At 73.4% G+C, this 114,143-nt stretch carries 103 protein-coding genes and 1 other RNA gene (1 of these 104 running past the window's edge); 60 read left to right on the top strand and 44 right to left on the bottom strand.

Annotation, left to right across the window (positions count from 1 at the left end):
- From HNR25_RS25130 to HNR25_RS25115, 4 genes are all read left to right on the top strand, one after another.
- The coding region (locus tag HNR25_RS25130; protein ID WP_184640529.1) for a peptidoglycan-binding domain-containing protein at positions 1-390 on the top strand (390 nt) is incomplete at its 5' end.
- 9 nt (positions 391-399) lie between these two features.
- Complete coding sequence (locus HNR25_RS25125; RefSeq protein WP_184640527.1) at positions 400-666, top strand: hypothetical protein; 267 nt, start codon at positions 400-402, stop codon at positions 664-666.
- A gap of 64 nt (positions 667-730) precedes the next feature.
- The gene (locus HNR25_RS25120) at positions 731-1,528 is read left to right on the top strand and encodes an N-acetylmuramoyl-L-alanine amidase (protein WP_184640525.1); all 798 of its coding nucleotides are present in this window, start codon (positions 731-733) and stop codon (positions 1,526-1,528) included.
- 3 nt (positions 1,529-1,531) lie between these two features.
- A complete protein-coding gene (locus tag HNR25_RS25115) occupies positions 1,532-1,858 on the top strand; it encodes a hypothetical protein (protein ID WP_184640522.1) in 327 nt (108 codons plus the stop codon).
- A gap of 176 nt (positions 1,859-2,034) precedes the next feature.
- Here the strand turns inward: HNR25_RS25115 and HNR25_RS25110 are convergent, their stop codons facing one another.
- The 3 genes from HNR25_RS25110 to HNR25_RS25100 are packed head-to-tail and all read right to left on the bottom strand — an operon-like array spanning position 2,035 to position 3,763.
- Positions 2,035-2,319: a hypothetical protein gene (locus tag HNR25_RS25110; protein WP_184640520.1), complete on the bottom strand. Its 285-nt coding sequence runs from the start codon at positions 2,317-2,319 to the stop codon at positions 2,035-2,037.
- Complete coding sequence (locus tag HNR25_RS25105) at positions 2,316-2,564, bottom strand: hypothetical protein (protein WP_184640518.1); 249 nt, start codon at positions 2,562-2,564, stop codon at positions 2,316-2,318. Before HNR25_RS25105 ends, HNR25_RS25110 begins: the two co-directional genes overlap by 4 nt.
- A gap of 56 nt (positions 2,565-2,620) precedes the next feature.
- Entirely contained in the window at positions 2,621-3,763 is a 1,143-nt protein-coding gene (locus HNR25_RS25100; protein WP_184640516.1) for a helix-turn-helix domain-containing protein, read from the bottom strand.
- A gap of 136 nt (positions 3,764-3,899) precedes the next feature.
- Between HNR25_RS25100 and HNR25_RS25095 the strand changes: the two genes are divergently transcribed.
- Complete coding sequence (locus HNR25_RS25095) at positions 3,900-4,070, top strand: hypothetical protein (RefSeq protein WP_184640515.1); 171 nt, start codon at positions 3,900-3,902, stop codon at positions 4,068-4,070.
- A gap of 209 nt (positions 4,071-4,279) precedes the next feature.
- Here HNR25_RS25095 and HNR25_RS25090 read toward each other — a convergent pair whose 3' ends face one another.
- From HNR25_RS25090 to HNR25_RS25060, 7 genes are all read right to left on the bottom strand, one after another.
- Complete coding sequence (locus HNR25_RS25090; protein WP_184640513.1) at positions 4,280-6,358, bottom strand: FtsK/SpoIIIE domain-containing protein; 2,079 nt, start codon at positions 6,356-6,358, stop codon at positions 4,280-4,282.
- A 57-nt stretch (positions 6,359-6,415) separates the two neighbouring features.
- On the bottom strand, positions 6,416-6,862 hold the full coding sequence (locus tag HNR25_RS25085) for a hypothetical protein (protein ID WP_184640511.1): 447 nt from the start codon (positions 6,860-6,862) through the stop codon (positions 6,416-6,418).
- Positions 6,863-6,870: 8 nt separating this feature from the next.
- Positions 6,871-7,044: a hypothetical protein gene (locus HNR25_RS25080; RefSeq protein WP_184640509.1), complete on the bottom strand. Its 174-nt coding sequence runs from the start codon at positions 7,042-7,044 to the stop codon at positions 6,871-6,873.
- A gap of 186 nt (positions 7,045-7,230) precedes the next feature.
- Positions 7,231-8,268: a hypothetical protein gene (locus HNR25_RS25075; RefSeq protein WP_184640507.1), complete on the bottom strand. Its 1,038-nt coding sequence runs from the start codon at positions 8,266-8,268 to the stop codon at positions 7,231-7,233.
- Positions 8,269-8,337: 69 nt separating this feature from the next.
- A complete protein-coding gene (locus HNR25_RS25070) occupies positions 8,338-8,478 on the bottom strand; it encodes a hypothetical protein (RefSeq protein WP_184640505.1) in 141 nt (46 codons plus the stop codon).
- Between the two features lie 160 nt (positions 8,479-8,638).
- Positions 8,639-8,926: a hypothetical protein gene (locus HNR25_RS25065; RefSeq protein WP_184640503.1), complete on the bottom strand. Its 288-nt coding sequence runs from the start codon at positions 8,924-8,926 to the stop codon at positions 8,639-8,641.
- A complete protein-coding gene (locus HNR25_RS25060; protein ID WP_184640501.1) occupies positions 8,926-9,648 on the bottom strand; it encodes a hypothetical protein in 723 nt (240 codons plus the stop codon). Before HNR25_RS25060 ends, HNR25_RS25065 begins: the two co-directional genes overlap by 1 nt.
- 168 nt (positions 9,649-9,816) lie before the next feature.
- Here HNR25_RS25060 and HNR25_RS25055 point away from each other — a divergent pair, with 168 nt between their 5' ends.
- The 6 genes from HNR25_RS25055 (at position 9,817) to HNR25_RS25030 (ending at position 14,345) form a co-directional block, all read left to right on the top strand.
- Positions 9,817-10,092 (top strand): sigma factor-like helix-turn-helix DNA-binding protein, encoded by a 276-nt coding sequence (locus HNR25_RS25055; RefSeq protein WP_184640498.1) that lies wholly within the window; start codon positions 9,817-9,819, stop codon positions 10,090-10,092.
- An 846-nt stretch (positions 10,093-10,938) separates the two neighbouring features.
- Positions 10,939-11,937, top strand: coding sequence for a hypothetical protein (locus HNR25_RS25050; protein WP_184640496.1), 999 nt, complete (start codon positions 10,939-10,941; stop codon positions 11,935-11,937).
- Between the two features lie 74 nt (positions 11,938-12,011).
- Positions 12,012-12,446: a DoxX family protein gene (locus HNR25_RS25045; protein WP_184640494.1), complete on the top strand. Its 435-nt coding sequence runs from the start codon at positions 12,012-12,014 to the stop codon at positions 12,444-12,446.
- Between the two features lie 75 nt (positions 12,447-12,521).
- A complete protein-coding gene (locus HNR25_RS25040; protein ID WP_184640491.1) occupies positions 12,522-12,995 on the top strand; it encodes a hypothetical protein in 474 nt (157 codons plus the stop codon).
- A 3-nt stretch (positions 12,996-12,998) separates the two neighbouring features.
- The gene (locus tag HNR25_RS25035; RefSeq protein ID WP_184640489.1) at positions 12,999-13,256 is read left to right on the top strand and encodes a helix-turn-helix transcriptional regulator; all 258 of its coding nucleotides are present in this window, start codon (positions 12,999-13,001) and stop codon (positions 13,254-13,256) included.
- 84 nt (positions 13,257-13,340) lie between these two features.
- Positions 13,341-14,345 (top strand): NAD(P)-dependent alcohol dehydrogenase, encoded by a 1,005-nt coding sequence (locus HNR25_RS25030; protein WP_184640487.1) that lies wholly within the window; start codon positions 13,341-13,343, stop codon positions 14,343-14,345.
- 103 nt (positions 14,346-14,448) lie between these two features.
- Here the strand turns inward: HNR25_RS25030 and HNR25_RS25025 are convergent, their stop codons facing one another.
- Together HNR25_RS25025 and HNR25_RS25020 are read right to left on the bottom strand one after the other, a co-directional pair.
- Complete coding sequence (locus HNR25_RS25025; protein ID WP_184640485.1) at positions 14,449-15,225, bottom strand: maleylpyruvate isomerase family mycothiol-dependent enzyme; 777 nt, start codon at positions 15,223-15,225, stop codon at positions 14,449-14,451.
- A 105-nt stretch (positions 15,226-15,330) separates the two neighbouring features.
- Positions 15,331-15,822, bottom strand: a complete 492-nt coding sequence (locus HNR25_RS25020) for a phosphoribosyltransferase (RefSeq protein WP_312862786.1) — start codon at positions 15,820-15,822, stop codon at positions 15,331-15,333.
- 353 nt (positions 15,823-16,175) lie between these two features.
- Here HNR25_RS25020 and HNR25_RS25015 point away from each other — a divergent pair, with 353 nt between their 5' ends.
- From HNR25_RS25015 to HNR25_RS24980, 9 genes are all read left to right on the top strand, one after another.
- Complete coding sequence (locus HNR25_RS25015) at positions 16,176-17,372, top strand: carboxylate-amine ligase (protein WP_184640481.1); 1,197 nt, start codon at positions 16,176-16,178, stop codon at positions 17,370-17,372.
- On the top strand, positions 17,350-19,287 hold the full coding sequence (locus HNR25_RS25010; protein ID WP_184640479.1) for a transketolase: 1,938 nt from the start codon (positions 17,350-17,352) through the stop codon (positions 19,285-19,287). The genes HNR25_RS25015 and HNR25_RS25010 overlap by 23 nt, the downstream gene beginning before the upstream one ends.
- Positions 19,288-20,317: 1,030 nt before the next feature.
- Positions 20,318-21,718, top strand: coding sequence for a family 2B encapsulin nanocompartment shell protein (locus HNR25_RS25005; RefSeq protein WP_184640477.1), 1,401 nt, complete (start codon positions 20,318-20,320; stop codon positions 21,716-21,718).
- 180 nt (positions 21,719-21,898) lie between these two features.
- The gene (locus HNR25_RS25000; protein ID WP_184640475.1) at positions 21,899-23,293 is read left to right on the top strand and encodes a family 2B encapsulin nanocompartment shell protein; all 1,395 of its coding nucleotides are present in this window, start codon (positions 21,899-21,901) and stop codon (positions 23,291-23,293) included.
- Positions 23,294-23,328: 35 nt separating this feature from the next.
- Positions 23,329-24,369, top strand: a complete 1,041-nt coding sequence (locus HNR25_RS24995; RefSeq protein ID WP_184640473.1) for a family 2 encapsulin nanocompartment cargo protein polyprenyl transferase — start codon at positions 23,329-23,331, stop codon at positions 24,367-24,369.
- 181 nt (positions 24,370-24,550) lie between these two features.
- Positions 24,551-25,003: a hypothetical protein gene (locus tag HNR25_RS27195; protein WP_345607832.1), complete on the top strand. Its 453-nt coding sequence runs from the start codon at positions 24,551-24,553 to the stop codon at positions 25,001-25,003.
- 195 nt (positions 25,004-25,198) lie between these two features.
- Positions 25,199-25,408 carry a hypothetical protein gene (locus HNR25_RS27190; RefSeq protein WP_246464759.1) on the top strand — a complete coding sequence of 70 codons (210 nt, stop codon included), beginning with the start codon at positions 25,199-25,201 and terminating at the stop codon, positions 25,406-25,408.
- A gap of 86 nt (positions 25,409-25,494) precedes the next feature.
- Complete coding sequence (locus tag HNR25_RS24985) at positions 25,495-26,496, top strand: DUF2157 domain-containing protein (RefSeq protein WP_184640471.1); 1,002 nt, start codon at positions 25,495-25,497, stop codon at positions 26,494-26,496.
- Between the two features lie 325 nt (positions 26,497-26,821).
- Positions 26,822-27,874, top strand: a complete 1,053-nt coding sequence (locus tag HNR25_RS24980) for a DUF2157 domain-containing protein (RefSeq protein WP_184640469.1) — start codon at positions 26,822-26,824, stop codon at positions 27,872-27,874.
- A gap of 47 nt (positions 27,875-27,921) precedes the next feature.
- On the opposite strand, the gene HNR25_RS24975 is transcribed toward HNR25_RS24980, so the two are convergent.
- Complete coding sequence (locus tag HNR25_RS24975) at positions 27,922-30,303, bottom strand: Tex family protein (RefSeq protein WP_312862785.1); 2,382 nt, start codon at positions 30,301-30,303, stop codon at positions 27,922-27,924.
- 638 nt (positions 30,304-30,941) lie between these two features.
- On the opposite strand from HNR25_RS24975, the gene HNR25_RS24970 reads away from it, so the two are divergent.
- On the top strand, positions 30,942-32,126 hold the full coding sequence (locus HNR25_RS24970; RefSeq protein ID WP_246464757.1) for a VLRF1 family aeRF1-type release factor: 1,185 nt from the start codon (positions 30,942-30,944) through the stop codon (positions 32,124-32,126).
- Between the two features lie 598 nt (positions 32,127-32,724).
- Here the strand turns inward: HNR25_RS24970 and HNR25_RS24965 are convergent.
- Complete coding sequence (locus HNR25_RS24965; RefSeq protein WP_184640465.1) at positions 32,725-33,312, bottom strand: P-loop nucleotide/nucleoside kinase family protein; 588 nt, start codon at positions 33,310-33,312, stop codon at positions 32,725-32,727.
- Positions 33,313-33,385: 73 nt separating this feature from the next.
- Positions 33,386-33,718 carry a hypothetical protein gene (locus HNR25_RS24960; RefSeq protein WP_184640626.1) on the bottom strand — a complete coding sequence of 111 codons (333 nt, stop codon included), beginning with the start codon at positions 33,716-33,718 and terminating at the stop codon, positions 33,386-33,388.
- Between the two features lie 351 nt (positions 33,719-34,069).
- On the opposite strand from HNR25_RS24960, the gene HNR25_RS24955 reads away from it, so the two are divergent.
- Positions 34,070-34,663 (top strand): DUF7144 family membrane protein, encoded by a 594-nt coding sequence (locus HNR25_RS24955; RefSeq protein WP_184640463.1) that lies wholly within the window; start codon positions 34,070-34,072, stop codon positions 34,661-34,663.
- 166 nt (positions 34,664-34,829) lie between these two features.
- Here the strand turns inward: HNR25_RS24955 and HNR25_RS24950 are convergent, their stop codons facing one another.
- The gene (locus tag HNR25_RS24950) at positions 34,830-35,687 is read right to left on the bottom strand and encodes a deoxyribonuclease IV (RefSeq protein WP_184640461.1); all 858 of its coding nucleotides are present in this window, start codon (positions 35,685-35,687) and stop codon (positions 34,830-34,832) included.
- A 47-nt stretch (positions 35,688-35,734) separates the two neighbouring features.
- On the opposite strand from HNR25_RS24950, the gene HNR25_RS24945 reads away from it, so the two are divergent.
- The 6 genes from HNR25_RS24945 to HNR25_RS26685 all read left to right on the top strand — a co-directional run bounded on the left by HNR25_RS24945 (position 35,735) and on the right by HNR25_RS26685 (position 40,276).
- The gene (locus tag HNR25_RS24945; protein ID WP_184640459.1) at positions 35,735-36,157 is read left to right on the top strand and encodes a hypothetical protein; all 423 of its coding nucleotides are present in this window, start codon (positions 35,735-35,737) and stop codon (positions 36,155-36,157) included.
- Positions 36,158-36,250: 93 nt separating this feature from the next.
- Positions 36,251-37,090 carry a Nif3-like dinuclear metal center hexameric protein gene (locus HNR25_RS24940; RefSeq protein ID WP_184640457.1) on the top strand — a complete coding sequence of 280 codons (840 nt, stop codon included), beginning with the start codon at positions 36,251-36,253 and terminating at the stop codon, positions 37,088-37,090.
- 83 nt (positions 37,091-37,173) lie between these two features.
- A complete protein-coding gene (locus HNR25_RS24935; protein ID WP_184640455.1) occupies positions 37,174-37,917 on the top strand; it encodes a zinc ribbon domain-containing protein in 744 nt (247 codons plus the stop codon).
- A 70-nt stretch (positions 37,918-37,987) separates the two neighbouring features.
- Complete coding sequence (locus tag HNR25_RS24930; RefSeq protein WP_184640453.1) at positions 37,988-39,160, top strand: bifunctional RNase H/acid phosphatase; 1,173 nt, start codon at positions 37,988-37,990, stop codon at positions 39,158-39,160.
- A gap of 56 nt (positions 39,161-39,216) precedes the next feature.
- An RNA gene (gene rnpB / locus HNR25_RS24925) (RNase P RNA component class A) lies at positions 39,217-39,599 on the top strand.
- A gap of 548 nt (positions 39,600-40,147) precedes the next feature.
- The gene (locus HNR25_RS26685; protein WP_281387829.1) at positions 40,148-40,276 is read left to right on the top strand and encodes a hypothetical protein; all 129 of its coding nucleotides are present in this window, start codon (positions 40,148-40,150) and stop codon (positions 40,274-40,276) included.
- Positions 40,277-40,345: 69 nt separating this feature from the next.
- Here HNR25_RS26685 and HNR25_RS24920 read toward each other — a convergent pair whose 3' ends face one another.
- The 3 genes from HNR25_RS24920 to HNR25_RS24910 form a co-directional block, all read right to left on the bottom strand.
- Positions 40,346-42,706 carry a bifunctional SulP family inorganic anion transporter/carbonic anhydrase gene (locus tag HNR25_RS24920; RefSeq protein WP_184640451.1) on the bottom strand — a complete coding sequence of 787 codons (2,361 nt, stop codon included), beginning with the start codon at positions 42,704-42,706 and terminating at the stop codon, positions 40,346-40,348.
- 306 nt (positions 42,707-43,012) lie between these two features.
- A complete protein-coding gene (locus HNR25_RS24915) occupies positions 43,013-45,421 on the bottom strand; it encodes a hypothetical protein (protein ID WP_184640449.1) in 2,409 nt (802 codons plus the stop codon).
- Positions 45,422-45,862: 441 nt separating this feature from the next.
- The gene (locus HNR25_RS24910) at positions 45,863-46,444 is read right to left on the bottom strand and encodes a YbhB/YbcL family Raf kinase inhibitor-like protein (protein WP_184640447.1); all 582 of its coding nucleotides are present in this window, start codon (positions 46,442-46,444) and stop codon (positions 45,863-45,865) included.
- A 224-nt stretch (positions 46,445-46,668) separates the two neighbouring features.
- Here HNR25_RS24910 and HNR25_RS24905 point away from each other — a divergent pair, with 224 nt between their 5' ends.
- Positions 46,669-50,022 (top strand): AfsR/SARP family transcriptional regulator, encoded by a 3,354-nt coding sequence (locus HNR25_RS24905; protein WP_184640444.1) that lies wholly within the window; start codon positions 46,669-46,671, stop codon positions 50,020-50,022.
- Between the two features lie 85 nt (positions 50,023-50,107).
- On the opposite strand, the gene HNR25_RS24900 is transcribed toward HNR25_RS24905, so the two are convergent.
- The 3 genes from HNR25_RS24900 to HNR25_RS24890 form a co-directional block, all read right to left on the bottom strand.
- Positions 50,108-50,899, bottom strand: a complete 792-nt coding sequence (locus HNR25_RS24900; protein ID WP_184640442.1) for a sporulation protein — start codon at positions 50,897-50,899, stop codon at positions 50,108-50,110.
- Positions 50,900-51,043: 144 nt separating this feature from the next.
- On the bottom strand, positions 51,044-51,874 hold the full coding sequence (locus tag HNR25_RS24895; protein WP_184640440.1) for an ABC transporter permease: 831 nt from the start codon (positions 51,872-51,874) through the stop codon (positions 51,044-51,046).
- Complete coding sequence (locus tag HNR25_RS24890) at positions 51,871-52,860, bottom strand: ATP-binding cassette domain-containing protein (RefSeq protein ID WP_184640438.1); 990 nt, start codon at positions 52,858-52,860, stop codon at positions 51,871-51,873. Before HNR25_RS24890 ends, HNR25_RS24895 begins: the two co-directional genes overlap by 4 nt.
- 439 nt (positions 52,861-53,299) lie before the next feature.
- On the opposite strand from HNR25_RS24890, the gene HNR25_RS24885 reads away from it, so the two are divergent.
- Positions 53,300-53,782 carry a PH domain-containing protein gene (locus HNR25_RS24885; RefSeq protein ID WP_312862784.1) on the top strand — a complete coding sequence of 161 codons (483 nt, stop codon included), beginning with the start codon at positions 53,300-53,302 and terminating at the stop codon, positions 53,780-53,782.
- Positions 53,783-53,846: 64 nt separating this feature from the next.
- The gene (locus HNR25_RS24880; protein ID WP_184640436.1) at positions 53,847-55,553 is read left to right on the top strand and encodes a PH domain-containing protein; all 1,707 of its coding nucleotides are present in this window, start codon (positions 53,847-53,849) and stop codon (positions 55,551-55,553) included.
- A gap of 156 nt (positions 55,554-55,709) precedes the next feature.
- Here HNR25_RS24880 and sepH read toward each other — a convergent pair whose 3' ends face one another.
- Positions 55,710-57,062, bottom strand: a complete 1,353-nt coding sequence (gene sepH, locus HNR25_RS24875) for a septation protein SepH (RefSeq protein WP_184640434.1) — start codon at positions 57,060-57,062, stop codon at positions 55,710-55,712.
- A 409-nt stretch (positions 57,063-57,471) separates the two neighbouring features.
- Complete coding sequence (locus tag HNR25_RS24870) at positions 57,472-58,773, bottom strand: D-arabinono-1,4-lactone oxidase (protein ID WP_221459413.1); 1,302 nt, start codon at positions 58,771-58,773, stop codon at positions 57,472-57,474.
- Between the two features lie 115 nt (positions 58,774-58,888).
- Here HNR25_RS24870 and HNR25_RS24865 point away from each other — a divergent pair, with 115 nt between their 5' ends.
- The 3 genes from HNR25_RS24865 to HNR25_RS24855 all read left to right on the top strand — a co-directional run bounded on the left by HNR25_RS24865 (position 58,889) and on the right by HNR25_RS24855 (position 63,025).
- Positions 58,889-59,926: a ferrochelatase gene (locus tag HNR25_RS24865; protein ID WP_184640432.1), complete on the top strand. Its 1,038-nt coding sequence runs from the start codon at positions 58,889-58,891 to the stop codon at positions 59,924-59,926.
- Between the two features lie 182 nt (positions 59,927-60,108).
- Positions 60,109-62,145, top strand: a complete 2,037-nt coding sequence (locus tag HNR25_RS24860; protein WP_184640430.1) for a S9 family peptidase — start codon at positions 60,109-60,111, stop codon at positions 62,143-62,145.
- A 70-nt stretch (positions 62,146-62,215) separates the two neighbouring features.
- Positions 62,216-63,025, top strand: a complete 810-nt coding sequence (locus tag HNR25_RS24855) for an inositol monophosphatase family protein (RefSeq protein ID WP_184640428.1) — start codon at positions 62,216-62,218, stop codon at positions 63,023-63,025.
- Between the two features lie 197 nt (positions 63,026-63,222).
- On the opposite strand, the gene HNR25_RS24850 is transcribed toward HNR25_RS24855, so the two are convergent.
- Positions 63,223-63,390, bottom strand: a complete 168-nt coding sequence (locus HNR25_RS24850) for a hypothetical protein (RefSeq protein WP_184640426.1) — start codon at positions 63,388-63,390, stop codon at positions 63,223-63,225.
- 659 nt (positions 63,391-64,049) lie between these two features.
- Here HNR25_RS24850 and HNR25_RS24845 point away from each other — a divergent pair.
- The 4 genes from HNR25_RS24845 (at position 64,050) to HNR25_RS24830 (ending at position 67,964) form a co-directional block, all read left to right on the top strand.
- Positions 64,050-64,703: a response regulator transcription factor gene (locus HNR25_RS24845; RefSeq protein ID WP_184640423.1), complete on the top strand. Its 654-nt coding sequence runs from the start codon at positions 64,050-64,052 to the stop codon at positions 64,701-64,703.
- Positions 64,700-65,992: a sensor histidine kinase gene (locus HNR25_RS24840; RefSeq protein WP_184640421.1), complete on the top strand. Its 1,293-nt coding sequence runs from the start codon at positions 64,700-64,702 to the stop codon at positions 65,990-65,992. The genes HNR25_RS24845 and HNR25_RS24840 overlap by 4 nt, the downstream gene beginning before the upstream one ends.
- A 476-nt stretch (positions 65,993-66,468) precedes the next feature.
- Positions 66,469-66,768 (top strand): DUF4193 domain-containing protein, encoded by a 300-nt coding sequence (locus HNR25_RS24835; protein ID WP_184640419.1) that lies wholly within the window; start codon positions 66,469-66,471, stop codon positions 66,766-66,768.
- A gap of 281 nt (positions 66,769-67,049) precedes the next feature.
- Positions 67,050-67,964: a hypothetical protein gene (locus HNR25_RS24830; RefSeq protein WP_376767566.1), complete on the top strand. Its 915-nt coding sequence runs from the start codon at positions 67,050-67,052 to the stop codon at positions 67,962-67,964.
- 71 nt (positions 67,965-68,035) lie between these two features.
- On the opposite strand, the gene HNR25_RS24825 is transcribed toward HNR25_RS24830, so the two are convergent.
- Positions 68,036-68,320 carry a DUF4235 domain-containing protein gene (locus tag HNR25_RS24825; protein WP_184640417.1) on the bottom strand — a complete coding sequence of 95 codons (285 nt, stop codon included), beginning with the start codon at positions 68,318-68,320 and terminating at the stop codon, positions 68,036-68,038.
- Positions 68,321-68,623: 303 nt separating this feature from the next.
- Between HNR25_RS24825 and valS the strand changes: the two genes are divergently transcribed.
- From valS to HNR25_RS24810, 3 genes are all read left to right on the top strand, one after another.
- Positions 68,624-71,194 (top strand): valine--tRNA ligase, encoded by a 2,571-nt coding sequence (gene valS, locus HNR25_RS24820; RefSeq protein ID WP_184640415.1) that lies wholly within the window; start codon positions 68,624-68,626, stop codon positions 71,192-71,194.
- Positions 71,195-71,352: 158 nt separating this feature from the next.
- A complete protein-coding gene (gene dut / locus HNR25_RS24815) occupies positions 71,353-71,829 on the top strand; it encodes a dUTP diphosphatase (protein ID WP_376767565.1) in 477 nt (158 codons plus the stop codon).
- 65 nt (positions 71,830-71,894) lie between these two features.
- Positions 71,895-72,695 (top strand): DUF3710 domain-containing protein, encoded by an 801-nt coding sequence (locus HNR25_RS24810; protein ID WP_184640413.1) that lies wholly within the window; start codon positions 71,895-71,897, stop codon positions 72,693-72,695.
- A 466-nt stretch (positions 72,696-73,161) separates the two neighbouring features.
- On the opposite strand, the gene HNR25_RS24805 is transcribed toward HNR25_RS24810, so the two are convergent.
- Positions 73,162-74,256 carry a serpin family protein gene (locus tag HNR25_RS24805; RefSeq protein WP_184640411.1) on the bottom strand — a complete coding sequence of 365 codons (1,095 nt, stop codon included), beginning with the start codon at positions 74,254-74,256 and terminating at the stop codon, positions 73,162-73,164.
- Positions 74,257-74,446: 190 nt separating this feature from the next.
- Here HNR25_RS24805 and HNR25_RS24800 point away from each other — a divergent pair, with 190 nt between their 5' ends.
- Together HNR25_RS24800 and HNR25_RS24795 are read left to right on the top strand one after the other, a co-directional pair.
- Entirely contained in the window at positions 74,447-74,713 is a 267-nt protein-coding gene (locus HNR25_RS24800; protein WP_184640409.1) for a hypothetical protein, read from the top strand.
- A gap of 93 nt (positions 74,714-74,806) precedes the next feature.
- Positions 74,807-75,622, top strand: coding sequence for a DUF3159 domain-containing protein (locus HNR25_RS24795; RefSeq protein ID WP_184640407.1), 816 nt, complete (start codon positions 74,807-74,809; stop codon positions 75,620-75,622).
- Positions 75,623-75,741: 119 nt separating this feature from the next.
- On the opposite strand, the gene HNR25_RS24790 is transcribed toward HNR25_RS24795, so the two are convergent.
- Positions 75,742-76,413: a potassium channel family protein gene (locus tag HNR25_RS24790; RefSeq protein WP_184640405.1), complete on the bottom strand. Its 672-nt coding sequence runs from the start codon at positions 76,411-76,413 to the stop codon at positions 75,742-75,744.
- Position 76,414: 1 nt separating this feature from the next.
- Positions 76,415-77,098 (bottom strand): potassium channel family protein, encoded by a 684-nt coding sequence (locus tag HNR25_RS24785; protein WP_184640403.1) that lies wholly within the window; start codon positions 77,096-77,098, stop codon positions 76,415-76,417.
- A gap of 242 nt (positions 77,099-77,340) precedes the next feature.
- Here HNR25_RS24785 and HNR25_RS24780 point away from each other — a divergent pair, with 242 nt between their 5' ends.
- From HNR25_RS24780 to acnA, 3 genes are all read left to right on the top strand, one after another.
- Positions 77,341-78,645 (top strand): class I SAM-dependent RNA methyltransferase, encoded by a 1,305-nt coding sequence (locus tag HNR25_RS24780; RefSeq protein ID WP_246464756.1) that lies wholly within the window; start codon positions 77,341-77,343, stop codon positions 78,643-78,645.
- A 91-nt stretch (positions 78,646-78,736) separates the two neighbouring features.
- Complete coding sequence (locus HNR25_RS24775) at positions 78,737-79,669, top strand: LLM class F420-dependent oxidoreductase (protein WP_184640399.1); 933 nt, start codon at positions 78,737-78,739, stop codon at positions 79,667-79,669.
- Between the two features lie 794 nt (positions 79,670-80,463).
- Positions 80,464-83,199: an aconitate hydratase AcnA gene (gene acnA, locus HNR25_RS24770; RefSeq protein ID WP_184640397.1), complete on the top strand. Its 2,736-nt coding sequence runs from the start codon at positions 80,464-80,466 to the stop codon at positions 83,197-83,199.
- Positions 83,200-83,385: 186 nt separating this feature from the next.
- On the opposite strand, the gene HNR25_RS24765 is transcribed toward acnA, so the two are convergent.
- The 3 genes from HNR25_RS24765 to sigK form a co-directional block, all read right to left on the bottom strand.
- Positions 83,386-83,826, bottom strand: a complete 441-nt coding sequence (locus tag HNR25_RS24765; protein ID WP_184640396.1) for a hypothetical protein — start codon at positions 83,824-83,826, stop codon at positions 83,386-83,388.
- 158 nt (positions 83,827-83,984) lie between these two features.
- Entirely contained in the window at positions 83,985-84,788 is an 804-nt protein-coding gene (locus tag HNR25_RS24760; RefSeq protein ID WP_184640394.1) for an anti-sigma factor, read from the bottom strand.
- Positions 84,785-85,417 (bottom strand): ECF RNA polymerase sigma factor SigK, encoded by a 633-nt coding sequence (sigK, locus tag HNR25_RS24755; protein WP_312862783.1) that lies wholly within the window; start codon positions 85,415-85,417, stop codon positions 84,785-84,787. Before sigK ends, HNR25_RS24760 begins: the two co-directional genes overlap by 4 nt.
- A 166-nt stretch (positions 85,418-85,583) precedes the next feature.
- Between sigK and HNR25_RS24750 the strand changes: the two genes are divergently transcribed.
- Positions 85,584-87,386: a molybdopterin-dependent oxidoreductase gene (locus HNR25_RS24750; protein WP_312862782.1), complete on the top strand. Its 1,803-nt coding sequence runs from the start codon at positions 85,584-85,586 to the stop codon at positions 87,384-87,386.
- A 137-nt stretch (positions 87,387-87,523) separates the two neighbouring features.
- Positions 87,524-87,892 carry a hypothetical protein gene (locus HNR25_RS24745; protein WP_184640390.1) on the top strand — a complete coding sequence of 123 codons (369 nt, stop codon included), beginning with the start codon at positions 87,524-87,526 and terminating at the stop codon, positions 87,890-87,892.
- Between the two features lie 99 nt (positions 87,893-87,991).
- Here HNR25_RS24745 and HNR25_RS27245 read toward each other — a convergent pair whose 3' ends face one another.
- Positions 87,992-88,468 (bottom strand): nucleoside/nucleotide kinase family protein, encoded by a 477-nt coding sequence (locus tag HNR25_RS27245; protein ID WP_312862781.1) that lies wholly within the window; start codon positions 88,466-88,468, stop codon positions 87,992-87,994.
- 193 nt (positions 88,469-88,661) lie between these two features.
- Between HNR25_RS27245 and HNR25_RS24735 the strand changes: the two genes are divergently transcribed.
- The 8 genes from HNR25_RS24735 to HNR25_RS24700 all read left to right on the top strand — a co-directional run bounded on the left by HNR25_RS24735 (position 88,662) and on the right by HNR25_RS24700 (position 98,605).
- Positions 88,662-89,840, top strand: coding sequence for an ROK family transcriptional regulator (locus tag HNR25_RS24735; protein ID WP_184640388.1), 1,179 nt, complete (start codon positions 88,662-88,664; stop codon positions 89,838-89,840).
- Positions 89,841-90,149: 309 nt separating this feature from the next.
- Complete coding sequence (locus HNR25_RS24730) at positions 90,150-91,262, top strand: sugar ABC transporter substrate-binding protein (RefSeq protein WP_184640614.1); 1,113 nt, start codon at positions 90,150-90,152, stop codon at positions 91,260-91,262.
- 117 nt (positions 91,263-91,379) lie between these two features.
- Positions 91,380-92,156, top strand: a complete 777-nt coding sequence (locus HNR25_RS24725) for an ATP-binding cassette domain-containing protein (RefSeq protein ID WP_184640385.1) — start codon at positions 91,380-91,382, stop codon at positions 92,154-92,156.
- Positions 92,156-93,427: a sugar ABC transporter permease gene (locus tag HNR25_RS24720; RefSeq protein ID WP_184640383.1), complete on the top strand. Its 1,272-nt coding sequence runs from the start codon at positions 92,156-92,158 to the stop codon at positions 93,425-93,427. Before HNR25_RS24725 ends, HNR25_RS24720 begins: the two co-directional genes overlap by 1 nt.
- Positions 93,428-93,635: 208 nt before the next feature.
- A complete protein-coding gene (locus HNR25_RS24715; RefSeq protein WP_184640381.1) occupies positions 93,636-94,358 on the top strand; it encodes a sulfite exporter TauE/SafE family protein in 723 nt (240 codons plus the stop codon).
- A gap of 13 nt (positions 94,359-94,371) precedes the next feature.
- On the top strand, positions 94,372-94,995 hold the full coding sequence (gene mug / locus HNR25_RS24710) for a G/U mismatch-specific DNA glycosylase (protein ID WP_184640379.1): 624 nt from the start codon (positions 94,372-94,374) through the stop codon (positions 94,993-94,995).
- 111 nt (positions 94,996-95,106) lie between these two features.
- On the top strand, positions 95,107-97,059 hold the full coding sequence (dxs, locus tag HNR25_RS24705) for a 1-deoxy-D-xylulose-5-phosphate synthase (RefSeq protein WP_184640612.1): 1,953 nt from the start codon (positions 95,107-95,109) through the stop codon (positions 97,057-97,059).
- Positions 97,060-97,237: 178 nt separating this feature from the next.
- Entirely contained in the window at positions 97,238-98,605 is a 1,368-nt protein-coding gene (locus HNR25_RS24700; RefSeq protein ID WP_184640377.1) for an FAD-dependent oxidoreductase, read from the top strand.
- Between the two features lie 37 nt (positions 98,606-98,642).
- Here the strand turns inward: HNR25_RS24700 and HNR25_RS26980 are convergent, their stop codons facing one another.
- From HNR25_RS26980 to HNR25_RS24680, 4 genes are all read right to left on the bottom strand, one after another.
- Positions 98,643-99,644 (bottom strand): neutral zinc metallopeptidase, encoded by a 1,002-nt coding sequence (locus HNR25_RS26980; RefSeq protein WP_184640375.1) that lies wholly within the window; start codon positions 99,642-99,644, stop codon positions 98,643-98,645.
- 970 nt (positions 99,645-100,614) lie between these two features.
- On the bottom strand, positions 100,615-100,899 hold the full coding sequence (locus tag HNR25_RS24690; protein WP_184640373.1) for a hypothetical protein: 285 nt from the start codon (positions 100,897-100,899) through the stop codon (positions 100,615-100,617).
- Positions 100,896-101,366: an ATP-binding protein gene (locus tag HNR25_RS24685; protein WP_184640371.1), complete on the bottom strand. Its 471-nt coding sequence runs from the start codon at positions 101,364-101,366 to the stop codon at positions 100,896-100,898. Before HNR25_RS24685 ends, HNR25_RS24690 begins: the two co-directional genes overlap by 4 nt.
- Positions 101,363-101,626: a hypothetical protein gene (locus tag HNR25_RS24680; protein ID WP_184640369.1), complete on the bottom strand. Its 264-nt coding sequence runs from the start codon at positions 101,624-101,626 to the stop codon at positions 101,363-101,365. Before HNR25_RS24680 ends, HNR25_RS24685 begins: the two co-directional genes overlap by 4 nt.
- A gap of 380 nt (positions 101,627-102,006) precedes the next feature.
- On the opposite strand from HNR25_RS24680, the gene HNR25_RS24675 reads away from it, so the two are divergent.
- Both HNR25_RS24675 and HNR25_RS24670 read left to right on the top strand, forming a co-directional pair.
- A complete protein-coding gene (locus HNR25_RS24675) occupies positions 102,007-102,654 on the top strand; it encodes a DUF5753 domain-containing protein (protein ID WP_184640367.1) in 648 nt (215 codons plus the stop codon).
- Positions 102,641-102,835 carry a DUF397 domain-containing protein gene (locus HNR25_RS24670; protein WP_312862780.1) on the top strand — a complete coding sequence of 65 codons (195 nt, stop codon included), beginning with the start codon at positions 102,641-102,643 and terminating at the stop codon, positions 102,833-102,835. The genes HNR25_RS24675 and HNR25_RS24670 overlap by 14 nt, the downstream gene beginning before the upstream one ends.
- 178 nt (positions 102,836-103,013) lie before the next feature.
- On the opposite strand, the gene HNR25_RS24665 is transcribed toward HNR25_RS24670, so the two are convergent.
- The gene (locus tag HNR25_RS24665) at positions 103,014-103,766 is read right to left on the bottom strand and encodes a TetR/AcrR family transcriptional regulator (protein ID WP_312862779.1); all 753 of its coding nucleotides are present in this window, start codon (positions 103,764-103,766) and stop codon (positions 103,014-103,016) included.
- A 151-nt stretch (positions 103,767-103,917) separates the two neighbouring features.
- Between HNR25_RS24665 and HNR25_RS24660 the strand changes: the two genes are divergently transcribed.
- A complete protein-coding gene (locus HNR25_RS24660) occupies positions 103,918-106,149 on the top strand; it encodes an MMPL family transporter (protein WP_184640365.1) in 2,232 nt (743 codons plus the stop codon).
- Between the two features lie 7 nt (positions 106,150-106,156).
- On the opposite strand, the gene HNR25_RS24655 is transcribed toward HNR25_RS24660, so the two are convergent.
- The 6 genes from HNR25_RS24655 to HNR25_RS24630 all read right to left on the bottom strand — a co-directional run bounded on the left by HNR25_RS24655 (position 106,157) and on the right by HNR25_RS24630 (position 113,656).
- A complete protein-coding gene (locus tag HNR25_RS24655) occupies positions 106,157-106,711 on the bottom strand; it encodes a hypothetical protein (RefSeq protein ID WP_184640363.1) in 555 nt (184 codons plus the stop codon).
- A gap of 161 nt (positions 106,712-106,872) precedes the next feature.
- Complete coding sequence (locus tag HNR25_RS24650) at positions 106,873-108,945, bottom strand: 3-hydroxyacyl-CoA dehydrogenase NAD-binding domain-containing protein (protein ID WP_184640607.1); 2,073 nt, start codon at positions 108,943-108,945, stop codon at positions 106,873-106,875.
- Between the two features lie 53 nt (positions 108,946-108,998).
- Positions 108,999-110,201, bottom strand: a complete 1,203-nt coding sequence (locus tag HNR25_RS24645; protein WP_184640362.1) for a thiolase family protein — start codon at positions 110,199-110,201, stop codon at positions 108,999-109,001.
- A gap of 321 nt (positions 110,202-110,522) precedes the next feature.
- A complete protein-coding gene (locus HNR25_RS24640; protein ID WP_312862777.1) occupies positions 110,523-111,401 on the bottom strand; it encodes a tetratricopeptide repeat protein in 879 nt (292 codons plus the stop codon).
- Positions 111,402-111,623: 222 nt separating this feature from the next.
- Positions 111,624-112,910 carry an HRDC domain-containing protein gene (locus tag HNR25_RS24635; RefSeq protein WP_184640358.1) on the bottom strand — a complete coding sequence of 429 codons (1,287 nt, stop codon included), beginning with the start codon at positions 112,908-112,910 and terminating at the stop codon, positions 111,624-111,626.
- Between the two features lie 164 nt (positions 112,911-113,074).
- Positions 113,075-113,656: a DUF3000 domain-containing protein gene (locus tag HNR25_RS24630; RefSeq protein ID WP_184640356.1), complete on the bottom strand. Its 582-nt coding sequence runs from the start codon at positions 113,654-113,656 to the stop codon at positions 113,075-113,077.
- Positions 113,657-114,129: 473 nt separating this feature from the next.
- Between HNR25_RS24630 and hemE the strand changes: the two genes are divergently transcribed.
- On the top strand, positions 114,130-114,143 hold the 5' end (the start) of the coding sequence (hemE, locus tag HNR25_RS24625; protein ID WP_221459580.1) for a uroporphyrinogen decarboxylase. The gene runs 1,012 nt beyond the window's last position; the window shows 14 of its 1,026 coding nt (coding positions 1-14); it begins with the start codon at positions 114,130-114,132; the stop codon falls past the right edge of the window.

Below are 114,143 nucleotides of genomic sequence, written 5' to 3'. Positions count from 1 at the left end.
GCCCCGGGCACCGGCCAGATGGAGCTGGGCGGGTTCCGCTACCGGCTCCGTCCCACCCTGCGGCTCGGCGACCAGGGCCAAGCCGTCACCGACCTGCAGAACGAGCTGCTCGACCTGGGCTACGACCTCGGCCAGTGGGGCGCCGACGGCGACTACGGCCAGGTCACCGCCGACGCGGTAACGGACCTGCAGACCGACTACGGCCTTTCGCCCATCGACGGCCAGGCCGGACCCGAGACCCGGGCCGCCATGGATCTCGCACTGGCGCGCATCCCCGACCCGCTGTGGGTGTCGCACCTGGCCGTGGCCGACGACGGCGCGTGGATCGGCCCCGCCACCGCACCCGAGACCACCGTGTCGCCGCGGCTGGTCCTCGGCACCCCGATCTAGGACGAACCCATGACCGACGACCCCTTCCACTCGGTGGTCACCGCCCGCGACGTGTTCGGGGCGGTGCAGGAGCTGCGCGGCGAGATGCGCACGAACAGCGGCGAGCTGAAGGAGGCCCGCAAGGAAATCGACGAGCTGAAGACCGGACAGGACGACCACGAGACCCGGCTGCGCAGCATGGAGACGTGGCGGGCCCGATGGCCGATCGCGTCGCTGGGGGCGGCGGCCGGCGGTGCGGCGGCGTTGGCGGCCGCGATCCTGCAATACCTCGGCTGACCCGATTTGCCCACATACGCCCCGGCCCGGCGCCGGGGCGAACCTATGCCGGGAGGCACCACACATGGCCACAGTGCCCATCATCGAACGGTCCCAGTGGGGAGCGCGCGACCCCCGGGGCCGCAAATACGTGTCCTGGGGAACCCGCACGGAGTTCATCGTGCACCACTCCGCGGGCCCCACGTCGCAGACGGTCCGCAGCATTCAGGACTTCCACATGGACAGCCGCGGCTGGTCCGACATCGGCTACAACCTGCTCGTCGACGACGCCGGCCACGCCTACGACGGCCGCGGGTGGCTCGTCGTCGGCGCCCACGCCGTCGGCCACAACACCTCCGGCATCGGCGTCTGCTACATCGGCCAGAACGCACCGACCGACCCGGCCAAGCGAACGATCCGCGCGCTCTACGACATGGCCTGTGAGCAGGCCGGGCGGCAACTGGAGACGCTCGGCCACGGCGACGTCAACGACACCACCTGCCCCGGCGGCAACCTCGACGCCTGGGTCCACGACGGAATGCCCGTAGACGGGCTCGACACCAATGGAGGACACGAGTTGATCGGACTGAAGAAAGGCGACCAGGGGGAGCGGGTCAAGGGCCTGCAGGTCTGCATCATGTACGCGGGCGTGGATCTGCCGCAGTACGGCGCTGACGGCGACTACGGCGACGAGACCGCCGAGGGGCTCCGGCAGGCGCGCGAGCTCGTGGGATCCGACGCCGGCCCCGGCTACGGCGACCGTGTGTCCGGGTGGGCCTACGGCCAGCTCATGAAACTCCTCGCCGAGAACACCGGCGGCGACGGCACCGCTTCGCTACCCGACACCATCAGCGTGTCCGGCGACCTCGACGTGGAGGACTGATCCATGGCCATGGTCACGAGCATCGTCCGCACCGTCGTGCCCTACGTCGTCGGCGTGGTGCTGGTCCTAGCCGCCCGGGTCGGAATCGACCTGCCGCCTGAAGCCCTCACCGAGGTCACCACGCCCGTGGTCGCGGCGGCGGTCGCCGCGGTCTACTACGGCGCCGCGCGGGCGGCCGAGGAGTACCTGCCGGAGCGGTGGGCGCGCCTCGGAAAGGTCATGCTGGCCTCGGGCCGCAGCCCGACTTACAGCACGGACGCGGAGATGAGCGAGCAGATCCGAGGGATGGTCCGCGACGAGGTGCAGAAGCGCCAGCCGGACGTCCCGTAGCCGCATAGCGAAGCGACCCCGTCACCTCACGGGTGACGGGGTCGCTTTTCGTGTGTCCGGGGGTGACCGCCCGGCACACGCCCCGGAAGGCGAGCATCGGAGCCGGGCGGGCTGCCGCACACCCATGCGGTGCGGCGTCATGCCCGCGCGCCGGTCGCCCCCGGCGCGCGGAGTCCTCAGGGCCGGTCGGCCTCGTAGGCGGCCATGTACTCGGCCTGGTCGTCGAGCCACTGGCGGATGGTGTCGGCCGAGGCGGGCCCGCGGCGCCCGTCCCGCACCCCGTAGTCCCGGGCGGCAGTAGGCGCGGGCTGCTGGCGCGCGAGGTAGTAGTACTCGGACCCGGTCCACAGGTAGCAGCGGATGTCCCAGGTGTCGCCGTAGTCCTCGATCAGCCCGCCGGGGACCTCGACGCGGCCGGTGCCCTCGGGGATGTAGGTGTACACCGTGTCGTCGGCGCTCATCGGGGCGCCTGCAGGTCGGACAGGGCGGTGCGGATGCGCCGCGGCGGGTCCTCCATCTGCCGCGTGAGCTCCATGACGGTGCGGGCGTGCAGCGTCGGCGCCCGGTCCGAGTTGGGGTCGATGTTGGTCGCGCACCAGGCGGCGTGGCGCCCGTGCTCGTCGACCGAGCGCCACACCCGCCATCGGCCGGCGACGGCCTGATTCAGCTCGTCGAGGTCGGGGCCAGGGCGCGCGGTGGTGTCCATGCCCCTGACCATGGCGTGCGCCACACCGACTGGGGAGTGGCCAGACTAGTGGCCACTCACGCGGCCTCGATCTCCTCCATGAGCATCCGCAGCGTCAGGCTGTGCTTCTCCGGCGGCAACTCCTCCAGCGCGGCGCGCGCGTGCGCGGTGCCGCCGTCGCGGTCGCCGACCCGGGTCAGCATCAGCCCGCGGTGCATCTCCAAATGGGTCTTGAAGCGGGGGAGGGACTCCGGAAGGTTGCGGGCGGCCTCGGTTTGGACGTCGTCAGCGAGCTGCTCGTCGCCCATCCGAGCCGCCAGCAGTGAGGCGAACACGTTGAACCGCCACCACGGGATCGCGTAGTCGGACTCGGCGTCGTCCGAACCGGCCTGGTCGAAGGCGCGCCGCCCCTCGTCAATGAGAGAGCGCGCGCCTTGGTGGTCGCCGCGCAGCGCACGCACGTGCGCGCGCCCCATAACAGCGTTCACCCGCCCGAGCGAGGGCTTGTCGTCCATCTCCAGTGCCTGGCTGGCGAGCGTGTCTGCGACCCCGAGGGCCGCACCTTCGTAGCCCAGGGCAATGGCCGCGCGGCCGCGCACCCACACGCGGGTGGTCTCGTCGCCGGAGCGGTCAGCGAAGGTGGCGGCGTGGCGGTACCACGTGACCGCCTTCGCGCCGTCGCTGCCAGGGAACGTCTTCGCGTACAGGGTCGCGAGCTTGGCGGCGGTCGCCCACATGCACGGCGCGTCGAGCTGCTGCTGCAACACCACCAGGTCCGCCGACAGCCGCTTCTGGATCTCCGCGGCGCCCTGGGTCATGTAGTCGCGGCCGTAGGTCTCCACGGCCTCCTCCCAGTCCTCGACGCTGGGGTGCTTGACGCCGAGCGCGGCGGCGAAGCCTTCCTCGATGAGGTCGGAGGCGACCATGGGGGCGATCGCGGTACCCGCGGCCGCGGTCAGGAAGTTGCGTCGGTCCACGCGCGCCCTTTCCAGGATTTCGATGGGGACCTGAAGCACCGTAGCCAAATGCCGCAGCCAGAACGCGGCGGGGGTGCGTTTACCGTTCTCCCACCGGGACACCTGTTCGCGGTTGACGGTGTCGTGGCCGGCCACCTGTCCGAGTTCGGTTGCCAGGCGGGACTGGGACCATCCATGCGAGGTGCGCAGGTCGGTGATGAGGCAGCCGAGCGCGGGGGGGTCGGGGGTACCATTTGCAGACATAGGGCCCTGCCTTCCTGGTGCGTCGCAACACCAAGGATAGGCAGGGCCTATTTCTTCGTGGGCCCCCGTTTCCGGGCTGTGGCGGCGCGCGGCCACGCTCTACACTCGACTCATCGCCACACCAGGGGAGGCCGTTGTGCAGCGCTGGGAGTATGCCGTCGAGGAAACCGAGTTCGGCCTGAGCCAGGGGCGACTCGACAGCCTCGGCCGATCCGGGTGGGAGCTGGTGTCCGAGGTCGTGCTGCCCGAGGAGCTGAGCCGCCGCACCGCCAGGATCCGCGCGGTACTCAAGCGGGCCATCGACTGAGCGTCACTAGACACCCTCGGACGTATTCCTGAGAGCTTTTCTAGACGCCCACTTAACCTGCGGCAATGCGATGAGTCAGCCGTCCGGCGGCAGGGGCGTCTACCCCGTCTACGGATGCCGAGATCGCAGGCCAGCGCGGCATTCGAGAGGTGTCTAGGTGGGTGTCTACCACCGGCAGCGACAGACACCCCCAAGACATCCCCGCGTCGTCACTTTTCGTAGCGGCGTGCCGCTTCCTCAAGTGCGTCGCGCCGGTATCCGCGCACCTGCGCACCGTCCTGCGAGTACCGGCGCGCCTGCACTCCGGCAGCCAGCAGTGCCTCCTGCGCGTCGAGCAGGTCCATGTCGCACGCCCGGGCGATGTCGTTTCCCGGTATCCCGTTGGCGTCGGGATCCATCTCCAGCAACGCCACGGCCGCGCCGAGGACCGGGGGGATCCCCGACGCCTTCGGGGCGGCCGGCGTCTCGTCGTGGCCCGGCCGGTGCGACCACGACTCGGCGTCGGGCAGCGCCAGGATCGCGGCGTCGTCGGAGAGGTCCCAGACCTGGATCGGCGCCTGCCCGGGGCCGCGGCCGCCGGTGTTGGTGAGCGCGCTCCCGCCCAGCTCCAGCTCGTGACTCGACCAGTCAGCGCCGAGGACCTGGTTGTTCTCGGTGCGGCCCGCGGTGCGCAGCACGACCCGGTCCTGCATGACGCCGTTGAGCTGCGACGGGATGCCGGATCCGAGCAAGGGCTTCTGCGTCGCCCACTTCAGGTCGATGCCGCGGGACCGGCCCATGGTCGCCAGGGGCTGCAGCCGTTTGATGACGTCGATGTCCTCGGCGGGGTCGTCCATGCTGACGATCTCGGCGCCCTCGTCGACCACCACCACGATCCGGGGCCGCTCCTCGGTCGGGACCCACTGCGACACCCGGCGCTTCTGCATGATCTGCGACCGCTCGTCGGACTCCTGGCCGACCTCGCGCAGCAGAGCGATGATCTCGCCTGGCGTGTTCGCGCAGCGGACCTTTCCCCGCCACAGACCGGACTCCTCGCCCTTGGGGTCGATGTAGACCACTGCCGTCGGCTCCTGGGCGCACAGCGCCTCGGCCATGACCACGCGCAGCAGCACGGACTTGCCCGCGCCGCTGGTGCCCGCGATCAGCATGCGGCCCTTCGGCAGCACCACCGGTTCACCGGTGTCGGTGTCCACGCCGATGCCGGCCCGCTCGGGCCGCCAGGTCATGTCGCGGTCGGGGGTGCGGGTGCGGATCCGCAGCACCGCCTCGTCACCGACATCGCCAGGCGACAGGTCGGTGCGCACATCGCGAGGCACCGCCAGGGCCGCGCGCACCGCCGACATCCGCTTGCCCAGCGTGTCCGGCGTGGTGCGGCCCGACGTCTTCAGCACCACGCGGATGCCGAGAGAGTCCAGGCTCGGCATCGGCGTGGGGGTGACGCCCTCCAGGCCGCGGCCGGCGGCGCGCCGGTCCCAATCGGCGAGGTGGGCGAGGATCGCATTCTCCGCCTCAGACGCGCCCACAGGCGTGACTGAGGAGGCGGCCGAGGCGCCTCCCGGGGCGGGGCGGGGCGTCGGCAGCACGGGCGCCGCCTCCCCGGACGCCTCCTCGGCGGTAGCGGTGCCTTCGGCGACGGCCATGCCATGACCCTGCACCGCCAGCCATGCCCAGGCGGCCGGCCACGCCAGTAGCGGCCACCACATGCCCCCGGCCAGCAGCGCGGCCAGCGGCCCGGCAACGATCCCCACGGGCAGGGCCGCCTGCCGCGCCAGACGGCCGCTCCTCGCCTTCAGGGTGAGCGCGTCCATCTTCATCGCCGAAGGAGCGCGCCGCTCCAGATCGGCAAGCTGTTCGGTGAGCAGCTTTACCTGCGCCTCGTCGCGGCGCAGGCGCGCCTTGTCGAGCTTCTTCGCGACGGTCGCGCGTTCCCGGCGGACCTCCTCACGGGCCTCCTCCACGATCTCCCGGTACAGGTCGGGGTCCTGGATATAGGCTTCGGCGGTCTGCCACCGGCGCGACCACGCCAGTATCGCGTAGGTGTGCCACGTCGACAGCGATGCGCGCAGTCGCGCGTTGATGTCGTCGAGCAGCGCCCGTTTCGACGCCGCATCGCCGACCCGCGGGGCGTGCACCACGGCCCCGTGCACCGCCTCGCCCGCCCCGTCCTCTGGGCTGGGCTTTTGCTCCTGCCCGGTGCGGTGCGTATCGTCTGTGCGCCCCGGGGGCGCCTCCGAGGCGGAAGCTTCCCACACCACCCCCGTGCGGATGGCCTCGTCCTGTTCCTGCATCTCCAGTCCTTCCAACGAGGGCGGGCCGCCGGGGAACGCCGGCGGCCCGCGTCCGCATCAGGAGCCGACGGCTCCGCCGATGATCCCGGCGACCGCACTGGCACCCATCGTGTGAACCGCGTCGATGATGCTGGGCAGCGCGCCGGAGCCCGCGCCGTGCGCCGCAACGGGGGTGATGATCAGTGCTGCGATGGCCGCCGGGTTGTACGTGTGGTTCTTCCAGAGGTCGATCGCGGTCACCAGGGCGCCGCCGATGCACAGCACCGCCCACACCACGCTGGGCGGCAACGGGTCGCCCATGGTGCCGCCGAACCACCCGGCCAGCGGGGTGATGAACTGGTCGTTGGCCCAACCGAGGATCGTCTGCGAGGCCGGGGACCGGTACAGCAGCATCGACGCCGCCAACCCCACCAGCAGGGCGAGCAGCCCCTTCTTGCTGGCCTTGAACTTCTTGTTGATGTAGAAGGCCGCGCCGAACATGGTCGCGGCGAGAAAGAGATGCATCCGGTGTCCTAGCGGTTGCGGAGCTTGTCGACGTAGATGAGGCCGCCGACGGCGGCCAGGGCGACGGCGGCGAGGGTGAACACCACGCCGTCACCGGCGCCGGCCAGGACGGCGATCACGATGGCGGCCGAGGCCACGGCGATGGCGATGAGGTCCCGGGTCGGTATCTGCGGAGTGGACATGGCAGTCTCCTCAGTCGGGGTGTCGTTGGTGATGGAGGGCTGCGGCTGCGCTCGCCCGCGGGCGCTCGCTGGCCTTGCCCGTCCTCGGCCGGCGTGCTCGCCCACCCGAGCCGGGGCGGGGAGGCGGGCGCGTCGCCGAGAAGGGGGCGCCCCCGGGGCGCCTCACGAGGCGCCCCGGGGAGGCGGCTACTTGGTGGTGCGAGTCAGCGGGGAGACGTCGTATCCCTGCTCGGCGAGAACGTCGCGGCGGCGGCGCACGGTTGCCGCGTCGCAGCCGAGCGCGCGGGCGGCGGCGCGCACCGAGGCGTCCTCGCCCGCCTGGGCGACGTAGTCGAGCAGTTCGCGTAGCCGCGGCTCCAAGCCCTCGGCGGTACGCGCCTGGGCGCCCATAGCCCCGCCGAAACCCATCAGCGCTTCGGGGGAGGCGGACAACGACGATGCGTCGTCGGGCACTTCGCCCGAGCCCAGTGCCAGCCCCTGGCCCGCCCGGACCTCGCGGATCAGGTCCTGGCGCTGCATGGCGACCCGGGCCTCCTCGCGGTCCAGCGCCATCCGCTGCTCGGCCGCGCGCCGGGTCGAGGCCAACTTCTGCTCGTGCTCGGCCTCGGCCGTGGCGTCCGCGTAATCGCGGTCGGCGGCCGCCAACTCCCGGGCGTAGGCAGCTTCCTGACGGCGACGGGCAACCTCGGCGCGCTGGGCGTGCGTGAGGTCGGTGGACAGCTCCGCCTCCCGGCGCGCCTCCTCCGCCTCGGCGAGGCGCTTCGCTTCCGCCTCCTCCGCCTCCTGGGCGTGGCGGGAGATCCGGGAGCGCAGCGCCAGCCCCCACAACGCCTTGCTGACCAGAGGCACCAGGCCAAGGACGACCAGCATCGGGTCGATGCCGTAGGAGTGCCACCCCACGAGCACACCGGCCAGCGCGGCGATGGCCCACCCGGCGATCTCGGCGGGACGGGCCACGGCCGGGTTGGACCACGCGATCACCACCGCCGACACCAGGGCGACGTCGAGGACACCGCCGGCGGCCAGTCCCACACCCCACGGGGCGGGGTCGGGCAGGCTGTCCATCAGCGACCACACGGTCAGGATCAGCGAAGCGAGCGACGGGATCGCGGCGGCCAGGATGATGACGCGCACCGCCCCGGGAGAGGAAGCGCTTCGCTGTACGGGCAGGTGGCGCCAAAACGCCTGCTTGAAGGGGTTCTTCGTGGGCTGTACGTTGGTCATGTCGATCTCCTCAGTGGGGTCCGCGGCCCGCCCTCCGGTGTCCACCCGGGCGGGCCGCACGTATGCGGGTCAGCGGTCCTCGGTGACGGCGGTGCGCATCACGTCGGCGCTGTCGAAGGGAAGGTCGTCGATCCACCGGCCGTCCCGCGCGTCATTGATCTCCATCTCGTGGACCTCGCCGTCGCGGGTGTAGATCGTCGCCGTGGCCATGACTGCTCTCCTCTCGTTCGCCGGCCGGTCGGCCGGTCCCCCCGCCGCCCGCCAGGACGGGGCGGGCGGCGGGGGGACCGGCCTCAGACCTCGGCCTGGGCGGCGACGAACAGGGCGATCACGGGCAGCACGCCGCTGGTGTGGATCAGGCTGACGAGGGTCACGGCTGCTCATCCCGCCTTGTCAGGGCGGTCTTGAGTCGCTTGTTCTCCTCGGCCAGCCGGTCGCGGGACCGGCCGGCGCTGCCGAGCTGGTACCGCAGCTCCTCGACGAGGTCCTCGGCGCGCCTCACCCGATCGGCCGCCAGGCGCTCGGCTTCGGCGATCCGGCTGGCGGCTTCCTGTTCGGCGGCGGCGACGCGCGGCTCGGCGATCGCGACGGCGCGCACCTCGACGTAGCGCTGGAGGTTGGCGATCATCTCGCCGAGCTGCTCGGTCTGGTCGGCCATCACTGCTCACCCCCGTGGGTGCGGTAGTCCACCGGGTAGTCGCCGAGCCGGTCACGCAGGTGGGCGAGCGTCACGGCGCGGTCGCGCGGGTCGGACGCGTCCAGCACCGCGCGCAGGTGCACCGCGGTCTGGATCGCGCGGCGCGACACCAGCTCGTTGCGGCGCTGCTCGTCGCCGACGGTGGCGCCGAAGGGGATGTCGATCGCTTCGAGTACCGCGGCCAGTGTCCGGCGGTACTCCTCCGCGGTGGGCTCGCTGCCCTCGACCACCGGGGTGCCGTCGGCCGGGGTGCGGGCCGGGTCGTAGACCTCGCGGCATCCGCCGGCCTCGGCGGCCCGGGGAGGGGTGCAGATGGGGCACGTGTGGTCGGCACCGCCCTCGTGGCAGCGGTCGACGCAGTGGCGGCACCACGGGGTGGCCCGGTGCCGGGCGTGGCCGTCGAACCGGGGGTCCTCCGGATTGAAGGGCTGTTCGCAGCGGGCACAGGCGGCGTGGTGCTCCCCGATGGCGTCCCCTCGGGCGACCGCGCGGCCGCGGACGGCGTTGACGCGCTGGCGGATGCGGGCGACGGCCCGCGTGGCGAAGGCGGGGAGCGTGAAGCCTTCGTTGTCGGCGTCGAGGATCCCGGTGAGAAGGCCGGCGGCCTCGGCGAGGTGGCGGGCGTCCCGGTGGGACAGGTGGGTCGGGTTGTCGTCGCCGTCTGCTACAGCGGTACGATCCATGAAGCTCACTCCCTGGGCAATCAGGTGGTGGGTCAGGCCCTTGACCGGTGTGTGGAAGCCCGGTCGAGGGCCGTTTTCGTGCGACCGGCGGCCGCTTGTGTAGTCACACTACACGCGTGTAGCTTGGTTACACAAGACGGTTGGCGGGATCCGCGAGAGGATCAGGCCGTGAGTGCTGAAGAGGAGGTGCGGCGAGTGCGCGAAGCGATCGCCGCCGCAGCGTCAGGCGGACCACTGGGCGAGCAAGTGCGGCGGCTGGACGAGGCCCACGCCGCCGCGACCGAGGAATGGCGCCGCCAACGCCAGGTGAAGGTACGAAAGATGCACGAGGATGGGATGACGTACCGCGACATCGCGCGTGAGATCGGGGTCAGCTTCGGGCGCGTCCGCCAGATACTCGACGAGAACCTCGACGACACCCCGCTGCCACCTACATCGGAATAGGGGAGTGGTGGCGCTAGCGGCGCTCTGACCTGGGGGTACTGACAGCATCCGCCTTAACGGGTTTCGCTCGGTATTCGCCTGCGAATATGCTGGTCGCTACACCGCTCAGTTCCATCCGCCTTACAAGCGGGTGGTCGGAGGTTCGAGTCCTCTCGCGCCCACCCTCCGTACACATGGAAAACGCCCCCTGGCCTGCGGTCACAGGCCGGGGGGCGTTGTCATGCGTCGGTGATTGCCGGTGCGCGACGTGCGACCGCGGGGCCGTCGGTGGAGGGCCGCGGCCAATACACGGCGACGTTTCACCCGCGGCCGCCCCGCGTCCGCCGGGGTCGGCGTCCGCACGTTCCGGCATACCCGGCGAAATCCACTCAATCGGCATGCACCCGTGGAATCACCTGTTCTGCTGCGGCGGCGCGCGCGAATCGCGCTCGAATACCCTGGTCACGGGTTCGGGGAAAGTATGCGAATTTTTCTCCGGCGGGCCTTATCTTGACTCCGGCTATCGTGCGCACCATTGTTCGGTGCAGTCCGGGGAAGCGGTCCCGGAGCAGGCGCCCGCATTCGTCCGAGGCGTGGGCGAATCGGAATCCGATTCGCTCGGGATCCGGTGTCGGTGCAGGTCGCACTGCTTGAGCGGGTGCGCCGAACCGGGCTCCGGAAGGACCTTCCGGGGCTGCTCCGGACGTATACCGGAGTTCCCGGAGGCAGCCGGGGAAAATCCGTAGGGCGGCGTTCAACTGGAAATTTCGCCGTTCGCTGCGCTCTGCTCCGGCGCTCGGGAAGGAGCCGGGCGCGTTCCGCCGGGCAGCCGAAAACGAATATCCCCCAGCATGGTGAGGAGAAGCCGTGTTCCTGCGAAGAGTGGCGTCCGCTATCGCCGCGACGGCGCTGGCGATCGCCGCGGTGGCGGCGTTCGAGAACTCCGCCCCCGACCCGGCCGAGGCGCAGCCCGTGCAGGCGGCGCCGGCCGACGGGGCCGGAGTGTCCGCTCAGGAGGAGACCACCACCGTCCGATACGGGCCCTACACCGTCCCCGCAGCCGGCAGCGGCGACTCCGGGGACGGGCACGACGGCGCCGGTCAGCAGACCGGCATCGCGCTTAACGCCGAGAAGCCGTGCGAGGACTGCTTCGTCACGGGATTCGCCCCGAACCTGACCTACAGCGACGGCACGGACGCCAACGTCGACGAAGGCGCGATGATGCACCACTTCGTGCTGTTCGACTCCAGCGAGGACGACACCGTGTGCCCGGGATCGCAGCGGGTGTTCTCCTCCGGCAACGAGCGGGTCGCCAGCGACTTCCCCGACGGGTACGGGCTGGAGATCGGCGGCGACGAAAGCTGGTACCTGAACTACGACCTGATGAACATGGACAGCAGCGAGGACAAGACCCTCTACATCGAGATCGAGTTCTCCCACGTCGACGCCGGTGCCGGCGCCGGCATCACGCCTCTCACGCCGCTGTGGCTCGATGTCGGAGGCTGCTTCGGCAGCGAGTACGAAGCGCCCGAAGGCGTCAGCGAGGAGTCCGACTACTGGAGGTCCGACGTGTCGGGCGACCTCGTGCACATGCGCGGCCACCTGCACCACGCGGGCGACTCCCTGTGGGTCGACAACGTCTCCCGGTTCTCGCGGATGTGCCACATCGAGGCGGAGGAAGGCGGCAGCCCCGAGTTCATCGCTCCCGACGGCAGTACCCAGATCTCGGACATGCCGCCCTGCAGCGGCGATCTGGGTCGGATCGAGAGCGGCGATCTGCTGCGGACCACCTCCCGCTACGAGGTCGACGGGCATTCGCACGACGACGTGATGGGCATCATGACCGGCTGGCTGGCCGAGGACTGATCCCTTCCCGCGGCCGGGGCCGAGGGGCCCCGGCCGCCCCCGACGGGATGCGACTCGACCTAGGGAGCGATCACATGAAACCGGATCGACTGCGCGGACCGGTCCTCGCATTGTTCCGCATGGTGACGGGGCTGCTGTTCCTGATGCACGGCGCGTCCTCGCTGTTCGGAGTGTTCGGCGGTGCCCGCGGCACCGGGGCCGCAGTGGAGTTCGCGGTGTGGCCGAGTTGGTGGGCGGCGCTGATCCAGCTGGTGTGCGGAGCGCTCGTCCTCGCGGGGGTGTTCACCCGCTCCGGCGCGGTGCTGGCCTCCGGTTCGATGGCCTACGCCTACTTCGCGGTGCACCAGCCGCAAGGGCTGCTGCCGCTGACCAACGGCGGCGAACTCGCGGCGATCTACTGCTGGGCGTTCCTGCTGGTGGCCGTCCTGGGGCCGGGGGCCTGGTCCCTGGAATCGGCCGTGCGCCGCCTGCGCTCCGCACAGGAGCCCGAGTCGGCGGCGCCCGCCTAGCACGGCGGTCCCCGGGCCCCGCGCGCTCGGCCCCGGGGCCGGCGGCCTGACGGCCCCACGTCGCCCATGTTAAGCATGATTGACATCATGTCGGCTTCGCATTACATTGGTGATGTCAAATTCGTTTTACATTACCGGGCGGCGATAGTGATGTCACTGGAAGAGAAGCGTGTGTGGAGCTACGCGGCGGTCGCACTGGCGGTAGCCGCGGTCTATTTCGCGGTGATCCTGGCGAGACTGCCCGGAGCCGAGGCCGGGGAACTCTCCTATGTGCGGCCGATGCTCGTGGCGATCGGCGCCGGGATCGTGCTGAACATGCTCGCCGCTCCCCGCAGCACGGAGCCCTGGGACGAGCGCGACGCCCGGATCCGCCGGCGCGGCGAGCACATCGGCTTCTACGTGCTGGCGGGCGGGACGGCGGCGGCGCTCGCCCTGACGCTGGCGCAGTCCGCGCACTTCTGGATCGCGAACACGCTGTACCTGACCTTCGTGCTGAACGCGCTCACGTCCTCGGCCGCCAAAATCGCCGCCTACCGCCGGGGCTTCTGAGGCATGCCCAAGCGCACGCGCGTCACCAACTCCATCCGGTCCCTGCGCTTCGCGCACGGCGAGATGACCCAGGCGGCCCTGGCCGAACGCATCGGGGTCACCCGCCAGACCGTGATCGCCATCGAGCAGGGGCGCTACTCGCCGTCGCTGGAAGCGGCGTTCCAGATCGCGCGGGTCTTCGGCGTAGCGCTCGAAGACGTCTTCCACTACCCGCACCCGGACCCCGCCGGCCCGGACGACGGCTCCCGCGGCGGCGCCTGACCGCGTCCGCGGTCCCGGCCCCTGCGGGCCCCGGCCGCGCGCCGCGGGCCACCCGCCCAGCGGCTCGCCCAGAAAGGCACAGGTATGCCCGACCAGCGTTCCATCCCCGGTGCGACCATGAAGGCGGCCGTCTGCCGCCGCTACGGATCCCCCGAAGTCTTGCGCGTCGAGGACGCGCCCCGGCCGCGGATCGGCGACGGCGACCTGCTGGTGCGGGTGCGCGTCAGCGCGGTCACCCCCACCGATCGCGCCGCACGCTCCGCCGATCCCGCCCTCGCCCGGATCGCGTTCGGCCTGCTCAGACCGCGCAATCCCGTCCTCGGCGGACTGGTCGTGGGCGAGGTGGCGGAGGCCGGTGGCGACGCGGCGGGCTTCGCCACCGGCGACGGGGTGGTCGCCGAGGCCGGTGCGGTGCTGGGCGCCCACGCCGAGTACGTCCGTGTCCGGGCCGCGGGAGCCGCCGTCCGGCCGGAGGGGGTCGGCCCCGAGACCGCGGCCGCGGTCGTCGACGGCGGCCTGACCGCGCTGCCCTTCCTGCGCGACCACGCACAGTTGGGTGCCGACCGGCGCATCCTCGTCAACGGCGCTTCCGGAGCCGTCGGCAGCGCGGCCGTGCAACTCGCCAAGCACCACTACGGAGCGGAAGTCACCGGGGTCTGCAGCGGCGCCAACGCCGAAGCGGTCGCCTCACTGGGCGCCGACGAGGTCGTCGACTACACCGCGCGCGACTTCACCCGGATCGGGGAGCGGTTCGACACCGTCTTCGATGCCGTCGGAACGAGCTCCTACGCGCGCTGCCGCCGCCTCCTGAAACCGGGCGGCGCCTACCTCACGACCGAGCCCGGCGCCGGGATCCTGCTGCATCGGCTGTCCACCGCGGCGTTCGGCACCCGCAGCGCCCGCCTCGCACTGACCGGCCTGCGCCCGCCGGCGGCGCGGGCCGCCGACATCGCCGTGCTCGTGCGCCTCGCCGACGAGGGCGTGCTCGCGCCCGTGGTCGACAGCCGCTACCGGCTGGAGCGGATCCGCGAGGCCCATGAGCGCGTCGGCACCGGCCGCAAGCGCGGCAGCGTCCTGCTGATCCCGTGAGGGGTGGAAACCGGCCCGCGGCCGAGCGCGGCCCGGACCGGCGCCCGCGGCGGTGCAGCAGAGCCGCCGCCCGGCCCCTCGCCCGCGCTTGCCGGAGGCGCCCTCACCCCCAGGTGACCCGCACCTGGGAGCGCCACTGCTCCAGCAGCTCCGGGAGCCCGTCGACCGCGGCCTCGTCTCCCCGGTTCCACAGCGCGAGATAGAGCTGCAGGGCCGTGCCGCCGAACACCGCGTCGGGGGAGTGCGGGCCCCCGGACGGGCCGGCCTCCGCGACCACGGGCTCCGGGCTGACGCGCAGCGACCACGCGTGCCCGGTGTCGTCGGTGCGCACCAGCAGGGTGCGGGACTCGGGCGAGCGGAGCCCGCTCTTCCTGCGCGGAACGAACCCGCACAGCAGCTCGTCGATCCCGTCGGCCGCGAACGCCGGCGGGAGGGGCACGTCCGCCGCCCGGGGCGGCCGTTCCAGCGCGGCGGCGAGCGCGTCGACGCTGTGGACGGCGGTCTCGTGCGCCTGGCGGCGCGCCCAGAACAGCCGCGGCCGCGGAGCGTCCTTCAGAAACACCGGCGCCTCGGCGTCCTCGGGCGTCGCGCGCACGGCCTCGACCAGGGCGTCGACGCCGTCGGACAGCCAAGCGAGGGGATCGGGCGCCGCCAGGCCGTCGGCGTGGCGGGCCTCGGCGTCGAAGCCGGACTCCCCGCGCAGCGCGGCGGCGGCCCACCGGTGCACCATCCCCTGGTGCGCCACGAGGTCGGCCACGGTCCAGTCCGGGCACGTCGGCACGCGGGCCCCGAGCCCGGCCCGCTCGGCGGCGGTGCGCAGCGCGGCGCCGCTGTCGGCGATCGCCGCCGTGTAGTCCTCCAGTGCGAGATGCGCAGGCATACCGCAATCCTAGATCGACCCGCCCCCGCGGGTCCCGAGCCGCGCGCCGCCCGCGCGGGCCGGAACCGGCCGCCCCCGCTCGGCGCTCGGACCGCGCGACGCCGCTCAGAGCGCCGCGGACCGCTGCAGCAGCTCCTGCACCTCGCGGTCGCCGAGCTGGGGGAACCGCTCGTACCACAGGCTCACCGCCCGGAGCTGCGGCGGGCCGAGCACGCACACCACCCGGTCGCAGGTGTCCTCCAGCGCCCCGGTGGCATCGGGGGAGCACACCGGCACGGCCAGGGTCAGCGACGCCGCGCCCCGCCCGCGCACCGACGCCAGCGCTGCGCGGGCGCTCATCCCGGTGGCCGGGCGGTCGTCCACGATCGCCTCGCCGTCGGCCGTGACGGCGCCGACGGCCGTCTCCGGGAACGCGGGAACGGCGATCTTGCGCACGACCGCCGCATCCAGCTCAGCGCCCAGCCGCTCGGCGACCACCGCGCCCACCGGGATGCCGCCCCGGGGCAGCGCCAGGACCACCGGGTCGCCCGGCCCGAGTTCGCGGACCCGCTCGGCCAGCCGCTCACCGGCGTCCGCGCGGTCGCGGAAGACCTGCACGCCCCTCACCCCCTGCACGCGGGTCGTCGCCGCACGGCTACCCCGCCTGTGTCGGGGGGAAACCGCCCCGCCCCGCCCCGCCCGGGCCCAGCGATCCCGGCAGGTGCGGCGCCCCTCCGGGGCGTCGCCGCGCGGCGGTTACGGACCGCCCCCGCGGGGTACGCGCCCCACCACGGCGGTACGTCTGCGGCGCGGGCGCGCGGATCCGCCACCGCGTCACCCCGCGGGCAGCGGATCGGGTGGCGCCGCCCCACCATCCGGCCTTCGGCCTCCGGCGCGGCGATCGCCGAGGACGGTCCCGCCCTGCGCGCAGCGGCCGGCAGCGGGGGCACACACCGAGAGGGCGGTGGTGTATGGCCGATACCCGGTTCGAACGGTACGACGGCACCGGCGTGCCGACGATCGGCGTGGAAGAGGAGTTCTTCCTGGTCGACGACGCCGGCACGCTCGCGCCGCGCAGCGTCGAGGTCCTCGACGGGGCGGCCGCCGGTCCCGGCCGCCTGCTCGGGGAGTTCACCCGCAGCCAGGTCGAGTCCGCGGGGCCGGTGTGCGCGTCGGTCGGCGACGCGCTGCGCGGGCTGCACGCGTCGCGGCTGCGGCTCGCCGAGGCCGCGGCCCGGCAGGGGGTGCGCGTGGTGGCCGGAGCGGTCCCGGTGATGGCCGAGACCGCTCCGCAGCGGCTCAACCCGGGGTCGCGCTACCACCGCATCGCCGAGCGCTTCGGCGGCGTGGCGGCCGCGGCCGGCACCAACTGCGGCTGCCACGTGCATGTGGAGGTGCCCGACCGCGACAGCGGAGTGGCCGCCAGCAACCGGCTGCGCCCCTGGCTCCCGGTCCTGTTGGCGCTGAGCGCCAACTCGCCGGTCTGCTCCTCCGCCGACACCGGCTACGCCAGTTGGCGCCAGCCCCGTTGGTCGCGCTGGCCCACGGCAGGTCCGCCCCCGCCCCTGGAGTCGGCCGAGCACTACGAGGCCTGCGTCGCGGCGCTGCTGGAGTCGGGCGCCGCGCTGGACCGCCGGATGGTCTATTGGGACATCCGGCTGTCGGACTGCCACCCCACGGTCGAGATCCGGGTCTGCGACGTCCCGGCCACGGCGGAGGAGTCGGCGCTGGTGGCGGCGCTGGTGCGGGCCCTGGTCAGTGCCGCCCTGGACGACGAGGCCGCCGGCCGCGCCCCGGCCCGCCGCGACCCAGCGGTGCTGCGCGGCGACATGTGGCGCGCCGCACGCGACGGCCTGGAGGGAAGCTGCCCCGACCCGCTCAGCGGCGGGCGGCTGCGCCCCGCGCACGCGGTGCTGGATGGGGCGGTCTCCCACCTGCGGCCCTACCTGGAGAAGGCCGGAGACCTCGGCCACGTGCTGGTGGCCCTGAGCACGCTGCGCGTCGCCGGCGGCGGCGCGGCGCGCCAGCGCGCCGCCTACAACCGCCGCGCCCGGGCCGCCGACGTCGTCGACTACCTCGCCGAAACCACGGTGCAGGGACTGGAGGCCTCGGTCGCGCCCTCGGCGGTGGTCCCGCCGCCGGCGCATGCCCGCCCCTTCGGCGGGTAGCGGGCCCGGGCTGCCGTCCGCGGCGCGATGCCACACGAGGAGGACGAACACGATGACCGACCGGCAACAGCTCAAGGAACTGGGACAGCAGCTGCGCGTCGACGCGGTCCGGGCCGCAGACGCCGCGGGCTCGGGGCACCCGACCTCGTCGATGTCGGCGGCGGACCTGATGGCGGTGCTCGCCTCCGAGCACCTGCAGTACGACTTCGACAGTCCCGAGCACTCGGGCAACGACCACCTGATCTTCTCCAAGGGGCACGCATCGCCGCTGCTGTACTCCCTCTACAAGGCGTGCGGCGTGATCTCCGACGACGAGCTGCTGCGGTACCGCCGGCTGGGAAGCCCGCTGGAAGGCCATCCCACACCGCGGCTGCCGTGGGTCGACGTCGCCACCGGGTCGCTGGGCCAGGGGCTGCCGGTCGGCGCGGGCGTGGCGCTGGCGGGCGCGGAGCTGGACCGGCTGCCCTACCGGGTGTGGGTGCTGTGCGGTGACAGCGAACTGGCCGAAGGCTCGGTGTGGGAAGCCATGGAGTACGCAGGGCAGTCGGGGTTGGCCAACTTGACCGCGATCCTGGACGTCAACCGGCTCGGCCAGCGCGGACCCACGCGGCACGGCTGGGACTTGGACGCCTACCGCCGCCGGGTGGAGGCGTTCGGCTGGCACACGATCGAGGTCGACGGCCACGACGTCGCGGAGATCGACTCGGCCTACCGGCGGGCGCGGGAGACGGCCGACGGCCCCACCGCGATCATCGCCCGCACCGTCAAGGGTGCCGGGGTCGGCGAGGTGGCCGACCAGGAGGGCGCCCACGGCAAGCCCCTGGCCGACGCCGGACGGGCCGTGGCCGAGTTGGGCGGCCGGCGCGACCTGCGCATCGAGGTGGCCCGGCCCGAGAGCGGCGGCGTTTACCAGCGGCCCGGGGGCAGCCGGGTGGACCTGCCGACCTTCGCGGTGGGCGACAAGGCCGCCACGCGCGACGCGTTCGGCCGCGCGGTCTCGGCGGTCGGCGCCGCCCGGCCCGACACGGTCGTGCTCGACGGCGAGGTCGCCGACTCCACGCGCGCCAAGTTCTTCGCCGAGCAGCACCCGGACCGGTTCTTCGAGTTCTATATCGCCGAGCAGCAGATGATCGCCGCCGCCGTGGGTCTGCAGGTGCGCGGGTGGACGCCCTACGCGGCGACGTTCGCGGCCTTCCTGACGCGCGCCTACGACTTCATCCGCATGGCCGCGGTCAGCCGTGCCGACATCAACCTCGTGGGTTCCCACGCCGGTGTGGCGATCGGCGAGGACGGCCCGTCGCAGATGGGCCTGGAGGACATGGCCGCCCTGCGGGCCGTGCACAACAGTGTGGTGCTGCACCCTGCCGACGCCAACTGCGCGGCCCGCCTCACCGCCGGGATGGCCGAGCACGACGGGGTGAGCTACCTGCGGACGATGCGGGGTGCGACGCCGGTGCTCTACGGCCCCGACGAGGGCTTCGAGATCGGCGGCAGCAAGGTGCTGCGCTCCTCCACCGACGACCGGGTGACGGTGGTGGGCGCCGGAGTGACGGTGCACGAAGCGCTGGCCGCCGCCGACAGGCTGGCCGAGGAAGGGATCGGCGTGCGGGTGGTCGACGCCTACTCCGTCAAGCCGGTCGACGCCCCGACCCTGCGCGCAGCGGCCGCCGAGACCGGCCGGGTCATCACGGTCGAGGACCACTGGCCCGAGGGCGGACTCGGCGACGCGGTGCTGGACGTGTTCGCCGACACCCGGTCCATGCCGCGCACCATGAAGCTCGCCGTGACCGGCATGCCGGCCTCGGCCACACCCGCCGAACAGCTCCGCGAAGCCGGGATCGACTCGGGGGCCGTCGAAGCGGCGGTGCGGGGCATCCTGCGCCAGGAGCGCGAGCCCGCCGCCGCGGGCGGCTGAGAACCCGCGGGCATCGGCCCGCGCGCTGCGGTTCCCGGGGCGGGAACCGGTCCGCGTCCTGCGGCGGCGAACGCGGCATCGCCGCCGCCGGCCCGGCCGCCTCGGACCCGGCCCCCGACGTCCGATCGGTCGGCCCGGCGCGGGCGGGACCGATAGCGGAGTCGCATCGGCATCCGTGCACACGGGAGCCGCCGTCCGGCCGCTCCCGGGGCCGGGCCCGGTGCGTGGTTCCCGGATGCCCGGCCCGATACCCGGCAGTCGTCGAGCCGCGGACACGCGCCCCGGGCCGGCGCGGGCACCCCGCGCACCGGCTGCCCGCGCCGCCGCCGGGACGCCAGAGGATGAGCGGAAAATCTGATACGCGGCACTATGAGTGGTTCGGGATGTCCGTGCTGCTCTTCTTTTTTGGTCGGGATGTTCCTGTTATGTTGTGACAACATCGGATTGTCGTGTTCTTTTTGTGGTCATGCCGGGTTCGTGGTTTTCGAGTGCCCGGATGTGGAGTCTGTGGGTTCGCGGGCACGAACCGGACGGATTTTCTTTCACCGGGATCCGCATCGTCCTTAATGCGTTGGCGCAGTCTTGTTCGCAGGTCAGAAGATTGGTGTGGAAACGGGGTCCGCCGAAACGATCGGACCGGATGCGGGAACCGTGAACCCGCGATGGGCCGACGCGATGAAAGTCGGTTTCGACGGTGCATGCGTGCAAGGGGGAGGGGTAGGTCGGGTGCCGAACAGGCGCGAGAACGACGCGCAACCGCCCCCGACCCCCGAGGAATCCGCTCCGATGGAAACGGAGTGCGGCGAGTCCCCCCCCGGCACGCATTCGCGCTTCCGCGGTCACCGCGCCGATACCGGGCGCCCTGCGGCGGTGAAACGAATTCACCGCCGTAGACGCACGATTCGCGGCCGCCGCCCGCGCAGCTCCAGTGAATCGGGGGCTGCGGCCGCGTGGATTCCGCGGGTTCGAATTCCGTTCGACGGCGGGCGGCACCGCATCGACACTCAGCAAAGGATTGGGTGGAAGGACCATGACCGAGCCCGGCGTGGAGAACGATCAGCAGCGGCTGAGCCTGGGAACCGATGCCGCGAGAAAACTGGCGACCACGACCAAGACGCCTCCGCAGATGCAGGGGATCACCTCCCGCTGGCTGCTGCGCCTGCTCCCCTGGGTCGAGGCCACCGGCGGCTCCTACCGGGTGAACCGCCGGCTGACCTACACCGTCGGCGACGGTCGGGTCAGCTTCGTCTCCACCGGAGCCGACGTCCGGGTGATCCCGCGTGAACTCTGCGAACTGTCGCTGCTGCGCGACTTCGGGGACGAAGGGGCGCTCGGTGCGCTCGCCGAGCGCTTCACCCAGGAGGAGTACGCGCCCGGCGACGTCATCGTCGAACGCGGCGCCCCGGCCGACCGGGTATGCCTCATCGCCCACGGAAAGGTGAACCGGCTGGGCATCGGTGAGTACGGCGACGAAGCCGTGCTCGGCACCATGATCGACGGCGACCACTTCGGCTCGGCCGCACTGGTCGAGGACGACAGCGCCTGGGACGCCACCGCCAAAGCCGTCACCCCGTGCACCGTGCTCTCCCTTCGGCGCTCGGAGTTCCACGAGGTCGCCGACCGCTCCGAGGCGCTGCGCGCGCACCTGGACCGGGTGGGCGCGCGGACGGCCCGCGAGGCCGACCCCGGAGGCGAGGCGACGATCGCGGTGGCCTCGGGCCATGCGGGGGAGCCGGACCTGCCGGGCACGTTCGTGGATTACGAGGCGGCGCCGCGCGAGTACGAGCTGAGTGTGGCGCAGACGGTGCTGCGTGTGCATACGCGGGTGGCGGATCTGTACAACCAGCCGATGAACCAGCTGGAGGAGCAGGTCAGGCTGACGATCGAGGCGCTGCGGGAGCGCCAGGAGCACGAGCTGGTCAACAACCGCGACTTCGGGCTGCTGCACAACGCCGACCTCCGTCAGCGCATCCCGACGCGCAGCGGCCCGCCCACCCCCGACGACCTCGACGAACTGCTGGGCACCGTCTGGAAGAACCCCACGTTCCTGCTCGCCCACCCCCGCGCCATCGCCGCCTTCGGCCGCGAGTGCAGCCGCCGCGGCGTCTACCCCGACAGCATCGACGTCGAGGGCCACCGGGTGCCCGCCTGGCGGGGGGTGCCCATCTTCCCCTGCAACAAGATCCCGGTCAGCTCCACCCGCAGTACCTCGATCATGGCCATGCGCACCGGTCAGGAGAAGCAGGGCGTCGTCGGCCTGCACCAGACCGGTCTTCCCGACGAGTACGAGCCGGGGCTGTCGGTGCGGTTCATGGGCATCAACGAGAAAGCCCTCATGTCCTACCTGGTCAGCACCTACTATTCCGCGGCCGTGCTGGTTCCCGACGCCCTCGGGATTCTGGAGAACGCCGAGATCGGGCACGAGAGCTGACCCCTCGCCGGCTCCCGTGCGGTCCTTCGCAGCCCCCGTGCCGGGCCGCACGGGAGCCGGCCCGGCCCGCGGGCGCGCCCCTGTCCCCGGCGCGCCCGCGGGCCGCCCCACCGCATACGACGACCGGCCCGCACCCGGCGCGGGCCGCCATGCCACGAACCGAGTTAGGTGGTGCACCCGATGACGGACTCACACGCCGACGACGACCGGACCGAGCAGCTCAGTCTCGGAACCGCAGCGGCGCGCAACATCGCGACCACGACCAAGACGCCTCCGCAGATGCAGGGGATCACCTCCCGCTGGCTGCTGCGCGCACTGCCCTGGGTGCAGACCGAGGGCGGCACCTACCGGGTGAACCGCCGGCTGACCTGCACCCTCGGCGACGGCCGCGTCAGCTTCGTCACCACCGGGCCCCGGTTCCGCGTCGTGCCGCCCGAACTGGCCGAGCTTCCGGCATTGCGGGGGTTCGACGACGCGGCCGCGCTCGAGGCGCTCGCCGACCGCTTCGAGCAGCGCGACTACGGCCCGGGCGAGGTCATCGCGGCCGCAGGCGCGCCCCTCGACCGGGTCTGCCTCATGGCCCACGGCAAAGCCGGCGTCTACCGCGTCGGCGAATACGGCGGCGACGCCGCCGTGGGGATGCTGGCCGACGGCGACCACTTCGGCGACGACGCACTGGAGGACGCGCCCTCCGTCTGGAACGACACCGTCAGGGCCAAGACCCGCTGCACCGTGCTCGCCCTGCGGCGCGCGGACTTCCACGAGGTCGCCGAACGCTCCGAGGCGCTGCGCGCCCACCTCGACGGCCCCGGAACCCGCGGCAGCCGGCCCGCCAACAAGTACGGCGAAGCCGACATCGCGGTGGCCTCGGGCCATGCGGGGGAGCCGGACCTGCCGGGCACGTTCGTGGATTACGAGGCGGCGCCGCGCGAGTACGAGCTGAGTGTGGCGCAGACGGTGCTGCGTGTGCATACGCGGGTGGCGGATCTGTACAACCAGCCGATGAACCAGCTGGAGGAGCAGGTCAGGCTGACGATCGAGGCGCTGCGGGAGCGCCAGGAGCACGAGCTGGTCAACAACCGCGACTTCGGGCTGCTGCACAACGCCGACCTCCGTCAGCGCATCCCGACGCGCAGCGGCCCGCCCACCCCCGACGACCTCGACGAACTCATCTCCCGCCGCCGCAAGACGCGGGTCGTCCTGGCCCACCCCCGCGCCATCGCCGCCTTCGGCCGCGAGTGCAGCCGCCGCGGCGTCTACCCCGAAAGCCTCGACCATGACGGCCACGCCGTCACCGGATGGCGCGGGATCCCGATCCTGCCCTGCGACAAGATCCCGGTCAGCGCCGCCGGAACCAGCTCCATCCTCGCGATGCGCACCGGCGAAGACGACCAAGGCGTCGTCGGTCTGCACCACGTCGGCCTGCCCGACGAGTACGAGCCGGGGCTGTCGGTGCGGTTCATGGGCGTCAGCGAGAAAGCGATCGCCTCCTACCTGGTCAGCACCTACTACTCCGCGGCCGCGCTGGTGCCCGACGCCCTCGGCGTCTTGGAGAACGTCGAGACGGGACGCTGACACCCCCACGCCACTGACAGAAGGGATTGCGGCCCATGGTGGCAATCGAGGAAACCGGCCACGGCCGCCCGACCGCCGAGGTGCTCGCCGACGTGCGCGACATCGTCGCCCCCGCCCTGCGCGCGGCCGTGGCTGCCCTGCCCCCCGCCCCCCGGGCGATCGCCGAGTACCACTTCGGCTGGCGCGACGAGCACGGAAACCCGGTGTCGGGAGCGAGCGGGAAACTGTTCCGCCCCGCACTCGCCCTGCTCGCCGCACGGACCGTCGGCGGTGCCGACCGCGACGCGGTCCCGGCGGCCGTGGCGGTGGAGCTGATCCACAACTTCTCGCTGCTGCACGACGACGTCATGGACGGCGACACCACCCGGCGCCATCGCGCCACCGCCTGGAGCGTGTTCGGCACGGGCAGCGCCATCCTGGCCGGCGACGCACTGCTGTCCCTGGCCTTCGACACCCTGGCCGCCAGCGGCCACCCCGCCGCGGGTGACGCCGCGCGCCGGCTCGACACCGCGGTGCAGCGGCTCATCGGCGGCCAGAGCGCCGACATGGACTTCGAGCGCCGCACCCACGTCGACGCCGCCGAATGCCGCGCCATGGCCGAGTCCAAGACCGGGGCACTGCTGGGCGGGGCGTGCGCGCTCGGGTCCGCCTTCGGTGGCGCCGGGACGGCGCAGGTCGAGGACATGCGGCGCTTCGGCGAGCTCCTCGGGCTCGCCTTCCAGATCGCCGACGACCTGCTGGGCATCTGGGGCGACCCCGCGGTGACCGGCAAACCCGTCCACTCCGACCTGCGCAACCGCAAGAAGTCGCTTCCCGTCGTGGCCGCACTGTCGGCCGGCGGTACCGAATCGGGCGAGCTCGTGGCGCTGTTCACCCGCGACCGGCCGCTGGAAGGCGCCGAGCTGGCACGCGCCGCCGATCTGGTGGAGATGGCCGGCGGGCGGTCCTGGGGCGAGCACGAGACCGCGGCGCTGCTGCAGCAGGCGCTGGACCATCTGCGCCGCGCTGCGTACGCGGGGGGTCCGGCGTCCGATCTGGCGGCGCTGGCGCGCCTGGCGACCCGACGCGACCACTGATCCACGGCCGAGCCGAGGAGGAGCAGCACATGTCCCAGACCCAAGCGCCCACCACCGGGCCCGGCGGCACCGGCCCGGAACCGGGCCCCGTGGTGGTCGCCGAACACCTCCCGGCCGCCGCGGCACCGCCGCCCGGCTTGTCGACGACACCTGCGACATCCGTCCGGAACGGCTGGCCGGCGTGGAAACGGTCGGTCTGACGGCCGGTGCCTCGGCGCCTCCCGGACTGGTCGAAGCCGTGATCGCGGTTCTGGGCGGTCTCGGCCCGCTCACCGTCCACGAGCGAGACCGTGCATTTCTCCCTGCCGTCGGCGGTGCGCACGTCCTGACCCGCACACGGGTGGAGCGGGGGCCGCGTCGGTCAGCCCGGGCGGCGCCGGCCGGCCGCTCCCCGGCGGTGACGCGGGCAGCACCCCCCGGGATCGCCGAGGGGCCGGCCGCGTGCTCCGGGCCGGCCCACCGGAGTGGCCTGGGCTCGACGACCGCCCCCGACGGGTGCCGGAGGCGTCGAGCTCGTCCCGATCGGCGGCCCGGTGCGCCGCCGGCGCGGGCGACTACGCTCACGTGGCACTGGACCCCCGCACCGGCGACGGCGCCGTCTCCGGACGCGGAGTCCCCCAACGGGGCCAGGTAGGAGAAGCCGCTCCGCCCGTCCGCCTGATCCGCGGTGGTCGGGCTCATCCCGGGAGGCAACCGAGACGTCGGAAACCACTCGCCCTCGGGGGCGCTTCGCGCGGGCCGTCACCGTCGGCGACCCCGCGGGGATCGGTCCCGAGATCACCGTGCGCACCCTCGCCGAGGCGGGCACCGGAGCCCGGCCCGCGGCGTCGTGGTCGCCGAGCCCGCCGTTCTGCGCCGCGCCGTCGACGTGTGCGGCCCGGACGTGTGCATCCGCGCCCTGGACTCCGGGGACGTGTCCGAGGAGCGCGCCGGAACTCCCGGCGCGACCGGCGCGAGGAACGGAGGGGTCGGCACCGCACGGGACGACGGCCCGCCGGCGGGCACGGCCCTGGCGCGCCGGATCCGCCCCGCCATCTGAGTAGTGCTACTCAGGACCGGTCCCCGGCCGCCGCGATGGAATGGAGGCGTCCCAATCGCAGTTGCGGTCGCAGGAGGAGGGTACGGGTGAGTGAGTCGGAGTCCGCGCGGGATGCGGCGTTGCGCGGTCTTGTCGAGCGCGGGGTCGTCTCGGCCGGTCAGGCCGGGGAGGTGCGGGCCGCTTTGGAGGCGGCCGGGTCGGGGCCGGGCCGGGTGCGGTGGATGGAGATCGCCGGTTATATCGGCGGGGGCCTGGTGTTGTCGGGTGCTGTCGCGCTGGTCGTCTCCTCGTGGGAGGAGATCGGTGTCGACGCCCGTATCGGGTTGTTGGCGGTGCTGGCCGCCGTGTCGGCGGTCGGGGCGGTGTTCATGGCCGGGGGGCCGCGGGAGATGCGCGGCCGGGGCAATCGGGTGCCGGATGTGCGGCGCCGGATCGCGGGGGTGCTGCTGGCGCTGGCCGCGGTCCTGACCGCCTTCGCCGTCGGCGTGGCCCTGGACGGCGACCCTCAGTACGTCCCGCTGCTGGCGGGGCTGGCGGTGGCCGCCGCCGGTTACGCGGCGCTGCCCTCGGCGGTGGGCCAGGTGGCGGCCTGGGGCATGAGCGTGGGCCTGGTGATCGCGCTCGCGGAGGACGTTCTCTACGGATACGGGACCGTTGCCGTGGTCATCGGCATTCCGCTCCTGGTCCTGGGACTGCTGTGGTGGACGCTGTCGGCACTGGGGGTGGCCGCCGAGCGCCGCCTGGGTCTGGGGCTGGGCGCGGCACTGGCGGTGGCGTCCGGCCAGATCCTGCACTCCTGGGGGACGCACGACCTGCTGGGGGCCGGCGTGTCACTGGCGGTGGCGGCGCTGTGCATCGCCTACTACGCCTTCGACCGCACGGCCGTGGTGCTGGTGCCGGGCATCGTCGGCTTCACCGTCGGCCTCCCGGAACTCGTCTGGTCCGTCACCGGCGGCGCGATCGGGGCGGCGCTCGTGCTGCTGATCGCGGGGGCCGTTCTGCTGGCGGCGAGTTGGACGGGACTGGCCGTGCACCGGCGCGCAGGGGCCGATCGCACGTCCGCTTCCGCCTCCGGGCCGCGGTCCTGACGGGACGCGGCACCGTCCTCCGCTGCGGGCGCCGCCTACGGCGCCCCCGACAGCGTGCCTGAACCGCGGGCCGGACGGAACCGCTCACGGCGCCGCGTGCCCGCGCCCGGCCGGCCGCAGCGCGCTGGCCGTAGCGCCCCGCCCGGGGACCCCCGCGCCTGCGCCGCCGAGAATCCGTGGCAGTCTCGTCGTGCCGCCGTCCGGAAGGCGTCCGCGGTCGCGTCCGGGTACGCGGGAGCTGCGGGTGGCCGCCGTGAGAGGGGCGGCCCGCCGGTGCGACCGGCGAGCGCCGCCGGCACGCGTTGCAGACAGGAGGAGGGTACGGGTGAGTGAGTCGGAGTCCGCGCGGGATGCGGCGTTGCGCGGTCTTGTCGAGCGCGGGGTCGTCTCGGCCGGTCAGGCCGGGGAGGTGCGGGCCGCTTTGGAGGCGGCCGGGTCGGGGCCGGGCCGGGTGCGGTGGATGGAGATCGCCGGTTATATCGGCGGGGGCCTGGTGTTGTCGGGTGCTGTCGCGCTGGTCGTCTCCTCGTGGGAGGAGATCGGTGTCGACGCCCGTATCGGGTTGTTGGCGGTGCTGGCCGCCGTGTCGGCGGTCGGGGCGGTGTTCATGGCCGGGGGGCCGCGGGAGATGCGCGGCCGGGGCAATCGGGTGCCCGATGTGCGGCGCCGGATCGCGGGGGTGCTGCTGGCGCTGGCCGCGGTCCTGACCGCCTTCTCGGTGGGTTCGGCTCTGCCGGACGGCCCCACCTACCCGGTCCCGCTCGTCGGGCTGGCGGTGGCTGCCGCCGGTTACGCGGCGCTGCCCTCGGCGGTGGGCCAGGTGGCGGCCTGGGGGATGGGCGCCGCCCTGGTCACCGTGCTCACGCAGGAGATCGAGGCGGTCCCCGGCGAGAACATCCTGGTGCCGGCCGGCGCGCTGCTGTGCCTGGGGCTGGCGTGGACGGCGCTGCCGGTCCTGGGGGTGGCCGCGGAGCGCCGGCTGGCCCTGGGACTGGGGGCGGGTCTGGCGCTGGCGGCAGGCCAGCTCCCCCCGATCTACGGCGAAGGCGCCGCATGGGGATATGCCGCCACCGTCGTGGTGGCGGCGGCGTGCATCGCCTACTACTACCGCGACCGCGCCCCCGTCCTGCTGGTCCTGGGCATTCTCGGGGTCACCGTCGGCCTCCCGGAACTCGTCTGGGACCTGACCGACGGCGCCATCGGCATGTCGGCGGTGCTGCTGGTCGCGGGAGCGCTCCTGCTGGGCGCCGGCTGGTCCGGGCTGCTCGTGCACCGGCGCGGCGACGACGGCCAGGCGCCCCCGGACAGGGAGGCGCCCGGAGGCCCCGCGCATACGGGCCCGTCCGACACGGGCCCGCACCCCGTCGCCCGGCCCTGAAGGGCCCGGACGGCGACGGGCCACGCGCCGGCGCCGCCCGCCGGCGGTTAGCCTGTTCCCCGCTCCAGCCCGGCCCGGCGCAGCGCGTCGGCCATAGCGCCGCCCGCGTCCGGTGCGCCGCCGCGGTCCTCGCGCGGTCCGCCCTTGCCTTTGCCTGCGCGGGCCTTGTCCTTGCGGCTCCCGCCGCCCCCGCCGCCCCCGCCGCTCCCGCTGTTCTTCTTGGCGCCACCGCGCTCGCCGCCGTCGGGGTCGTCGTCCAGCCGCATGCTCAGGGAGATCCGCTTGCGGTCGGTGTCGACGTCCATGACCTTCACCCGCACGACGTCGCCGGGTTTGGCCACCTCGCGGGGATCGCTGACGAAGCTCGTGGACATCGCCGACACGTGCACCAGGCCGTCCTGGTGGACCCCGACGTCGACGAACGCGCCGAAGGCCGCCACGTTGGTGATGGCTCCCTCCAGGATCATGCCCCGCTCCAAGTCCGACAGCGTCTCCACGCCCTCCTTGAACGTGGCGGTGGTGAACTCCGGTCGCGGGTCGTGCCCGGGCTTCTCCAGCTCGGCGACGATGTCGGTGACCGTCGGCAGCCCGAACCGCTCGTCGACGAAGTCCGCCGGCCGCAGTCCGCGCAGCGTCGCGCCGTCGCCGATCAGCGCGGCCACGTCGCCGCCCGTCGCCGCGACGATGCGGTGCACCACCGGGTAGGACTCCGGATGCACGCTGGAGGCGTCCAGCGGATCGTCGCCGCCGCGGATCCGGAGGAATCCGGCGCTCTGCTCGAAGGCCTTGGGACCCAGCCGCGGCACCGCGCTCAGCGCGGAACGGGCGGCGAAAGCGCCGTTGGCGTCGCGGTGGTCGACGACGTTCTGCGCGACCGCCGCGCTGATGCCCGAAACCCGCGACAGCAGCGGCACCGATGCGGTGTTGACGTCGACGCCCACCGCGTTCACGCAATCCTCCACGACGGTGTCGAGCATGCGCGAAAGCTTGGTCTCCGACAGGTCGTGCTGGTACTGGCCCACGCCGATGGACTTGGGGTCGATCTTGACCAGCTCGGCCAGCGGGTCCTGCAGCCGGCGCGCGATGGAGACCGCGCCGCGCAGCGACACGTCCAGATCCGGCAGCTCCCGCGAGGCGTAGGCCGAGGCGGAATAGACCGAGGCCCCGGCCTCGGAGACCATGACCTGGGTCAGCCGGTCCGCGCCCAGCAGTTTCACCAGCTCCCCGGCGAGCTTGTCGGTCTCGCGCGAGGCCGTGCCGTTGCCGATCGCGACGAGTTCCACGCCGTGGTCGCGCACCAGCCCGCCCAGGCTCGCCAGCGCCTCGTCCCAGCGCCGCTGCGGCGCGTGCGGATAGACCGTGTCGGTCGCCACGACCTTGCCCGTCGCGTCCACCACGGCCGCCTTCACACCGGTGCGCAGCCCCGGGTCGAGCCCGAGGGTGGCGCGGGTTCCGGCGGGTGCGGCTAGAAGCAGGTCGCGCAGGTTGGCCGCGAACACTCCCACGGCGGAGTCCTCGGCCTGCTGCCACAGGCGCATGCGCAGGTCGATGTCCAGCCGCACGAAGACCCGTGTGCGCCAGGCCCAGCGCACCGACTCCACCAGCCACCGGTCGGCGGGGCGCCCGCGGTCGCCGATGCCGAAGCGCGCGGCGATCGCCCGCTCGTAGGGACCCGGAGCGGCGGGGTCGGCGGTGTGCTCGTCCTCCTCGGGCTGCAGCGAGAGCGAGAGCACCTCCTCCTTCTCACCGCGGAACATCGCCAGTACCCGGTGCGAGGGCAGTCCGGTCAGCGCCTCGGAGTAGTCGAAGTAGTCGGAGAACTTGGCGCCGTCCTCCTCGCGCCCGTCGCGGACCCGGGACGTCAGGCGCCCGCGCGCCCACAGGCGCTCGCGCAGTTCCCCGACGAGGTCGGCGTCCTCGGTGAAGCGCTCCACCAGGATCGCGCGGGCGCCCTCCAGCGCGGCGGCGGGGTCGGCCACGCCCGCGTCGGGGGCGGCGTAGGCCGCGGCGGCGTCCTGCGGGTCCTGCCCGGCGTCGCCGAGCAGGAGGTCGGCCAGCGGCTCCAGCCCGGCTTCGCGGGCGATCTGGGCCTTGGTGCGGCGCTTGGGCTTGTAGGGGAGGTAGACGTCCTCGAGCCGGGCCTTGGAGTCGGCCCCGTTGATGCGCGCTTCCAATTCGTCGTCGAGCTTGCCCTGGGAGCGGACGGACTCCAGGACGACGGAGCGGCGCTCCTCCAGCTCCCGCAGGTAGCGCAGGCGCTCTTCCAGCTGGCGCAGCTGGGCGTCGTCGATCCCGCCGGTGGCCTCCTTGCGGTAGCGGGCGACGAAGGGGACGGTGGCCCCGCCGTCGAGCAGCCCCACGGCCGCGGTCACCCGGTGCTGGCTGACGCCGATCTCTTCGGCGATGCGCTGGTCGATACTGATCGTCACGTTGGCTGGTCCACCTTCTCGGTCTTGTTCACCTGCCGCATTGTCCTGGGCGCGACCGCGGTTGTCACACCGGCGGGCGGGGGCGTGCACGGGCGCTCGTCCCCGGGGCCGCAGCGGCATGGGCCGCCCCCGCCGCGCTGGAGGACGCGCCGCCGCGGAATGATGCGGACGCATGGATTGTTGAAGGCGTCCGGTCGGCACAGTGCCGGCCGCGGCGGAGCAGGCCCCCGAGTCCCGCAGTACCGGTCGACGGGATCCTGGCCGGGTATCGGAGGCCCCGAGGCGGCCGCGGCCGGCACGCGATGACCCGCGGGGAACCGGTCCCGGCGGCTCCGGACCCCCTGTCCGGCGGCACCGGCCGCGTTCCCGCCCGGCCCCGTCCCCGGTGCGCGGTCGCCTGAGCGCCCGTCCGGAGGCGGAACGCGCCGGCGGCCGCCGTGAGGGGAGGGCCGTCGGCGCGCAGCTTTCCCGCGTTTGCGCACGTCGCCGGACGCGGCGCTCGTCGCGCCCGCAGCGATTGCCGCATCTTGAACCGCGCGTGACCAACCGCGAACCGCCTGTTGAAGGCCGTCCTGATCTCCTGTTAGGGAAGGGAAAAGGCTTCCGGTGGACCGGAAGGCACATCGACGATGGGCGGGATGAACGTGATCATCGATCCGACGTCGGTCCGCGATCTGGCCGCCATGAACGACGAGATGGGCGTGCTGAGCGTGTACGCCACCGCCGATCCGCGCGACAAGTCGGCGTCCCCGGCGTGGCGCCTGGCGGTGGGCAACGAACTGGGAGCGCTGCGCAACGGCGCGGCGGGCGACATCGACAAGGAGCGCAGGGACGCGGTCCTGGAGCGCCTCGACCGGCTGCAGCCCGAGATCGAGACCGTGCTCGATTCGGGGGAGACCGGGGTGGGGCGGGCCCTGTTCGCCCCGGTCAGCAGCGACGACGTGCACACGCTGACCGTGCAGATGCCGCTGGACGACTGCGCCGTCCTGGAACGCCGCCCCTACCTGCGACCGCTCGCCGGCGCGCTCACTTTCGGCGCCCCCGCGGGAGTGCTGGCCGTGTCCCACGAAGGGGTGCGCGTCATCGACCTGCGGTTCGGCGTCGCCCGCGAGGTCACCCGGATGGCCTTCGAGCTCGACACCGACGATTGGCGCACCCTGCGCGGGCCCGCGTCCGGAGGACGGGTCGGCAGCGTATCCCGCTCGGCCACACAGTCCGACCGCTTCGACCGCCGCGTCGAGGACAACCTGCAGCGCTACCTGGCGTCGGTGCGTCCGGACATCACCCGAATGGCCGACGAGCACGGCTGGGAGTCCCTCGCCATCACCGGCGACCGGAAGCTGCTCGACGTGGTCCGCAAGGGGTTGTCGGCCGCACCCGCCCGCCGCGACGTCGTCCTGCTGGACCGGGTCGCCGAGTCGTGGTCGACCAACGAGATCGCCGCACTGGTACGCCCCGAATTGGAGCGGTCCCGCAGCCGCCGGTGCCGGGCCGTGGCCGAGCAGGCGCGCGAGGCCGCGCTGTCGGGCGGTCCGGGAGCCACGGGGCTCGGCGACACGCTCGGCGCGTTCCGCGAGAACCGCGTCGCCCACCTGGTCCTGGACGGCACACGCGAGCTGCGCGGTCGGCGCACGCCCGACGGGCGGTACTACCCGCACGGTGAACTGCCCCCCGGGGAGCCGGCCGCCGCCGAAGAGAACGACCTGGGCGAGCGCATGATCGAACTCGCGTTCACCTCCGGTGCCCAGGTCACCATGCTGCCGCCCGAAGCCGCCGACGCGCTGGCCGCGGACGACGGGGTGGCGGCGCTGCTGCGCTGGTAGCCGGCCTGCGGCCCGCCCGGCGCGTGTTCCGGCCGGTGCCGCTGCGGCGCATGGCCGACTACCGGTCCGCGCCGGTCGCTGAGGCCCGTCACGATCCGGGCGCCTCGCGCACCGGCAACGCGCGAGGCGAATCCCGCTCCGGCCCGAGCTCGGCTACGAGGCGGTGCCCCGTGCCGGCGGGACGGCGCCGCACGCGTTGCCGGTGCGGGGATGCGGTCCGCGCACGGGCCTGCGCTGCCCCCGGTGCCGTCGCGCACCTCGCCCCGTGGCCATGCGGCCTCGCGGACGCGGCACACAGGCGTGCGCGGCACCCGCGCCCATGGAGCCGGCCGCGCCGTCGCGGCGGCCCGCCTGCATCGCCCCGGCGCCTCCGGCAGGCACCGCGGATTCGCGTCCGAGGCGGCGGCCCCCGCGCCCGGCGCCCCGACCTGGCGGGGCCCGTCAGTGGCGGTGGCGCCGGTTGCGCCGCCGCATCAGCGTCCCGAACCCTCCGAGGATCACCACGACCCCCAGGAGGATCAGCCCTGCCAAGACCAGGTGCATCACGGTGCTGTCCATACCGGCCGTCTACCCGGCGGTCGGCGGACCACACGGTCCGTCACACGCGCCCGAGGGCCGTGTCGGCCTGCTCCTCCAAGGGCCGGGCGCCGAGGCGGTTGTCGATCGCGAGGTGCTCGACGGGAGGCGGCTCGTCCGGGCGCACCCGTGCCACGAACGCGTCGAAGCCGTCGAGCTTTCCGGAGTCGCGTGAGCGCCCCCGGCCGCCGAGGCGGGCGCGCAGCGTTGCGCCGTCGCTGGCCACCCACACCAGGCGCACGGGGTCGCCGCCGAGTTCGGCGACCCAGGACCGCCACCGGTCGGAATCGCGGAGCTGTCCGGTGAACGGGGCCACCGGCATCACCGGGCAGCCCGCCGCGCGGATCTGCGCGGCCGCGGCGGTCATACCGCCGTACTCGTGCACCTTGACGTGCTCGTCGTACCAGGCGCCCTCGCGCTCGCCGTAGGAACGGCCGTGCGCCGACAGGACCTCGGCCACGAATCCGCTGAAGAGCGTGTCCTTGTCCAGCAGGGCGGGTACCGGGTCCAGCCGCCGCAGCAGCAGATCCGCGACCGTCGACTTGCCGGCGCCCGGAGCGCCGGCGACCACCCACACGGTCCCGCGCCCCGCACCGCCCTCACCGCTCACGGTCGCCCCTCCGTGCGCATCCGACCATGCTCCGACGCTACCGGCCGCGAACCGCCCGCGGACCGCCCGCCGCCTACTGGTCGCCGTTGACGATGTCGGGGGCGTAGTACTCGTCCACCGGGACCGGGCCGCGGTAGCCCTGGCACATGCACGGGCGGTAGGTCCCGCCGCTCTGGCCGACCCAGCGTCCGGGGATGACGACCTGTGCCTGGCACCGCTTGGTCTCGTGGTCGTGGAAGACCAGGTTGTGGCCGCAGCCGCAGATGGGCTGGGGCGTACTGGGCCTGGCCGAGACCGAGGGCTGCTGAGGCGGTGCCTGCTGCGGGGGGCGGCGCGGGAACATGCGGCCGATCGTGACCCCGCCGAGAGCGATCGCCGCTCCCACCACAAGGCTCACCGGGTCCATAGCGTGCACCGCCCTCCTGACCGTCACCGTCCATTGTGACCGACGACGCGGCCCCCCGAGCCTACGGGGATCCGCGATCCGGCTTCCATTGTGCGTCCGGATCCGGCCGCGCGCCACGGCCGCTCACGCGGCGCCGCGCCGGACCGTCCGGCGGGGTGCTCCACCGGCACCGGCGCAGTATCCGGAGCGGCCGGGACAAAGGGTTTTTGTGTGGTTTTACCCGCACCTGGTGAGCCGGGTGTAGATCGCTGCGCCGCGTGTCGTGCATCGTGAGGCCAGATCGAGTGCTGACGAAGAGGACGGGCGGCGACGGAGGTTCCACCCGCACCCGTCCCGGGGGAGGAGCACGACATGAAGCGATCGCGGGCGAACGGATGGGGGGCCTTCGCGGCCACCATGCTGTTCGTTGCCGGTGCTGTGAACATCGTCCAAGGCGCCGTCGCGCTGTTCACGCCCGAGTACTTCGTGGCCGCCGAAGGCGAGATCCTCGTCTTCGACTTCGCGCTGTGGGGACTGGTTCTGGGCACGTGGGGGATCGTGCTGGTCCTCGGCGGCCTCGCCCTGCTCGCCGGACGCATGTGGGCTCGGGTCCTGGCCGTGGTCGTCGCAGCGGTCAACGCCTTCGCCCAACTGGCGTTCGTCGAGTCCTACCCGGTGTGGTCGCTGGTGGCGGTCGCCGTCGACCTGCTGATCGTCTACGCGGTCACCGCCGGATGGCCCGACCGTGAGCGCGGGGGAGGCGACGCCTACGAGGCCGGGCGCGCCGACGCCCGAGGGGCCGCACCCGGCCGGGAACAGGAGGGAGCAGGCACCGAGGGCCACACCGGTCCGGTAGCCGACGGCGAGCGCGCCTACGGCGGTGCCAGCACCCAGCAGGCGCGCCAGGGCGCGACGGAGCGGCCGCCGGGGACGCGCCCCGGAAGGCACGAGCAGCCGATGGGATGACGCGGCGAGAGCGGGCGGACGGTCGCACGCGCGCGCTGCCCGCTCGGATGCGGGGGCCGTCCGCGGCCGTGCCGCCCGTGCAAGCGGGAGGTCCGGCGCTGCGGGCGGCCCCCGCGCCATGCCCGCTGTGCCGGGCGGCGGCCGGAGGTCAGCCGGCGGCCGGAGGTCAGCCGGCGGCGCCGCGCAGTTCCTTCAGCGCCGCTATGTCGGCGGCGTGCGGCCCGACCGGGCCGGGCGTCTCGCACACGACCGGCACACCCGACCGGACCGGGTGCTCCAGCAGCGCACCGAAAGGGTCGGCGCCGATGTGGCCGGCCCCGATGTTCTCGTGGCGGTCCTTGTTGCTCGCCAACGGCTCCTTGGAGTCGTTGGCGTGGATCAGCCGCAGCCGCTGTGCGCCGACGACGTCGCCGAAGCGGTCCAGCATCTGCGTCATCCCCGCCGGGGTGGACACGTCGTGGCCGGCCGCGAACACGTGCGCGGTGTCCAGGCACACCCCGGCCTGCGGGTGCCAGTCCAGCACCGCGAGGTAGTCCGCCAGGTCGTCCACCGTCGCGCACAGCACCTGGCCCTGCCCGGCCATCGGCTCCAGCAGGACCGGCGGGACGTCCTCGCCCGACCGCTCCAGGATCGGCAGCAGCCGCGCGCGCATCCGCTCCAGGCCCTCCTCACGGGAGCCGCGCACCGCCGATCCGGTGTGCACCACCACGCCGCCGGCCCCGATGTCGGCGCCGCGCCGCAGGGCGTGCTCCAGCGAGGCCGTGGAGCGCTCCGCGACGCCCTCGTCGGGCGCACCCAGGTTGATCAGGTAGTTGGCGTGCACGAACACCGGAACGTCGGTGCGTTCGCGCAGCTTCGCGTCCTCGCCGGGATTTCCGGGCGTGGTCGCCCACCCCCGCGGATTGGAGACGAAGACCTGGACGGTCTCGGCGGCGATGTCGGCGGCGTAGGCGAGCCCGCGGGTGGCCAGCCCGCCGGCGACCGGTACGTGGGCCCCGATAGGCGATGCGGTGAGTTCAGACATGATGGGGACCCAGCTTAGGGCGTCGCGGCGGCGGGCATGATGCGGACATGACGACGAGCCGCTTCGCGCCCGAATGGCGGGTGATCGGGCTCGGCGCCGTGGTCGGCGCCGCGGGCACCGCGGCGGTGGGGCTTGCCGCCTACGGCGCGGTCACGGTCGTGGGCGCGCTCACCGCGGGCCAGACGGTGGGCGCCAATATCGGGCTGGGGATCGTGGCGTTCGCGCTGCGGCTGGTGGCCACGCCGCTGGTGTGCTGGTGGCTGCTGCGGCGGGCCCGCGTCGCACGGCCCGCGGTGGCGACCGGGGTCGCGGCGGCGTGCTACCTGGTGCTGGCGCCGACCGCGGGCTGGGCCGGCGCTGCGCTGCCCGGCGCCGCGGCCGCCTGGGCCGTGCTGGGCGGGATCTGCGGGGCGCTCGGCGTGTACGCGGCCGGCCGGCTCGCACCGCGCGCCCCGGCCCCGCGGGTCTGAGCCGGCGCTCCCGCACCCGAGCCGGGCCCCTCGGCGCGGCCGCCCCGGCCGTCGACGCCCGCACCCGTGTGCGGGAGCGCTAAGGTGCGGTGCGTGAGCCAAACGCCTGCCGCCCCGACCCTGCACGATGTGAAGCGCGCCTTCGAAGGCCTCTACGACCCCGCCTGGGCCGCCTCCTGGGACGCCGTCGGACTGGTATGCGGCGACCCCGCCCAACCGGTGCGCCGCATCCTCTTCGCCGTCGATCCGGTGGCCGAGGTCGTCGACGAGGCCCGGGAGTGGGGCGCCGACCTGGTCGTCACCCACCATCCGCTACTGCTGCGCGGCGTGACCGGCGTCGCCGCCACGACGCCCAAAGGCCGGCTCGTGCACCGGCTGATCTCCGGCGGTACCGCCCTCTACACCGCCCACACCAACGCCGACACCGCCGCTCCCGGCGTGTCGGACGCCCTCGCCGCGGCTGTGGGCCTGCCCGGCCCGCTCAGCCCGCTCGACCCCGATCCCGGCGACCCCGCGGGCGCGCGCGGCATCGGGCGCATCGGCACGCTTCCCGAAACGGTGCCGCTGCGCGACTTCGCCGAGCGCGTCGCCGGCGGCCTGCCGCGCACGGCCGGGGGGATCCGCGTCAGCGGCGACCCCCGGCGCCCCGTCCGGCGCGTCGCGGTATCCGGCGGTGCGGGCGACTCGCTGCTGGACCGTGCCCGCGCGGCCGGCGTCGACGTCTACCTCACCTCCGACCTGCGCCACCACCCGGCCTCGGAGTTCTCCGAACACGGCGACACCGCCCTCGTCGACGCCGCGCACTGGGCCGGCGAATGGCCCTGGCTCGCCGACGGGGCCGCACGCCTGGTGAGCGCGCTGGGCGGGGAACGGGCTAACGTGGAGACCCGCGTATCCGAGATCGTCACCGACGCCTGGTCCCTGGCGCTGTGAACCCCTCGGCGCCGAGGCCTCGCCCGGCCGCCTGCGCAGTACCGCCACTTTCTCCGACGCCGGCAAAGGAGCCTTGAGCACAAGTGAAAGCAGAACCGGCACACCAGGTGCGCCTGCTCGACCTCCAAGAGACCGACAGCCGCATCGCCCAGCTCGCCCACCGGCTGCGCACCCTGCCCGAGAACGAGGAAGTCCGGCGGTTGGACGCCCGTATCGGTGGATTGCGCGACACGCACACGAGCCTGACCACGGCGCTGTCGGATCTCGACCGCGAGCAGCGCAAGGCCGAGTCCGACGTCGACCAGGTGCGCACTCGCGCCGAACGCGACGCCAAGCGCTTGGACTCCGGGCAGGTCGGCTCGCCCAAGGACTTGGAGCACCTGCAGTCGGAGATCGCCTCGCTCCAGCGCCGCCAGACGGAGCTGGAGGAGATCGTGCTGGAGGTGATGGAGCGGCGCGAGGGCCTCGAAAGCCGGGAGCGCCAGGCGCGCACGGAGCTGGAGCAGGCCGAGGCCGAGCGCGACGCCGTCGAGGAGCGGCGCGCCACCGCGGTCGGCGGGATCGAGGCCGACCGTGCGACGGAGGCCACCCGCCGCGAGCGCATCGCCGGAGAGCTCCCCGAGGACCTCCTCGCCTTCTACACCAAGCTGCGCGACCAGAACGAGGGCGTGGGGGCCGCGGCGCTGCGCTACGGCCGCTGCGAAGGCTGCAAGCTCGCGCTGAGCACGGCCGAGCTCTCCGAGATCCGTCAGACCCCGGCCGAGGAGGTCGTGCGCTGCGAGCAGTGCCGCCGCATCCTCGTGCGGACCACCGATTCGGGGATCTGACCGCCGGGCGGATACGGCGCGGCAGCGGGAAGCGGGTGTGCGGCGGGTGCCGCGATCGGGAGGTACGGGAATGAGCAGGCGACTGGTGATCGAGGCCGACGGCGGATCGCGCGGCAATCCGGGCCCGGCCGGGTTCGGCGCCGCGGTGAGCGACCCGGCCACCGGCGAGTTGCTGGCCGAGGTGGCCGAGCCCATCGGAAAGGCCACCAACAACGTGGCCGAGTACCGCGGGCTGATCGCCGGGCTCGCCGCCGCGAGCGGCATCGATTCGGGCGCCTCGGTCGAAGCGCGCCTGGACTCCAAACTCGTGGTGGAGCAGATGTCGGGGCGCTGGCGGGTCAAGAACGCCGATTTGCGCCCGTTGGTCGACGAGGCCCGCGCCGCGGCGGCCGGGTTCGCCGCGGTCTCCTATGTCTGGGTGCCCCGCGCGCAGAACTCCCACGCCGACGGTCTGGCCAACGAGGCCATGGACGCCGCCGCCGAAGGCCGGCCCGTGCGGCTGGGCGCCGAAGCGGCCGGCGGGGGCGACCGGCCCGCTGAGGAAGCGCCGGCACCGCCGAGCGGCGCCGGAGCGCAGGCGCACGCGCCCGCGGCCACCGGCTGGGCTTCGCCCGACACGGCGCCGACGCGGCTCGTCCTGCTGCGCCACGGTGAGACCCCGCTCTCGGCGGAGCGGCGCTTCGCCGGTACCGGCGACGTCGAACTCACCGGGACCGGCCGCGCCCAGGCCCGTGCCGCCGCCCGGCACCTGGCCGGATCCGGCATCGAGGCGGTAGTGGCCTCGCCGCTGCGCCGCGCGCGCGACACCGCCGAGCCGATCGCGGCCGGGCTGTCGGTGCCGGTCGAGATCGACGAAGGGCTGCGCGAGACCGACTTCGGCGCGTGGGAGGGCATGACCTTCGGCGAGGTGCAGCGCAGCCGCCCGCAGGAGCTGCAGCGGTGGCTGTCGGACACCGCGGCTGCGCCCGAAGGCGGCGAGAGCTTCTCCGCGGTCGCCGAACGCGTCGCCGAGACGCGCGACAAGCTGCTGGCGCGCCACACGGGGCGCACCGTGCTGGTGGTCAGCCACGTGACGCCGATCAAGGTCCTGCTGCAGCAGGCCCTCCTTGCCCCGCCCGAGGCGCTGTTCCGTATGCATCTGGACGTGGGCTGCCTGTCGCGCATCGACTGCTTCAGCGACGGCCCGATGCTGGTGCGCTCCGTCAACGACACCGGTCACCTGGACGCTTCCGAGGGCGCCTGAGCCCGCGGGCGCCGTTCACCGACCGGGCGCGCGGCGCGGTAGGCTGTCACCGAGGGGGAGTCGGCCAGGCGGCCGCGGCGCCGTTTCGCGGTGTCGAGGAAAGTCCGGACTCCACAGGGCAGGGTGGTCGGTAACACCGACCCGGGGCGACCCGCGGGAAAGTGCCACAGAGAACAAACCGCCACCGCGTGCGGTGGTAAGGGTGAAACGGTGGTGTAAGAGACCACCAGCGGCCGGAGCGATCCGGTCGGCTCGGTAAACCCCACCCGGAGCAAGGTCAAGACGGGGGCGCGTGCGCCCCCAGCGCGGACGTTCGAGGGCTGCCCGCCCGAGGTTCGCGGGTAGACCGCACCGAGGCCGCCGGCAACGGCGGTCCCAGACGGATGGCCGTCCGGTCCGCGAGGACCGACAGAATCCGGCTTATCGGCCGACTCCCTCTCACCTGCGCGTTTTCGGGTGTGCGAGGTCCGTGTTCCGGTGCTGGTGCAGACCGGGGGCTGCAGTGGCGGGATTCGGTGCGGTGTCCGCAGCGCCGCGGCCGCGGCCTTCGCGGTCGGGCGAAGCTCCCCGCTCGGCCGGAGCGCCTGCTGAAGCGCCGCAGCGGCGGCGAGCCCTGGCGGCGCTGGGCGATCCCCGCGCGCCGGTCTCCCCCGGAAAAGGCGTCCCGCCCGGCACGCGGACGCTTCGGCCAGTGTCGCCGAAGGCATCGGCGGGCGTCTCCCGGTGTGCGGAACCGCGCGGCTGCGATCGGTGGACACGGCCCCGGCCCGCAGGATCCGGCTCTGCGTCTGCGTCCCGCATGCGGCCCGGCGCCGGCGCCCGGCGGCTTCAACCGCCGGAATGCCTGCCACTGCGGGGTTGTGCGTATGCGTGCGCGTCCCGGCGGGTTAGATTGGGAGGGTCCGGGCGGGCCCTGCACGGGCCTGCGGCGGGGGTGCGAACGCGCGCCCGCTTCCGCATGCGAGTCGGGTTTCGGTGAGAGCTGCCTTGTTCACGATCTGGGTGATCCTGTTCGCCCTGCCGATCATCGCGATCATCGTCATCGTCGCGTTCGCCGGCTACCACTCCTCCGACGTCCGCAACGACGGGCGCGACGACGGGGACACCGATGAGTGAGCGGTACAGCGGGCCCGGCGGGGCGCGGCGCCGGGTGACGGGCGCGCGCCCCGCCGGGCCCGCTCGGAGTCAGGGTGTGCGCCCGGACGCCGCAGCGGCGTCCCCTCCGCCGGTGCCGGGGAGCGGGGCGGTCGGCTGCGGCCCGGACCGGGCAGGGGCCTCCGGCGCTTCGGACGCGGTCGGGACCGGAGCGAAGGCGCCGTCGGCGCCGAGTACATGCACCTCGGCCGACTCCAGGTCGTAGTACATCCCCGACAGTTCCAGCCGGCCCTGCTCGACCCCGCGCCGCACGGCCGGGTAGGTGAGCAGGTTCTCCAGCTGCTGGACCACGTTCGCCTGCGACAGGGTGCGCATCGCCTCCGGGGCCGGCGCGGACTCCAGGCGGGCGTGGTCGGCCCGGGCCAGGCTGGTGCCGCCGTGGGCGAGCCAGCGCCCCAGCTGGCCGAGTTCGGAGTCGGGATCGCCGGTGCCTTCCAGCAGCGCCTTCATCGCGCCGCAGTGGGAGTGGCCGCACACGACTACCGAGGGCACGTCCAGCACCGCGACGGCGTACTCGACGGCGGCGCCGACGGAGTCGTCGGAAGGCTCTCCGCTGCGCGGCGGTACCAGGTTGCCGATATTGCGCAGCGTGAACAGGTCGCCGGGACCGCTGGCGGTGATGAGGTTGGGCACCACCCGGGAGTCGGCGCAGGTGATGAACAGGGCCCGGGGGCGCTGGCGGTGCGCCAGCCGGCTCATCACCGCCTGCATCCGTCCGGCCGTGCTGGCGTGGTATTCGCGCGCACCGCTGAGCAGCAGGCCCGACGGCGGCGCCGCGGCGTCGAAACCTCCGCGCATGCCCCACGGGGCCCACCACCGGGCCAGGCCGGACGGCGCGGTCTTTCCTTCCGGCGGGGCCTGCCGGGTCCGCTGTTCGTACCAGTTCTCGTGCACCTCGTCGATGTCGACGCTTCCTCCGGTGCGCTCGTGGTCCAGCCGCCACGAGTGGATCGACTCGAAGGCGGCGTGGTCCATGAAGTCCACGTGCAGATCCAGGTCGACGTGGGCACCGACGGGGACGTTGCGCAGCACGTGGGCGACCCGCGGAACGCCCAGGAAGGTCAGCGACCCCTGGACGACGATGTGCCATCGGCCGGCCCGCTCCTCGGTGAGCACGCTCACCCGGGTCAGCCGGCGCAGTGAGATCAGCATCGACAGCGCGAAGCCGATGACGACCCCTTCCAGCAGCCCGAAGACCACCACTGCCAGCAGCGCGCCGGCGTAGATGCCGGCTTCGCGGTGGCGCCGGAGGTCGCGCAGGTGGGCGAGGTTGACCATCTGCAGGCCGATCACCACGAGCAGCCCGGCCAGCGATGCCAGCGGGATCAGCTCCACGGCGTGGGCGAACACGGCGATGAAGACCAGGATCCACACGCCGTGCAGCATCGCCGCCAGCGGAGTGCGCCCGCCCGCTCGGACGTTGGTGGTGCTGCGCACGACGACACCGGCGATGGGAAGCCCGCCCAGCGCGCCGCTGGCGGTGTTGGCGCAGCCCTGGCCGACGAGCTCGCGGTTGAGGTCCACGCGCGGCCCCTCGTGCAGGCGGTCGACGGCGATGGCGCACAGCAGGGACTCCACGCTGGCGACCAGGGCCACCGCCACCACGCCCAGAGCCACCCCGTGCAGGTCGCCGGTCGCGGGCAGCGCAGGACCGCTCCACGCGGTCACCGGGGATTCGGGCAGGTCGACGCGTTCGACGTCCCAGCCGGCCGCCGCGGCCACGGCGGTGGACCCGGTGACGGCGATCAGGGCCGCGGGTAGCCGGCGCAGCCGGCGCAGGCCGGGAAGCCGGGGCCAGGCCAGCAGCACGGCGACGGTCAGCACGCCGACGGCGACGGCGGGCGTGTGGTTGTCCGCGAGCCGGCGGGGCAGCTCCGCGATGTTGGCCAGCGCCGAGCTCTGCGGGGCGCCGCCGAGCAGGACGTGCAGCTGGGCGAGGGCGATGGTGACACCGACCCCCGCGAGCATGCCGTGGACGACCGCGGGCGAGACCGCCAGAGCCGCTCGCGCGATGCGGCAGGCGCCCAGTCCGATCTGCACCATCCCCGCCAGCAGGGTGATCAGGCAGGTGACCCGCCACCCGTAGGAGGTGACCAGGTCGGCGACGATGATGGTGAGCCCGGCGGCGGGCCCGCTGACCTGCACTGCCGATCCGCCGGCGACGGCGCCGACGATGCCGCCGACCACGGCGGCGACGATCCCGGCGATCAGCGGCGCCCCCGAGGCGACGGCGATGCCCAGCGACAGCGGGACGGCCACGAGGAAGACCACAAGCGATGCGGCGACGTCGCCGGGGACGTTGCCGAGTAAAGGCAGGGAACGGATGCGGTGGAGCGGGCCGCGGCTCCCCTCCTGGTGCGGGGTCGGTGTTCCCTGGGCGTCGTGACGCATGTGTACCCCCGGTGGGTGCGATCGAATGGCGCTCTGGGACAGCGGCCTCGCGCGGGCCCGGCTCAGCGGCCCATGACCCGACGAACGTCAGCCGGTTACTTACTGTAGTCAATCGTGAGCGCTTCGGGGGCCGGTATTCGCGACGATGTCGATAACCGTTTCCATTGTGCTCGCTCGGAGGCGGAGGGGGCGGAACCCGCCGAAACGCCGAGGGCGGGGCGCGCCGTGCGCGCCCCGCCCGTCTGCGGTGCCTCATCGGGGAAACCGGCCCCGTCGCCGGAGGATGCGCCGCCCGAGCGCGATCGGCTAACGGCGCCCGTCGCCGTATCCGTACCCCTGGCCGTAGGGCGGCGGGGGCGGGTCCTCCTGGTCCTGCGGATCGGGGCGCCCGGGATAGGGCGGCCACTCGCCCGGCGCGGGGTCGTAGCCCGCAGGGCCCGCAGGCGGGTAGCCGGCGTTCTGGTCCATCGGCGGGTAGTCGCTGAGGACGTCGGTGTAGCCGGGATAGGGCTGGGCCGTGTCGGGGCCCTGCTGGGAGGCGCCGATGCCCGGGTAGCCGCCCTGCGGGGCGGGGCCGCCCGACGGGGGCTGCGGCGCGCCGTAGGGTCCGTTGCCGTACCCCTCGGGCGGGTAGGGGCCGGCGGGGCCGTAGGGCGCAGGGGCCCCATAGGCGTCGTAGCTCCCCTGCGGCGCCGGTCCCGGCCGGTCGCCGGCGGTCCCGCCCCACGGCTGCTGCTCCCAGGCGCCCCGCCACTGGCCGCCGTAGCCGTAGCCGCCGGGGTCGGGTCCGGGCCCGTAGCCGGGATCGGACCCGGCGCGGTAGCCGGGGTCGGGTGCGGCGGGGCCTGTGGGGCCCGCGCCGTATGCGGGATCCGGCCCGGTGGGCGCCTGCGGCATCGGGCCGGACTGGCGCGTGGGGTGCGACGGGGCGCCATAGGGGCGGCTGTCGTAGGGACGGTGGTCGTAGGGGCCGCTGTCGTACGGGCCGCGGGCATAGGAATCGGCCGGGCCGTAGGGGGGCGCGGCCTCGAAACCGCCTGCGGGAGTGGGGGCCGGACCGCCCTGGCCGCCGCCTGCCGCGGGGCCGGTCCGGGGCGCCTGCCCCGCGGGCGGCCCGGACGGGTACCCCGGCCCGGAGGGCGGGTTCGGCGCCGTATTCGGCCTCTGGTGCGGGCCCGTCTCCAGGCTCGACCAGATCGGCGACCCGGTGTCGGGACCGGAGCTGCCCGCAGGCGTGAACGCGGGGTCGGTGAGCGGATCGCCGGTGCCCGACCCGCCGTGCCCGGCCGGGGCGTGGGGGGAGCGTGTCGGTCGGCTGTAGGACCCGGTGTCGTAGGGCGAAGCCGGGCCCGCCGGGTCGTAGGCGGGCCGGTTGTAGGAGCCGGTGTCGTAGGACGACGGGCCGGCGGGGGCCTCGTACCCGGACCGGCTGTGGCTGCCGGTGTCGTAGGAGGAGCGGTTCGCGGGACCGGCGTCGTAGGCGGGCCGGTTGAGGGATCCGGTGTCGTAGGGCGAGCCCCCCGGCGCCGATCCGCCGTACTCCGCCAGCGGGTGCGAACCGGTGTCGTAGGAGGAGCGGTCCGAGGGACCGGCTCCGGCATCGTAGGGGGAGCGGCCGGGGGCCCCGGTGTCGAGCGGACCGGAATCGTAGGAGGGGCCGGGGGAGGAGCCGTCGTAGGACGGGCCTCCGCGCGCGAACGACCCGGAGTCATAGGAGGAAGCGGCGGGGGAGCCGGGCGCCCCTCCGCGGCCCAGAGGGGAGGGGCCGCTGAGCGGGTCGTCGTCGCGCGGGGGCGGACCCGGATCCCGGGAGGCGGAACGGGACCGCTCACCACCGCCGGAGGCCGGCGCGGGGCCGGGCTGGCCGAGGGGGTCGGCGGAGGCGGCCGGAGTCCACGGACGGGCCGGAGAGGAAGGGCCGTCCCGCGGGTCGGTCAGCGGATCACGCGTATCCGGGGCGCCCCGTCCGCTCGGCGAGCCGAGTTCGTCGGGCGCCGCGCCCGACGGCTCCTCGGTCGGTGCCGGGGCGTCCTGTCCGGGCCCGTGCCCCGGGTCGTCGCCCTGTCCAGGGCCCTGCCCCAGGCTCGCCAGCATGCGCAGCCCGTCGTCGCCGTCCGGGTCCGCGGACGGCGGTGCGGGCGCCTCGGGGGCGCTCCGCTCCGGCGCGCCCCGACTGCGCCGGCCGCGCGGGGCGTCGTCGCCGCCGAGCGCGCGCGGGGGATCGGTGTCGGCCGGGCGCGGAGGCGACACGGGCTCGGCGTCGTCGGACACGGCCGCCATCGCCGCGGTCGACTCCGCCCGGGTGTCGCGGCGGGCCTCAGCCGACTCGGCCCGGGACGCCGGATCGGCCCGGGACTCGCGCCGACCGGAACCGGCGAACGGGCGCTCTTCGTCGTCGTCGGGATCGTCGCCGGAGAGGCTGGACCAGAAATCGTTGCCGGCGAAATCGTCGTCGTCGCGGGCGGGCCTGCTGCGGCGGCTGCGGGAGCGCGCCGGCGCCGCCTCGGCGCGCCCGCGGCGGTCGCGCCCGCGCGGCTCGGGATCGGCGGCGGGCTCCTCGCCCTCCGCGGACTCGTGTTCGTGTTCGTGTTCGTCGTAGTCGTCATAGCCGTCGTCGGCGCCGCCGGCGTTGAGTGCCCGCATGCCCAGCAGGATGAGCACCAAGACGATGAGGACCACGATGACGGCGATGATCGCGATTAGCGCAATGGTCACAGTGAATGCACCACCCTTGGGCCCGCGGCCTGGTAGACGACATGGCTGCCACCGGCGGGGGTGATCGGGACGGCCGGTGGGGAAGCGCGCGGAGCGAGCGGTCGCTGCGCGGGGGCGAAGCCGCGCGCACCCCGGCGGCCTCGGTGAACCGCGGCCCGTCGGGGGACCCCCGTCGCGACGGGACGCGCGGTACGGGCCGCGGGACGTCCCCGGACCTCCGCGCCTGCGAAGCTGTACACGGAACCCGGGGCGGTCACCGGGATCCTGCGTCGGCCGTGGCGATCAGGCGATTCGGTCATGAGGTAATCAACGGGGGGCACGGACCCACTTTATGCATAGATGCGGCATGAGTGCAGAGGGCGACGGGCGTTCCGCTCGTGCGCACGCACGACGCGTCACCGAAACGCAGAACCCCCCGCGGGGGCGGGCCCGTGTCTGATTTCACGGACCGTTGGTGACCGTGAGGGAACCGCGTGCGATCGTCCGGTCGGCGATCGCACCCAGGGTCTCCTCCAGCGAGGCGCCGTCGGCGACCTGCACCCGGCCGTCGAGGGCGTAGACGGTGAACCGGATCTCGTCGGCGCCGTCCTCGGCATAGCACGGCGGGTCGTAAGCGGTGTCGCCTTCGCTGTTGCGGCCCTGCTCACCCGGGTGGGGGACGGTGCTCTGCCGCAGCTCGGCGGTCTGCGGGTCGAGGCCGTAGAGCATCCAGAACACCGTGGCCTCTTCGGGGGCGTCCACGACCAGAGCCAGCGACTCGGTGACGTCGTCGTCGGGCAGCCCCGACCACTGCAGCGTGGGCGAGCCCCCTTCGCCCCGGCAGGTGTAGGCGTCGGGGACGGGCTCGCCCGACTGCATCATCGTGCTGCTCACGTTGATCTCGTCGCTGAGTTCGATCTCGGTTCCCGAGGACAGCGTCCCGCACCCGGCGGCCGTCGCCGCGGCCAGCACGGCGCCGCCCGCGGCGGCCAGCCGCGCTCCCGCGCGGCGCGAGCGGGAGGGACGGGATGCGACCGAGAACATGGGGCTCCTGCGAAACGATGCGACGGTGACTCTCCCGGATGCCCGGCGCGCCACTCCGGACGCGGCGGGCCCCGGGCCGGGGCCGCGCGGGACGGCATACCCGAACCATACTGCGCACCGAGCGGGGATGGGTGCGCCCGCCCGCAGCGGGCGTGCGGGCGCGTGCGAGAAGGAAACCTGGTGCGACGGTGTTGCGGCGATCGGCGATCGGCGATCATGGAACCGTGCGGTTCAGCATCCTCGGTCCACTCGCGGTCTCCAGCGCCGACGGCGCGGACCTGCCCGTCGGCGGCGCGCGCCTGCGCCGCCTGCTCGTGCTGCTGCTGCTCACACCGGGCCGCACCGTGGGCAGCGAGCGGCTCGTCCGCGGCATCTGGGGCGACGGAGCCGTGCCCGAGAACGCCGGCAACGCGCTGCAGGCCCTGGTGTCGCGGCTCCGCCGCGCCCTGGGCGGCGACGCGCCCGTGCACGGCGACCCCGGCGGCTACCGTCTGCAGGTCGAGCCCGCCAGCGTCGACCTGCACCGCTTCGAGGACCTGGCCCGCCGCGGCCGCGGCGCCCGCGGCGACGGCGACCCCGAACGCGCCGAGGAGCTGCTGGGCCAGGCGCTGGCGCTGTGGCGCGGCCCGGCGCTGGCGGAGCTGGGCGCTTCGGGCGCGGCCGGCGACACCGTGCTGCGCCTGGACGCCTCCCACCGCACCGTCCTGCTGGAACGCCTGCGCCTGCAACTGGACCTGGGACGCCACGACGACGCGCTGCCCGAAGCCGAAGCCCTGGCGGCGCACGCTCCCCACGACGAGCGCCCCGCCGAGCTGCTGGTGTGCGCCCTGGCGGCGGCCGGCCGCCAAGCCGAAGCGCTGACGGCCTACGACCGGCTGCGCCGCGGCCTCGCCGAGGACCTGGGCATCGATCCCTCCCCGCATATGCAGCGGCTGCAGCTGCGGCTGCTGCGGGGCGAACTCCACGGCGGATCCCCCGGTCCGGGCCCCGCCCCGGCCGCACCGCACGAGCCGGCTGCGGCCGCCGCAGCGTCCCCCGAACCGGTCGCCCCGGACGCACCCCCAACGTCCGAACCCCGCGCGGTCAAACGGCTCCCGCACGTCCTGACCAGCTTCGTCGCCCGCGAGGACGAGGTCGCGCGGGTCGGTGCGCTGCTGGACGACGAACGCCTGGTCACTCTGATCGGCCCCGGCGGCGCGGGCAAGACCCGGCTGTCCATCGAGGCGGGATCCCGCTTCGTCGAAGACGCGGCGGCCCCGGCCGAGCGCGGCGTGTGGTTCGTCGAACTCGCCCCGCTGCGCGACGGCGCCGACATCCCCCACGCGCTGCTGAGCGGACTGGGGCTGAGCGAACTTCCGGGAATGTCGCTGTCGTCGGGGGCGCCCCCGAGTACCGGCGACGTCCTCGACCGCGTCGTCGACCACCTCGGCGGGCGCGACGCGCTGCTGATTCTGGACAACTGCGAACACCTGGTCGGCGACGCCGCGCAGACGGCCGAACGGCTCCTCGCCCGGTGCCCCCGGTTGCGTGTGCTGGCCACCAGCCGCGAACCCCTCGGGATCGCGGGAGAGCGGCTGCTGGCCGTCCCCTCGCTCGCGTTGCCGCCGGAGACCGCCGGCGCCGACCGGGCCGGCGCCTACGCCGCGGTGCGGCTGTTCGCCGAACGCGCCCGCGCCGTCGACCCCGGGTTCACGGTCGGCGAGCACAACGCCGCCCACGTGGTGCGCATCTGCCGCGAACTCGACGGCCTGCCGCTGGCGCTGGAACTGGCCGCGGCCCGTGTGCGGGCGATGTCCGTGACCCACCTGGCGGCCCGGTTGTCCGACCGGTTCCGCCTGCTCACCAACGGCAACCGGTTCGCCCTGCCCCAGCACCAGACACTGCAGGCCGTCGTCGACTGGAGCTGGGAACTGCTCGACAGCGACGAACGCACCCTGCTGCACCGGCTGTCGGTCTTCGCCGGCGGGGCCGCCCTCGACGCCGTCGAGCACGTGTGGTCGCCGGGTTCCGACGGCGGGCGCGACGTGTGGCCGGTGCTGTTCGCCCTGGTAGACAAGTCGCTGGTCAGCGCCGACGTCGGCGACGACGGCGGCGAGCCCCGGTACCGGATGCTGGAGACCGTGCGCGCCTACGGCGCCCAGCGCCTGGCCGAAAGCGGGGAGGAGGCCGTCGTGCGGCGCGCCCACGCCGACTACACGCTCGCGCTGTGGTCCCGGGTCGATCCGCACCTGCGCGGCCCCGACCAACTCGGTTGGCTGGAGCGGTTGCGCCTGGAGCACGACAACCTCACCGCCGCCCTGCGCTGGACGATCGACTCCGGCGACCTCGCCTGCGCCCTCGACCTGCTCCACACCTCCTGCTGGTACTGGCAGATGGGCAACTCCTGGAGCGACCTGGTGCGCTGGTGCGGCGAGCTGCTGCGCGCCGCCGGAGACCGCCCGCCCGCCGGGCGCACCGTCGCCTACGCCGCCTGCCTGGCCGTCCACTCCGCCGGCGCCGACATCACCGACCAGGAGATCTCCGCCAAGGGCCTGCTGCGCGCCGAAGAGCTGCTGGCCGAATCGGGGGACCGGCCCGAGGACCACCCGGGGCTGCTGCAGCCCATCCTGCTGCTGGGCATGTTCGGCTACGACCGCCGTGCGCGCATCGCCCGCCTGGACCGCACCGCCGCGGACCACCCCGATCCCTGGGTGCGCGCCGCGGCGCGGCTCTTCGGCGGACTGCTGGCGCTGCACACCGGAAGCGGCGCCGAGGGCAGCGACCGCGTCTTCGGGGCCCTCGACAGCTTCCGCGCCATCGGGGACCGCTGGGGCACCGCCCACGCCCTGACCATGGCCGCGGGGCTCGGCCGCTTCACCGACGCCGGCCGCGAGATGGACCTGCTGGAGGAAGGCGACGCGCTCGCCGACGAGATCGGCCTGAGCGCGACCCGCGCCCAGTTCGCGGCCCGCCGCGGCATCGCCCTGGCCGCATCCGGCCGCGTCGACGCCGCGCGCAGCGCCGTCAAGCAGGCCCACGCACTGACCGCCGACAGCGAGACCCGCCTGATCTGCCGGGTGGGCGACGCCGAAGTCGCCTGCGCCGCGGGCGACCCTGCCGCCGCCTACGACATCGCGATGTCTCTGGGCGCCGACGTCGCCGCGATGAACGACATCGTGCGCCGGCAGGTCGAACCCGGGTGGCTGGCGCTGCTCAGCCGTACGGCCATGGCGCTGGGCGATCGCCGGGCCGCTCTCGCCCACGCCGCGGCCGCCTGGGCGATGGTCGCCCCGCAGCCGACCGGGCTGGCCTGCGCGGAGGTATGCGAGCAGTTGGCCGAGGTGCTGCACGGGGAGTGGCCCGAACGCGCCGCCGTCCTGCTGGGATGCGCGGAATCGGTTCGCGGGCTGGCCAACGAGGCCGGCCCCGCGGTCGCGCGCATCCGGGCGCGTGCACGGGACGCGCTGGGCGCCGACGGATTCGACCGCGCCTACGGTTTCGGCGCCGAGTACGGCCCGGCCGGAGCCGACGACCGGGTAGGGGCCTGGCTGAGGGCATGGGGCGCCCCGCCCACCGGCGGCGCGTGGGGCGCCGGGTGACCGCCGCCCGGCCCCGGTCGCACCGCCCGTCCTGCGGTGCGGCCGTGCCGGCCGAGCGGCGGCCGGTTCGCGGCCGGCCGTCCGGCTAGCCGAAGATCCCGCGGCGCTGCAGCATCGACTCGACGGTCTCGGCGAGCACGGGCGCCCAGTCGCCCGGCTGCTCGGCATCGGCGTGGCCCATCCGGAACCGGGCGAAGCGGTCCTGGCTCTCGGTGAACAGGCCGCCGCGCTTGTCGGCTTCGATGACGACGTCGACGCCCTCACGGTCGGCGACGAACCAGAGCTCCATCTCGCTCATTCCGCGTTTGAACTGCGGGGCCGGTCGGAACTCCAGCTCCTGGTACATCGGGAACTCCTGGCGCGTGCCCTGCAGCCGGCCCTGTTCGACGTCGGTCTTGAACAGGACGAATCCGAGCCGGTGCGCCGCCTCCAGCACGCGGTCCTGCGCCGGGAGCGGGGAGACGCGTACCGGGTCGAGGTCGCCCTTGTCGGGTGCGCCGCCGATCACCACATCGGTGCTCAGCCCGAGCATGGCGCCGGGAAGCGGATGCCCGCCCGCGTCGGTCAGCGGAGCCTGGTACGACACGGGGTAGGTGAAGGGGATGTGCCGGCTCTCGCCCGCCGCCAGCCGGAACGGCCCGCAGACGGGGACCCGCGAGACCTCGCGGGTGACCTGGCCCTCGTGGTCGCCGACCTCGACTTCGACCCGGGTGGCGAGCGACAGCGCGATCTCGTCGATGTCGGCGTCGACCTCGCCTCCGGCCAGGTCGATGTAGCCCTCCAGGTGCCCGCCGGGCCGCGTGTGGGGCTGGGTCACCACCGTGTCGACGCTGGGGCCGCCGATGCCGAAGGCGGCGAGGATGCGCTTGATGCCCATGGTGTCCTTCCGGTCGTGGGGGAGCCGCGTCGCGCCCGACCCCGGTCGGGCGCGGTGTTCGGTGGCTTGGATGCGCGCCGGCGGCACACGGTTCCCGCGATCGCGCCGCACCTGCGGGAACCGGGCGGGCGGCCGGCGCCGGCCTCAGGTGCGGCGCCGGTAGGCCCGGGTGGCCAGCGGGAAGAACACGGCGCTGATCGCGACGACCCACCCCAGCACCCACAGCAGCGGCCCGCCGGCGGGCTCGCCCGAGAGCAGGGCGCGCATCGCGTCGATCACATGGGTGACCGGGTTGATCTCGGCGAACGTCTGCATGAACCCCGGCATCCGGTCGGTGGGCACGAACGCCGAGCTGCCGAAGGTCAGCGGGAACATCCACACCGAACCGAAGATGTTCACGGCCATGGGAGTGCGCAGCAGCATGCCCATGAACGCCGACAGCCAGCACAGCGCGAAGGCGAACGACATCACCACCGCGACCGCCGCCACGACGCCGACCACCCCGCCCTCGGGCCGGTAGCCGATCGCCAGCGCCACCAGCAGCACCATGACCACCGTCAGCAGGTACCGCACCAGGTCGCCCAGGATGGCGCCGATCAGCGGCGCCGACCGGGCGACGGGCAGCGACCGGAAGCGGTCGAAGATGCCCTTCTCGATGTCGGTGTTCAGCGCGACCCCGGTGCCGATGGTGGCGAAGATGACCGACTGGGCGATGATCCCCGGCGTGATCAGGTCGCGGTAGGCCTGCCAGTCGCCCATCATCGCCTCACCGAAGACGAACACGAACAACGCGACGAACATCAGCGGCATGAACGTCAGCCCGAGGATCTCCTCGGGGTTGCGCTTGATCTTCAGCAGGCTCCGCCAGGTCAGCAGGGCCCCGTGCTGGGCTGCCGACAACGGGGTGATCCGCGGTGTGACCACGGGGGCGGCGGTCGTGCCGCCGGCCCGGTCTGCGGTGTCCACGGCGCTCATGCTGGGGTCCTCTCGGTCTCCGCGGCGCCCGCGGCGCCGTCGTCGGCGGTGCCGGTCTGGGCGGTGCGGCCCGTCAGGGCCAGGAACACCTCGTCCAGGCTGGGCCTGCGCAGGGTCAGCTCCGACACCTCGATGCCCTCGTCGTCGAGACGGCGCACGACCTCGGGCATGACGGCGGAGTCGGTGACCGAGGCGTTGGCCGCGCCCTCACCGGTACGGACCTCCGATGCGGTGACGGCTTCCACGATGCGGCCGACGCGCTCCAACCGTGCCGACTCCACCGGCCGCACCTGCAGGACCTGGGCGCCGGCGCGCGCCTTGAGCTCGTCGGGGGTGCCCCGGCTGATGACCTCGCCCCGGTCCAGTACCGCGATGTCGTCGGCCAGCTGGTCGGCTTCTTCGAGGTACTGCGTGGTCAGCAGCACCGTGACGCCGTCGCCCACCAGCGAGCGCACCACGTCCCACAGCTCGTTGCGGCTGTGGGGGTCGAGACCGGTGGTGGGCTCGTCCAAGTACAGCAGCGCAGGCCGGCCCACCAGGCTGGCGGCCAGGTCCAGGCGGCGGCGCATACCCCCCGAATAGGTCTTGGCCGGGCGGTCGGCGGCGAAGGACAGGACGAAGTGCTCCAGGAGCTCGGCGGAGCGGGCGCGTGCCGCCGCCCGCGAGAAGCCCAGCAGCCGCGCGATGAGCACGAGGTTCTGCGTGCCGCTGAGGTCTTCGTCGACCGCGGCGTACTGGCCGGTGAGCCCGATCTGGCGGCGCACCTGGTGCGGTTCGCGCGCCACGTCGTAGCCGCCGACCGTGGCGCGGCCGGCGTCGGGCTGCAGCAGGGTCGCCAGGATGCGTACGGTGGTCGTCTTGCCCGACCCGTTGGGTCCGAGGACACCGAGGACGGCCCCGGTGCGCGCGGTGAGGTCGACCCCGCCGAGGGCGGTCTGCCCCTTGAACCTCTTGACCAGACCCTCCGCCCGGATGGCGTCAGTCATCGAATCTCCTTTGGGGATGCAAACCCGTCCGGCGGACGGGCGACACCGGATTCCAGCGCAGCCGGCTGGGTGCGCACGGATCGCGGCGGCGACGGCACGGCCCGCTTTCTGCGGATCCGCGCCGTTTCCTCGAACACCCGTTCTAGCACGGGCGTCCCGGTGCCCCCGACGACGTGGCCACGCCGCCAGTGTCGGGCCGGGTACTGACAAACCGCTGACAACCGGCCGACCCGGCTGACACGCGGTTCGCACAGTCCGCGTCCCGGCCGACGGACGCTCTCGGTGCAACACCGCGCGGGCCCCGGGTTTTCCCGGGACGGCCCGGCGGGCCGGTATCTCCCGCGCCCGGTGCGCGGCCGCTGCTGTGATCGGTGCGACGGCGGCCCCTAGACTCGGTGGTGTGGCGACGACGACGCGTTTGAGACCCCCCACCCACCGTGTGTCGCGGAAAGCGGTGCGGCTGTGGACCCTGCAGGCCGCGATCGGCTCGGCGGTCACCGCCGCGCTGCTCAGCGCGGCGGTATGGGCCCTGCGGCTCGCATGGTGGGACTGGGTGCCCGAGTGGGCGCTGCGCAACGCGTGGTGGCTGGTGGTCCTCTACGGTGTCTACGCCCTCGCGCGTGTGGTGATCGTGCCGCAGTGGCGCTACCGCGTGCACCGCTGGGAGATCACCGCCGACGTGGTCTACACCCGCAGCGGCTGGTTCAGCCGCCAGTGGCAGCTGGTTCCGGTCAGCCGCATCCAGACCGTCGACCACCGCCAGGGTTGGATGGAGCGGATGTTCGGCGTCGCCACGCTGGAGGTGCAGACCGCCTCGCACGCCGGGTCCTCCACCATCGAAGGCCTGGCCGCCGCCGACGCCCAGCGGATCTCCGAGGAGCTGGCCCAACGCGCCGCCGAACTGCGCGACGACGCCACGTGACCCCCGCCCGCACGGCGGGCCGGCGCCCCGGCGCTCCCGCCGCCGGGCCCATCGGAGGAGCCTGATGAGCGAGAACGGTCCGTACGAGGAGCCCCGTCCGGGCGTCGGCGGGGGCGCCGCGCCCGGCGGCGGATCGGACCGCGACGGCGGTCCCGTCCCCGCGGAGCCGCCCGCACCGGACCCGCCGCCCGCGGGATCCGGGCCGGCCGCCGGGCCCTACGGCCATCCGCCGGACGCCTCCGCTTCCGGGCCCGAGGCCGAGCCCGCCTACCGGCTCAGCCCGCTGACCCTGGTCACCGCCCCCGTCAACTACCTGCGCAGCTACATCGTCCCCGTCCTCATCGCGGTGATCGCCGGTACCTACAGCTTCAACCCCTGGATGCTGGGCGGGGCAGGGGTCGCCCTCGTCGCGATGGTCCTCAGCGGGCTGCTCACCTGGTACACGCTGCGCTACCAGGTCGGTTCCGAAAGCCTGGAGATCCGACGCGGCCTGATCAACCGCTCGCGCCGCTCCATCCCCCTGGAGCGCATCCGCGGCGTCGACATCAGCTCCAACCCGCTGCACCGCATGCTCGGCCTGGCCGTCGTCAAGATCGAGGCCGCGGCCGGGGGAGGAGGCAGCGAAGAGGGCAAGCTCGACGCCGTCGCGGCGGGCGAGGCCGAACGCCTGCGCCGGGTCCTGCTGCAGCGGCGCGCCGACCTCAGCGGCGGCGGGCCGTCCGCGCCGGTCGGCGCGGACGCCTCCGGTGAGCCCGGACCCGCCGCACCGGCCGGGGACGCCGAGGACACCGAGGTCTACTTCACCATGCCGGCGGGCTGGTACTTCTACTCCGTGCTCAGCCTGGGCTATCTGATGACGCCCTTCGTCGCCCTGGCCACGCTGGTCGGCGTCGTCAGCCAGGGCCTGGGCGAGCAGAGCGGAGACACCGCCTACGAGCTCTACCTGTGGGCCGCCGACGCGGCCGTCTCGCTGCTGGCCGCCGCCGCGGCCGTGCTGGCGTTCCTGCTTCTGGTCGCCATGCCGCTGTTCGCGGTGGTCTCCTACGCCGTCACCCACTGGCGCTTCACGCTGCTCCGGCGCGGCGACACGCTGGTCGCCGAGCGCGGGTTGCTCACGCGCCAGAGCGTGACCCTGGAGAAGCGCCGCATCCGCGGACATGAACTGGTCGACAACCCGCTGGAGCGGACGCGCTCGGCCGTGCACCTGCGCGCCATCGTCACCGGTCTGGGACAGACCGCGACCCGCGCCATGCTGATGCCGGCCGGACCGCGCTCGCGTGTGGAGGCGGTCCTGCAGCGGGCCCTGGCGCCGTTCAGCGGTTCCCTCACGCGCCATCCGCGGGCCGCGCTGTGGCGGCGGCTGTTCCGCGCGGTGGCGCCGTTCGCGCTCGCGGCCGCCGTGGCCGCGTTCGTCGCCCCGCCCTGGGTGGCCGGTGTACTCGTGGTGCCGGCGGTGCTGGGCGTGCCGCTGGGGCTGGACCGGTACCGGTCACTGGGCCACGGCGACGACGGGTACCGGGTCAGTGTGCGGTCGGGGTCGCTGCGGCGCGTCCAGGCCGTGGTGGTGCGCGACGCCATCATCGGCTGGAACTGGAAGCAGACGCTGTTCCAGCGCCGGGTCGGGCTGGCCGATCTGGAGGTGTCGGTGGGCGCGGGCAGCGGCGGCTACTCCGCGATCGACGCGGGCTTCGGCGCGTCGGTGGCCTTCGCGCACGGCGTCACCCCGGAGATGGTCCGGCCCTTCCTCGACGACACCGACCGGAACGCCTGACCGGCCGGGCGTGATCGGGTGCGCGAGGCACGCCGGGATCCCTCCGGGACCGCCCGGCGGCTCGGCGCGCACAGACGCCCCGATCCGCTCCGCCGGTCGGCGCGGCGCATCCCCCGGCGGTCGCGCGCGGTGCGGCCGGACCCCGCCGGCGAAGCCCTAGTCGGACTTCTTGGAGCCGAACATGATCTCGTCCCACGACGGCACCGAGGCCCGGCGGCCGCGGCCCTTGCGGCGGGACGCCGAACCGCCGCCGGGTGCGCCCGTTCCGGCGGCCGCGGCCGAAACCGGCGGCTCCGGACGCCGACCCGAGGGCAGCTCCTGCGAATCGTCCTGCTCGGGTGCGCTCGCCGGAACGGGATCCGGGCGCTGGGCGGCGGGCGGTGCGGGGCTCTGCAGCGCGGCGCGCCCCGCACCGCGCCGCTCGGACGGTTCCGGTTGCTGCTGGGGCTGTTCGGGCGGATCAGGGCGCTCGGACCGCTCCGGATCGCCGGGGCGTTCGGGGGCCTCGGCCGACGCGGGGGGAGCGGCCGGGTCGCTCCCGGCTGCGGGCGCCTCCGGCACGGGAGCGGGGCCCTCCTCGCGCTGCTGCCGCGCGGCGGCGGGCTGCGGCGCCGCGTCCTGCGCCGGCGGCACGGCGCGATCGGGCGTGATGCGGGTGCGTGCCGGGGCGGACCGCTCCGGCGGACCGGCCGGCGCCGGCCGGTCGGGAGCCCCCGACGGCGCCGACGCCGCAGGGGCGGCCGGCGCGGGCGGCTCTTCGCTGCGCGGGGGATCGGTCGGCGCGGTGCGCAGCCCGGGCTCCTGCGTGCGCCCGTCGGGCCGGCCCGGCTCGGGCCGCGGCGGCTCCGGGCGCGACTCGGGTGCCGACCCCTGGCGCCGCGGGACGAAGGGGGTCACGTTCGCGCTTCCCGGCCCCAGATCCAGCGGCTCGTCGGCCTCGCGCGTGAGGAAGCGCACGGCCTCCCCGTCGGCCGGGGTGACCGAGCGGCGGCGCGGCTCATAGATCCAGTGGGCCGCGCGCTCTTCGCCGCCCGCGTAGAAGATCAGCCGCAGCTGCCAGGTGCCGTCCTCGCGCTTCCAGGAGTCCCAGACCGCATCGCCGGTCTCCAGCTGGTGCTGGCCGATGCGCTCGGCGATCAGGTCGCCCAGTACGGGGCCGGGAGCGGATTCGCCCTGGCGCCGGACCGAGGCCCGCTGCGCCTGCTGGGCGACGTACTCGCGCTCCTGGAGCACAGGGCTCTCGAACCAGCGGACGCGCTCGATCGGGATTCCGGAGAGGTCCGCGATCGTCTCGGCTGTCTCGCCAGAGCGGATCCGGGCCTGGATTTCCTTGGGGCGCAACGGATTCTCCACTTCGATCTCGTCCTGGCCGAGCCGGGAGAACTGTCCGCGCACGGCGGCGCGGAGACGGTCGTCGACGGGCAGCGTGAAACGGGTCCCGCGACCGGCACTCGCCAATACCAGGTAAGTGCCGTCCTCACTGACGGCGGCGAGGCGAAGCTCCTGCATCGCCCTCCCTTTCGCGTCCCGTCGAGGGTAGGTCCTCGGCCCTCCCCCACGATCCCAGTCTCAACGGCATCCACGCGTTCGGCCAATACCGCGTCTGGCATGTCCGAACTGTGTGACCCTCCCGGACGGCCGGGGACCGCCCGCTGAGTGTCGTCGTGCTCCGAAAACGCCCTAGCGGCACGCAGGCGAACCGGACTGGCGAGGCGGCAGAGCGGCCGTAGCGGACCCGCGCCCGCCGTCTCTGGGCCCGATGGTATCCCGCCCATCCCGGCCCGTCCCGTGTCGAATGCGACTTTTCGCGGACGGTGTGTGCGGTGCCGCCTTTCGGGTGATCGGCGCTTCCACGGCGCCGCCCGGACGCGGTCGCGGGAGGCCCCGCAGCACACGGCGCGGATACCCGACGGCACGCTCAGCGGCCCAGCACCGTGTCGAGATAGCCGTTGGCGAAGCGCCGGTCGGGATCGACCCGGTCGCGCACCGCCACGGCCTCGGTGAAGCGCGGGTAGAGCGCGTCGAAGTCCGCGCGGCCGCGGGTGTGCATCTTGCCCCAGTGCGGACGGCCCTGCGCGGCGGCGAACACCGCCTCCAGCTCGCGGAAGTAGCCGGTATAGGGCATACCCCGGTAGACGTGCGCGGCGACGTAGGCGGTGTCGCGCCCGTAGGCCGTCGACAACCACCCGCTGTCGGCCGGGGCGAAGCGCACCTCGACCGGGAACCCGATGCGGTGGCGCCCCGAGTCCACGATCCGGCGGACCTCCCGCAGCACCTCGGGTAGATCTCCGGCCGGTACCGCGTACTCCGTCTCGACGAACCGCACTCGGCGCGTGCTGGCGAAGACGCGGTGGGAAGCGTCGGTGTAGGTGCGCGCCGACAGCGCCCGCGCCGAGACCTGATTGATCGCCGGAAGCGCGGCCGGCACCCGCCGCCCCACCCGGTTGGCCGCTTCGAAGACCGTGTTGGAGAGGAACTCGTCGTCCAGCCAGGCGCGGAGGGGGCTCAGCGGCCGGGCCGGGCCGTCCGCGCGGTTGTTGCGCTTGGTGCTGGTGCGGCCGGTGCGGGGGAACCAGAAGAACTCGAAATGCTCGTTGTCGGCCCGCAGCTCCGGAAGACGCTCCAGGACCTCCTCCAGAGCCATCGGCTCCTCGCGCGCCCGCAGCAGGAACGCCGGACGCACCCGCAGTGTCAGCGCCGTGACCACCCCGAAAGCGCCCAGCCCCACGCGCGCCGCCGCGAACAGCTCGCTCTCGTGCTCGGGCGAGCACTCGACCACCGACCCGTCGGCCAGCACCAGCTCCATCGCGCACACCTGGTCGGCCAGCCCGCCGCTGTCGCGGCCGGTGCCGTGCGTGCCCGTCTGGATCGCGCCCGCCGCCGTCTGCACGGCGACGTCGCCCATGTTGGCCAGCGCCAGCCCGCGCACCTGCAGCTCCTCGTTCAGGTCGCACAGCGGCATGCCCGCCTCCACGGTGGCGGTGCCGGCCCCGGCGTCGACCCCGCGCAGCCGCGCCAGCCCCGTGGGCGCCAGCAGCAGGCCGTCGGTGACGGCCGCGCCGGTGAAGGAGTGGCCCGCCCCCACCATCCGCACCCGCAGCCCCTCCTCGGCGGCGCTGCGCACGGCCGCGGCGACACCCGCGGTGCTGGAGGGCGCCGCCGTCCGGCGGGGGCGGGCCGTGTGCGTACCGGACCATGTGCGCCACACCACACTGCTCATGGCGCGGCAGACTACCGGGCCGCGGCGCGCCGTGTCTGCAGGGGGCCGGCCGTCGCTGACACGCGCAACGCCGAGGGGGAGCGGCGCTACCGCGGGGAGCTGGTTGGATGGAGCCATGCCCTACGAGCCCTACGATGCGTTTCTGCTCGTCTCCTTCGGCGGCCCCGAGGCCAACGAGGACGTGATCCCCTTCCTGGAAAACGTCACCCGGGGCCGGAACATCCCTCGGGAGCGCCTGGCCGAAGTCGGACAGCACTACTACCTCTACGACGGGGTCAGCCCCATCAACCGGCAGTGCCGGGACCTGATAGCCGCCATCCGCTCCGACTTCGCGGGGGCGGGCGTGGACCTGCCGGTCTACTGGGGCAACCGCTTCTGGACCCCGATGCTGGGCGAGACCGTCGCGCAGATGGCCCGGGACGGCATACGCCGCGTCGTGGCGATGGCGACCTCGGCCTACAGCAACTACTCCAGCCACCGGGCCTACCTCGACGACATCGCCGCCGCACGCGAGGCCGTCGGTCCCGACGCGCCCGAAATCGAACTGATCCGCCCCTTCTTCGACCACCCCGGATTCATCGAGCCGCTGGTCGAACACACCCGCGACGCCCTCGACCGGCTCCCCGAGGACCGGCGGGCAGGCGCCCACCTGCTGTTCTCGGCCCACTCCATCCCCACGGCCATGGCCGAGGCCAGCGGTGCGCCCGGCCACGCCTACGGCCCCGGCGGCGCGTACGTCGCCCAGCTCACCGAGGTCGCGCGCCTGGTCAGCGAGCGGCTGGGCGAGGACCACCCCTACGAGCTCGTCTACCAGAGCCGCAGCGGGCCGCCGTCCCAACCGTGGCTGGAGCCCGACGTCAACGACCGGCTGGCCGACCTGGCCCGGCAGGGCGCCACGGCGGTCGTGACCGTTCCCTACGGGTTCGTCTCCGACCATATGGAGGTCGTCTACGACCTCGACAACGAGGCCCGCGAGACCGCCCGGGAGCACGGCATGCACTTCGTGCGCGCGCTGAGCCCCGGAACCCATCCGCGCTTCGTGGCGATGGTCCGCGAGCTCGTGGCCGAGCGCGCCGCCGGCGCCGAGCCCTTCGGCCTGACCGCGCTGCCGGCCTGCCACGACTGCCCCGAGGGGTGCTGCAGCCAGCGCTGAGCGCGCCGGACCGGTGAGCGCGCTCCGGCGCGGCGCCCGCTCCCGATAGCGTCGAAGCGATACCGGTACCGATGTCGCAGCATTTCCGGTGTGTCGGCGGGAATTTAGGCGGTCCGGGGCCGCCGCTTCCCGACGGCCCCGGACCCGCAACACAGACCCGGGCAGAGGGGAAGTCGCACGACGTGGTTCGCACCTGGTACGACCTCGAGGAATACATCGGACTGCGCCGTGTGAACGGCCTGGTCCTGGCACCCGACGGCACCCGCCTGATCGCCCCCGTGAGCGAGCTCGCCCCCGACGGGGCCGCGTTCCGGACCGCCCTGTGGGAGATCGACCCCGCCGGCGGCGCCGAGCCCCGCCGCCTGACCCGGTCGGCGGCGGGCGAGGGCGCCCCGGCGTTCCTGCCCGACGGCTCGCTGCTGTTCACCTCGGCGCGCCCCGATCCCGACAGCGCGGTCTCCGCCGACGCGCCCGCCCTGTGGCTGTTGCCCGCAGGCGGCGGCGAAGCCCACTGCGTGGCCGAGCGCCCCGGCGGCTTCGGCGCCCTCGCCGTGGCCCGCGAGGCCGGTACCGTCGCCTTCACCTCCGAGGTGCACCCCGGCGCCGCCGATACCGAGGCCGACGCCCGGGCCCGCAAGGCGCGCAAGGACGCCGGAGTGAGCGCGATCCTGCACGAGTCGGTGCCGGTGCGCGTCTGGGACCGGGATCTGGGCCCGGACCGGCCCCGGCTGTTCGCCGCCGCGCCGCCCGCCGCGGCCGGCGCACGCCTCGGCGAAGCCGCGGACCTCACCCCCGATCCGGGCCTGGCCCTCCACGGCAGCGCGCCCTGCATCAGCCCCGACGGCGCCACCGCCGTCGTCGGCTGGAGTGTCGACGCCGGCCGCGGCGTACGGCGCGACCGGCTGGTCGCCGTCGACACCGCCACCGGTGAGCGCCGCGTCCTGGCGGCCGACCCCGAGCGCGACTTCGGCGGGCCGGCGGCCTCACCCGACGGGCGCGGTGTCGTAGCGCTGCGGGACTTCTCCGGTGGAGAAGGGCCCGGCGGTGCGCCGCCCGAAGCCACTCTGTGGTTCGTGGACCTCGCCACCGGCGAGGGGCGCGACCTGCTGGCCGGGTACGACCTGTGGCCGCGGGAGTACGTGTGGACCCCCGACTCCGCCGCCGTGCTGTTCACTGCCGACGATCAGGGCCGCTGCCCCGTCTTCCGCGTCGAGACCGCCACCGGCGGGCTCACCCGCATCACCGCCGACGACGGGACCTACACCCACCTCAACCCCGCGCCGGCGGGCACCGCGCTCTTCGCGCTGCGCTGCTCGTGGGACGAACCGCCCGCACCCGCGCGCATCGACGACGCTACCGGCACCGCAGGCCCGCAGCACCCGGTGCGGCTGCCGGCGCCCGAGGCGCCGCTGGAGATGCCCGGAGTGCTGACCGAGACCGCTGCCGAAGCCGATGACGGCACCCGCATCCGAGCTTGGCTGGTGCTGCCGTCCGACGCCTCGGCCGCGGCGCCGGCGCCCCTGGTCCTGTGGGTGCACGGCGGCCCCTACATGAGCTTCAACGGGTGGTCCTGGCGGTGGAACCCCTGGCTGCTGGCCGCACGGGGCTATGCGGTGCTCCTGCCGGATCCGGCGCTGTCCACCGGCTACGGCCCCGAGATGCGCCGCCGCGGGCGGGCGGCCTGGGGCGAGCGCACTCTGGCCGACCTCATGGCCGTCACCGACGCGGCCGCGTCCCGCGACGACGTCGACGGCACCCGGACCGCCGCCATGGGCGGCTCCTTCGGCGGATACATGGCCAATTGGATCGCCGGGCACACCGACCGGTTCGACGCCGTTGTCACCCACGCCTCCCTGTGGTCGCTGGAGGCCTTCGCCGGCGCCACCGACTACCCGTGGGCCTGGACCGCCGAGTACGGCGACCCGCTGGAGCGCCCCGAGCGCTACCGCGGCGCCTCGCCCCAGGCGGCCGCCGACAGCATCCGCACGCCTATGCTGGTCATCCACGGGGACAAGGACTACCGGGTGCCCATCGGGGAAGGGCTGCGGCTGTGGTGGGACCTGGTCAGCCGCGAGGTCGACGCCAAGTTCCTGTACTTCCCCGACGAGAACCACTGGGTGACCGCGCCGGGAAACATCCGGGTCTGGTACGGGACCGTCCTGGCCTTCCTGGACCACCACGTGCTGGGCCGGGACTGGCAGCGGCCGCCGCTGCTGTGACGGGCGCCGCACCGTGCAGCGGCAGCGGGCGCACGCGCCCGCACCGACGAGTACGAGGAACGGGAGAACCATGAGCACCACCCCCACGCCCGACCGCGCCGGGCTGCTGTCCCTGGCCGTGGAGGCCGCCCGGGAGGGAGGGCGCGCCGCCGCGGAGGGCCAGTCCGGGATCGGGGTCCTCGACACCAAGTCTTCGCCCACCGACGTGGTCACCGAGATGGACCGCGCGGTCGAAGAGCTGATCCGCAAGCGCCTGCACGCCGCTCGTCCCGGCGACGCCGTGCTGGGCGAGGAGGGCGGCGACGAGGGCGGCGACACCGGGGTGCGCTGGATCGTCGACCCCATCGACGGCACCGTCAACTACCTCTACGGCCGCGGGGAATGGGCCGTGTCCATCGCCGCCGAGGTCGACGGCGAGGTGGTGGCCGGGGCGGTTGCGGCGCCGGCCCGCGGAGACCTGTACACCGGCGTGCTCGGCGGCGGCGCGTACTGCAACGGCGAGGCGATCCGGGCGGCGCCCGCGGTGCCGCTGGAGCTGGCGCTGGTGGGCACCGGTTTCGGCTACGAGTCGGGCCGCCGCGCTCGGCAGGCCCGGGTGCTGGGCTCGGTGCTGCCGCGGGTGCGCGACATCCGGCGCGGCGGATCGGCGGCCGTGGACCTGTGCGAGCTGGCCCACGGCCGGTCCGACGCCTACTACGAGCGCGGGCTCAACCCGTGGGACTGGGGGGCGGCCGCGCTCATCGCCCAGGAGGCCGGCGCCCGGGTGGGCGGACTGCACGGCGCCCCGCCCACCCCCGATCTGGTCATCGCGGCGGTGCCGGAGCTCTTCGCCGAGCTGCACGACCTGCTCGCGCCGCTGGGCGCCGACACCGACGGCTGACGGCCGGCCGGCGGGCGGGTGCGGACGAGAAAAGCGCCTTCCCGGAGTGCGGGCACTCCGGGAAGGCGCTCCGTCGTCCGTGCGGGGCTCGGGGACACCCCGTGCGCGTGGTGTACTGCGCGGCCGGCCTCCCACCAGGCCGGTCGTGTGCCGTTCCGGGCGTGACGCCGGTGTCGGCCGGAACGGCGACGCCGGGCTCACCCGCAGCCGGTGTCGACTCCGTTGCGAGCGGCGATGCGGTGCAGGTCCTCAAGTTCCGACATGTGCACGTCGGCGAGGTCGTCGTCTCCCGCGGCCTGCGCCGCCTGGAGCGATTGGCGGATCTCCTTGATGCGGCCCTTGATCTCCGCTCGGAACTCGCCCATTTCACCTCACTTTTCATCGCGTCAAAGCCGCACAGCGCCATAGCGGCGCTGCTGCAGCGTGACAGGGGACAGCGGGGTCGAGACCGGCGCGACCCGCAAGTCACGGCCATACCCACGCCCTTCGCGCGGCCAAACGTCCGTGACCGAGCTGTGATCGGTCGCCGGCGGATGCTCCCGCGCTCGCGGGCCGCCGTGAGACACTCGACCATGTCGGTGCCGTCGCAGGCGAGCGCGGGCGACGGTGCCGTACACCACATTCGATTGTGTGTGCCAGGGCTTACTTGGTTCTTATCCTGGATGTGTCAGATTCGAGATGTGCGGGGTGATCGTCGCTGCCGGCGGTCGGGGGATACGTCGGCAGCGACACCCGCGCACAGACAGGGAGCCGCACGGGCGGCGGTCCGCCGGGACCGCCCGGGCCGGCTCCCCAGTGGCCACCCCCGGGTCGCCGCGCGTCCGCCACCGGCCGAGGCCGGGGGAGGACGGGGCCCACGCACGGCAGGCGCCGCGCACGGGCTTACCCCGTCCTTATCGGGTGGATGCGATAACGGACGGTGCGGCCGGGGGTCACAGACGCCGCTGCCGGTGTGTTGGGGGATGCGCCGGCAGCGGCCCACTTTTTTCCGGGTTGCAGTACAGCTAAGGACGACGGACTCACCGTGCGCGTACTCGTGGTCGAAGACGAACAGGTTCTGGCCGACACGGTCGCCGTCGGACTCCGCCGCGAATCCATGGCCGTCGACGTCGTCTACGACGGCGACAGCGCGCTGGAGCATGTGGGCGTCAACGACTACGACGTCGTCGTCCTCGACCGCGACCTGCCCGGCGTCCACGGCGACGACGTCGCCCGCGCCCTGGTCGAGCAGCGCTACACCGGCCGCATCCTGATGCTGACCGCCTCGGTCGAGCTGGAGGACAAGGTCGAAGGACTGACCCTGGGCGCCGACGACTACATCACCAAGCCCTTCGCCTTCCCCGAGCTCATCGCCCGCGTGCGCGCGCTGGGCCGGCGCGCCGTCCCGCCGCTGCCCCCGGTCCTGCGCCGCAACGGCATCGAACTGGACCCCGCCAACCACACCGTCGCGCGCGACGGCGGCGCCATCACGCTGACTCCCAAGGAGTTCGCCGTCCTGGAGGTGCTGATGCGCGCCAACGGCACCGTCGTCAGCGCCGAGGGGCTGCTGGAGAAGGCCTGGGACGAAAACGCCGACCCGTTCACCAACGTCGTGCGCGTCACCGTCATGACCCTGCGCAAGAAGCTCGGCGAGCCGCCGGTCATCCAGACGGTGCCCGGAGCGGGGTACCGGATTTGACCGCGCAGGGCCCGGAGCCGGACGCCGAGCAGGCGGCGTCGCCGGGGGAGGTCGCAGCCACTGCGCCGGGCGACACCGGGACCTGGCGGCGCCTGTCCGCCGAGTCCGCGACCTCCTCGGCCAGGTCGCCGGGGCCGGTCACCGGAGGCGTGCACCGCTTCACCGACAACATCAGCCTGCGTGCGCGGCTCACCCTCATCTACGGGATGCTGTTCTTCGCGGCCGGCTCGCTGCTGGTGCTGCTCAACTACATCATCGTGGCCGGGCTGCTGGACAACCTCAACTTCACGATGCCCGACGCCGATCCGGTCGAACTCCAGCGGCGCAAGACCGAGTTCATCGAGACGGTGCTGGCCGCGGTCACGCGCTACTCCGTGATCGCGCTGGTGATCGTCGGGCTGCTGGCGGTTGGCCTGGGCTACTTCGTCGCGGGGCGGGCCCTGTCGCCCCTGCACAAGATCACCCGGATCGCCCGCCGGCTGTCGGAGCGGTCCCTGCACGAGCGCATCGCGCTCAGCGGACCCGACGACGAGATCCGTGAGCTGGCCGACACGTTCGACGGGATGCTGGAGCGCCTGGACCGCGCCTTCGACGGCCAGCGCCGCTTCGTCGCGAACGCTTCGCACGAGCTGCGCACCCCACTGGCCATCAACCGCACCCTGCTGGAGGTCGCCCTCAGCGACCCCGACGCCTCCGCCGACCTGAAGACTCTCGGCCGCACGCTGCTGGAGACCAACTCGCGCCACGAGCGCCTCATCGACGGTCTGCTGTTCCTGGCCAAGAGCGACCGCGAACTCGACGTGCGCACCCAGGTCGACATGGGCGAGGTCGTGGGCTCGGTACTCAGCCAGCTCTCCGACGAGCTGGACAAAGCCGACCTGGCCGTGCGCACCGACCTGCGCGCCGCCGCCGTGATCGGCGATCCGGTCCTGCTTGAGCGCCTCGTGGCCAACCTGGTCGAGAACGCCGTGCGCTACAACGCCGCCGACGGCGAGATCACCGTGCGCTCGGGCATCTACGAGGGGTATCCGGCCATCCAGGTCGAGAACGCGGGCCCCGTCATCGCCGGTTACGAGGTCCAGGGCCTGTTCGAGCCCTTCCGCCGGGCCTCCGGCGACCGCGTCAAGTCCGGGCGCAGTGCCGGACTGGGCCTGTCCATCGTGCGCTCGGTCGTACGCGCCCACGGCGCGTCGGTCAACGTGTGGCCGCGCCAGGGCGGGGGGCTCGTCGTCACTGTGCGCTTCCCCGCTGTCGAACAGCGGGACGCAGCGGCCCCCGCAGGCAGGTAACATCTGGCCGTCCGGGCGCCGGGGCTGATCACGGGGTCGACGAAGTCCCTGCGGGGTGCGGTCGGCGCATGATATTCATACGTGTTCTACGACACGACGGCCCGGGTGACGAGTGCGCGTCGCCGGTGGGTATGCTCTCCCGGGCGCGAACGCTGCGGGAATGGCATCCGCGGTATGCGTGTATGTTCTTGCTCCGCGTCGGGCGCTCCGGGCCCGAAGGCGGGGAGGAAACGACGAGGAAATAGGTCGCAATCCGGTAGGCGTTGGGTAGCACATGAGAGCGAGTGGATCCACGGCGCGACGAAGCGCGACCGGGTCCATTCGAAGGGTGCTGCGATGCGGTGCGACTGCACCCGGGAGGGGTCATAGTCCACTTGCGCCGGCGGAAGTTATCCAGCGGTCCGGGCACAAAACGAGGCTCTCAAGCGTTGGTAGCGCGCAACGAGGCATAGAACGAGGGGGATGGAGTTAGCAGAATGGCCACCGATTACGACAGCCCGCGCAAGGCCGACGAAGACATCAACGAGGACAGCCTGCAGGAGCTGCAGGCCCGCCGCGTCGACAAGGGGACCAGCACCGTAGACGTCGACCCCGACGAGGTCGCCGAAGGCATGGAGCTGCCCGGTGCGGACCTCTCCGGCGAGGAGCTCGCAGTGCGGGTTCTGCCGCGCCAGGCCGACGAGTTCACCTGCTCGCGCTGCTTCCTGGTGCACCACCGGAGTCAGCTCGCCGAGCAGCGCAAGGGGCAGCTCGTCTGCAAGGAGTGCGCCGCCTGAGCCCGGCGCGCTCCTTTCCTCGAATGCCTCGAACGGCTGACGCCGCGGCATGTGATGCGTCTCCGGGACGCTCTCCCGGAGACGCATCGTCCTTTGCGCCTTCACACTCCGCGTTGTTGTTTTCCGTGATTCGCGATCCGATTGCACGCGTCGCGCGGCCGGGCCCGGGAATGCTCCGGGACGGGCCCCGGGTGCGGGAGGCCGCCGGCGGCGCCGCCTTCCGCACCGGAGGCGCCGCCGGCAAAGCCGCGGCGCGCCGCCCGTCCGGAGGGGAGCAGAACGTGTCCGAGGACGCTGCTGGAGACCGCGAAGACCACGGCGGGCGCCGCCGGCCGGGCGGTGCGGACCCCCCGAGCGGTGGCGGAGCCGAAGCCGTAGAGCCCGGCGGCGAGATCGCCGTGGTCGGCGGCGAGGATATCGGCGCCCTGGTCGGCGCGATCCTCGACGAGGACCCGGCCGACTCCCGGCGCCGGGCGGGGCTGCTGCGCCGGCTCGCCGCGGAACTGGCGGCCCGTGCGCGCTCGGCGCGCAGCACGGGCGCGGCCCGCGGCCGCTGGCTGGCCGACGTGTTCGCCAACGAGATCGCTCCCCGCATCCCGGTGCGCGATCGCGCGACCCTCCTCGCGCACTACCGCGGCCTGGAGGGCGAAGAGCTCGCCGACGCGCTGGTGCGCAGCGCTACGCGCGCCACCACCGCCGTGGGCGCCGCCGGCGGGGCGCTGGCCGCGGTGCAGTTCACCGCACCGCCCCTGCTGCTGACGGCGCCGGCGCAGCTCGTGGCCGAGACGGTCGTGGTGGCCTCCGTCGAGGTCAAACTCATCGCCGAGTTGCACGAGGTCTACGGCGCACCCGTGTCGGGCTCGACCCTGCAGCGCACCACGGGCTATCTCGGAGCGTGGGCGCGCAAGCGCGGCATCGACCCGGTCAACGCCCCCGAGGCGCTGCCGGCGACGCTGGGCGCGGCCGCCAGAACGGCGCTGCAGCGCCGCCTCATGCGGCTGCTGGGGCGCCACATGACCACGCTGGGCCCCTATCTCACGGGCGCGGTCGCGGGGGGCACGCTCAACCGCGCGGCCACCCGCGGGCTGGCCGCGTCGGTGCGCGCCGACCTGCGCGCCCGCGGGCTGTCGGCGCCGACGGACGCGGGCCTGGGCGGCCGGGCCGCCGCAGGCGAACTTCCCGACGGCGGCCGCTGACGGAACGCGCGCCCGCCGGCGAGGCGGCAGTCAGGGCCCCTCCGGCGGGCACACGGCGGCTCCGGCCGCCCTCACGCCTCGTCGGCGTCGGCGCCGTCGCCGGAACCGACGAACCGGCGGTGGGCGGCGCGCACCGCCAGGACGCGCGTCACCTCCATGCCGACTCCGGTGACCACGGCCCATCCCAGGGCCTCGCTCAGCTTGACCTCGGGGGCTTCGGGTTCTGTGGGCGGAGCCTTTCCGGTGGCCTGGGTCCAGGCGAACGTCAGCGCTTTCCGGGCGACGAACGCCGCCGCCAGAGCGGTGACGCTGCCGACGACCTGCGTGGCGAAATCACCGTTCTTCTTCTTAGCCATCTGTCGGATCGCTTCCCTTCTAACCTTCCTGGCGGCGCGGCCGCGTCGAAGCGGCCGCCCACCCGCCCACCGCCCGGGAGCCGTGGCCCGCGGGCCGCGGGCCCTGCGACGCGCCGCGAACCGGCGCGTGCGCCCGGACGGAATCCTTTCACGCCCGGCGGGCCCCGCCCCCGCCGACGCGGGGCGCGTCGCACCGCGGGGCCGACCCGCACGGGAGCCCCGAGGGGGACACGCGGATCACGGGCCGCTGCGGTCGGGGATTCGCGGAGCGAACACGGCCGCCGAGCCTCTACCATGTTGGCCATGACCAACCGCTCTCGTTCCTTCCGTGTGCCCGACAAGCCTTCGCTCGACGGTCTCGAGGCGAAATGGGTCGACGTATGGGACGAATCGGGCGTCTATCACTTCGACCGCACCAAGAGCCGCTCCGAGATCTACTCGATCGACACCCCGCCGCCCACCGTCTCCGGTTCCCTGCATATCGGACACGTCTTCTCCTACACCCACACCGATACCCTCGCCCGCTTCCAGCGCATGCGCGGCAAGTCGGTCTTCTACCCGATGGGCTGGGACGACAACGGGCTGCCCACCGAGCGCCGGGTGCAGAACTACTACGGTGTGCGCTGCGACCCCAGTGTGGCCTACGACCCCGACTTCACGCCGCCGGCCAAGCCCGATCCCAAGCGGCAGGTTCCCATCTCGCGGCGCAACTTCATCGAGCTGTGCGACGTGCTCACCGTCGAAGACGAGAAGGTCTTCGAGGACATCTGGCGCCGACTGGGACTCAGCGTCGACTGGCGCTACTCCTACGCCACCATCGACGACAACGCCCGTGCCACGTCCCAGCGCGCGTTCCTGCGCAACCTCGCCCGCGGCGAGGCCTACATGGCCGAGGCACCCACGCTGTGGGACGTCACCTTCCGCACCGCCGTGGCCCAGGCCGAGCTGGAGGACCGCGAACGCACCAGCGCCTTCCACAAGGTCGCCTTCCACCGCGACGGCGGCGATCCCGTCGTCATCGAGACGACCCGCCCCGAGCTCCTGCCCGCCTGCGTCGCGCTGGTCGCCCACCCCGACGACACCCGCTACCGGGACCTCGTCGGCCACACCGTGCGCAGCCCCGTCTTCGGCGTCGAGGTCCCGGTCAAGGCGCACCGCCTCGCCGAGCCCGACAAGGGCTCCGGTATCGCGATGATCTGCACCTTCGGCGACCTCGCCGACGTCACCTGGTGGCGCGAGCTGCAACTGCCCACCCGGCCGGTCGTCGGCTGGGACGGCCGCATCGTCGCCGAGCCGCCCGAGGCCGTCGCCGCAGCGGGCGGGGAAGACGCCTACGCCCGCCTGGTCGGGGCCACCGTGCACACCGCCCGCGAGCGCACGGTCGAGATGCTGCGGGAGTCCGGCGACCTGCTCGCCGAGCCCGAGCCCACCACGCGGCCGGTGAAGTTCTACGAAAAGGGCGACAAGCCGCTGGAGATCGTCACCACCCGGCAGTGGTACATCGCCAACGGCGGGCGCGACACCTCCGTGCGCGAGGAGCTGCTGGCGCGCGGGCGGGAGCTGGACTGGTACCCCGACCACATGCGCTCGCGCTTCGAGCACTGGGTCGAGGGCCTCAACGGCGACTGGCTGATCAGCCGCCAGCGCTTCTTCGGCGTGCCGTTCCCCGTCTGGTATCCGCTCGACGGCGGCGGCAACCCCGACTACGATTCCCCGCTGCTGCCGGACGAGTCCCGGCTGCCCGTCGACCCCAGCTCCGACGCTCCCGAGGGCTACACCGAGGACCAGCGCGGCACGCCGGGCGGATTCACCGGTGACCCCGACATCATGGACACCTGGGCCACGTCGTCGCTGACCCCGCAGGTCGCCGGAGGCTGGGAGCGCGACCCCGACCTCTTCGAGCGGGTCTTCCCCATGGACCTGCGTCCCCAGGGCCAGGACATCATCCGCACCTGGCTGTTCTCCACGGTCGTGCGCGCGCACTTCGAACACGGCAGCCTGCCCTGGCAGGGCGCGGCCGTCTCCGGGTGGATCCTCGACCCGGACCGCAAGAAGATGTCGAAGTCGAAGGGCAACGTCGTCACGCCCATCGACCTGCTGGAGAAGTACAGCTCCGACGCCATCCGCTACTGGGCGGCCAGCGGCCGCCTCGGTGCCGACACCGCGCTGGACGAGGGCCAGATGAAGGTCGGCCGGCGGCTGGCCATCAAGATCCTCAACGCGAGCAAGTTCGCGCTGTCGGTGGCCGGCGAAAGCACCCCGGCCGATCCGGCGGCCGTCACCGAGCCGCTGGACCGCTCGATGCTGGCCGCGCTCGCCGACGTCGTCGAGGACGCCACGTCGGCCTTCCAGGCCTACGACCACACACGCGCTCTGGAACGGGTCGAGCGGTTCTTCTGGGAGCTCTGCGACGACTACCTGGAGCTGGTCAAGGCCCGCGCCTACGACACCTCCGCACCGGCCGCCGCATCGGCCCGCGCGGCGCTGCTGATCGCCCTCTCGGCGCTGCAGCGCCTGTTCGCACCCTTCCTGCCCTTCGTCGCCGACGAGGTGTGGAGCTGGTGGAACGAGGGGTCGGTGCACGGCGAATCCTGGCCCGACGCCGGGGAGTTCCGCGCCGCCGCCGGTGCGGGCGACCCCGCCGTGCTGGCCTCCGCCTCCGAGGTGCTGCGCATGGTCCGCAAGGCCAAGTCCGAAGCCAAGCTGTCCATGCGCGCGGAGATCGATCAGGTGGCGGTGCGCGGAAAGAACGTCCACCACGTGCGGCTGGCCGGCGACGACCTGGCCGCGGCCGGGCGCGCAGCCCGGCTGGATCTGGAGGCCACCGACGAGACCGACCTCCGGGTCGAGGTCAGTCTGCCCGCGGCCGACTAGACCGGCGGCGGCGCGGGACGGTCCACGCCGTCGCGCTCCCGCGCCGCCGGACCGCGCCACCGGACCGCGCAGCCGGGCCGCCCCGCCGACGCCGCGGTGCGGCCCGGCCCCCGGTCGGCGTCCGACCCAGGCTCCGCACCGCGATAAGCTCGCTCAGTGTGAGTAACGGAACCCGCAGCGGCGGTGGGATCGAGATCCCCATCCACCGCCTCGACCCCGACCTGCCACCGCCGGCCTACGCACGCCCCGGCGACGCCGGCGCCGACCTCGTCACGACCGAGGACGTCGTCCTGGACCCGGGGCGGCGAGCCGTCGTCGGCACCGGAATCGCCGTCGCGCTGCCCGAGGGCTACGCAGGATTCGTGCACCCCCGTTCGGGGCTCGCGGCCAAGTACGGGGTGACGCTGGTCAACGCGCCCGGCACCGTCGACGCCGGCTACCGCGGCGAGATCCGGGTGACCCTGCTCAACACGGACCCCCAGACCCCGGTCAAGCTCGCACGCGGCGACCGCATCGCCCAGTTGGTCGTCCAGCGCGTGGAGCGGGCGGAGTTCCGCGAGGTCGACGCGCTGCCGGAATCCGTGCGCGGTGCGGACGGCTTCGGCTCCACGGGCGGCCACGCGGCGCACAGTTGACCACGACCAGCATTCCCGGTGCCGCATCCGCCGCCGGGGACGACCAAGCGGGAGAGGTGTAAGGCGTGTTCGGACGCCGACGCAAGAAGAAGGACGGCCAGGGCGCCGACGACACCGCCGAGACCCCCGGCGCGGGCGGCTCCGAGGTCGACTTCGCCGGTCGGCCCGAGGACCCGCCGGACCCGGAGAAGGACGCCGACCGCCACCGGGCGAACGGCCCCTGGGATTTCACGGAGCAGGTTCCCGATGCCCAGCGCATGGACCTCGGGTCGGTGCGTATCCCCGTAGGGTCGGGCATCGAGGTCCAGGTCAACGTCGCCCAGCAGCAGAACCGCATCATCGGCGTGACCCTGCGTACGCAGGGGTCGGCGCTGCAGGTGCAGCCCTTCGCCGCGCCCAAGTCCAGCGGGGTCTGGGAGGAGATGTGTGCGGAACTGCGTTCGCAGGTGACGTCGCAAGGCGGCAAGGTCGAGGACTTCGAGGGCACCTTCGGTCCCGAGCTGCGCGCGGTCGTTCCGGTCACGGGCAAGAAGGACGACGAGGGCCGCCAGATGGGCGAACGTGTGCGCTTCATCGGCGTGGACGGGCCGCGCTGGGTACTGCACGGGGTGATCCGCGGCGAGGGGGCGTCCAAGGCCGAAGCGATGGCCGAGGTCGAAGAGCTGTTCCAGCAGATCGTGGTGGCCCGCGGCGACACCCCGATGCCGCCGCGCGAGATGCTGCCGATCGTCGTGCCCCAGGAGATCCAGCAGCAGATGGCCCAGTCGGCGGCCCGGCGCAACCGCGCCGAAAGCGACGGGCAGGCCCCGGCCGGCGGCGGGCAGGCCGGCGACGGCGGAGAGGCCGGCGGCCGGTCCGCCTCCTGACGTGCTGCCCCGGGAACTCGGGAGCGCGGCCGGCGAGAACCCCGCGCCCGGCGGGACCGGGGCCGGCCGCGCCGCCGGAAATCCGGGTGCGGCGGCGGGTAGCGCGTCACTACCGTGGTCGGATGCTCATCAGACGAGAGACCGCCGCGGTACGCGCGGTGACCGCCGCCGCCTTCGCGGCGAACGTGCCCGCCGGCGCCCCGGCGGGCACCGAACCGGTCGAGGCGGTCCTGCTGGAGCGGCTGCGTGCTGACCCGGGCTGGCGGCCGGAGTACTCGCTGGTGGCCGTCGGCGCCGCGGCCTCGGACGGGGGCGCGGAATCCGCCGGCTCCAGCGGATCGGGAGCGGTGACCGGCCACGTCGTGTGCACCCGCGGGTACGTGGGAGCGGCCCCGGCACCGGGGCGCGTTCCGCTATGCGGAGCCTTTCGACCGGCTGTCGGAGTAGGCGGGCGGGCGGCGAGGCGTCATTCCCGGGCCGGTCCCGGGTCGCGGGGCTCGGCGACCGACCCCAGGAACAGCATCGCGGCCCGGCGGCGCAGCACGAAGGCGAACGGGCGGTCCGCGGCGAAGCGGACGGGCTTGCCGGTGACCGCGGCGACCGTGCGCATCACCACGGCCGTGGCGGCCGCACCTTCTGCGCCCTTCTCGTCCGCGCGCAGCACCGCCTCGTGGACGACCTCGTCGATGCGCAGCGGGCGCGGGGAGACGCCGGTGAGGTCGGCTCGGTCGGTAAAGGCCGTGGGGGCGCCCGCGGCGGCCACGGGCTGCGACAGCGCCGAGCGGGAGCGTGCTTCGAAGCGCGGCATCGAGAGGTCGACGTCGGCGGGGGCCGCGCGGTCGTAGAGCTCCGCCAGCGCGTCGGGCGTCGGAGCGGTGCCCCGTTCGGGGCGGTCGGGCAGCAGCACGTCCATGGCGAGGTCGTGGACCGCCGGCAGCGTCGCCATGCGCCAGCCCGCCGCCGCTGCGTAGGGGCGGCGCGCCCGGCTGCGCATCATGGGCACCCGTCGCCGGCCCGAGGGGGAGCGGAAGGGTTTGGGCGCGGTCGCCGCGGTGTCGAAGGGCTCGGACCAGCGCATGCGCACCCACAGCGCGTTGAGCAGCAGTGCCTGGGTGGAGGTGGCTACGTCGCCGGGCAGCAGCGGTTCCTCGATCAGGCCGCGGGTGACGTCGGCGGCCTCGGCGTTGGCCTGCCGGCGCACGCGCTCGGGATCGCCGGCGAAGTCGGCGGTGTGCACCGCCGAGCCGGGCCGGGCGCGCACGGCGGCGTCGAACTCCGCGAGCAGCGGGAGATCGTCGCGGATCCACAGGGCGGTCGAGGCCGCGAGTTCCGGCCCCGGGGACACGGCGTCGTCGAGCGCGGCGAGATGCCCGCGGATGTCGCGGCCCAGCAGCTGTTCGAGTTCGCGGCGGGTGGTGCCGCGCGCGCCGGTGGCCACCAGCCCCAGCGCGCCGGCGACCGACAGCGGTGACCACGCCCGTTCCCGCAGCCCCGCCTGCTCCAGCGCGGAGTCGAGCCGCAGAGCGAAGTCGCGGTGGTCGGGGCGCAGGGATACGGGCATCGCGCACACTCCAAGACGTCTGTCGGCGGGACACCGCCGACCGGCTCTGCGGCCAGGCTAACGCCCCGGCTCCCCGCGTCGCCGGGGGCCCTCGGCACCCGGAGTGGTCGAGGCGACGCATTCGGCGAGCGTCGACGCGAGATCGGCGGGCGCTTGATCTGAGCCTTCCGTCGAATGGGGAGCGCTTTCCGTGCCGTGCTCCACGGTGGCCGGCAGCGCGCAGGTGCGCGCCCACGCCGACGGCGGGGGCGGCACCGCCGTGGCCGACGTCGCCGCACGGCTGCGCGGCCTGGCCCGGATCCTGGCGAGCTGCCTCCTGCTCGCCGCGGTGGTCGTCGGCAAGCGCGGAGGCGCGTGCCCTCCGCGCACGACCACGGAGGCGGCCGCCGCCATCGGCCCGGGCGGTCCCGGGCGACACGGGCGGCGGACGCTTTTCCGGCGTATCCGCACGGCATAGGGGGCGGATGCGGACGTATCGCTGCGCAGCGCTGAATACCGCCGGCGCGTTGTTCTAGGGTGGAAGCCGTAGCCGACCCAGATCGGGAGCTGTATGACCGACCACGAGCGAGCCGCCGAGCCCGCCGATTCCGCCGGTGGGCGGACCGACGAGGCCTCCGGCGACTCCGACGAGGCGCCGGCGGCGCGCGAGCAGGTTTCGGAGCAGACGGTCGAGGCCGTCGTCCGCCAGCAGCTGTCCAAAGCCCTGGGCGGAAAGCGCGGCATGCTCGAAACCGCCGTGCCCACCCTGGGCTTCACGTTCTCCTACCTCGCGTTGGAGGACCTGCGCACGTCGCTGGCGATCGGGTTCGCACTCGCGATCGCGCTGGGGGCCGTGCGGCTGGTCCAGCGCTCCTCGGTGCAGTTCGTGGTCAACAGCCTCTTCGGGATGGCCATCGCCGCCGTCTTCGCGCTGCGCAGCGGCGAAGCCGAAGACTTCGCACTGCCCGGCATCATCTACAACGCCGTCTACGCGGTCGTGCTCACGCTGACCGTCCTCCTCCGCTGGCCGGCCATGGGGCTGCTGATCGGCGCGGTCACCGGCGACGTCACCGCCTGGCGCCGCAACCCCGCGGTCGTCACTCTCAGCTCCCGGCTGACCTGGCTGCTGGTGCTGCCGTGCGTGGTGCGCGTGGCGGTGCAGCTTCCGCTGTGGGCGGCCGAGAGTTACGGCGTGGCCAGCACCTTCGCGCTGCTGGGCATCTCCAAGATCGCGCTGGGATGGCCGCTGCAGGTGGCCGCGTTCGCCGGCATGGTGTGGCTGCTGGCGCGCGGGCGCACGCCGGTCGACTCCGACGACGCGTTCGCGGCGGCGGCCGACGCCGATGCCGAGTCCGACGACGCCCCGGTCGAACCGCGGGGGAGCTAGGCACCTTCCGGTCCGTGCCGGGCGGTTCCGTTGCCGCGTTCTTCCGCGAGTCGCGGTCCCCCGGGGCCGCACCGGAGCGCGGGAGGCCGGCGCCGCTCCGATCCCCGGCCCCGGTTGTGTCAGTCCTCGGCGGCCAGCAGCGCGCCGAGTTCGTCGACCGAGGCGGCGCTGCTGAGGAACACCAGGTCGTCACCGCCCTGCAGCGGGGTTTCCGGATCCGGTTCGCGGGCGCGGCCCTCGCGTACCAGGGCGACCAGCACGATGCCCTCCGGCAGCTTCGGCACCAGCTCACCCACCCGGCGTCCGCCGTGCGGAGAGCCCTCGGGGAGCGTGAACTCCAACAGGTCGGTCTGGGGCAGCGAGAGGGCGTTGACAGCATCGGCGCCCCCGTCCTCCTCGTCGGGCTCCTCGACCAGCGCCGCCATCATCCGCGGCGGCGAGACGGCCACGTCCACGCCCCAGGATTCGGAGAACAGCCACTCGTTGTGCGGGTCGTTGATGCGGGCGACGACCCGGCCGACTCCGAATTCGGTTTTGGCCAGCAGCGACACCACCAGGTTGACCTTGTCGTCGCCGCTGGCGGCGACCACGGAATCGAATCCGGCCAGCCGTGCGTCCTCCAGCGACGACAGTTCGCAGGCGTCGGCCAGCAGCCACTCCGCCCGCGGCAGCTCGTCCACCCCGATGGCGCGGGAGTCGTGGTCGATCAGCAGGACTTCGTGGCCGCTGCCGCTCAGCTCGGCCGCGATGGAGCGCCCGACGCTGCCGGCTCCGGCGATGGCGACGCGCATCCTAGCCTCCCTGCCTGTCGTCGCCCGCCTCGCCGAGGCGGGCCTGGATCCGGTCGATGTCCTCGGCACGGGTGAGTACGTGCAGCACGTCGCCGGCCTGAAGCGTCTCGTCGCCCCGGGGCAGCAGCACGTGCCCGGCCCGCACCAGGTAGGCCACACGCAGCGGGAAGGCGCCCTCCATCTGCTCGACGCGCCGGCCCACCCAGGAGCCGCTCAGCGGAGCCTCGGTCATCACCAGGCTGCCGGAGGGGTCGCGCCACAGCGGACCCACGTCCAGGCCCGGGGAACCGGGTACCAGCCGACGCAGGATGGTGTCGGCGGTCCAGTGCACGGTGCCGACCGTGGGGATGCCGAGGCGCTGGTAGACGGCGGCGCGCCGCGGATCGTAGATGCGCGCCGCGACGTTCTCGACCCCGAAGGTCTCCCGCGCCACCCGCGCGGTGATGATGTTGGAATTGTCGCCGCTGCTCACGGCGGCGAAGGCGGAGGCCGACTCGATGCCGGCCGCCACCAGCACGTCGCGGTTCTGGCCCGCGCCGCCCACGGCGGCCTTGGCGGTGGCCGGACGCAGTCTGCGGAACGCCTCGGGCGCCTGGTCGATCACGGCGACCGTGTGGCCCCGGTCCTCAAGCGTGTGGGCGAGCGTGGAGCCCACACGCCCGCATCCCAAGATCACGATGTGCACTGCTCACTCGCTTCTGCCGTCGCTGCACGGGCCGGGCGCGGGTGCCGCCCGCCCCTGGGCGACGGTATACCCATATGGGCGTGTGCGGGAGCGGGCGCGGCGGCCGGAGCGGGGTATCCCGCAGCGCCTGTCGGGTGCGCACGCTCGGCTACAGTGGGCTGCGATGGGCGGTGGCGCTGCGTGGGGGGTCACCCGCGCGAAACCCGTACCCACCACCCACCGTCTCCCGGAGGTCGTCTGCGTTGAGTCCTGCCCGAAATCCCGATACCGCCGCGAGCGAAGCGGCCGCCGGCCTGGTCGGCACCGAGCTGGAGCTGCGCGTGGACGGGGTCGCCCACGGCGGCTGGTGCGTGGGACGCGACGGCGAGCGCGTCGTCTTCGTCCGGCACACGCTGCCCGGCGAGCTGGTGCGCGTACGGGTGACCGAGGAGACCGCCCGGTTCCTGCGTGCCGACGCCGTCGAGGTGCTGGAGGCGTCGCCCGACCGCGTCGAGGCGCCCTGCCCCTTCGCCGGACCCGGCAAGTGCGGCGGCTGCGACTGGCAGCACGCCTCGCTGGAGGCCCAGCGCCGGCTCAAGGGCCACGTGGTCTCCGAACAGCTGCGCCGCATCGCCAAGATCGACCGCCGGGTGGAGGTCGAGGAGATGCCCGGCGCCCCCGACGGGCTGGGCTGGCGCACCCGTGTGCGTTACGCCGTCGACGACGAGGGCCGCGCGGGGCTGCGCCGACACCGCTCGCACGAGATCGAGCCGATCGACCGCTGCCGCATCGCCCACCCGCGCGTCGACGAGCTCGGCGTGACCGAGTTGGAGTGGCCGCGGATGCGCGACGTGGAGGCGATCGCCTCCGCCACCACGCGCGACACCGCTCTGGTGGTCAATCCCGACGGCGCCAAGCTGCCCGCGCTGCCCGAGCCCAAGGCCTCGTCGGCGGTGCTGCGCCGTTTCAGCAACGGCCGGGTGCAGCAGGTGCGCGGCCGCCGCCACATCCGCGAGCAGGTGGGCGAGCGCGAGTTCCGGGTCAGCGCCGGCGGGTTCTGGCAGGTGCACTCCTCGGCGGCGCGGGTGCTGTCGGAAGCCGTCGTCGAAGCGCTGGCGCCCGAACCCGGCGAGACCGGGCTGGACCTCTTCTGCGGCGCAGGCCTGTTCGCCGCCGGACTGGCCGAGGCTGTGGGGCCCGAGGGGCGGATGCTGGGCGTGGAGAACGACGCCGAGTCGGTCCGCGACGCCCGGTACAACCTGCGCGACATGCCCTGGGTGCGGGTGGCCCACGCCGACACCGACGCGCAGCTGCGCGAGTGGGTGGACATGCGCGTGGACTTCGCCGTGCTGGACCCGCCGCGCACCGGCGCCGGCACCGTCGTGGCGCGCCAGCTGTCCGAACTGCGCAATCGCCGGGTGGCCTACGTCTCCTGCGATCCGGCGACGCTGGCCCGCGACCTGGCGGCGTTCATCGAAGAGGGCTATGAGCTGACCGAGCTGCGCGCTTTCGACTCCTTCCCGATGACCCACCACGTGGAGTGCCTCGCGGTGCTGCGGCGCGACTGAGGGGCCCGTCGGGCCGCATCCGGCGCACACGCCGGGGACGGCCGTGCGTTTCGGTTCGGTCTGGGCGCCCGGCGGTACGACAATGGGTGCCATGCGCTTGAGGATCTTCACCGAACCGCAGCAGGGCGCCAGCTACGACGCGCAGCTGGCGGTGGCCAAGGCGACCGAGGACCTGGGGTTCGACGCCTTCTTCCGTTCCGACCACTATCTGAAGATGGGAGGCGTGGACGGCCTGCCCGGGCCGACCGACTCCTGGGTCACTCTCGCCGGACTGGCGCGGGAGACCACGCACGTGCGCCTGGGCACGCTGATGACCGCCGCGACGTTCCGCCACCCCGGCCCCCTCGCCATCTCGGTGGCCCAGGTGGACGCGATGAGCGGGGGCCGCGTCGAGTTCGGGTTCGGCGCCGGCTGGTACGAGGACGAGCACACCGCCTACGGGATCCCCTTCCCCGCCTCCGCGCGGGAGCGGTTCGACCGCTACGAGGAGCAGTTGGACGTCATCACCGGCCTGTGGGCCACGCCGGTGGGCGAGACGTTCCGCTACGAGGGGCGCCACTACCGCTTCGCCGAGGGGCCGGCGCTGCCCAAGCCGCAGCAGGAGCCGCGCCCGCCGGTGCTCATCGGCGGCACGGGCCCCACCCGCACGCCGCGGCTGGCGGCCGACCACGCCGACGAGTACAACGTGCCGTTCGCCGCGGTCGAGGACACCGCGGCCGCGTTCGGCCGGGTGCAGGCTGCGGTGGCCGCGGCCGGCCGCAGTGCGCCGATGGTCTACTCCGCCGCGCAGGTCGTCTGCTGCGGGCGCGACGAGTCCGAGTTCAAGCGCCGGGCGGCGGCGATCGGCCGCGATCCCGACGAGCTGCGGCGCGACGGGCTCGCGGGCAGCCCGGCCGAGGTCGTGGAGAAGCTCGGCCGGTTCCACGAGATCGGCTGCGAGCGCGTGTATCTCCAGGTGCTCGACCTGTCCGATCTGGACCACCTGGAGTTGATCGCGGCGCAGGTCTCGCGCCAGCTCCAGTAGTCGGGGGGCGATCGGGCCGTCCCGGCCCTCAGGGCGCCGGCGGAGCGGTGTCCTCGGGGCCGCGGGCCCGGTCGCCACCGCGCCGCGCGCCCGGTGCCGCCGCGTTCCGGCGGCGCCGGGCGCGCGCGGAGGCGTTCGGCCCGATCCCGGCGGCGAGCGTCAGGATCCCCAGCGGGATGGTCCGGTAGGGCGAGCCCGCGTCCGCCGCCTCGCCGGCGCCGGGCGAGAGCGACGTGATGGTCCCCCAGGCGGTCAGTGCGATTCCGCCGAGGACGAAAAAACGAGTGTGTCGCGCAGTGAGCGCATCGCGGGGGCTCTGAGAGGTCGGCGCGTCGGGTGGCGGAGGAGGAGGCGGGGTGCGCCGCGGCCCGGGTGTGCCGTACGCACCGTCCGGGCCGGGTCCGTGCCGGGTTCGGACGCGGCGCATCCGGCCGGCGTTCCCCGCCGGGGCGCCTCGGGGCGCGCAGCCGGTCCCGCGCCCGGCCTTCCACAAGGTAACTTGATGTCGAGATACTGTCTTGGATAGCTTGATATCGAGATAAAGTGAGGCGACAGGACGGGACGGGCCGCATCGGCCGCCCTCGCGCGCAGCCGTGCCACGTGCCGGGCCCCGGAATGCGCGCGGCGCCGGTGACCGCTCGGACACCGCTGGTAGAACGGGGGAACCGGCGTGCCGCGGGGTGGTGCCGCAGCGCACTCACGGCCATCTCGATAAGGGCAGCCTCAGTGATGTCCCGGCTTCTGCGTTACGGCAGGATTCCGGGAGAAAGTGGCGAGATCAGGAGGCAAACACCGTGTCCGCGAACAGCTTCGGCAGCCGTGACACGCTCCGCGTTGGCGAAGAGTCGTATGAGATGTTCCGCTTGGACGCCGTCGAAGGCTCCGAGCGGCTTCCCTACAGCCTCAAGGTGCTGCTGGAGAACCTGCTGCGCACCGAGGACGGCTCGAACGTCACCGCCGAGCACATCCGTGCCCTGGGCCAGTGGGACGCCCAGGCCCAGCCCACCGAGGAGATCCAGTTCACCCCCGCGCGGGTGATCATGCAGGACTTCACCGGTGTTCCGTGCGTGGTCGACCTGGCCACCATGCGCGAGGCCGTCGGCGAGCTCGGCGGCGACCCCGCGAAGATCAACCCGCTCGCGCCGGCCGAGCTGGTCATCGACCACTCGGTGGTGGTCGACATCTTCGGCCGCCCCGACGCCTTCGAGCGCAACGTCGAGATCGAGTACGAGCGCAACCATGAGCGCTACAAGTTCCTGCGCTGGGGCCAGACGGCCTTCGACGAGTTCAAGGTCGTCCCGCCCGGGACCGGAATCGTGCACCAGGCCAACATCGAACACCTGGCCCGGGCGGCCATGGTCCGCAACGGCCAGGTCTACCCCGACACCTGTGTGGGCACCGACTCCCACACGACCATGCAGAACGGGCTGGGCGTCCTCGGCTGGGGCGTCGGGGGCATCGAGGCCGAGGCCGCCATGCTCGGCCAGCCGATCTCCATGCTCATCCCCCGGGTGGTCGGATTCAAGCTGACCGGATCCCTGCGTCCCGGAACGACCGCCACCGACCTGGTGCTCACCGTCACCGAGATGCTGCGGGAGCACGGCGTCGTCGGCAAGTTCGTGGAGTTCTACGGCGACGGTGTGGCGTCGGTTCCGCTGGCCAACCGCGCCACGATCGGCAACATGAGCCCGGAGTTCGGCTCCACCGCGGCGATGTTCCCGGTCGACGAGGAGACCATCCGGTACATGGAGCTGACCGGGCGTCCGGAGTCGCAGACCCGGCTGGTCGAGGCCTACGCCAAGGAGCAGGGCCTCTGGCACGACCCCGCGCGCGAGCCGGTCTTCTCCGAGTACCTGGAGCTGGACCTCGGCGACGTCGTGCCGTCGATCGCCGGCCCCAAGCGGCCCCAGGACCGCGTCGCGCTGTCCTCGGCCAAGCCGACCTGGCGCCACGACGTGCAGAACTACGTCATCAGCCCGGTCGACGAGGCCTCCGACGAGTCGTTCCCCGCATCCGACGCCCCGGCCCGGCCCGACAACGGCCAGCGCCCGAGCAACCGGGTTCCGGTCACGCTCGCCGACGGCACCACGACCGAGGTCGACCACGGCGACGTGGTGATCGCCGCGATCACCTCCTGCACCAACACCTCCAACCCCTCGGTCATGCTCGGCGCGGCCCTGCTGGCCAAGAACGCGGTGGAGAAGGGCCTGACCAGCAAGCCGTGGGTCAAGACCTCGCTGGCGCCCGGTTCCAAGGTCGTCACCGACTACTACGAGCGCTCCGGTCTGACCCCCTACCTGGACAAGCTCGGGTTCAACCTGGTCGGCTACGGCTGCACCACCTGCATCGGCAACTCCGGGCCGCTGCCCGAGGAGATCTCCGCGGCGGTCCAGGACAACGACCTCGCCGTCACCTCCGTGCTCTCGGGCAACCGCAACTTCGAGGGCCGGATCAACCCCGACGTCAAGATGAACTACCTGGCTTCCCCGCCGCTGGTGGTGGCCTACGCCCTGGCCGGGACCATGGACCTGGACCTGACCACCGAGCCGCTGGGTACCGGCGTCGACGGCGAGCCGGTGTACCTGGCCGACATCTGGCCCGCGCCCGAGGAGATCGAAGAGGTCATGGCCTCCGCGATCGCCTCGGACATGTACGAGAGCGCCTACGCCGACGTTTTCGCCGGCGACGAGCGGTGGCAGTCCCTGCCCACGCCCACCGGCGACACCTTCGAGTGGGCCGACGATTCCACCTACGTGCGCAAGCCCCCGTACTTCGAGGGAATGGGCGCGAGCCCGGAGCCGGTCTCCGACATCTCCGGCGCCCGGGCCCTGGCCAAGCTCGGCGACTCGGTCACCACCGACCACATCTCGCCGGCCGGCGCCATCAAGCCCGACAGCCCGGCGGGCCAGTACCTCAAGGAGCACGGAGTCGCCCGCAAGGACTTCAACTCCTACGGTTCCCGGCGCGGCAACCACGAGGTGATGATCCGCGGGACCTTCGCCAACATCCGCCTGCGCAACCACCTCGCGCAGGGGACCGAGGGCGGATACACCCGCGACTTCACCCAGGCCGCCGACCCCGCCGACGCGCCCGTCACCTACATCTACGACGCGGCGCAGAACTACGCGGCCCAGGGCACCCCGCTGGTGGTGCTGGGCGGCAAGGAGTACGGATCGGGCTCCTCGCGCGACTGGGCGGCCAAGGGCACCCGCCTGCTGGGCGTGCAGGTGGTCATCGCCGAGTCCTACGAGCGCATCCACCGCTCCAACCTGATCGGCATGGGCGTGCTGCCGCTGCAGTTCCCCGCGGGCCGGTCGGCCGACTCGCTCGGGCTGACCGGCGAGGAGACCTACTCCATCACCGGTATCACCGAGATGAACGAGGGCGGCGTGCCGTCCACCGTCAAGGTCGCCACCGACACCGGGGTCGAGTTCGACGCCGACGTGCGTATCGACACCCCCGGCGAGGCCGGCTACTACCGCAACGGCGGCATCCTGCAGTACGTGCTGCGCCAGCTCATCGACGAGTAAGGGCGCGTTCCGCCCGCGGCCGCCCGGCCGCATGAGGACATCCCGGGGCCGCCGTCCGTCACATACGGGCGGCGGCCCCGGCGGTATCCGGCACCGGCCCCGCGACCGGGCCGCGGGGTCTGCTCGCCGGCCGCCCGGGCGCCCCTGCGGGGGCGGACCCGTGACCGGGCGCCCGCCGCCGTGTCCTCAGCGTCGGGTGCCGGCGACGCTTCCGGTGGTCGCCCCGGTGGGGTCGACGGCGATGCAGGTGGCCTCGCGGCCGTCGAGAGCCGTGGCCATCTCGAATTCGGACTGGGGGAGTCCGGTGCCGACGTAGTGCTCGAACTCGTAGCCGCACTCCGTGTCGGCCGTGGCGCCCAGTTCGTCCTCGCTCAGCTGGTCGCCGTCCGGTATCGCGATGCGGGCGTAGATCTCGCCGTGGTGGGGCCGGTCGCAGGCGGTGGGAGTGAAGTCGGCGATCCCGCCGCTGCCCGCGTCGCCGTCCAGGCAGGTGCCGACGTCGAGGCGGTAGACACTGTCCGACGGGACGGCGAAGGGATTCACGGCGCAGCCCGCCAGTACGGCGGCGGCCGCAACGGAGCAGGCGCCGGCGGTGCGCGTGACGCGCGGTCCTGGTGTCGAAGGCATGGGGGTCTTCCTTCGGTCGGGGGAGGGGAGCCGGGGCCGTGCTCCGGCGCTCGTGGGAGGCGGCGGCGGTGCGCTGCGACCTCCGGAGCGAGTGTAGAGACTCCCGCTGTCCGGCGTCCGCGGCACCCCGCCGCCCCGCGCCCCTGCGGAACCCGTGCCTAGAGCTCGACCTTCATCGGTTCTTCACTCGGCTCGGGCATGCCGCCCGCCGGTTCCAGGCTGATTCCCAGCTGCCGGGCGGATCCCATGTCCCCGGCCATCCCCGAGTACATGCCCGCCCCGGAGCGCTCCAGCATCCCGGCCGAGCGCATCCCCGAGTCGTCGACGTACCACATCTGGTAGTCCATGTCCTCCGGCGGCACCGGAAGGCCCTTGACCATGATCATCACCGTGTCGTTGCGGTCGGAGGTGAACACGGTCGCCTGCGCCCGGCTGTGGCTGACCGGCTGTTCGGCCATGCTGGTGTCGGACGAGGCCAGCAGCGCCTCCACCTCGGCCGTGTGCTCGCTCATCTCCGCCATGCGCTGCTGCATGGACACGATCGTCGCGCCCAGCACCACGGCGAGCACAGCGCAGGCCGCGGCCAGCAGCCACGGGAGCCGACCGCCGCGCCGGCGGGAGGCCGTGTCGAGGACCCGGGCGCCGCCGTCGGCGCCGCCGCCCGGGTCGGAGCCGCGTCCGCCGTCGCCGCTCTCGGCCTCCGGCCGGGAGTCGGACGTGTCCGGCGGCAGGGGGCGTACGTCGGACACCGCCGCGCGCAGCCGCTCCCAGACCGCCTCGGGCGGGCGCTCGGCCTGCGCGTAGGCCAGCCGTACCGTCGTGGCGCGGAATTCGCCCAGGTCGCGTCGGCAGTCGGCGCACTCGTCGACGTGGCGCCGCGCGCGTTCACGCTCCGCGCCGCTCAACGCGTCGACCGCATAGGCGGCTGTCAGTCCGTGCACATCGTGCTCCCGGGCACTCACACCATCACCCCCAGGCAGTCGCGCAGCCGGATCAGCCCGTCGCGCAGACGGCCCTTCACCGTGGTCAGCGGCACCCCCAGCAGCTCGGCGGTTTCGCGCTGGGTGTAGCCGGTGTAGTAGGTCAGCCGCACCGCCTCGTTCTGCACCTCGGTCAGCCGGTGCAGGCAGCGGCGCACCTTCTCCCGCTCCAACCGGTGCTCCACCTGCTCGGCGACGTCCTCGGGCGGGGACGACTCCGGCGCCATGCGGCCGGCGGCCTCCATGCGGGTGGCCGCCGACTGCTCCGCGCGGACCCGGTCCACGGCGCGGCGGTGGGCCAGAGTGAGCACCCAGGCGCGTATGCCGCCCCGGCCGGGGTCGAAGCGTGCGGCCAGGCGCCACAGCTCGGTGAACACCTCCTGGGTCACCTCCTCGGCCTGGGCCCGGTCCAGCAGGACACGGCGGGCGAGACCGAACACCGGGCCCGCCAGCTCGCGGTAGACCTCTTCGAACGCGTCGAGTTCACCCAGGGCGGTGCGCTGCAGCAGAGCGACCAGTCGGCGCTCGTCGTCGGGACCGCCGGTGCCGCCCGCCGCGCTGCCGGCCGACTGCTTGCGGTCCGGCGGCTGCGCCGGTATCGCGTGTTCCACTCGTGCCACCGTCCTCGGCTCCGACACCGTTCGTCGTATCCATTCCAGTCTGCGTTCGGAGCCGGTCCGGCCGCGGCGACCGCGCCGCCCCACCCGCACCACGAGTGTTATATTTCCGTTATCGAAGCCGGGGTCTCCATGCCGGATGCGGATCCGAAGCAGGGGCGTGTCTGATCATGAAACCACTCCGCCGACGGAACCGTCGGCCGCGCAGCCGGTGCAGCGCCCCCGCCCGCGTGTCGGCGCGCTGTGCGGGCTCGTCGCCGCCGGCGCCGCCCTGGGCACGGCCGAGGTCGCCGCGGCGTTCCTCCGGCCCGACGCCACCCCGCTGATCGCGGTCGGGCAGGCGGTCATCGACCTCACGCCGCAGGAGCTGCGGGAGTTCGCGATCTCGGCGGTAGGCGAGGCCGACCGGCCGCTGCTGGTCGCCGGAACGGCGGTGCTGCTGGCGCTGCTGGCGGCGGCGACCGGCGTCGGCGCCCTGCGGCGGCCGCTGATCGGAGACGCCGGCATCGCGGCACTGGCCGCGGTCTCGCTGGCCGCCGCGCTCACCCGGCCCGAAGCCGACGCGCTGTATGCCCTGCCGTCGGCGGCGGGCGGTGCTGTGGCACTGGTCCTGCTGCGCGTGCTGGTGCGCACCGCACCGGTGCGGGCGGCCGACGCCCTCGCCTCCGGGCAGGAGGCCGCCGGAGCGTCCGCCGCGCCGGCGGCCGAGCCCGCCCGGCCTCCGGAGACCGCGGAATCCTCGGAGGCGCCTGAAGCCGCTGAGGCTCCGGAGGCGCCTGAAGCCGCTGAGGCTCCGGAGGCCGCGACGGTCACCGGTGCCGCCGAGCGTGCCGCGCCCGCTGCGGACACGGCGGGCGCGCCGCCGAGAGGCCCCGCTTTCGACCGCCGCAGGTTCGCGCTCCTGGCGGGCGGCGCGGCCCTGGCCTCGGCCGGCGCCGGTGCCGGCGGGCGCTGGTGGGCCGCCTCGCGGGCGGGGGGAGAGGCGAGCCGGGAAGCGGTCCGGCTGCCCCGCCCCGATTCCCCGGCGCCGCCGCTGCCCGACGGGGCCGAACTCGACGTGGACGGGCTGAGCCCGTTCTTCACTCCCAACGGCGACTTCTACCGGGTCGACACCGCCCTGTCGGTGCCGCGCGTCGACGCCACCCGCTGGCGCCTGCGCATCCACGGGCGCGGAGCGCGCGAGGTCGAATACACCTACGCCGACCTGGTGGAGCGCTCCGACCTGGCCGAGCGCGACGTCACCCTGGCGTGCGTATCCAACCGGGTCGGCGGTACCTACGTCGGCAACGCCCGCTGGATCGGCGTACCGATCGCCGCACTGCTGCGCGAGGCGGGGGTGCGCCCTCCCGGCGAGGGCGGCCCGGCCGACCAGCTCGTGTCGCGCTCCACCGACGGCATGACCATCGGGACGCCTGTAGAAGCGCTGATGGACGGCCGCGACGCGCTCCTGGCGCTGGGGATGAACGGTGCGCCGCTGCCCGCCGAGCACGGCTTTCCGGCGCGGGTGGTGGTTCCGGGCCTCTACGGCTACGTCTCGGCGTGCAAATGGGTCGATGACATGGAACTCACCACCTTCGACGCCTTCGACGCCTACTGGATACCGCGCGGCTGGTCCCAGCGGGCGCCGATCAAGACGCAGTCGCGCATCGACACCCCCCGCGAAGGTGCGCAGGTGAGCGCGGGCGCCCTGCCGATCGCGGGGGTCGCCTGGGCCCAGCATGTCGGTGTCGACGGCGTCGAGGTGCGCATCGACGACGGCCCGTGGCGGGCCGCGCGCCTGGCCGCCGAGGACACCGCCGACACCTGGCGCCAGTGGGTCCTGGAGTGGGACGCCGAACCCGGCGACCACACCGTCAGTGTGCGTGCGACCGACAAGTCCGGCGCTACGCAGACCGCCGAGGAAGCGCAGCCGGCCCCCGACGGGGCCACCGGCCACCACACCGTGGCCGTGACGGTCACCTGAGCGGCGTCGGCACAGCGCCGGCGCCGCTCCACCCGCCCCCGCGGGGCCGCAGCGGCCCCGCGGGCCGCGCCCGCCGCGTCCGGCGGCGGGCGCACAGCGCAACCGTAGGAACACGTATCGAACGCGAGGAGACACCCATGCCCACCGCATCGCTGAGCACCCTGCGCCGCCTGGTAGCCGTCGGAGCCCTCGGCCTGGCCGCCGTGTTCTCGCTGGCCGCCTGCAACGACGGCGAAGGCGGAAGCGGCGACGAAGTCACCACCGAGCAGGACGGCGCCGAGCAGCAGGGCGAGTCCGGCGACGAGGACATGGAAGACGAGGGCGGCGACGAGCAGATGGAGGACGGCGAGGACCCGTCCATGGACGGGGAGTCCGGGGACGGCATGGACGAGGGCGGCGACGAGCAGATGGAGGACGGCGAAGACGCGTCCATGGACGGGGAGTCCGGGGACGGCATGGACGAGGGAGACGAGATGGACGGCGAGGAGGAGATGGACGACCGGTAGGACCGGATGCGGGGCCTGCGGTGCCGCCCGCGGGCCCCGCCCGTCGCCGCCGGCGTGCTCGTCGCACCGGCGGCGGCCCGGCGGCGACGGGCGCCGGATTCACGGATTGTCGATGATCAGGCCGGCGTGTTCGGCCACGCGGTGGCCGGTGTAGAAGTCCTCCTCTTGGCGCGCCCACAGATGCCGGTACGGGGCGTAGTCGGCGGCGTCCTCGCGTGCGTCCAGCCGCGCCGCCCGAACAGCGTCCGGGGCGCCGACCCACGCCAGCAGGGACAGGAACGGGCGCAGTCGCCGGGCGCCGGAGCCGCAGCCTTCGATCACCAGCAGGTCCTGTACGGGTGTGTACTGCCATTCGCCGGGAGTGCCGCGCTCCCAGTCGTAGCGCTGCCAGTGCGGGTTTCCGCCGTGCGCCACGGGCTCCAGGATCCATGCGCGGACGAGGGGCACCGCGGCCTCCAGGCCTTCCCAGCCGGGGTAGAGGTCGTCCATATGCAGCAGCGGGCAGCCGGCCTCTGCGGCGATGCGCCCGGCGAGCACGGACTTTCCCGCTCCTGAGCGGCCTTCGACCGCGAGCACGCGGCACCGCCCCGCCCGGGCGGGGGAGTTCCGCAGCGCTCGGGCCGCGCGCCGGCTCCAGCCGGGATCCTCGGCGCTGAGCACGGGAGGCGTCGGAGAACGGCGGCCGGACCCGGGCTCCCGCATTGAATTCACGTCTTGTAAGCTCCAGTTCACCAGCAGCGCCCGCCTTCACGCAGAGGAGAGGGACCCCGTGACCGACGCCGAGGCGACCCCCGGATCCCAGGCAGGGCTGCGGCGGGCCAACCAGCAGCGCGTGGTCGATGCGCTGCGCAGCGGAGGGACGCTGACCCAAGCCGGACTGGCCCGTTACACCGGGCTCTCACCGGCCAGTGTCTCCAACATCGTACGCAACCTGCGTGCGGCGGGTACGGTCTCGGTCCGCGAAACCTCCTCCAACGGACGGCGGGCCCGCGCGGTCACGCTGATCCGTCCCCCCGGCGCGGTCGTAGCGCTCGACTTCGCGCTGGACCGGCTCACCGCCGCCCTGGGCGACAGCGAGGGGGCGGTCCTGGCGCGCGAGAGCATCGCCTACGACGTCACCGCCGACCCCGACCGCGCCGTCCGCAGGGCGGTGTGGCTGGTGGAGACCCTGTTGACGCGCCTGAGGGTCGACCACGCCACCATCGCCGCGGTCACCGCGTCGGTGCCCGGCCCGGTCGACCTGGACACCGGCGAGATCGGAGCCATCACGTGCATGCCGCGGTGGGCCGGGTACCGGCCGGCTGCGGCGCTGTCGGCGCGGCTGCGCGTTCCGGTGCAGGCCGAGAACGACGCGAACCTGTGCGCGCTCGCCGAGATGCGCGGCGGTGCCGCTGCCGGGAGCGAGCACGTCATCTACGTCCGCATCAAGGAAGGCGTGGGCGCCGGCATCGTCGTCGGCGGCGACCTGTTCCGCGGTGCGGGAGGCACGGCCGGCGAGATCGGCCACATCGGCCTGGACGAGCGCGGCCAGGTGTGCCGCTGCGGCAACCGCGGGTGCCTGGAGACCGTGCTGGGTGCTCCCTACCTGCTGGGCATGGTGCCCCAGCAGGGCCAGCAGCCGCCGGCGAGCGTCGCGGAGCTGGTGGCGGCGGCCGATGAGGGCGATCCGGGCTCGCGCCGGGTGGTCGCCGAGGCCGGTGCCGCCCTGGGCCGGGGACTGGGCGTTCTTGCCAACACGTTCAACCCCGAGCTGGTGGTGCTGGGCGGAGACCTGGTCGAGGCGGGCGAGGCGCTGCTGGAGCCGGTGCGCCGCACCCTGGAACTGGGAACCCTGGGCAGTGCCCTGGCCCGGATGCGGATCGTGCGGGGAAGCCTGGACGACGACGCGGCGCTGCGCGGAGCGCTGGTGCTGGCGGCGACCGCAGCGGCCGAGGAGGCGCCGGCCTGATCCCGTAACGGGGCGGTGACCAGGTCGAACGTGTTCCGCGCGGGTAAAATCCCGGTGCGTTTCCCCGGGGGTACGGCAATCGGTGTAACTCCTGTGACCTGCGAATATTTCGGTTTCACCGGTTGAATGAAGTCCTCGTGACATTTCGGTTATGTGTTCAAGGCTTGACGTCAACGAGTGAACCAGCTTGACTTCACGGCATTGGTCCACCGAGTGATCCGACGCACAGACCCGTGTCGGACTTCCCCCAGGCAACGTGCTCGGGGGCCGCAAGAGGAGGTCAACCCGTTGAATAAGCGAAGCGGATCCATGTTCCGCGCCGCGGTCGGGGCGGCGGCGGCGCTGTCGCTGCTCGCAGCCGGATGCGGCGCCACTACCGACGGCGCGTCGAGCGGCGACGGCGGCGGCGACGCCAGCGTCGAGGAGGGCTTCAAGGTCGGACTGCTGCTGCCGGAGACGCAGACGGCGCGGTACGAAGAGTTCGACAAGCCCTACTTCGAAGAAGGGCTCAACGAGCTCTGCGAGAACTGCGAACTGCTCTACCAGAACGCAGACCAGGAGACCTCCAAACAGCAGGACCAGGCCGAGTCGCTGCTGACCTCGGGCGTGGACGTGCTGGTGCTGGACGCTGTCGACGCCGAGTCCGCCTCCGGCATCGTCCAGAACGCCCAGAGCCAGGACGTGCCGGTCGTCGCCTACGACCGCCTGGCCGAGGGCGGAGTCGACTACTACGTCTCCTTCGACAACCGGCGCGTGGGCGAGGTGCAGGGCCAGTCGCTGCTGCAGGCTCTGGACCAGAACGGCGGCGGCGAGGACAGCCAGATCGTGATGATCAACGGCTCGCCGACCGACCCCAACGCCGCCAAGTTCAAGCAGGGCGCGCACGACGTCCTGGACGGCCAGGTCGAGATCGCCAAGGAGTACGACACTCCCGAGTGGAATCCCGATGAGGCCCAGGTCGAGATGGAGCAGGCCATCACCGCGGTCGGCGCCGACGAGATCGACGGCGTCTACTCCGCCAACGACGGCATGGCCGCCGGCATCGTCGCCGCGCTGAAGGGCGCGGGCGTCGATGACCTGCCGCCCATCACCGGTCAGGACGCCGAGATCGCCGGCATCCAGCGCGTCATCTCCGGCGAGCAGTACATGACCGTCTACAAGGCCATCCGGCCCGAGGCCGAGGTCGCCGCCGAGATGGCGGTCGCTGCTGCCACCGGCGAAGAGTACGAGGGCAACGGCGAATACGGCACGACCGAGGTGGAGGACGGCAACGGCAACGAGATCAAGTCGGTCCTGATCGATCCGATCCCGGTGACCGTCGACGACGTCGAGGACACCGTGATCTCCGACGGCTTCTACACCGTCGAGGAGATCTGCACCGACCGCTACGCCGACACCGACTTCTGCCAGGACCTGCAGTAGGAGCGCGAACGGCAGACGTATAGGACGGGCGTCGGTCCGCTAACCGGCGCCCGTCCGCGCACGGGACCACACCAGACACGCGACTCCCGTCGTGGGCGCAGCCTAAAGGACAGGATATTGAGTAGACCAGTCCTGGAACTGTCCGGGATATCCAAGAGCTTCGGCGCCGTACAGGCGCTCAACCAGGTCGACCTCGCGGTCGACCCCGGCGAGGTCGTCGCCCTGCTGGGCGACAACGGCGCAGGCAAATCCACCCTCGTCAAAGTCATCGCCGGCGTGAACTCCGGTGACAGCGGGGACATCCTCTGGGAGGGCGAGCGGGTCGACATCCAGCGGCCCGCCGACGCCCAGCGCCTGGGGATCGCCACGATCTACCAGGACCTCGCGCTGTGCGACAACCTGGACATCGTCGCCAACCTCTTCCTCGGCGTCGAGAAGACGGCGTTCGGGGCGCTCGACGAGGTCGAAATGGAGCGGCGGGCCACGGAGCTGCTCGATTCCCTCTCGGTCAAGATCCCCAGCCTGCGGGTCCCCGTGGCCTCGCTCTCCGGCGGCCAGCGCCAGATCATCGCGATCGCCCGCGCGCTGCTGGGCGAGCCGAAGGTCGTCCTGCTGGACGAGCCCACCGCGGCCCTGGGCGTGGCCCAGACCGCACAGGTGCTCGACCTGCTGGAGCGGCTGCGCGACCGCGGCCTCGGCGTCATCCTCGTCAGCCACAACATGGCCGACGTCCGCGCCGTCGCCGACCGGGCGGCAGTCCTGCGCCTGGGCCGCAACGCCGGCGACTTCGGCGTCGAAGAGACCAGCTACGAGGAGATCGTGGCGGCTATCACCGGCGCCTCCGACAACCCGGTCTCGCGCCGCGCCTCGGTGACCCGGACGGAGGAAGCCTGATGGCACAGCAGACACCCGTCTCCAGCTCTGAGGAGAGCACCGGGGCGACCGCCTTCGACCGGGATCCGCGGCTGATGGTCACCCGCACCAGCCCCGCGAGCCTGCTCGCCGCACTCAAGCGGCGCATCCGCGGCGGCGAACTGGGCGCGATGCCGGTCATCGTCGGCCTCATCGCCATCTGCATCACCTTCCAGCTGCTGCACGAACGGTTCCTCTCGCCGCAGAACCTGTCCAACCTGACCGTGCAGGTGGCCGGTGTGGGCCTGATGACCACCGGCGTCATCATGGTCCTGCTGCTCGGCGAGATCGACCTGTCCATCGGGTCGGTGGCCGGCGCCTCGGCGGCCGTTCTCGCCGTGCTCGCGGTCCGGGTCGGCATTCCCGAATGGGCGGCGATCGTGGCCGCAGCGGCCACCGGTCTGGTCATCGGCATCGTGCACGGCACGCTCTTCGCCAAAGTCGGGGTACCGGCGTTCGTCGTCACCCTGGCCGGCCTGTTGGGCTGGCAGGGCGTGCAACTGCAGCTGCTGGGCAACGACGGCACGATCAACATCAGCGACAACGGCCCCATCGCCGCGCTGACGCACACGTTCTTCGTGCCCGCCTTCGGCTGGGGGATCGCCGCAGCGGTGGTCGGCGTGTTCGTCGTGCTCACCTTCTACGGCGAGCGCCGCCGCGCGTCCGCGGGACTCGGATCGATGTCGACGCTGGAGATCGCGGTGCGCAGCATCGCGCTGGCGATTCCGGTCTTCGGTTCCGTCTACATCCTCAACCAGTACAAGGGGCTGCCGCTGGCGCTGATCATCTTCGTCGGATTCGTGGTGGCCTTCGACCTGATGCTGCGCAAGACCCGTTACGGGCGCATGGTCTTCGCCGTCGGCGGCGGAGCCGAGGCGGCCCGCCGCGCCGGCATCAACGTCGACCGGGTGCGCATCTCGGTGTTCGCCCTGGCCTCGATGCTGTCGGCGATGGGCGGCATCATCCTGGTCTCGCGCTCCTTCTCGGCCAGCCTGGACACGGCGGCCGGCGAGGAACTGATGATGGGCATCGCCGCAGCGGTCATCGGCGGCACCAGCCTCTTCGGCGGACGCGGCAACGCGTACTCCGCCCTGCTGGGCGGTCTGGTGCTGGGCGCGATCACCTCGGGCCTGTACCTGCTGCAGATGGGCACTCCGGTGCGGTTCATGATCACCGCCCTGGTGCTGCTGATCGCGGTCACCCTGGACGCGATGTCGCGCCGCAGCCGCCGCGCGCACGCCCGGGGAGGCTGACCGTACAACCCCGCGTGCGCTCCTCCCGGCGCACGCAGCCCAGGCCGCCCGCTCCACTCCCCACCCCGGTGCGGAGCGGCCTCCCCGGCGCCCCCAGAGTCCCTCCCCTCTGGGGGCGCCGGCCTGTTCGGAGCCGGGCGCGGACGATGTCCGATGTCCCCACCCCTGAATCCCGGTCGGGCGAAGCGGGATATAACGTCAGCCGCCTATGCCCGAACTCTCCTTCTTCCTGGTGGCCGGCGCCGCCGTCCTGCTCGGCGCCGTCGTGCAGAGCAGTGTCGGCCTGGGCCTGGGGCTGGTCGCCGCCCCCGTCGTGGCCATGCTCGACCCCGCCCTGATGCCCGGAACGATGCTGATCGCCACGTTCGTCCTGCCGGCCTTCACCCTCGCCGCGGAGTGGCGCAACGTCGACTGGCGCGGTCTGGGCTGGGCCGTGCTGGGGCGCACGCCCGGCTCGGCGGCGGCGGTGTGGGTCGTGGCCACCGCGCCGCCGCAGGCGCTGGCCGCCGGCGTGGGCGCCATGGTGCTCGTGGCCGTCGCGCTGACCCTGCGCGCAGTGCGGGTGCGCATCCACCGGGGCTCCCTGCTGCTGGCGGGGCTGGTCTCCGGCTTCACCGGCACCGCCACTTCCATCGGCGGCCCGCCCATCGCACTGCTGTACCAGCACGAAAGCGCCGGGCGCATCCGGGGGACCCTGGCCGCCTTCTTCCTCGCCGGCGTTCTGATGTCGCTGTGCCTGCTGGCTGCGGGCGGCCAGCTGCACGCCGCCGAAGTCGGTGCGGGGCTCGGGCTGATCCCCTTCGTGGCGGCCGGGTTCGCCGTGGGGCGCCCGCTGTGCCGCGTGGTCGACGCCGGCCGGATGCGCGCCGCCCTGCTCGCGGTGGTCACCGTCTCCGGCGTCGCGCTCCTGGTGCAGTCGGCGCTGGGGTAGCCTCTGGGGGGAGATGAGCGCCCGACCCGGCCCCGCAGGCCCCGATCCCGCCTCCGGCACCCGGAACCGGACCGCCCGGCGCCCCGGCGCCGACGAGCTCGCCGCCGCGGCCGGCGCCACCATCCCCGATGTCCTGGCCCCCGGCCTGGACCTGCTCTTCTGCGGCATCAACCCGGGCCTGTACTCCGGATGGAGCGGATATCATTTCGCCCGACCCGGAAACCGGTTCTGGTCCGTGCTGCACCTGGCCGGGCTGACCCCGCGGCGGCTGCTCCCCGAGGAACAGCACCTGCTGCCGCAGTGGGGCCTGGGAATCACCAACCTGGTCGCCCGCACCACCGCACGCGCCGACGAGCTCGGCGCCCGGGAACTGCGTGACGGCGCCGCCGACCTGGAGGAGACACTGCGCGCCTACCGGCCCGGCGCCCTGGCCGTACTGGGCGTCACCGCCTTCCGCCGGGCCTTCGGCGACTCCGCCGCCCGAATCGGCCCGCGGGAGGAGCCGATCGCCGGCACGCCGGTGCGGGTGCTGCCCAACCCCAGCGGCCTCAACGCCCGCTGGAGCGCGGCGGGAATCGCCGCCGAACTGGGCGGCCCGGTGGAGCGGCTCCGGACCACAAGCGCCGGATCCGGTTAACAGCCGCCTCAAGCGGCTCGTAGACTCTGTGGAACCGAGCAGGACGGGCGTGCCGGGCGCACAGGAGGCACCGCTGTGTCGGCCACGCCGGACGAGGGGACTGACGAGACGTTGACGCTACTCGACTCGCTGCGCACACCGGACGACCTCAAGCGTCTTCCGGCCGAGAAGCTGCCGCATCTGGCCGCCGAGATCCGGGAGTTCCTCGTCACCGAGGTCAGCCGCACCGGAGGGCACCTGGGTCCCAACCTGGGCGTGGTCGAGCTCACCATGGCGCTGCACCGGGTCTTCGACTCCCCCCGCGACCCCATCCTCTTCGACACCGGCCACCAGTCCTACGTGCACAAGCTGATCACCGGGCGCCAGGACTTCTCCGGACTGCGCAGCAGGGACGGAATGTCGGGCTACCCCTCGCGCGCCGAGTCCGAGCACGACTTCATCGAGAACTCCCACGCCTCCACCGTGCTGTCCTACGCCGACGGCCTGGCCAAAGCCAACGTCATCCAGCGCCGCGCCGACCGCAGCGTCGTCGCGGTGATCGGCGACGGCGCGCTGACCGGCGGCATGGCCTGGGAGGCGCTGAACAACATCGCGGCCGGCGACCGCCGGGTCGTCATCGTCGTCAACGACAACGGCCGCTCCTATTCGCCGACGACGGGCGGCCTGGCCGACCATCTGGCGTCGCTGCGCATGACCCAGGGATACGAGCAGGCTCTGGAGCTGGCCAAGACGGCGCTGAACCGGGCACCCGTGGTCGGCCAGCCGCTGTACGAGGCGCTGCACGGCGTCAAGAAGGGCATCAAGGACGCCATCCAGCCGCAGATGATGTTCGAGGACCTCGGACTGAAGTACCTCGGTCCCATCGACGGCCACGACGAGCAGACCGTGGAGAAGGCGCTGCGCCGCGCCCGCGACTTCGGCGGCCCGGTGATCGTGCACTGCCTGACCCAGAAGGGCAAGGGCCACGCGCCCGCCGAGAACCACGACGTGGACCAGTTCCACGCCATCGGCGCGGCCAAGCCCGCTCCGGCGGCGGGCGAGCCGCCCGCGCCCGCGCCGCAGAAGTGGACCAAGGTCTTCAGCGAGGAGATCGTCGCCCTCGGCGCCGAGCGCTCCGACATCGTCGGCATCACCGCCGCCATGCTGCATCCCACGGGACTGGCGCCGTTCGCGGAGGCCTACCCCGACCGCTGCTTCGACGTGGGCATCGCCGAGCAGCACGCCGCCACCTCCGCCACGGGGCTGGCCATGGGCGGGTTGCACCCGGTCATGGCCGTCTACGCCACCTTCCTCAACCGCTGCTTCGACCAGGTGCTGATGGACGCCGCCCTGCACCGCCAGGGCGTCACACTGTGCCTGGACCGCTCCGGTGTCACCGGCCCCGACGGCGCCAGCCACCACGGCATGTGGGACCTGTCCATCCTGCAGGTGGTGCCCGGGCTGCGGCTGGCCGTGCCGCGCGACGCGCCCCGGCTGCGCGAGGAGCTGCGCGAGGCGGTGGCGGTCGAGGACGCGCCCACGGTGCTGCGCTACCCCACCGGCGCCGTGGCACCCGAGATCGAGGCGGTGGAGCGGCTGGGCACCGTGGACGTGCTGCGCCGGGCCGAGCGCGGAGACGCTCCCGCCGGGGGCTCCGGCGACGGCTCCGGCGGGCCCGGTGAAGACCTGCTGCTGATCGCCGTGGGCCCCATGGCCCAGATCTGCTGTGAGGTCGCCGACCGTATGGCCGACCAGGGGATCGGTGTCACCGTCGTCGACCCCCGCTGGGTCAAGCCGCTCGACCCGGCACTGGTCGGCGAGGCCGCCCGCCACCGCGTGGTCGCCGTGGTCGAGGACAACGGCCGCGTGGGAGCCGTGGGCGACTCCGTGGCCCGCATGCTGCGCGACGCCGACCTGGACGTGCCGGTGCGCACCTTCGGCATCGAGCAGGAGTTCCTGCAGCATGCCAAGCGCGACGACATCCTCGGTGAGCTGGGGCTGACACCGCAGAGCCTGGCCCGCACGCTCACCGAGACGGTTTCCCGCCAGGCCGAGGACGCCGACGAGGAGACCGCTGGCACGTAGGGAACGGCCGGGGCGGGACGGCCGGGATCGGCCGCCCCCGCCCTCCGCGCGGGGGCGTCGCGCACCCGCGCCGGAAAGCGGCAGGGCGGACGGATCCCCGCCGGCGCCGGCGCCGCCCCGCGCTTTTCCTGCCCGCGTGGGGCAGCGCCGCGGCGCCGCAATGGGCCAGAATGGTGGCATGACCTCTCCCGACCCCCTGCGGGTGGCGGTGATCGGCTCCGGTCCCGCCGGCATCTACGCTGCAGACGCCCTCACCCGGCAGAGCCGCGAAGAGGTGGCCGTCGACATCGTCGATCGACTGCCCACCCCCTACGGCCTCGTGCGGTACGGCGTGGCCCCCGACCATCTGAAGATCAAAGGCGTGGCGCGGTCGCTGCGCGAGGTGCTGGAGAAGCCGCAGGTGCGCTTCGTCGGCGGCGTGGAGTTCGGCCGCCACATCACCCGCGAAAGCCTGGGCCGCTCCTACCACGCCGTCGTCTACGCCACCGGCGCCAGCGTCGACCGCCGGATGGGCGTCCCCGGCGAGGACCTGCCCGGCAGCGTCGCCGCCACCGACTTCGTCAACTGGTACTGCGGCCACCCCGACTCCGAGGTCGAGTCTTTCCTACTCGACTCCGAAGAGGTCGCCGTGGTCGGCGCCGGCAACGTCGCCCTCGACGTCGTGCGCCTGCTCGCCAAGAGCGCCGACGAGCTGCAGCGCACCGATATCCCCCAGCCCATGCTGGACGTGCTGGCGGCCAGCAAGGTCCGCCGCATCGACCTGCTGGCGCGGCGCGGCCCCCTCCAGGCCAAGTTCACCGCCCCCGAGCTGCGCGACTTGGGCAAGCTCGACAACGCCGAGGTGGCGCTGCGGTCCGACCAGGTCGACATCGCCCCCGACGACCCGGCCATGCGCACGGCCGAGCGGGCCGCGCGCACCAACCTCAAGGTCCTCGCCGAGTGGGCCGGGCGCACTCCCCGCGACCTTCCGCGCCGCATCGACCTGCGGTTCTGGCGGCGTCCGGTCGAGGTCCTGGGCGCCGAGCGCGCCGAAGGCCTGCGGGTGGAGGAGACCGAGCTCGACGAGGACGGGCGGCTGCAGGGCACCGGAGTCTTCGACACGGTCGAGGCGGGCATGGTGTTCCGCTCCATCGGCTACGCCGGAACCCCGTTGCCGGGCGTTCCGTTCGACGAGCGGACCCGCACCGTGCCGCACGACGCGGGACGGGTGCTGGGCTCCGGCGGCGAGGTGCGCCGGGGCGACTACGTCGCCGGGTGGATCAAGCGCGGCGCCACCGGGGTCATCGGCACCAACAAGTCCGACGCGGCCGCGACGGTGCGCAGCCTGCTCGACGACGCCGCCGAGCTGCGGGCCGCCGCCGGCGGCACGTCCGCGGGTCTGGAACCGGTCGAGGACGTGCTCGACGGCAGCGGCGCCGCGGTCACCGATTACGGCGACTGGTTGAGTATCGACGCCGCCGAAGCCGAGCTGGGCGCGGCGCTGGGCCGCGGTGAGCGGGTCAAGCTGCGCAGCTGGGACGACATGTACGGCGCGCTGGGCCGCTGAGGCCGCCGCGGGCGCCCCGGCGGCCCAGCGCCGCGCGTCAGGCCACCCGGGACTGCGACGCGTCGTAGGTGTTGCAGGCGCCGACGGTGTCGCCGCCGGCGCCGTCGGAGAACCAGGTGCTGCGGTTGCTCGCCGTTCCGTGGGTGGCGAAGTCGTCGCCGGCCGCGAGGGACTCCGCGGCCCGGCGGATCTCGGACCCGCTCAGACCCAGACCGTCCATCGCCATCCCGCCCAGGCACTCGGCCTGCAGCTCCGTCCGGCGCGTCGCCTCCAGGCGCTCGTCCTCGTCGGCGGCTGTGCGCTCCATATCGTAGCCGGCGGGCAGGATCCCGGTGAGCTGCTGGACGTGGTGGCCGTACTCGTGGGTCAGCAGCGAGATCCACGTCGTCTGCTGCCAGTCGGCCGGCATGCTGCGCGCCATCGGGACGACGTTGGGCAGAACGACGGTGATCGACATCTCCCGGTTGTCGTAGTAGGCCTGGGTGTAGTCCTCGTCGACGGATCCGACCGGTTCGGGCTTCTCGTTGGAGACGCGCAGTTCCGGTTCGACGGCGTGGACGCCCAGTTCGTCCAGGCGGGGCCGCCACAGCCGGGTGAGGCAGTCCGAAATCGCGGCGTTGAAGTCCGTCCACGAATCGGCCGACCCCGCGTCGACGTCGGGCAGGGAGCAGTCGACGGCGTCGGGGACGGTGAGCCCGTAGGCGGGGTGGTCGGCCACGTCGATCTCCACCGGTGCCGGGCGGGCTTCGAGCTGTGAACTGGTGTGGTCGGCCGGGTCGGCGGATGCGGGAGCGGAACCGGACTGCCAGGGCAGCGGAGTCATCACCACCAGTAGTACGCAGGCGGTGAACGCGGCCAGCGCGGTCAGCGCCGCGGCGCCCACGGTCAGCCACACGGCGGCCGAACGGTGGCGGCGCGGCGGGGGTGCCGCCGGAGGGAAGGGCGGGGGACCGGGGCGGTGGGGGATGCCCGGCGGGGGATTCGGCGCGGCGGGGCGGCTGGGCCCCGCAGGCCGTTCGCCGTCAGGGGTGGGCTCCACGGGGGACTCTTCTCGGGTTGTGCGGCTCTGCGTTCGTGCGGCTCTGCGGTCGCCCGAAGGATGGAGGGGATAATGCGTGACCAACCACCCTATTCGGGCACAGGCGGAGGGTAGCGCACGGAAGGGCCGGACCGGCGGGGCGGGTCCGTCGATGCGCAGCTCCGCAGCGGACACTCCCGCATGCCTCCGCCGGACCCCGCCGGCGCCGGTTCCGGTTCGATCCGCCGGGTGGCGCCGAAGCGGTGGTTGAGGCGGCCGTGCGGGTCGTGGCCGTGGTCGTCCTCGACGGAGGTCCTCACGTGCGCCCCGGTCGGGCTAGCTAGATCGGTGATGGGGGTTTGCCGAGGGGCTGCGGACCGAGGAGGCACCCTCCGGGAACCACAAGCATCGCCGCCACCACAGAGGTTGCGGCAATGGGGCGCAGCTCGCCCCGCGAGCGAGCCGGCTTGCCGCCGAGCGCACGCCGCACCTTGAAGCGGGACCCGCCACCACCCAGGGCTGATTCGCAGTCGTTCGGTGCGAGCGATGAGACAGGTCACGGCATCATGACGGTTGCGGCGATCGACCGACACACAACAACGGAGCTCCGGAGCGCGGGGACACGACTCTCCGGATCCACAAGAACACCGCTGCCCCACCACTCTGCCGCGCCCCGGCCCCGCCGTCGGCGACCTCGCCCGACACCGCACCGCCGTGGACGATCCGCGCGACGGACGCGGCCTCCGCCGTGGGATCGGCACCGTCCCGGCCACCGTGCTGTGCGCGCTGCTGTGCGGGTCCCGCTTCAAGGTGCGGCGTGCGCTCGGCGGCAAGCCGGCTCGCTCGCGGGGCGAGCTGCGCCCCATTGCCGCAACCTCTGTGGTGGCGGCGATGCCTGTGGTTCCCGGAGGGTGCCTCCACCACTGCCCGGGCGACCGACGCGTCGGCCCCGGATCTGCCCACCGTGCGCGACTGGACACCCGACAGTCGCTCAGTCGGTGGTGGGCGGTTGTCCGGTGTTCCAGCGGTGCCAGGCGGTTTCCTCCTCCTGCAACCACCGCCACAGTTCGGCGGGGCGCATCCATCCCGCGTGCCGGTCGCACACGCCGTGAGCGGCGGCGTCGGCGGGGGCGCGCTCGTAGCGGTCGGCGATCCAGTACTGCCCGTCGGGGCTGAGGTCGCATCGGATGCGCCAGACGGCGCCGAACCGGTGGTTGAGGCATCCGTGCGGGTCGTGGCCGCCGGGGCCGAGTTGGGCGTAGGGGATAGCGGTCATCGCGCGTGCTCCCGTGCCGTGCGGGCGACGGCACGGTCCGTGCCGGTCGGTGCCGGGGTGAGGCTGAGCGTGAAGGAGATTCCGTTGCCGGTGGGGAGCGGTTGCCAGGTGTCGGCGAAGGCGTCGACGAGAGCCAGGCCGCGCCCGTGGTCGTCCTCGATGGAGGTTCGCGCGCGTTCGGGCCGGGTGGTGGCGCTGCCCGCGTCCTGGACGATGACGGCCAGGGTGTGCCGGTCGGCGTGGACGTGGACGGTGAAGGTCCCGCCGGGGGCGCCGCTGGCGGTGTGGCGCAGGGTGTTGGTGGCGGTTTCCGACAGCAGGAGCACGGCTGTGGCGGTGGTCGCATCGGGGATGCGCCCGGGGGTGCGGGTGAGGGTGTCCTCCAGCCAGCGGCGGGCGGTGCCGACCTGGTCCGGGGTGCCGGGGAAGGTGCGGGCGACCAGGATTCCGGGGGGCGTGAGTGTCATCGGTGCACTCCCGCCGTGGTGCGGGCCGAGTGGGCCGATTGGGCCAGGTCGGGGCGAGCGGCCAGCAGCCGCCGGACCGCGCTGCACAGCTCGGCCGTGCCGTCGTCGGAGACGGGCAGCACAGGGGGCTCGGGAGCGGGCTGCATCGCCAGGTACGGACGTGCGCCGCGCGGGCGGCGGGCGCGGCGCGGCCGGGCACCGGTCTCGTGCCGGCGGGCATCGGGCATCTGGCCCGGGTTCGGGCGGCTAAAGTTGCGCATGGGTCTCCACCTGCGTGTTCAGGTCGGGGATCAAGGCCCTGCCGGTGCCCGCGAAGCACCGACAGGGCCGTCTGTTTGTAATCGGCACTCCAACTCTGCTTAAGCGCAGCACCGCCCGATAGTCGTTCAACAGCACTGGTGCACTGTTAAACAGATGTGGAGAAACCTTGTATCTCCTGTTGAGGCCCATGTCCGTGCTGTAGAACACTGTTATGTATGGCTGACAAGGTGCGTCACCAGTGGGTGCGGTTTGGGCGTGAGCTTCGACGACTGCGCGTTCAGGCGGGCATGTCCCAAGGGGGCTAGGATCGCTCGTGCAGGTGTCGCATGCTCTGATCAGTGGTTTCGAGCGCGGTACGCGGCAGCCCAGAGACGACTACGTGGTTGAACTGGACAAAGCGCTGGCGGCGGGTGGAGTACTCGTCCGGGTGTGGGAGACCGCGAACAAGTCCAGTGGAGTGCCGTCCGCGTTCTCGGCCATCGATTCGCTGGAACGGGCGGCCCTGGAGATCCGGGCCTATAGTCCGATGGTCATCCCCGGCTTGCTACAGACCGAGGCGTACGCTCACCGGATCTTGCGCGACGGCGACCGCGTCGCCGGTGAGGAGGAGATCCACGGCCGCGTAGCTGCGCGGATGGAACGGCAAGAGGTACTGGAATCCGGGACGCCACCTCTGCTCGTCTACGTCCTTGACGAGGCCGTGCTACGGCGCCGTACAGGAGGACGTGAGATCATGAGCCGTCAGCTGGAACGACTGGTCGAGGTGTCGCACGGCTCGCGCGTGATCATTCAAGTCATCCCTCTCGGGGCTGAGTGCCACCCCGGACTCTCGGAAGGATTCACACTGCTCGCCATGCCGGACGGGACCGAAGTCCTCTACATGGAGACGCGTGACGCGGGTGGACCTGTCGAGGACGCCGGCGTACGGCGCAACTACGTGCGGCACTTCGGAGACTTGCGCGGTGCAGCGCTTCCGGAAGCCGAATCGCTGCAACTGATTGAGGAGGCCGGACGTGAGTATTGTTGAAGGCACGTGGAAGAAGAGCAGCTATAGCAATCAGACGGGCGGCGAGTGCGTAGAGGTCGCTGCTACGTCCGACCACGGCGCGGCTGTGCGTGACACCAGGGATCGCGGCGCGGGGCACCTTGAGATGCCCTCCACCGAGTGGGCGGCGTTCGTGGCAGCCGTTCGGACGGCTGGGCTGTAGAACTCCCTGCCGCCCTCGACCTTCCCCCTCCGGCCTCGGCTGAGGGGTTTCGCCGTGCCCGCGGAGATCGTGTTCTACGAGCGCAGCGCCGCAGCCTGCCCGCGGGCACCGCGGTAACGCCTCGCCGCTGTTCAACGCGGAGGCGGGCGCGTCCCGCACCGGCGTGGGGCGGACTCGGTCAGGGCGCGCGGTAGGACACGCCCAGGTCGCGGGCGAGATCGTGCAGCTCGGCCTCGAAAAGGGCCTCCATGTCGTCGGCGACGAAGCCCAGGTGCTGGAAGACCTCCATACAGACGATGCCGTAGAAGCGCACCCAGCAGCGCAGCATGACGCGGATCGCGCCGGTGGAGGCCCGGTCGCCGCCGAATCCGGTCAGCCGCGCGAAGGCCTCCAGTTGCGTGCACAGTGCGGGGGAGGCCTCGGGCTCGTCGGGGACGGTGAAGCGGCCCTCGGCGATGAGCCGGTCGAACAGGGCGACGAAGGTCGCGGCGAAGCGCCGCCCCGCCTCGGCGGACGGGCCGGTGTCGTCCGGGGGCCGGGTGGAGGCGGGGCCGAACAGCAGCGCGAATTCGGAGCGGTTGTCCAGCCCCCATGCGCGCACGGCCCGCAGCGCGGCCAGCAGCCGGCCGTCGGTGTCGCCGGCCGGCAGCGACGCCTCGGCGGCGCCGACCGCCGCGCCGAGCTCGGTGAACAGGTCGGCCTGCAGCGCCTCGACGAGATCGCCGAGCCCACCGAAGTAGCGGTACAGTCCGGGTGCCGTCATGCCCATCTCGCGGGCGACGGCACGCAGCGACACCCCCGACGCCCCGTGCGCGGTCAGGTGGCGCCGGGCGATCTTCTTGATCTCCTCGGTTGTGGCCTGGCGCACACGCTCGCGGCGGTTGCCCGGCGGTGCGTTGGCGACCTGGGGAGATGCCGGATCTTCGATCACACCTCATCCTTCTGGGGCCGGCGTGTGCACCGGTCGGTCCGACGTGAGCATACTCTGATAAACGGCGTATCTTTCCGTGAACGCCGTAAACAGTCCGACGGGGCCGACTCTCTCTCACTCTACGTCCGAACGGCTACGGAGGGATCAGGGCATGTTCGCAGGTCTGGGCCGTTTCACCCACCGGTGGCGGGTGCTGGTGCTGGCCGCGACGGCGCTGTTCGCCGCCTTCTCCGCCGTCTGGGGCGGCGGCGTGTTCGGCGCGGTCAGCGACGGCGGGTTCGAACCGCCCGAGGCGGAGTCCTCCCGCGCGGCCGACGTGCTGGAACGACAGCTCGGCCACGACCAGGTCGACGTCGTGGCGGTCTACCGCAGCGACGAGATCCGCATCGACAACCCCTCCTTCGCCGCTCAGATCTCCAAGCTGCGCGAGGACCTGCCCGAGGACCGCATCGCGTCGATGCGCACCTACCTCGACGACGGCCTCGGCGAAACCGAGCGCGGCATCCTCGTATCCGAGGACCGCCATGCCACCTACGTGCCCATCACGCTGGCCGGCGACTCCGACGCCGAGCGGATGCACAGCTTCGAGGCCATCGAACGGGAGCTGGACGCCGGCCCCCTGGAGACCGAGCTCGGCGGCACCGTCGCCATCCAACAGGACCTCTCCAACAGGGCCGAGAGCGACGTGGTGCGCGCCGAGCTGATGTCGCTTCCGGTGCTGCTCCTGCTGCTGGTGCTCATCTTCGGAGGCGTCGTCGCGGCGCTGATGCCGCTGGCCGTGGGCGGATTGGCGATCCTGGGCTCGCTGACCCTGCTGCGTGCGCTCACCGAGGTCACCGAAGTCTCGGTGTTCGCGGTCAACGTCGCCACCATCCTCGGCCTGGGCCTGGCGATCGACTACGGCCTCTTCATGGTCAGCCGCTTCCGCGAGGAGCTGTCCGGCGGTGCCGCGGTGCGGGAGGCACTACCGCGCACCCTGTCCACCGCCGGGCGCACGGTCGCCTTCTCCGGCGTCACCGTGATGATCGCCTTCGCCGGACTGCTGTTCTTCCCCCAGCCCATCCTGCGCTCCATCGGCCTCGGCGGTATCGCGGTGGTGCTCTTCGACGTGTTGGCGGCGCTGGTCGCCCTGCCCGCGCTGCTGGCCGTCGCCGGCCGGCGCATCGACGCACTGCCGCTGTTCGCCCGCCGCCGGCGCCGCCGCGAGTTCCGGCGCGCCCGGGCCCGGCAGCGGGGCGAGGCCCCCGAGGCCCGCGGCGGCGGCTGGGCGCGGCTGGGCCACAGTGTCATGCGGCGGCCCGCGACCTACCTGGTGGCCGTGGCAGCGGTGCTGCTGGCCTTCGCATCGTCGTTGGCCCACACCGAACTGGGCGCGACCGACCAGCGCTACCTGCCCGAGGAATCCGGCAGCCGTGCGGCGATGGAGTCGCTGGAGCGGGACTTCCCGGCCGGCGGCATCGGCGAGATCGACGTCGCCGTCACCGGCGGCGCCTCCGAACCGGAACTGCAGGGCTTCGCCGACCGGCTGGGCGGGCTCGATGGCGCCGAGCGCACCGAGGTCTCCCGGACCGGCCCGGACACCGCCCACCTGACCGTGGCCTACGAAGGCGCCGCGGACGACCCCGCCACCGCAGGACTGGTGCGCGACGTACGCGAAGCCGCACCGCCCCGCGGCGCCGACGAGGTCCTGGTCGGCGGACCCGCCGCCATGCAGATCGACAACGTCGACGCCATCGTCGACGCCCTGCCCTACACGCTCACGTTCGTCGTCGCGGTCACGCTGGTCCTGCTGTTCCTGGCCTTCGGATCGATCCTGCTGCCCCTCAAGGCCGTGGTCATGGGGGCGCTGTCACTGGGCGCGTCGCTCGGCGTGGTCGTGTGGGGATTCCAGGAGGGACACCTCTCCGATGCGCTGGGCTTCACCACCGTCGGCACGATCGACCCGACCTTCCTCGTGCTGATCGTGATCGTGGCCTTCGGACTGGCGATGGACTACGAGCTGTTCCTGCTCAGCCGGGTCCGCGAAGAGTACGCGGCCACCGGCGACAACCCGCACTCGGTGGCCACGGGACTGCAGCGCACCGGCGGCATCATCACCAGCGCCGCCGTGCTGCTGGTGGTCGTGCTCGTCGGGATGGGGACCTCGGACCTGCTCTTCCTCAAGATCATCGGCGTGGGGCTGGCCATGGCGGTGGCCGTCGACGCCACGCTCGTGCGGGCCCTGCTGGTGCCGGCCACGATGCGGCTGCTGGGCCGCGCGAACTGGTGGCTTCCGGCGCCGCTGCGACGGCTGCACGACCGCGTCGGCATCACCGAAGGCGAGGGTGCCGCGGCGGCGCAGCCGCACACCTCCGAGCGCGCCCCCGCCGCCCTGCAGGGCTGATCGGGCCTCAGACCCGGTCGCTGCGAGGGCGGCGGTCGTCGAAGGGCAGGCCGGGGCGGCGGACGCGCGCGGCCGCCACGATCTCGTCGAGGCTGCGGTCCCAGGTGGGCCGCACCCGGACCGCGTGGTCGGCGCCCCACGGCGGGGGAGTGCGGAACGGGCGGTCGGCCTCGCATGCGGGGACGAAGTCCAGGTAGTGCATGTTCACCGTGCCTCCCCGGTGCGGGACGACCTGGGTGCATGCGCGCAGCATCGCGACGTCGTCCCAGGGCAGGACGACGTCCTCGCGGCCGGAGCGGGGCCAGGGAGCGGGGAACCGCGCTCCCTGGCGGTCCAGGACCAGCACGGGCCGCGGTGAGAGGAAGCGCGCGACCGATCCGGTGCCCGCGCCTCCGAAGACCAGGACCGCCATCAGGCCCATCACGACGTCGAGCAGGCCCCCGCGCAGGATCAGGGCGATACCGGTGCCGGTGAACACCGTGCAGGCGATCGCCAGCCACGCCCCCTCCCACGTGACGCGGAAGCGGTTGGTGAGAACGAAGGGTGCCGTTGCGCCCGCCATGGCCCCAGCATAAGTCCTGCCGCGCCCGGCGTCGCAGGCGCGGGCGCCGGGGCGGTCGCCCGCGGGCCGGGGACGCCGCCGTGACGGCGCCGCAGGCGCGGCCCGCGGGCTCACCGCAGGACCGCCGGTGCCGCTGCGCACCGCGGCACCGGCGGAGGCGGTCACACCGCCGTGGGGCCGTCCGGGTGGAACAGCGACCCGTTGACCTTCTCCGAGACGCCGGAGCGGTCCAGATAGGGCGTGATCCCGCCCAGGTGGAAGGGCCAGCCGGCGCCGGTGATCAGGCACAGGTCGATGTCGGCGGGCTCGGCCACCACGCCCTCGTCGAGCATGATGCGGATCTCGCGGGCCAGCGCCTCCAGCGCGCGCCGACGGATCTCGTCCTCACCGGAGGGGGCCCCGCCGCCGGAGAACAGCTTCCGCACCTCGGGGTCGATCTGCAGATCGGGGCCGTAGATCTGCGTCGTGCCCGAATCGACCACCCGCCGCAGTTGCTCGGAGACGGCGAAGCGGTCCGGGAACGCCTCGTGCAGGGTCTCGGACACGTGCAGCGCCACCGCCGGGCCCACCAACTGGAGCAGCATCAGCGGCGACATGGGCAGCCCCAGCGGCGCCACGGCGCGGTCGGCGACCTCGGGCTCGGTGCCCTCTTCCACAGCGCTCAGTACCGCACCCATGAACAGGGTCAGCAGTCGGTTGACGACGAATGCGGGCGCGTCCTTGCACAGCACGGCCGTCTTCTTCAGCTGCTTGGCGGTACCGAAAGCGGTCGCCAGCGACGCGTCGTCGGTGCGCTCGCCGCGGACGATCTCCAGCAGCGGCAGCACCGCAACCGGGTTGAAGAAGTGGAAGCCCACGACCCGCTCGGGGTGCTCCAGCTTCGACGCCATCTCGGTGACCGACAGCGAGGAGGTGTTGGTGGCCAGCACCGCCTCGGGCGAGACCGCCGCCTCCACGCGCGCGAACACGTCCTGCTTGACCGACATCTTCTCGAAGACGGCTTCGATGACGAAGTCGGCGTCGGCGAAGGCGTCCATGCTCAGCGAACCGCTCACCTGGCCCTTGAGGCGGTTGGCCTTGTCGGCGCTGATACGCCCCTTGGCGAGCAGCTTGTCGATCTCGCCGTGCACGTAGGCGACGCCGTTGTCCAGCCGCGACTGGTCGAGGTCGGTCATGACGACCGGTACGTCCAGGCGCCGGGCGAACAGCAGCGCGAGCTGGCCGGCCATCAGCCCGGCGCCGACCACGCCGACCTTGGTGACCCGGCGGGCCAGCGACGTGTCGGGTGCGCCCGCGGGGCGCTTGGCCCGCTTCTGGTTGAGGTCGAAGGCGTACAGGCCGGCCGTGAGCTCCTCGCTCATCATCAGGTCGGCCAGCGCCGCGTCCTCGGCGGCGAAGCCCTCGTCGCGGGTGCGGTCCTTGGACGCGGCGACCAGTTCCAGCGCACGCACCGGCGCCGGTGCGGCGCCCTGCAGCTTGCCCTCCAGCATGAACCGGGCGTGGTCGATCGCCTGGTCCCAGGCCGGGCCGGTGTCGACCTCGGGCCGCTCGACGGAGATCTCGCCGGTGACGACACGGGCGGCCCAGCGCAGCGACTCCTCGACGAAGTCGGCGGGTTCGAACATCGCGTCGGCGATGCCCAGCTCGCGGACTTCGGGGCCCTTGATCGTCTTGTTCTGGGCCAGCGGGTTGTCGATGACGATCTTCAGCGCCTTCTCGACGCCGATGAGCCGCGGCAGCAGGTAGGTGCCGCCCCACCCCGGTACCAGCCCCAAGAACGCCTCGGGCAGGGACAGGGCGGGGATCCCCGAGGAGACCGTGCGGTAGCGGCAGTGCAGCGCCACCTCGACGCCGCCGCCCATGGCCGCGCCGTTGACGAAGGCGAAGGTCGGTACGTCCAGCTCGCCGAGCTTGCGGAAGACGTCGTGGCCGAGCTCGGCCACCGCGAGGGCCTGGTCGCGGTTCTGCACCTGGGGAACGCCGGACAGGTCGGCGCCCACGGCGAAGATGAACGGCTTGCCGGTGACGGCCACCGCGGAGATGTCGGTGCGGGCGCGCGCCGCCTCGATCGCGTCGTCCAGGCTGAGCAGTCCGGACGGGCCGAAGGTGTTGGGCTTGGTGTGGTCGTGCCCGTTGTCCAGGGTGATCAGCACCGCTGTGCCCGCGCCGTAGGGCAGTTGGACATCGCGGGACAGCGCGCGGGTGACCACCTCGTCGGAGAAGACGTCGCGCAGGGCCTCGCGGGAGACGGGGGCACCGGCCGCGGCGCCCCGGTCGTCGGTGCTGCTCACTTGGCGCTTCCTTCCCAGTCGGTGTTCTCCCACAGCACGGTTCCGCCCATGCCCAGACCGACGCACATGGTCGTCAGGCCGTAGCGGACGTCGGGGCGCTCGGCGAACTGGCGCGCGAGCTGCATCATCAGCCGCACACCCGAAGAGGCCAGCGGGTGGCCCAGGGCGATGGCCCCGCCCCAGGGGTTGACGCGGGCGTCGTCATCGGCGACGCCGAAGTGCTCCAGGAACGCCAGGACCTGCACGGCGAAGGCCTCGTTGATCTCGACGAGGCCGATGTCGTCCATGGTCAGCTGCTGGCGCTGGAGCAGCCGCTCGGTGGCCGGGACCGGGCCCTCGCCCATGACCTCGGGGTCCACACCGGCGAAGGAGAAGTCCACCAGGCGCATCCGGGCGTCCAGGCCCAGGTCGGCGGCGGTGTCCTCGGCGGCGATGACGGCGCCGGTGGCACCGTCGTTGAGGCCGGCGGAGTTGCCCGGGGTCACGTTGCCGTGCGAGCGGAACGGCGTCTTCAGCCCGGCCAGGCCCTCCAGTGTGGTCTCGGGCCGCGGCGGCTCGTCGGCGCTGGCCAGGCCGTAGCCCTCCTCGGCCGAACGCACCAGCATCTCGACGAGGTCCGGCTGCAGGTTGCCGTCGGCGTAGGCCTTGGCGACCTTCTCCTGGCTGCGCAGGGCGTAGGCGTCGGCCCGCTCCTTGGTGATGGAGGGGTAGCGGTCGTGCAGGTTCTCGGCGGTGTTGCCCATGACCAGTGCCGAGGTGTCGACGAGCTTCTCGGAGAGGAAGCGCGGGTTGGGGTCGACGCCCTCGCCCATCGGGTGGCGGCCCATGTGTTCGACGCCGCCGGCGATGGCGACGTCGTAGGCGCCGAACGAGATGCCCGCGCCGCTGGTGGTGACGGCGGTCATGGCGCCGGCGCACATGCGGTCGATGGCATAGCCGGGGACGCTGCGGGGAAGTCCCGCCAGCAGGGCCGCGCTGCGGCCGATCGTCAGGCCCTGGTCGCCTGTCTGGGTGGTGGCGGCGACGGCCACCTCGTCGACGCGCTCCGGCGGCAGGCCGGGGTTGCGGCGCAGTAGCTCGCGGATGACGCGCACGACGAGGTCGTCGGCGCGTGTCTCGGCGTAGAGGCCCTTGCCGGCCTTGCCGAACGGAGTCCTGACCCCGTCGACAAAAACGACATCACGGGCAGTTCGCGGCACGATTTGCCCTCCTGGTTCAACGGACGATGACCGGATACGAGCCAATGCTACTCGCCAGTAACTAGTGCGGCGAGCAGGCGCGCGGAAGGCGTTCAGCGGGGCGGTCGCCGCCCGACGCCCGAAGGGCGCCTCCGGGCGTCCGGCGCGGGGCGGCGGCGACCGCCCCGCTTCGCGGAGCCGGCGGGTCGGGGCCCGGCACCCCCGGGGAGCGTCCGGTGGGCGCGTCCGCAGCGGGCGGCGCCCGCGCGTGCGCCCTGCGCCCGATGCGCCTCCACCGGTGCGGGGCGCCGCTCGCCAGGGCGGCGGTCCGCCGGACGCGTCCTAGAACAGGGCCGCCGCGTCGCGGTGCAGACCCTGGGCGCTCAGCGCGCTGGCGAGGTCGCGGCGCAGGCGCAGGGTCAGCATCCGGATGTCGGGGTCCCCGGAGGCGGAGAGCCCGTTGAGGTAGGCCCCGCGCAGCGTCTCGGCCGCATCCTCCAGACGGCCGGCCTGGGTGTAGGCCCGGCCCAGCCGGTGCTGGACCAGCAGGGTGTCCAGGTGGCGCGAGCCCAGCCGGCGGCGGCGCTGGGCCAGCACCATGCGCAGCTGCTGGACCGCGTCGTCGTCGCGGCCCACGGCTCCGAAAGCCAGGCTCAGGCCCAGGCGCAGGTCCTCGCGCCCCTCGGGGACGGCGGCGTCCTCGACCGCCTTCTCGTAGTGGGCGATCGCCGCTTCGTGGCGCCCGCTCTTGCGGTAGCTGATGGCCAGCCGGCTGCGCGCCGTGACGGTGTCGGCCGCGACCGGCCCCAGCCGCTCGTCGCGGCGCTTGAGCAGCGCCTCCCACTGCTCGACGGCGTCGGCGTGCTGCCCGGCGTCCTCGTAGCTCCAGGCCAGGTTCTCGCGGATGACGTCGGTCTGCTCGTGGGCGTCGCCGTAGGTGCCCACGGCGTCGCTCAGGGCCTGCTCGAACTGGGCGACGGCGGCCCCGCGGCGGCCGATCTGGGCGTATTTGCTCGCGAGGTTGTTGCGGGTGGCGATGGTGCGGGGGTTGTCCGAGCCCAGCGACGCGATGTGCCGCTCCAGGACCTGCTCCAGCGCCGCGGCGCGCATGGCCGGGGTCCGCCCGTGCTCGCCGTCGGCGGAGCGGGTTGCGATTCCGGGCTCAGCCGGCGCGAAACCGGCCTTGTTGAGCAGCGAGCGCCAGAACTTCACAAGCCTCACCCCCCAATCGGACACACCGGTCGAAGCCAACGGAACCTCGCCACTTCGCATCAAGAACAGCACGATTCCATAACATAATCCGCTCTCGGTCGGCGCGGGATAAAGACACCGTGCCATGTCGCATGACATGCGTCACTTCTGCCTCGATCGGGTAAAATCGGGTTTAGCGGAGCCGACTGCGGGTGAAAAAGCGGTGTTCCGCGCCCCCGGGCCGCGGACGGCTCACCCGGCCGAAGCCGCCCGGTGCAGCGCCGCGGCCAACCGTTCCGCGGTCAGGTCCACCTGCCAGGCGCGCGCGTGGTGCTCGCGCAGCTGATCGGCCACCGACCCGGCGTCGACCCGCTCCGGCGGGGACCATGCCAGCCGCCGGACCGTGTCGGGCTGCAGCAGATTCTCCGCCGGCATCGCGATCCGCTCGGCGACGGCCGCCAGCTCCGACCGCGCCGCATCCAGCCGCTTGGCGGCCGCGGGGTCGCGGTCGGCCCACCGGTTGGTCGCCGGCGGACCGTCGCCCGGGGCTCCGGGCTGCGGCAACTCCGCCTGGGGCATGCCGCGGACGCGGTTGACGGCCTTGAGCCAGGCGGGCACGTAACGCCGCGCCAACCGGACGCCGAAGGACTTGATGGCGGTGAGTTCGGGCGCGGTGGCGGGCATCGCCGTGGCGGCCTCGACGATGGCCGAATCCGCCAGCACCCGACCCGGCGAGATGTCGCGTTCACGCGCGATGCGGTCGCGCTCCTGCCACAGCTCGCGGACCACGCCCAGCCCCCGCTGAGTGCGTACGCGGTGGATCCCCGAGGTACGGCGCCACGGATCCGGGCGCGGCTCCTTGGGCGGCGCCTGCAGCACCCAGGCGAACTCCTCGCGGGCCCACTCCAGCTTGCCGGATTCCTCCAGCTCGGCGCGCAGCGCATCGCGCAGGTCGACCAGGACCTCCACATCCAGCGCCGCGTAGGTCAGCCAGTCCTCAGGCAGCGGGCGCACCGACCAGTCCACCGCCGAGTGCTCCTTGGCCAGGCGCAGCCCCAGCACCCGCTCGACCATCGATCCCAGGCCCACGCGCTGATACCCCAGCAGCCGCCCCGCCAGCTCGGTGTCGAACAGCTCGCCGGGCACCAGTCCGATCTCGGTGAGGCAGGGAAGGTCCTGGTGGGCGGCGTGCAGCACCATCTCGGTCCCGGGCAGCGCCGAGCCCAGGCCCGCCAGGTCGGGGCAGGCGATCGGGTCGATCAGCGCCGATCCCGCCTCGGCGCGGCGCAGCTGAACCAGGTACGCGCGCTGCCCGTAGCGGTAGCCCGACGCGCGTTCGGCATCGACCGCGACCGGCCCCGTGCCCGCGGCGAACGCGTCGACGACGCGGCCCAGGTGCGCGGAATCGGCCACGACCGGCGGCAGCCCCTCGCGCGGCTCGCGCAGCAACGGCGCCTCGGGCTCGGCCTCTCCGTGCGCATCACCCTGCCCGTCGTCCGGATCCGGGGGCCCTGTCTTCGAGTTCAGCACGTTCGCCACCCCTCCACGGTATGTGCTCGCTGCGCCGCGGGCGCGCGCGCAGGGGGCTCAGACGGACGCGCCGGCCGGTGCCGCGCCCGCGGCACCGGCCGGCGTCGCGGCGCCGCTCCCCGGCACCGGACCCGTGCGGAGGGTGTATCGGCCCCGCGGCCGCGCCGGAGCGCTCACCCCTCGGCGCGTCCCCGCCGCTGCGTGATATCGGCGACGTCCACCGGCGGAAGCCCCGCCGCGGCCGACAGCAGGTCCAGCCACACCTGCATGTCGCCGGACAGATCCGCGCCCTCGGGCGACCATGAGGCGCGCAGCTCCAGCTCGGTGGTGACCGGCTGGTCGGCTTTGCCCGCGAAGCCCTCGGTCGTGGCGCGGGTGACCGTTCCGCTCAGTCCGGGATGCGGGGTCTGCCGCGCTTCGAGCGCTTCGGTCAGCCAGCTCCAGGCCACCTGGCCCAGCAGCGGATCGGAGGCGATCTCGGTCTCCAGGTCCGAGGTGACCCAGACCACGGCCCGGAACGGGGTGGGCCAATCGCGGGTTCCGTCGGGGTCGTAGAGGACGATGAGCCGGCCGAAAGCGGCGTCCTCGCCGTCGGGGCGGACCGTGGCCGACATGGCCACGGCGTGGGGCGCGAGGCGCTTGGGGGCGGGGATCTCCTCCACCGCGATCTCCGGCCGGACCGCGGGTGCGCGCAGACTCTCGACCGCTCGTCGGAACGCGGGCGGCGCGTCATCGACCCTACCGAGAGGGGGCATGATGGAAACGACAGCCTTAATCTAGTTTGCAGGGCACTGGCAGCGCCGGCGCGCCCGCGGCCGCGCGCCCGGAGGGATTACGGGACACGTGTCCGCGGTCCGCAGCCGAGCGCATCGGCGGTTGCGGTGCGTGTCGGCGGATACGCCATGACGGTTGCACGGTCCACCGGTGTTCAGGCGGAGCTCTCCCGGCGTGTCGGCCATTCGTAATGATCTTGGGATCGGCGGAACCGCGGGGCTTGAGGCAGCCGCGCGGCGCCCGCCGGAGGACGCCCGCGCGCCCGGTTCCGGCCCGCCGGCGGCGGCCGCGCGCCGAGGCGTCGCGCCCCCTTCCGTTTTCACCCCCCGTGTCGGCGCGCGCCACCCGCCGTCGCCGCGGGGATCCGGCGCGGCCGGATCGGGCCGCGGCCGGGTGCGGGCGGTCCGCCACGGACACACGGGCTCCGCACACGTGGCACGATCGGAGTGTGACGCTGCACGACTCTCC

Origin of the sequence: Streptomonospora salina, from assembly GCF_014204715.1 — a bacterium.
Lineage (GTDB): Bacteria > Actinomycetota > Actinomycetes > Streptosporangiales > Streptosporangiaceae > Streptomonospora > Streptomonospora salina.
Note: the sequence above shows the minus strand (reverse complement) of the source record. Positions and strands in the feature narration are given on the sequence as shown.

Coding starts and splice junctions, on each gene's coding strand:
- HNR25_RS25125 (WP_184640527.1), top strand. CDS start 400: ATGACCGACGACCCCTTCCACTCGGTGGTCACCGCCCGCGACGTGTTC.
- HNR25_RS25120 (WP_184640525.1), top strand. CDS start 731: ATGGCCACAGTGCCCATCATCGAACGGTCCCAGTGGGGAGCGCGCGAC.
- HNR25_RS25115 (WP_184640522.1), top strand. CDS start 1,532: ATGGCCATGGTCACGAGCATCGTCCGCACCGTCGTGCCCTACGTCGTC.
- HNR25_RS25110 (WP_184640520.1), bottom strand. CDS start 2,319: ATGAGCGCCGACGACACGGTGTACACCTACATCCCCGAGGGCACCGGC.
- HNR25_RS25105 (WP_184640518.1), bottom strand. CDS start 2,564: ATGGACACCACCGCGCGCCCTGGCCCCGACCTCGACGAGCTGAATCAG.
- HNR25_RS25100 (WP_184640516.1), bottom strand. CDS start 3,763: ATGTCTGCAAATGGTACCCCCGACCCCCCCGCGCTCGGCTGCCTCATC.
- HNR25_RS25090 (WP_184640513.1), bottom strand. CDS start 6,358: ATGCAGGAACAGGACGAGGCCATCCGCACGGGGGTGGTGTGGGAAGCT.
- HNR25_RS25085 (WP_184640511.1), bottom strand. CDS start 6,862: ATGCATCTCTTTCTCGCCGCGACCATGTTCGGCGCGGCCTTCTACATC.
- HNR25_RS25080 (WP_184640509.1), bottom strand. CDS start 7,044: ATGTCCACTCCGCAGATACCGACCCGGGACCTCATCGCCATCGCCGTG.
- HNR25_RS25075 (WP_184640507.1), bottom strand. CDS start 8,268: ATGACCAACGTACAGCCCACGAAGAACCCCTTCAAGCAGGCGTTTTGG.
- HNR25_RS25070 (WP_184640505.1), bottom strand. CDS start 8,478: ATGGCCACGGCGACGATCTACACCCGCGACGGCGAGGTCCACGAGATG.
- HNR25_RS25065 (WP_184640503.1), bottom strand. CDS start 8,926: ATGGCCGACCAGACCGAGCAGCTCGGCGAGATGATCGCCAACCTCCAG.
- HNR25_RS25060 (WP_184640501.1), bottom strand. CDS start 9,648: ATGGATCGTACCGCTGTAGCAGACGGCGACGACAACCCGACCCACCTG.
- HNR25_RS25045 (WP_184640494.1), top strand. CDS start 12,012: ATGAAACCGGATCGACTGCGCGGACCGGTCCTCGCATTGTTCCGCATG.
- HNR25_RS25040 (WP_184640491.1), top strand. CDS start 12,522: ATGATTGACATCATGTCGGCTTCGCATTACATTGGTGATGTCAAATTC.
- HNR25_RS25035 (WP_184640489.1), top strand. CDS start 12,999: ATGCCCAAGCGCACGCGCGTCACCAACTCCATCCGGTCCCTGCGCTTC.
- HNR25_RS25030 (WP_184640487.1), top strand. CDS start 13,341: ATGCCCGACCAGCGTTCCATCCCCGGTGCGACCATGAAGGCGGCCGTC.
- HNR25_RS25025 (WP_184640485.1), bottom strand. CDS start 15,225: ATGCCTGCGCATCTCGCACTGGAGGACTACACGGCGGCGATCGCCGAC.
- HNR25_RS25015 (WP_184640481.1), top strand. CDS start 16,176: ATGGCCGATACCCGGTTCGAACGGTACGACGGCACCGGCGTGCCGACG.
- HNR25_RS25010 (WP_184640479.1), top strand. CDS start 17,350: ATGCCCGCCCCTTCGGCGGGTAGCGGGCCCGGGCTGCCGTCCGCGGCG.
- HNR25_RS25005 (WP_184640477.1), top strand. CDS start 20,318: ATGACCGAGCCCGGCGTGGAGAACGATCAGCAGCGGCTGAGCCTGGGA.
- HNR25_RS25000 (WP_184640475.1), top strand. CDS start 21,899: ATGACGGACTCACACGCCGACGACGACCGGACCGAGCAGCTCAGTCTC.
- HNR25_RS24995 (WP_184640473.1), top strand. CDS start 23,329: ATGGTGGCAATCGAGGAAACCGGCCACGGCCGCCCGACCGCCGAGGTG.
- HNR25_RS24970 (WP_246464757.1), top strand. CDS start 30,942: ATGAACGTGATCATCGATCCGACGTCGGTCCGCGATCTGGCCGCCATG.
- HNR25_RS24960 (WP_184640626.1), bottom strand. CDS start 33,718: ATGGACCCGGTGAGCCTTGTGGTGGGAGCGGCGATCGCTCTCGGCGGG.
- HNR25_RS24955 (WP_184640463.1), top strand. CDS start 34,070: ATGAAGCGATCGCGGGCGAACGGATGGGGGGCCTTCGCGGCCACCATG.
- HNR25_RS24950 (WP_184640461.1), bottom strand. CDS start 35,687: ATGTCTGAACTCACCGCATCGCCTATCGGGGCCCACGTACCGGTCGCC.
- HNR25_RS24945 (WP_184640459.1), top strand. CDS start 35,735: ATGACGACGAGCCGCTTCGCGCCCGAATGGCGGGTGATCGGGCTCGGC.
- HNR25_RS24930 (WP_184640453.1), top strand. CDS start 37,988: ATGAGCAGGCGACTGGTGATCGAGGCCGACGGCGGATCGCGCGGCAAT.
- HNR25_RS24920 (WP_184640451.1), bottom strand. CDS start 42,706: ATGCGTCACGACGCCCAGGGAACACCGACCCCGCACCAGGAGGGGAGC.
- HNR25_RS24910 (WP_184640447.1), bottom strand. CDS start 46,444: ATGTTCTCGGTCGCATCCCGTCCCTCCCGCTCGCGCCGCGCGGGAGCG.
- HNR25_RS24900 (WP_184640442.1), bottom strand. CDS start 50,899: ATGGGCATCAAGCGCATCCTCGCCGCCTTCGGCATCGGCGGCCCCAGC.
- HNR25_RS24895 (WP_184640440.1), bottom strand. CDS start 51,874: ATGAGCGCCGTGGACACCGCAGACCGGGCCGGCGGCACGACCGCCGCC.
- HNR25_RS24890 (WP_184640438.1), bottom strand. CDS start 52,860: ATGACTGACGCCATCCGGGCGGAGGGTCTGGTCAAGAGGTTCAAGGGG.
- HNR25_RS24880 (WP_184640436.1), top strand. CDS start 53,847: ATGAGCGAGAACGGTCCGTACGAGGAGCCCCGTCCGGGCGTCGGCGGG.
- sepH (WP_184640434.1), bottom strand. CDS start 57,062: ATGCAGGAGCTTCGCCTCGCCGCCGTCAGTGAGGACGGCACTTACCTG.
- HNR25_RS24870 (WP_221459413.1), bottom strand. CDS start 58,773: ATGAGCAGTGTGGTGTGGCGCACATGGTCCGGTACGCACACGGCCCGC.
- HNR25_RS24865 (WP_184640432.1), top strand. CDS start 58,889: ATGCCCTACGAGCCCTACGATGCGTTTCTGCTCGTCTCCTTCGGCGGC.
- HNR25_RS24855 (WP_184640428.1), top strand. CDS start 62,216: ATGAGCACCACCCCCACGCCCGACCGCGCCGGGCTGCTGTCCCTGGCC.
- HNR25_RS24850 (WP_184640426.1), bottom strand. CDS start 63,390: ATGGGCGAGTTCCGAGCGGAGATCAAGGGCCGCATCAAGGAGATCCGC.
- HNR25_RS24835 (WP_184640419.1), top strand. CDS start 66,469: ATGGCCACCGATTACGACAGCCCGCGCAAGGCCGACGAAGACATCAAC.
- HNR25_RS24825 (WP_184640417.1), bottom strand. CDS start 68,320: ATGGCTAAGAAGAAGAACGGTGATTTCGCCACGCAGGTCGTCGGCAGC.
- valS (WP_184640415.1), top strand. CDS start 68,624: ATGACCAACCGCTCTCGTTCCTTCCGTGTGCCCGACAAGCCTTCGCTC.
- HNR25_RS24805 (WP_184640411.1), bottom strand. CDS start 74,256: ATGCCCGTATCCCTGCGCCCCGACCACCGCGACTTCGCTCTGCGGCTC.
- HNR25_RS24795 (WP_184640407.1), top strand. CDS start 74,807: ATGACCGACCACGAGCGAGCCGCCGAGCCCGCCGATTCCGCCGGTGGG.
- HNR25_RS24790 (WP_184640405.1), bottom strand. CDS start 76,413: ATGCGCGTCGCCATCGCCGGAGCCGGCAGCGTCGGGCGCTCCATCGCG.
- HNR25_RS24775 (WP_184640399.1), top strand. CDS start 78,737: ATGCGCTTGAGGATCTTCACCGAACCGCAGCAGGGCGCCAGCTACGAC.
- HNR25_RS24765 (WP_184640396.1), bottom strand. CDS start 83,826: ATGCCTTCGACACCAGGACCGCGCGTCACGCGCACCGCCGGCGCCTGC.
- HNR25_RS24745 (WP_184640390.1), top strand. CDS start 87,524: ATGCCCACCGCATCGCTGAGCACCCTGCGCCGCCTGGTAGCCGTCGGA.
- HNR25_RS24730 (WP_184640614.1), top strand. CDS start 90,150: ATGTTCCGCGCCGCGGTCGGGGCGGCGGCGGCGCTGTCGCTGCTCGCA.
- HNR25_RS24720 (WP_184640383.1), top strand. CDS start 92,156: ATGGCACAGCAGACACCCGTCTCCAGCTCTGAGGAGAGCACCGGGGCG.
- HNR25_RS24715 (WP_184640381.1), top strand. CDS start 93,636: ATGCCCGAACTCTCCTTCTTCCTGGTGGCCGGCGCCGCCGTCCTGCTC.
- mug (WP_184640379.1), top strand. CDS start 94,372: ATGAGCGCCCGACCCGGCCCCGCAGGCCCCGATCCCGCCTCCGGCACC.
- HNR25_RS24700 (WP_184640377.1), top strand. CDS start 97,238: ATGACCTCTCCCGACCCCCTGCGGGTGGCGGTGATCGGCTCCGGTCCC.
- HNR25_RS24690 (WP_184640373.1), bottom strand. CDS start 100,899: ATGACCGCTATCCCCTACGCCCAACTCGGCCCCGGCGGCCACGACCCG.
- HNR25_RS24685 (WP_184640371.1), bottom strand. CDS start 101,366: ATGACACTCACGCCCCCCGGAATCCTGGTCGCCCGCACCTTCCCCGGC.
- HNR25_RS24680 (WP_184640369.1), bottom strand. CDS start 101,626: ATGCGCAACTTTAGCCGCCCGAACCCGGGCCAGATGCCCGATGCCCGC.
- HNR25_RS24660 (WP_184640365.1), top strand. CDS start 103,918: ATGTTCGCAGGTCTGGGCCGTTTCACCCACCGGTGGCGGGTGCTGGTG.
- HNR25_RS24655 (WP_184640363.1), bottom strand. CDS start 106,711: ATGGCGGGCGCAACGGCACCCTTCGTTCTCACCAACCGCTTCCGCGTC.
- HNR25_RS24630 (WP_184640356.1), bottom strand. CDS start 113,656: ATGCCCCCTCTCGGTAGGGTCGATGACGCGCCGCCCGCGTTCCGACGA.